Below are 115,343 nucleotides of genomic sequence, written 5' to 3'. Positions count from 1 at the left end.
GACCTCGATAGGTTCTAGTCGGTGCAAATTCCCTAACTTATGGCCTACCATCTGATCGGAGATAAATACAGGGACGTGTTGCCGTCCGTTATGTACTGCGATCGTATGACCTACCATGTCAGGAATAATAGTTGAAGCTCTTGACCAAGTTTTAATTACTTGTTTTTTGATTTTTTCGTTTAAATCTTCTATTTTTTCAATAGATGATCTGCGATGAATGGTCCTTTTTTAAAGATCGAGCCATAATTTAATTTATGATTGGTTTAATACAATTCCAGTTAGAGGTGTTATGCAGTTTCACTGAAGTCAGAATTGCTCAAGTTGATGCACCATATTAGATTTATCAAAATAATTGGGTTGCGCAATCCCACCTTTTAAGGCGAAATATTTTTTGAGGCTTGCTCAAATCCCCGTTACAAAAACAACTTCTGTAGGGGCAAAAACAACTTCTGTGGGGGCAAAAACAACTTCTGTGGGGGCAAAAACAACTTCTGTGGGGGCAAAAACAAGCTTCTGTGGGGGCGAATGCCATTCGCCCCTACTGGTGACTTCTGACTTCGTTAACGCTCATCAACCACAGACTGCTTTTAGCTTTGACGTCCACCTTTACCTCGTTTAGATGATTTACGACGACGTTGTACAATTAAAGCATCACTCCGTTTTCTCTTCTTACGAGTTTTCAGACCTAATGCTGGCTTACCCCAAGGAGTAACTGGTCCGCTTCTACCGACTGGTGCCCGGCCTTCTCCACCACCATGAGGGTGATCGACTGGGTTCATCACACTACCTCTAACTGTTGGTCTTTTACCTTTCCAGCGGTTGCGACCTGCTTTACCTAAGCTGATATTTCTATGATCGACATTGCCTACTTGGCCAAGAGTTGCGTAGCAACTTGCTCTGACTTTACGCCGTTCGCCAGAAGGGAGTTTGATTGTTACATATTCGCCTTCTTTTGCTACCAATTGAGCAGCGGCACCAGCAGCACGGACTATTTGTCCTCCTTTACCTGGAACAAGTTCCACATTATGAACATCTGTACCCAGGGGAATTTGACTCAGAGGTAAGGCGTTGCCAATTTCGATGGGAGCGTTTATGCCAGAAATAATGGATGCACCAACTTTTAGTCCTACAGGATGAAGGATATAACGTTTTTCTCCATCTTGATAATGTAGTAGTGCTATTCTGGCGTTCCGGTTCGGATCGTATTCTACTGATGCTACTTTGGCCGGAATATTATGTTTGTTACGACGGAAGTCGATAACACGATATAGTTTTTTGCTACCTCCGCCTCGGTGACGACAGGTAATGATACCACGGTTATTACGACCCTTTTTTCTATGCTTGTTTTTTACCAGAGACTTTTCTGGTTTTGAGCTAGTTATCTCAGCAAAGTCTGATACACTATGTTCTCGGGTACTTGGAGTATAGGGTCGGTAAGAACGAATACCCATAATTAATTTTCTATGCCACTTGAGATTTTACAGATTTAAAGATTTTAAATTTAGTTGAGTTTTTTTAGAGGTCTGGGAATAGAATTTTTCTAATTGGTTCCCCATCTTCTAAGCTAACAATGGCTCTTTTATATCTAGGTTTGAAGCCTTGAAATTTACCTACTCTTTTCTTTTTTCTTGGTAAATTTAGGGTATTCATACCTGTTACTTTTACTTCAAATAGTTGTTCAATTGCTGCTTTGATCATTGGCTTTGTTGCCCTTGGATCTACATCAAATGTGTATTGATTTAGTTCCATTAATCTAGTAGCTTTTTCTGTGACAACTGGGCATTTGATTATATCCACTAGATCTCGTGAATCAACTTTTATCCCCATACATCTCCTGAATTTTCTCTATTGCTGCTGCGGTAGCTATGATTTTATCTGCTTCTAGAATATCGTAAATATTCAAATTATTAGCTAGAGAGATTTTCAGTTTCGCAATATTACGACCTGACAGATATACATTTTCTTGTTTCTCTTCTAATACCAGCAGAACTTTAGATTCTGGTTCTACTCCCCAACGAGCGATCGCTTGACTAATTCTTTTGTTTTCGGTTTTGTTAATTGCTCGGAAATATTTTCGATCGCAATTAAGTCTTCTGAACGACTTTGGAAGGCGGTGCTGAGTGCTAGACGTTTTTCCTTGCGGTTCATTTTATGAGAGTAGTCTCTTGGTTTAGGACCAAAAATTACACCACCACCACGCCATAGAGGGGAACGGATGGAACCTGCTCTTGCTCTACCTGTTCCTTTTGTCGCCAAGGTTTACGACCTCCACCTCTGACTTCAGATCTTGTTTTTGTGCTGGCTGTTCCTTGGCGGTTATTCGCCATTTGTAGTCTTAAGGACCTATGAACAACATGAGCTGCACTTTCTTCTTTTGCTACTCGTAAGTTGAGAGTTGCTTGTCCAACTTCTTCACCTTGCCAGTTTTTTATGACACAATCAACCATCTTTATTTTCTCAAAATTTTTTCTATTTTTGACCTACTATGTTGGCTGGAGCAATGCTAACTAATGTGCCTGGTTTACCAGGAATGCTGCCTTTTATCAGCAATAGGTCTCTTTCTGTATCTATTCTCACTACTTTGAGTTTTCTAGTAGTGACTCGCACGTTTCCTAAATGTCCTGCCATTTTCTTACCTGGATAAACACGCCCTGGTGTTGTTCCTGGACCTGTGGAGCCAGGCAAACGATGGTTTTGGAACCGTGAGCCATTGGTCCACGTCTGAAGTTATGACGTTTTTGATAACCAGCAAAGCCTTTACCAATACTTTTTCCTGTGACATCAACGAGTTGGCCTGCTTCAAATAGATCGACTTTTATTTGTTGACCTAGTTCAAAGTTACCTGTATTTTCTACTCTGTATTCTCGTAGATGACGTAAGGGAATACCGCCTGACTTAACTAAATGTCCTTGTTGAGCATTAGTCAAGTATCTATTAACTTCTTTTGGTTCTTTGATATTGAGTTGACGGGTTTTATTTTTGGCTTCTCCATATCCTATTTGGATTGAAGTATAACCGTCTGTTTGTTCGGTTTTAATTTGGGTTACTACACATGGACCAGCTTGTACTACTGTTACAGGAATTGCTGCTCCTGTTTCAGGTTCAAATACTTGTGTCATGCCTAGTTTTTTTCCCAGGATACCAACTACCACTGTCGCTCTCCTATACTTTATTTATGCACTACAAAAATAATGTTTTTACTAGCTGTCAGCTATCAGCTATTAGCCTAAAAATTTGTATTAGGTATCTGTTTGCGGAGCATTCCGTCAGGAAACGCTTTTTAGTTGAAATAATTTATTTTTTTAACAGACAGTTTTGTACCTAATAATTAATAAATCATATTATTTACACATAAATAATAGTTTAAACTTATCCTTATATCTTAATTACAACAGTGGTTAATTTCATCACTATTTCTTAGGAGCGATCGCCCTAAGTCTATTGTTAGTAATAGTTAACTTCTGTTTGATTGTATTAGGATAGGTTTTACTGCTTTCACCAAGTTTATGATCAACTTTGATGCTTTTTAAAATAACATCAGAATTAAACATATTATTAGTATTAAACCAGTAGCGTTGCTAGATTTAACTAATGACTTAAGCTTGTATTAGTCTTGATTGTGACATACTCCCACGCCAACCTTAAGGTATGGTGTGGGCTTCTCGTTTCCCAGTCCCGCTATTGCGTCGGACTCCACAAGCTTTAAGAACGGAATGCCCTACCGCCCTATTTTTGATATTTATTGCTGCATTCAAATCGCAGTCAATAATCACACTGCAATTGGCACAAGAATGAGTTCTTTCTGATAATTTTTTGGGGACTTTTTTACCACAATTTGAACAATTTTGGCTGGTCTTTTGAGGATTCACAGCTATAGTCTTCTATCCAGCATTTTCAGCTTTGACAGTTAAAATAGTTAGAATTTGTCCCCATCCAGTTGATTGCCCAAGTTTTAAGCTTGATTTTCCCACCAGAAACAGAAATTTTTAAATAATGGTGAAAAACTCCAGAATGGCATTGTCAATCAATTGGACTTGGACATCGAATCCAATTAATTTACCACCGATTCATCTCACACCAATTTTTCAAATATGGCGTGAGGCTTCTCGGCGATGTAGCTAATTTTTCTCTTAAAGTACTAGAGAATTTATGGAACTAATACTCAGCATGACAATAGAATATCATCGTTGAATGATAACGATAATATTTATATTTACCAGCTATTATTTTTTAGCTTTTTGTCTTTAGCTCTAGTTCTTAGCTTTATGGTCGCCAGGACTTGAGTAGCTTGCTAATCAGTATCCTTTTATTCTAGGAAGTACATAAATTTACACAACTGACTATTACTTGATTTTTACACCTGAAATAGTTAGCTAACTAATAATTTACTAAACCTTTGTATCACCCAAATCTAAGTATTGAACTCAATAATAGGGTTAATTTAGGCCATACTTACCTATTAGATCACTTTTTGGCGACAATATATAATTGTATAGTATTTACTAGGACTTGTCTAGTAGTTGAAATAATTTTTTTGAGGTCGCTAGGAACACAAGTATCTTTGGTTTAAACAACTATAATGTAGACCAAATGTAATAACCTAGAATCTAAAAATTAGGAACAAGATTAAGCATGGCACTGATTACGACTGGTCGAGGAATGATTAAAGATTTGGAGAAGTCTGGGTCTTTGGCCGTTTATGTTCCTTTGGAAGGAGGGTTTGAAGGGCGTTATCAACGTCGGTTAAGGGCTTCTGGCTATGTAAGTCACAATATTACTGCTAGAGGTCTTGGGGATTTGGCCATGTATCTGACAGGGGTGCATGGAGTTAGACCTCCTCACTTAGGTAAGAAAAGTATGAGTAATGGCCCAGCAGTTGGTTATGTTTACTATGTACCGCCAATTGTCAGCTATCGACTGGAACAGTTACCACCTAAAGCTAAGGGTTTGGTTTTGTGGATTATAGAAGGTCAGATTCTATCTAGTCAAGAAATTGAGTATTTAACTGTCCTACCTAAATCAGAACCACGAGTTAAGGTGATAGTGGAAATGGGTGGCGATCGCTTCTTTAGATGGACACCACTTCAAAATGCTTTGGTACCCGGCTAAAGAGTTTTTGAGCTAACATTTTATCTTTGTACTTCAATTTTTTTTGAGCTAAAGGCTCTAGTATATAAGCGTGAGAGAACGCTATTCTCCCTAATTTCGCTAAAAGAAGGCCACTGGTTTAAGTTAATCTGTGGGGCCAGCTTCCAACACCTGCCAACAGTAAGAAATTTAACATTAGCTTATACTTTGGCAGGGGCAGATTGTATTGATGTGGCTGCCGATCCGGCGGCGATCGCTTCTGCTGGACAGGCTTTACAGGTTGCAAGTGGTCTCCAAGATTGGGCCAAGTATCAGGGATTTGGCTACCAAACGTTACCATGGATAATGGTAAGTATCAATGATGGAGAAGATCCTCATTTCCGGAAAGCTGAGTTTGACCCTACTGTTTGCCCCACAGACTGCTGGCGACCTTGTGAGAGAGTCTGTCCGGCAGATGCTATAGTTTTTTCTGAAGATAGAGATAGTATAACTTCTGGTAATTCAGGGGTTATTGATGAACTTTGCTACGGTTGTGGAAGATGTTTGTCTGTATGTCCTAAGCAACTAATACAGGCTCGTTCTTATGTATCCACTCCTACTTCTATTGCATCATTAGTATTGCAGACTGGTGTAGATGCCATTGAAATTCACACCCAAGTGGGAAGAGAAAGTGATTTTCAGCGACTCTGGAAAAGCATAAAACCTTGGGTAAATCAATTAAAACTAATTGCTATTAGTTGCCCTGATGGAGAAGGGCTGGTAGAATATTTACAAAATTTGTATGAAATTATCTCTCCTCTTCCTTGTACTCTAATCTGGCAAACTGATGGTAGGCCGATGAGTGGAGATATTGGGGCAGGTAGCACAATGGCGGCGATCGTATTGAGTCAAAAGGTGTTGAATGCCAAACTACCAGGGTATGTACAGCTAGCAGGAGGAACAAATAATTCTACTGTAGCCAAGCTTGTTGCTAAAGGTTTGCTAGCTTCTGAGAATAACAAACAGGAAGACTCTGCTAAAAATTTAAATACTTATATTCCGGAAAATAGATTTGTATCTGGTGTAGCTTATGGTAGCTATGCCCGCGTTTTGTTGTCACCAATTTTGGAAAAATTAGAAACAATGCACAAATCACAGCTGCAGGCAATTGAATCTGTCTACAGCACAACTAGCAATGCCCAAGAACTCATTAATGATTCCCAGCTAACAAAGCTGGAAGTTTTACCGGAACTTCTTTGGGAAGCTGTCAGTTTAGCTGACTCTCTGGTTTCCCAAATCAAAAAATCGGATCATCTCAGTAGAATGAGGAATTAGTAATGAATTTCCATAAGAGAATTTTCTTTGATACCGATATGGAAATAGAAGGCGGGTTGAAATCAGGGTAAAAACGCTTAAACTTCAGTATGTATGTGTTAAGCTCGCCCCCTCAAGGTTTATAATTCCGTCAGTCACCGGAATTGATATAAATCATAGTTTCAGTTTTTGCCTCAAAAGCTTTTTTCTCACCCAGTAGAATAGAAGTAACTTTTAACTAAAGTATGCAGATAACAGACGACCTTTATAGATTACTAGAAATTGTACCAGACCAAGTTAGACGGCCTCTACTGCAACATCAACAGCGAAATAACCTGATCGAAATTGTGATGGATCTGGGTCGTCTCCCAGAAGCTCGTTTTCCATCCCATGCAGAATACCTGGGCGAAATTCCTATTTCTAGAAAAGACCTCAATTATTCCATAGAACGAGTTGGTCATTTTAGCAGCGATAATCGAGCAGGTATTGAGCAAACGCTACACCGGATTAGTGCTATTCGCAATCGCACGGGAGAAGTTATTGGTTTAACTTGTCGAGTGGGGCGGGCAGTCTTTGGCACAATTGGTATGATTCGCGAGTTAGTGGAAACCGGAAGGTCGATTTTGATGCTCGGTCGCCCTGGTGTAGGAAAAACAACGGCACTACGAGAAATTGCACGGGTGCTGGCTGATGATTTAGAAAAACGGGTGGTGATTATTGATAGCTCTAATGAAATTGCTGGGGATGGAGATGTTCCTCACCCTGCTATTGGTCGTGCCCGTCGGATGCAAGTTGCTCGCCCGGAACAACAGCATCAAGTGATGATTGAGGCGGTGGAAAATCATATGCCAGAGGTGATTGTGATTGATGAGATTGGTACGGAATTGGAGGCTCTGGCAGCGAGGACTATTGCAGAGCGTGGCGTGCAGTTAGTGGGAACTGCTCATGGTAATCAGATGGAAAATTTGGTAAAAAATCCAACTCTATCCGATTTAATTGGGGGTATTCAGGCTGTAACTTTGGGTGATGATGAGGCACGACGTCGGGGTTCTCAAAAAACTGTTCTGGAACGTAAAGCACCGCCTACTTTTGAAATTGCTGTGGAAATGTTGGAAAGACAACGTTGGGTGGTTCACGAACAGGTTGCTGATACTGTTGATGCTTTGTTGCGGGGGCAGAAACCTAATCCACAAGTGAGGACTGTGGATGAGAATGGTGAGGTGAAGATCACACGAGAGTATAATGGTACTCCAAGATTGGGTGGGGGTGTTAATCAGAATGCGGGAGCGCTATTGGGACAGTCAGGGGCAATGTTGACTTCTCGTGGTGGTTTTCGTGATTCTGGTTATATTATGCCATTGCCTAATACAGGTCAAGTTAATCAACCTGTAGAGTTTTCTGAGTCTAAGTCTTTTGAAGAGTTATTGGATGAGTCTTTCTCGGGAAATGGGATGTTTTCTAATGGTAATGGTAATGTAGGGCGTTGGGAAGCTCAGGCGACGGGTCCGAATGGTGAGGATTTACCTTTGCATATTTATCCTTATGCAATTCCACGTCATCAAATGGAACAGGTGATTAGTACTTTGGGTTTGCCTGTGGTTTTGACTAAGGATATTGATAGTGCGGATGTGGTGTTGGCTTTGCGAACGCACACCAGAAAACAGTCTAAGTTACGGCATATTGCTAAGGCTCGTCATGTGCCTATTCATGTGATTAAGAATAGTGGTTTGCCTCAAATTGCTAAGGCACTGCGACGGTTATTGGATATGGAAGATCCTAGCACTCCTGAGTTTGCTGACTTGAATTTGTTTGCTGCTTCAGCTTCGGAAGATGAGATGGAGGCTTTGGAGGAAGCACGGTTAGCAGTGGAGCAAATTGTGATTCCAAAGGGGCAACCTGTGGAACTTTTGCCACGGTCTCCAAAGGTGCGGAAGATGCAGCATGAACTTGTGGAGCATTATCGCTTGAAGTCTTCTAGTTTTGGAGATGAGCCTAACCGACGTCTGCGTATTTATCCAGCGTAGTAGAAGGAAGAAGGAAGAGGGAAGAAGGAAGAGGGAAGGAGGAAGAAGGTGTTTACCGAATAATTAATATAGGACTTACGCAGTACAACGTATTTCCGTCATTGCGACCGACAGGGTTTGCGGAGCATTCCGGAACGGAAAGCAATCTTAAATCCTAATTTTTCGTACCTTATGCGTAAGTCCTGTTATATCAAATCCGGTATCATTGGTGTAATTAGGACTTGCTGATTAAAGTTAAAAGCATTGAAATATAAAGACTTTAGCCTTTTTTAAGTCGAAAAAAGTGCAAATTTTTCAGCTCTTCATGCTCAAAAAGGAGTGTATTTTAGGCTCATAGTTGGGCAGAAAAATCATTCTTACAATTCTTACTCCTACCTCCTCGCTCATTCCCATTTCTCCTGTCTTCCCCTCCTGGGAGGGGTTAGGGATGGGTTGTCTCCTACCCCTACTAAAAGACTTTTTCAGCAAATCCTAATTATATGGGGAGTTTGGGGAGATATTGAGAACTCTTAATAAAGCTATTAAATAGATGTGTTATTTGCGTTAACTTATTAGACATCTCCTCCAAAAGAGGGAATAGGGAATAGTGGGAAATAATTGATGATTCATGTACGATAATTGATTTGATTTTTTATTGTTGGAAATGTCTTCTCCTAATACCTTCTTTCTTCCTCCTGACTCCTGAGTTTTGACTCCAATTATTTATAATATCATGTCCGGATAATAGCGCGGTCGCAAACACCTTATTCCTTTGAACCAATATTCCCTTCTGCCTTCCTTATATTATTCTATAAAAATGAATGGAACTCTATTACAAAAATTTATTAAATTAATTGCAGATTATGTAGGTTTGCAGATTCGAGAACAAGATTATGATAATTTATGTGATAAGATATTTATGAGGATTAAATCATTAAAATTATCTTTGCCGGAGCAATATTATCAACTTTTAAAAAGTCAAAATAAAACAAGCAAAAATGAATGGGAAAAATTCATAACATTGTTAACTGTGACTGAAAGTTATTTTTTTAGAGACCGGGGGCAATTTGAATTATTAAAAAATGTTATTTTGCCGGGAATTATTAAGTCGAAAGAAGCATCTAATGAAAAAGTATTAAAGATTTGGAGTGCAGGATGTTCGACGGGTGAAGAACCTTATTCTTTAGCAATTATTGTTCAAGAACTAATACCTAACTGGAAAGATTGGAATATTTTGATTTTAGGAACGGATATTAATGAAGTAGCTCTAGGGAAAGCAAGAGAGGGAATTTATAGTCATTGGTCATTTCGTTTACTAGAAAAGCAAATACAAGATAAATATTTTGATAAATTTCAGGGAAAATGGAAACTTAAAGAACAAGTAAAAAAAGGGTTAAGTTTAACAATATAAATTTAGTCAGAGATAATTTTCCTAGTCATATCGATTTAATTTTATGTCGCAATGTATTTGTATATTTTGAAGCTAAATCTATACTATTGGTAATCAGGAAATTTTATAATTCTCTGAACAAAGGAGGGTATTTAATGACAGGTCATGCTGAACTATATCGTCAATTAATTGACAAGTTTCAGGCGATCAGTTTTCCAGAATCTTTAGTTTATCAGCGCGTACATGATCGGCAATCTAAAAAGAATTTAGCTGATGATAGTTTTTCAATAATTGGGGGTAATTTAATATCTATAAATAAAAGTTTAAGCTCTGCATTAATTAGTTCAAAATCTAACGTTCGCGTCTCTAGTAATTCTGATATTTGTTATGATACGAATCAAAAAATATTATTTGATTTAGACTCAAAAAAAAACGTTCGAGAAAAATAAATAGTAACTACTCTATTGAATCAGACCGGAATTTACTCGAAGCAGAAGCATTATTTGAATGTAAAGCTTATGTTGATGCAATTAAAAAGGCAGAGCAATTTATTAATTTACATCCGAAAAATTTTAGGGCATATAAGTTACTTGCTCAATTGTATGCAAATTTAGGCAAGTATGAATCTGCTACTTTTTACTGCTATAAAGCAATAGAAGTAAATTATTTATCAGTATATCCTTACTATTTATTAGTGAATATAGCAGAAGAAGAGGGAGATATAAAAAAGCAAAAATGTTGTTAAAACAGATAATTTATCTTTCTCCAAAAGAAATTCCTGCTTATCTAGAACTTAGTTCGTTATATGAAGCACAACAAGATATTACACGAGCTAAAAAGATGAAAAATACAGCTCTAGAACTACTGAAAAAATTACCTAATGATGCTACCGTAGAGTATAAAGGAGGCATCAAAGTGTGTGAGTTAATAAAATATTTAGAAACTTAGAAAATGGGCGTTGCTGAATCAAGGGATGAATCTTTTTTGAACAGGTAAATCTCATCCTTAATACTTCTTTTTTGTTCAAGCATACAATTCATCCCACAAATATGTAACGCCTCTCCTTCTATTCTTCTTTCTTCTTTCTTCCCTCCTGACTCCTGACTCCTGACTCCTGACTCCTAAGTAATTGATGGAAAATAAATCATATCTGATATTTTTACAGAATAACTGTTTCTATGGAATAGAAGCATTATCTGTTAGAGAAATATTTTTATTGCCCGAAGTAACAGCGATCGCTGAAATGCCAGACTCTATTATTGGTGTGATTAATTTGAGGGGAAATATATTACCTTTGATGGATCTAAATATTCGTCTAGGATATCAGCAAAGAGATTATTCTTTAACAGATAATGTGGTTGTTATTGAATGGCAACAATCTACTATTGGTATTATTGTCAATGAAGTTTACGAAGTCAAAAATATTCGAGTAACAGAAATAACAACAAAACTATATAGTTATGGAAATGATAGACATAATAAATCACATTTAGTCACAGGGTTGGCTAATTTGGAAGAAAAATTAATTATTTTACTATCTAGTAAGTATCTAATTCAGTATGTAGAATTACCTGAGTTTTCTGTAGATAAGCAAAAAAAAATAGATGGTTTGATTAAAGAAAATTCGTCAGAAAAAGTACAGAACATCAACAATTTTCAAGGTTAATATTTTGCCCAAACGCTACATCAAGAGAAAGAGATATCTTCCAAGAACGGGCAAAAAACATGAGGTTATCTACTCATATTCAGGATGTTAGTAACTTGATGCCACTAGCAGTAATTGGTTTAAATAAAGAATATTTTGGAATTGATTTAAAAGTAGTACGGGAATTTACTTACATCCACAAAGTTACTCCTATTCCTTGTACTCCAGAGCATATTTTTGGTAATATTAATTTACGGGGAGAAATTATCACTTTAGTAAATATTCGTGGGTTGTTAAATATGCAGATTTATCAAACAAAAAATAACAAAAATCAAGCATTAATTTTTGAGGTAGATGATTTTGTTGGTGGTATTAGAGTAGATGAAATATTTGATGTGATCTATCTTAATCCTTTAGATATTAAATCAATTCCTGCTACTATTAATCATACTCAAACTCACAATGAATATTTATTGGGAACTGCGATGTACCGAGAAAAAATGATTAGTCTTATCAATTTTCAGAAAATTATTACGCAGAAAAGCTTAGTTGTTGAGCAAGAAGTATAATTGTAAGCTATCAGTTATCAGCTATCAGCTATTAATTTTGGAAAGGTAAAAGCAACCTTTGAAATTGAGAAAGAATAAAAGTTACTGCCAAAGTCCCCTTACTAAACCTTAGAAGTAATTATTCATTACTAATTGCTGAAGAGCGCAGTTCCTCCGTTTGCGCAGCATTCCGCAGGAAATATTTACGATAATTGAATCATCACTGAAAAATTTATGTTTGAAAATATCAAGTTAAGAACGCGTTTATTGTTAGGATATGGAGTCCATGTAGTTTTATTTCTAGGACTAACGGGAGTCATGTATGGAACTACGACTAAAGTATTAGGAACTTTAAAAGAAATTGAGAAAGTACAAGCTGTGATTATTGATGTAAATAAGGCAACTCTATATGGGGAAAAAATGGTGAGAAGTTTTCGTGGTTATTTAGCTGTTCAAAATGAAGTATTTATTGAGGAATATAATGATGGTGCAAAGCTTTTCGATACAGCTATTGAGTCTATAGAAGAATTAATTAATACTCCAGAACAAGAAGAGCTTTTAGGCCAAATGAAGGATGCTAAAAATGATTTTCAATTCTTTGCCAATCAAGTTATAAAATTAGTAAAAGATGGCAAACAAAATGAAGCAGTAAGTGTATTTAATACTGGAAAAGGTAAAGAATTTGTTGATGAATTTGAAAGACTAAGTAATAAATTTGCCTCCCTGGAGAAAATAGAACTTGAAGAGGAAACACAGGGAACACAAAAGAATTTAATTTTATTATTATGGCTGCTAAGTATAGGTTCCATATTGTTGATTCTCATTTCCATAATTGTAGCAGTAAAAACTACAGGTAATATTAGTAAAAAAATTAATCAGGTAACTGAAAATATAGTCAACTTTTCTACAGGAATTTCTACCACAATAATTCAGCAGGAACTTACTGCTGCTCAACAAGCTAGTTCTGTAAATGAAACTACTACAACGATGGATGAATTAGGTGCTTCTTCTCAAACTACAGCAGAACAAGCTACAGCGGCAGTGGCAGCTGCAAAAAAGGCTTTAAATTTAGCTGAAGAGGGAACAGAAGCAGTTGATATAAGCTTAGAAGGTATGGCTTCTTTGAGTGAAAAAGTGGGAGCGATCGCTCAACAAATTGCTCGTTTAAGTGAACAAACAAATCAAATTGGTAATATTTCTCAGCTTGTTAGTGATTTAGCAAATCAGACTAATATGTTAGCATTAAATGCTGCAGTAGAAGCGGTTCGTGCTGGAGAACATGGTAAAGGTTTTACTATTGTTGCTAATGAAATTCGTAAATTAGCTGATGAAAGTAGAAAGTCTGCGGAAAAAATTTATACATTAGTTGCTGATATTCAAACATTAATTAATTCTACTGTTATGGCAACAGAAGCAGGTACACAGAATGTTGAGTCAGGAGTAAAAATTTCTCAACAAGCAGCGACTGCTTTTAATGGTGTTAAAGAAGCAATTAATAATGTAGTTTTAAATAATCAGCAAATTTCTTTTAATGTTAAACAGCAAGCGCTCGCTATTAAGCAAGTTGTAGATGCAATGAATGAGCTGAATAAAGGAGCACAAGAAACAGCTAGTGGTTTAGGACAAACTAAGCAAGGAGTTCAAAAGCTTAATGAAGTGAGTAAAGAGTTAAAGTCTATAGTTTGAACAGGCAACAGGCAACCCACCCCTAACCCCTCCTGGGAGGGGAATAATTGATAATTTATGGATAATAATTTATTTTCTGTATGAATTTTCCTTCTAATATAATAGCTGATAGCTGACTGCTGTTTGCGTTTGCGTAGCATCCCGTAGGGAAGTATTCCGTAGGAAATGCTTACCGAAAAATTGTGATTTAAAGCCTCTCCTTTTAAGGGGATAATAAAGAAAAATTTTCCTTTGAGTCAATCCTCTTATTTTAAAGAAGAGGTAATTATTAATTATTAATTATTAATTATTAATTGTTAAGTAGTTATCTATAAAAGATGAAAAATGTTTGATAATATCTTCAAAAAATACAATACAAAATGCTAATTGTTCTAATTTTTAGCACAATTACTCCTGTTTCAATAGTAGGTTATTATGGGATAATCACTGCTACTAATACTTTGCGAGATTTAGCTTTAGCCAACTTGCAAAAAAAGATTAACGATAGTTCAGAAAATATAATTAATAACTTAGAAAATATTGGTTATGATATTTTATTTTTGAGCAAAGTTCCGCCTATTCAAGGAATTGTCAGAGCTAGAAATAACAATAGCATCGATCTACAAGGTAATTCTACTTATGATGCTTGGCGAGAAAGACTAAGCGTCATATTTATAGAATTTATGCAAACAAAACCATACTATATGCAGTTACGTTATTTGGATGAAAGTGGAAATGAAATGGTGCGTGTAAATTCAGATGGATTAATAGTGAAAAATATTCCTGAAGAGCAGTTACAAAATAAAGCAAAGAGAGAATATTTTACAGAAACTATGACCCTAAATTTAGGTGAAATTTACGTCTCGCCCATAAATCTTAATCGAGAACAGGGAAAAATTGAAATCCCTTATAAACCAACAATTAGATATGCAACTCCTATATTTTCAGCAGATGGAAAACGTCAAGGAATTATCATTGCCAATTTGCTAGTTGACCGGATGTTCCAAAAGTTAAAACAAGAAAATCAAAATCCAATTGGGACAGCTTTTATTATTAATCAAGATGGCTACTATTTATATACTCCAAATGAAGAAAAAGAGTGGGGTTTTGAACTAAATACAGATGAAAAAATTCAAAAATATTATTCAGCAAAAGTGAGTGATAAAATTTTATCTGGCGGTCAAAGTGATATTGTCAATGGTGTAGATAGCGTAATTACTTACAACACTATTTTTTTACAGGAAAACAATACCAATAAATTTTTAGTAGTTGTCTATGATTTACCTAAAAAATTGTATTTGCTCAAGCCAATAATTTTAAAAATTTAGCTTTGGTAATTATATGTTTATCTTTGATAATTTTTTTGTCCATTGGATGGTTGACTATAATGAATATAGTTCAAATAGTCAAAAATACAATTAATAATGTATCTTCTTTTTCTCATAATATTTTGGCGACAATGAATCAGCAGGAAAAGATTGCATCAGAACAGTTATTAGCTGCTAATGAAACTAATAATAATATGACTACTTTAGGTCAAGCTTCTCAAGAGATATCTCAACAAACAGAATCAGTTGCAGTGGCAGCAAGTAAAGTTTTAACATTAGCTGAAGAGGGAAATAAAATGGTAGATAAAACTTTTGAACAAATGCAGAGCTTGAGAGAAACTGTTGATAATATTAGTAGAAAAAATCAAGAACTTGGTGAAAAAACTACTCAAATTGGCAATATTTCTAGCTTGGCAAATTTAGTAAGTTCTTTAGCAATGCAGACTAATATTTTAGCCCTTAATGCTGCAGTAGAAGCAGTACGAGCTGGCGAACAAGGCAGTGGGTTTGCTGTTGTAGCTAAAGAAATTCGGAAATTAGCTGATCAAAGCTCTGAAGCTGCGAAAAGAATTAATGTAATTGTGCCAGAAATTAAAGCAGCAATTAATTCTACTCTCAAGGTGACAAATGAGGGAAAAAAAATAGTGAATGCTGGTGTTAAAACGGCAGAAGAAACTGCCAATACTTTCCAAAATTTAACAGAAGTAGTTTCTCATTTATTTGCTAGTAACCAGCAAATTCATCACAATACTGAACAACAAGCAGATGCTATTCAAAATGCGATTGAATCTATGAATAATCTCAACTACACTACTGCTGAAACAGCTAAGAGTATTTCTCAAGTTACAACTAGCACTCAAGAACTTTATGAAGCAGCGCTTAAACTTAAGAAAATAGTTTAAATAGCTATAGCCATAAGATTTTAGTTGTGAGATATTGGAGACTTTTGTTTTAGGGAATAGGGAATAGGGAATAGGGAATAGGGAAGAAGAAAAAACGAATACATAAGAATAAGATAACTGCTATGTTCTATACTTCAAAGGAATACCTCAATTCTCACATCTGATTCAGTGATTGCTATATATTAATTCAATTTTTGACGTTGTTGAATTAGTATATGATATTAATCTTAATGAGTTAGGGGTCAGGAAGGAATAAAGAAAAATAAATAAAGAATGTTACGAATAATAAGTATGATTAAAAGAAAAGTGCAGAAGATTTCCCTTTAACTAAGCGGTGCGACGACGCCAGCTCCCTTGCGGAACGCGCACCAAGAGAAAAAGATAAATTATGGCCTAATAAATGGTATTAAAACTATTCATTCTGACTCCTGACTCCTGACTCCTGACTCCTAAGAAATACTCTAGTTATTTGTAGTAAACATTTATCAAATTGGTGTAATTTATGATTGAAGATACTGAACTTCGGGAAGTATTTAAAACTGCTAGTGAAGAACATCTCCAAAAACTTGATGAAGGATTTTTATATTTAGAAAAATATCCACACGACTTAACAAAATTAGAAGAGCTATTACGAGAAATTCACAGCTTAAAAGGTGATGCTGCAATGTTAGGAATTAAAGATGTATCTCAACTTGCTCATCAGTTGGAACATTTATTAGGAGAAATTACGCGGGGCAAGCAAATTATATCTCCAGAAACTAGCGATCGCCTTTCACTAGGATTAGATGCCATTTATAAACTTGTACAAGAGGCAGTTACAGGAGAACCATCAGGCATAAATACTGTTCATGTACTAGCTATTTTGATGGGAGCAAATAATATCAAGACATCATTACAAGACCAAGATAAAATACATTTAAAATCTGAAAAAACTATTGCTATTAGTACTTCTGTCAAAGAGCAAAAAGTTGCCAAAAATACTTCCTCACCCAATACTCAACAGCCAGAAGAAGTAGCTAAAATTAATGAATCTAGTTTCACCAAAACCGAGCCAGATGAAAATACTTTAACCAGTGAAACTCCAGATATTTCCAGCTCTTATCATATTGAAACAGTTCGTGTATCTACCCGTAATCTAGATTTTTTAATGACACAAACTGGAGAACTTAATGTAACTCAAATTAGACTTTTTCACCGACTAGCAGAAATAGAAAAAATTACAAATTTATGGGAAGAATGGAGTAGAGACATCCTCAAAAATTGCTTTCTTGTCTCCGGTCTAAATGTTAACGATCATACTACTATTAATAATTCTACTCAGCAATTTCAAAACTATTATCTGCAAACAGAAGAACGATTAGAAAATTTAGGACTGCTAATTAATAATTTGAGAAATTCTATTCATGAAGATATTGCTAAACTTGATTTAATTAGCCGTAACATAGGAACTGGAGTTCGTACCCTGCGAATGCTGCCTTTATCTACTATTTTTAATATTTTTCCTCGCGTTGTTAGAGATTTAGCAAGACAAGAAGGTAAAGAAGTAAAACTAATAATTGAAGGCGGTGAAAGTAAAGCAGATAAGCGAATTATTGAACAGATGAAAGACCCTTTAATTCATCTAATTCGTAATGCAATAGATCATGGCATTGAAACACCTACAGAACGCAAAAAATCAGGAAAAAATTCTGTTGCTACAATTAAATTAAGAGCAGAAAATACTGCTAGTCAGGTAATAATTGAAGTTATAGATGATGGGCGCGGGTTAGATATTGAAAAAATCAAACAAACAGCGGTAAAGCAAAAAATTTGTAGTCAAACTGAATTAGCCTCAATGACACAAACAGAAATTCAATCCATGATTTTCACCCCTGGATTTTCTACAAAAAAATTTGTTACTGAAATTTCAGGTAGAGGCATTGGTTTAGATGTAGTCAAAGCAAATGTAGAAGAACTTAAAGGAAATATTCACATAGAATCTCAACTAGGAAAAGGATGTTTAATCAGAGTGATACTCAGTACTTCTATCGCCACGATTAATGTATTAATAGTAGCTGTTGCAAATATTTATTATGCTTTGCCTATTGAATGCGTTAAAACAACTTTATTGGTATCTATAGAATCTATTTTTACTATTGAAGGTAGAGATACTATTATTTTTGATAATGAGCCTGTTTCAGTTTTTCCACTGTCAGATTTACTAAATTTTTCAGCTATTGAACGGGATGAAATAAATGAAATCCAGGAGAATAATTGTATTATTATACAAATCGGAAATGAGAAATTAGGACTTTTTGTTGATGATTTAATAGATGTACAAAATGTTATGCTTAAACCCCAAAGTAAATTATTGAAACGGGTAATAAATGTGTCTGGTGCAACTATTCTTGGTACTGGTGATGTCTGTATGATTTTAAATCCTCAAGATTTAATGAAATCAGCCAAGAAATTATCGACATCTATTTTTAGTTCAAAATTTGTTCAGCAATTAAAAGTTGAAAAAGTTAATAAAAAATCTCTCATCTTATTAGTAGAAGATTCAATTGCTACACGAACCCAAGAAAAAAGAATTCTCGAAAATGCAGGTTATGAAGTTATTACTGCAGTTGATGGAATAGATGCTCTTAATAAACTAAAAATTCGCTCTTTTGATGCTGTAATTTCTGATATTCAAATGCCTAATATGGATGGCTTGACTTTAACTACTAAAATTAGAGAAAACCAAAATTACGCTGAATTGCCTATTATTTTAGTAACATCCTTAGCATCCCATGAAGATAAACAAAAAGGTGCAGAAGTAGGCGCTAGTGCTTATATTACTAAAGATAGTTTTAATCAAGAAGTTCTTTTAGAAACTTTAAAAAGATTAGTTTAAATAGGGTAGGAGTCAGGAGTCAGGAGTCAGGAGTCAGGATAAATTAGGAATTATAGAAGAGGTAAGAGGAAGAATTATCCCTACCCAACATTTTTATTAATATGATTTTAATTGAGCGATCGTAATAAAAAAATAGATTGATGTTTGATTTATCTATTGGACAATAGTGGCGTGACACGCCTAAAATGGTGCATCGGGTAGGGGCGGGTTCCGCGTTAAGTTAATGGTTTTACCCAGGACCTGGTAAACCCGCCCCCGCACCAATAATCGCTCTGCACAGTTTTAGCTGTGTCAGTCCAATAGTTAAGGTGTGCTGATTCAATGTCAAAGCATTTACATTCTAATGGTTTGAGCAATTTGAATTCTGGAAATATCAGCTATATCGCTGTGTTTGGCGATTATGGATGTTTGATTTATCTATTGGACAATAGTGGCGTGACACGCCTAAAATGGTGCATCGGGTAGGGGCGGGTTCCGCGTTAAGTTAATGGTTTTACCCAGGACCTGGTAAACCCGCCCCCGCACCAATAATCGCTCTGCACAGTTTTAGCTGTGTCAGTCCAATAGTTAAGGTGTGCTGATTCCATCTCAAAGTATCGACTTATATTGGTTTGAGCAATTTTAATTCTGGAAAAATTATCAGCTATATCGCTGTGTTTCACGATTATTGATGTTTGATTGATCTATTGGACAATAGTTAGAGTTTGCTGATTAATTCTCAAAGCATCGACTGATATTGGTTTGAGCAATTTTAATTCTGGAAAAAGTATTAGCTATATCGCTGTGTTTCACGATTATTGATGTTTGATTGATCTATTGGACAATAGTTAGAGTTTGCTGATTAATTCTCAAAGCATCGACTGATATTGGTTTGAGCAATTTTAATTCTGGAAAAAGTATTAGCTATATCGCTGTGTTTCACGATTATTGATGTTTGATTGATCTATTGGACAATAGTTAGGGTTTGCTGATTCAATGTCAATACTTTGACATTCTGATGGTTTGAGCAATTTTAATTCTTGAAAAAGTATCAGCTTTTCCGTTGAAGCGAGCTGAAAAAGTGAGCATTTTGAGGTAACACAAGGCAGAAAAGTTAAGAGACTATTCTTCCGATATCATGTCCGGTTAAATAGTTATCGCGATCGAATAAGCAGATTCTATCATCCGTGCATCCGTGGCAAAATCTTTGTCTTGCCCTGACTTCTCCGCTCACACGGATTATGGCACGGATATACGGATGGATGTGGGACAGAGAGAACAGCACACACAGATTCGGGCACGGATATACGGATGAATGTAGGAAAGAGGTAAAAGAAGAAAAGAACAAAGGGAAAGGATTCTAGGAACAAGGGACAGACGAGACGACACGAAAACCCACAACGTAGTAGTGGAAGTCCGCAAAATTGTAGTAACGCCAGGCGCAACGGCAATCCCGAGAAATGAAGTACCAGCAACCGCCACGGAGCACTCTTCTATGACTATCTCCACCAGTTTCCCAAGCACTTCCATCAGTAGGCGCACCATTATAGTTCTCATGCCAAACATCCTGACACCATTCCCAGACATTACCGTGCATATCATACAAACCAAAAGCATTAGGAGGAAAAATTCCCACATCTGTTGTTTCTTGACGATATTCTCCTTTCGGTGCATCAGCATAAGGAAAGTTGCCATTATAGTTAACTAACTCAGACGTTATAGTTTCGCCAAAATAAAAAGGTGTTGTTGTTCCTGCTCGACAAGCATATTCCCACTGACTCTCACTAGGTAAACTATATTTTTTACCCGTTATTTCTGAGAGTTTCTGACAAAATTTTGTCGCGTCGTACCAACTTACATTTTCTACAGGGCGGTTTGCACCTTTAAACCTAGAAGGATTATTTCCCGTAATCACTTGCCAAAAATTCTTTTTTCCCATAACTGCTTTCCACTGCGCTTGAGTGACTGGATACTTTCCCATGAAAAATTCTGGCACATCCACATAATGTTGCGGACCTTCACTATCTCTTCTCCCTGCTTCTGTCTCTGGAGACCCCATGAGAAATCTAGCACCGGGAATTTTTACCATTTCCAGGGTGACTCCATTATCGAGGTTTTCTGTCACTACTTCTGCTTGACCTTGACGGCGACTTATTATTTCTCCTTTCCTATCAACTGTGACAGTAGTAAATGTCTGAATAGGAAATTTGGGTTGTGCTGGAGGGATAGGAGTTTGTGTCGGTGAGCGATTAATTATTTTACCCCTACTGTTGACTGCCACGGTAGTAAGTATCTGAGTGGGAACTTGTGATTTTGGTGGAGGGGTAGGTGCTGGTGTAGGTTTTGGTGTTGGTGGAGTGATAAAACCTAACGCTTCTAATACTTCCGTAGCATTTTCATAACGTTGTGGAAAATATTCATGTACCATCCTATCTAATATATTTGCCAGACGATCGCTCACTTGCGCTTCATTGCGCCAGATAATATTTTCTGTCTTTGGATCTGTCGGTAAATTTCCTGGGTTTTTACCAGTCAGTGCTTTTATTCCTACCATTCCTACTGCATAGATATCGCTACTAAGTTTTGGTTTACCATTACTTTGCTCACTTGGCATATATCCAGGAGTTCCGACTGCAATAGTTAAAGTTGTTGTACCTGGTTGTTGACTTGTAGTTAATACACTTATTTCTTTTACTGCCCCAAAATCTATCAATACTATTTTGCTATCTGACTTCCGACGCATCAAATTTTGTGGCTTAATATCTCGGTGAATTATATTATTTTGATGAGCTACTGCTAATGCTTCTAATATTCCTTTGAGTAAAGCAATAGTGTAAGACTCGCTTAATTTTTTCCCCGGCGTCAGTTCTTTACTTATATCTTGTCCTTCTATATATTCCTGTACTAAGTAAAATTCCGTTCCTTCCTGGAAATGGGCAAATAATTTTGGTATTTGGTCTGAGTCTTGCCCTAATTTGTATCAAGTCTCTGCTTCTCTCTCAAACAACTTTTGAGCGACAGGCAAAACTCCTGGGTCTGGAACTTTAGGTTTGAGATGTTTGACTACACATTTTGGGTTTCCCGGTAAGTGTAAATCTTGAGCCAAGTAGGTATCCCCGAAATTTCCACTTCCGATTTTTTTAATAATTTCGTAACGTTGTTTCAGGATTCTTCCAGACTGCATAATTTCAGTTATTCAGTTATCAGACTTCCTGCTCTATAAAACTGATACAAAGCGTCACATAACGTGACAATTTGATGTTTACTTCCTGCTTCCACTGAGGCCGTTGGCGGTTACTCATCCACAGGCATTTACGACCGAGCCGACCGCATTTCTTAAATTTATACTTGCGTTTAAATCCCGGTCTATAGATATGCCACAATCAGGGCAGTCATAAGTTCTTAGATTTAACGGCATATCTTGAACATGACCGCAGTTTGAGCAAGTCTTTGACGATGGAAAAAATCTATCTACTACTACTAATTCACTTCCGTACCATTTGCATTTATATTTAAGCTGTCGCCTAAACTCGTAAAATCCTTGGTCGGTTATTGATTTAGCTAGCTTATGGTTAGCTAACATTCCTCTGACGTTTAAATCTTCTATGGCAATACTGCCGTGGTTGTTATAGTCGATGTGGCGTATTACCGCCCGCACCTCTACTTCAAAACCCTGCGTGCGACTTTCACCGCACAAGGCTCCTAGCAGTCTATGGCAACGTATCATGTGAGATACAAAATCCTTTGATTAAGACTAAACTTGGTCAGAGTCCAGTGATTCCTAATCTTCCACTATTGTTTTCAAGGAGTGTCTAATCCTACCGCCTTGGAGCTTCTGCTTCCGGGTCGCTTTGCATTCGACTAACGAGCAAGGCAATTACAGGTTAAAAGCTTCTGCCCTGTACGCATAGTTTCAGCGAGCTTCACTCTAGGTGTCTAAGCATCATCACCTATCCAACTACCGTTTCTCGACTGCCGGGGGCAATTCTGTTCCCCCATCCTACCCGTCAAGTGAGAATTCCGAGCTTCCCTCCTACTAACTAAATAACCTATTTTAGTCAGACTCACTTGCCGTTTTTCCTCGTTCCGAGTTACAGATTATTTTGACGGTTTAGGGCTGTCCAATTCGCCTACACGATTCCCAGGGATGCGTCTAATGCCAAAATATTACGCGGGATTTCCTCGTGTGCGGTCAAGAGATAAGAGGTGGTTCTTGCCGTACTTTGAGGCGCTTTTTCAGGACATTCCGCCCCGGTACCCATGCCGTCTCCCCATTACCCCCAGTGTGCCTACCACTATACGCTCTGGTTGGGGCCTGTTGCCAGCTTCACTCTGCTAGTGGAAAGGTCTAGCTCGGTGTGGCCAGGTCGGGAGTCTGCCTTCCCTTGGCAGGTGGGACTTTCACCCACATCCGTGACTCAGTTATTCATTGAGCTTAATTGCTCTTTGAACCCTGTTCATACCCCTCTAGTTTCTAGAGGCTCCTAACAGGAACGAGTCGCACTTTGGCTAAGTATGCTGTCAGTTTATGAAGTGCGTCTTGACGGATGTTTGCTACTTTTCTATGCAACCTAGCTATCTTAAGTTGTGCTTTTCTCCAATTAGCAGAGCCCACCTGTTTATGACGATTTAGATATTGCTCTCTTGACAACTTGGCTTCAAATTTCTGATACGCTCTCACACTTTCAAATACTTTTCCATCACTTAGTGTAGCTAAGGTTTTCACACCTAAGTCTACACCTACTACATCAGTAGTTTTTGGTGTGGGAGTTGCACTAAATTCATGGCTCAAACTTAAGTACCAATCACCAGCTTGTCTGCTGATAGTTATTTTTTGAGTTGTTGCTTCAATTGGTTCATAAGTTTTCACGATACCAATAAAAGGTAGTTTATGATTCCACCCATTTAATTCTATGGGTTTTCCACAATTATCAATTGTGAATGAATCAAACTTACCTTTCTTCTTAAACCTTGGGCGTTTACCCAATCCTTGGAAGAACCTTTTAAATGCTTCACCCAAGTTAATAAAAGCATATTGATAAACTTTAGATGACAAGTTTTTCATCCAAGGATAAAGTGGTTTTGTGTGATTGGTAAAAACCTCTCTTAGCTTACGGGTGTTTGGTTTATACCCATCAGTGTATGCTTGATTCCAAAGACTTAAACCCCAGTTATAACACCAGCGTGAATAGCCAGCGTGTTGAGCCATCAGAGTTTTCTGTTTATTATTAAGTTTCAGCTTTGTTCTAATGGATTTCATTTGCGGGTGAGTGCAGACTGTATAAAAGTATGCTTAAGAGCGTATTATATCGTTATTCTCTGATTAAGTCAATGCTCTCATAGTGCCTAGCAGGAAAATAGTTTTTTTAGGCCAAATTTATTTGAGTATATATGAGCGCACCTTTTCCATTATGCTTATAGTACCATGTCAAATTTTTTTGTCAATCCCCCTTTTTCAGTTATCAGTTATCAGTTATCAGTTATCATCGGCATAGATTATTAAGCTCTTTTTCAAAAATGAACAATTAAAGAATTAAATTCATTCATTATTAAACTGCTTTTCAACAATTAACAATAAACAATTAAAGAATTAAACTCATCCATTATTAATTATTAATTATTCATTATTCATTATTAACTATACTATAGTTTTCAATTGCTCTGCTGCTTTCTTTAAATTCTCTGTACCTGTGCGTGTTTGACTAATTCCCAAGGCTGTTTCCTTTGCTCCTTGATTAATACTATCCATCGCTTCTACCACTGGTTTAATAGCATTAGCTTGTTGTTGAATATTCAAAGAAATTTGTTGATTATTAATAACTACATTGTTCACTGACTCAGTTATTCTGGCAAAAGCTTCAGTTGTTATTTTTGTTATTTCTATCCCCAACTCTACGGTTTTAGTTCCTTCTTCAGTTACCAAAACTGTTAAATGAATTGAGTCTTGAATTTCCTTCACTAAAATTCTAATTTTTGCAGCAGATTGTTGACTCTGTGCTGCCAATTTCTTAATTTCAGCAGCGACAATGGAAAAACCTTGAATATTCTCTCCCCCACGCGCTGCTTCTACCCTCGCATTTAAAGCTAATATATTTGTTTGATTTGCTAAGTCTCCCACCATCTGAGAAATTTGGCCAATTTGATTAGTTTGCTCGCTTAATCTGAAAATTTGATGAGCGATCGCCTCGACTTTTACTTTTAAATTATTCATAGCATCAAATGTTTCTCTGACAGCATGATTTCCTTTTTCTGCAGCTTCTAAAGCTAACTGGGCAGTATTATTAGCTGCATTTGCTTGTTCGGTAGACTGACGAGAAGATGCATCTAACTCATCCATTGTTGTAGTGGTAATATTAACAGAATTAGCTTGTACAGAAGCGGTGCGTTCCTGTTGTTCGACTGTAGCAGCAATTTCATTAGCAGAAGTTGCAATCAAATTAGCCACAGCATTAATAGGTTGAATGGCAATTTTGTTAATCACAAATATAATAAATACACCCACTATCATAACTATTATCAAACTACTCCACAAAACAGTTATTGCTAACTGATAATCCTTTTTTGCTTGTGTTTTTCTTTCGTTCAGGAGTTCATCTTCTACTACCATCATCTCATCAATTTTTTGCCGAAATTCTTCCATTATCTGTTTACCTAGACCAGATAGCACTAACTCTCTTAATCTTTCTTCTTCACCAGCTCTTTTTAATTTTATAGTTTCTTTTAACTCTGATATTTTAGATTCTATTAAATCTGTAACTTTAGCCAATCTTTCTATTTGCTCAGGATTATCAGATATTTGAGTTTTAAGTTCCTCCAAATCATCATCAATTGTTTTTTGAGCTAAATTATATGGTTCGAGGAAGTTTTCTTGGCCAGAGTAAATAAATCCCCGTTGTCCTGTTTCTGCATCAACTAAAGTTTTTTCTAATCCTTTTAATAAACCTTTAACTTGATAGGTATGAGCAACCCATCCCGCAGATTCTTCTAAAGTACGAATGCTACTTTGGGAAAAAATATTAGTAATTCCAAATGTACCAATAATTATGAGAACTCCTACAGGTAAAACTTGTCTAATATTCATTTATCTATTCTGTCTTTTTTCCTCTGAAACTACTTGATAAATTCAGTAGTATAACTAATGTACTAAGCAAGTTAGGGAAATATTTTCTAATAATTATACTATAATAAAATAAAAGGGTGTTTTTTACCGATAAATTTTGGTCTAAAGCCTCCCGTTTTAAGGGGATAAAAAAAACAGAATATTCCATATTTCAAGCCTCCTTATTGCAGAGGTACTGATAACTGTTAACGCAGTTCCTCCGGAGGAGGCTAACTGATAGCGCAGCTCCGACACTAGGAGGCTAACTGAAATGACCAAGGTACGATCAGCAGTATACTCGAATATATTCAAAACCATCCTCAAGCAGCACAGAATTTAGGTAGGAATTATATATAAACACCATATATAATTATATTGTCAGATATATATAGCAATCAGGAATCAGGTGTGAGAATTCGGTGCATCTCATATTTACAAAAATACTTTTTTCCTATTCCCTATTCCCTAAAAGCGATAAATTTTTGGCTTTCTTCAAAACTGAGATGCACCCTGAGAATTTGATTGCTTCCTATTTCCTTTCCCTGTTCCCTAAAAATCTACAATATATCACAACTCAAATAAGATTGTTATATATAGTGTTAGAAAACTAAAAAAGCATAACTTCTGTAAGACTAAAAAGTTATCTAGCCTATGGAAAAAATTTCAATAATTAAGAATTTAGAATTACCTATTCTTATAAATAAGAGGATTGGATCAAAGGATTTTTTCCTTTTTTCTCCATGAATGGAGAGGCTTTATACCTGAATTTTTCGGTATCCTGATATTGCACTCCTCAGCGTGGTTACGCAGAAAATATCTGGTAATTAAGGAACAGCTTAACGGACAACAGAAGTAAGAGTTTCAGACTTTTTATCTAATGCATAGATTTTTGACAAATCCTACACTAATTGCTATATAAAATCAAAGTACCATAAATAATTATGCTAGAAATGACAAATAAAAAAAAAGTCATAAAAATCTTAATTGTTGATGATTCTCCTGTAGCTTTAATCCTTCTAAAAAGAATTATTTCTGTCTCTCGAGAAATTGAAGTTGTAGGCACAGCTAAAAATGGTTTAGAAGCATTAAAATTGATTCCTAAAGTTCAGCCAGATGTCATTTGTACAGATTTACACATGGCATTTATGAATGGATTAGAATTTACTAGAGAGGTAATGCAGAGATACCCACGACCAATTTTAGTTATTAGTAATTCAGTGCAAAAATATGATACTCAGAATGTTTTTCAACTTTTAGAGGCAGGAGCAGTTGATGTGTTGCCCAAACCAGAAACTGGATTAACTTCTGATTATGAAATAACTCAGCAGGAATTAATTAATAAAATTAAAATTCTTTCTGGAGTTAAAGTTTTTACTCATTACCGTCGGAATATAAATAGGGTAAAGCAGGAAAATCAGCCAAAAATATTTGTACAAAATAGAAAGGATAAGCTAGTAAATATTCCTATTGTTTCTGCTAAAAAAACTATATCTCAATATTGTCGAGCTGCAAAAACAATTAAAGTTGTAGCTATTGGAGCCTCTACAGGTGGTCCTCAAGCTTTAAAGACTATTCTTCAGAATTTACCTTCTAATTTATCTGTGCCTATAATTTGTGTTCAACATATTAGTAAGGGATTTTTAACTGGGTTAATAAATTGGTTGGCCCATGAATGTAAACTACCAGTGAAAATTGCTAGTTATGGAGAATTACCACAGGCAGGAGTAGTATATTTTCCATTAGAAGAACATCATTTAGAATTAAATAATATGGGTAAATTTGTCTGTTCAAAAACTCCATTCCTTGGAGGACATCGCCCTTCAATTACTGTCACTTTTAATTCAGTTGCTAATTTTTATGGCTCTTCTTCAGCAGGTATTTTATTGACAGGAATGGGTAGAGATGGAGCAGATGGAATGGTGGCGATCGCTAAAGCAGGTGGTTTAACAATTGCTCAAAATGAGGCAACTTCTGTCATATTTGGTATGCCTAAAGAAGCTATCGATCTTGGAGCTGCTCAATATATTTTATCAATTAATGATATTACCCCTGTGCTACTAAATCATATTAGTTAATTGAAGAAGGCAGAAGACACCCCCGTTGACAGTGGGGCATTAAACCCGCAAAAGAAAAGATAAAAATTCTAATACTATAGCACTACGTCTTTTGGCGCTTGACAATAAAATTTTAGTTGTGAGGAAACACCCGATCTGGGAGTAGAAATAAACAGAAGAATAATTAACAATAACTGGGGTGCTAATTATCAAAAAAGTTATTCAGTCTGTGTTAATTACTTAATAATTGAAGTGTCACCTAAGTTAAACATTATTTTTTTCACGCTTGGCATAATATCAAATCCGTTTTATTGAACATAAAAAAATTCTCCAGTTGTCATAACTACGCTCATCTCGACCAAGAGAAGAAAAAATTTTCACGCTCCGCGTTAATCCTCTTCTTTTCAATTATAGGTAATTATTAATTAGGGCTTGCTGATTAAATCTAAAAGTCTTTACAGATAAAGGTAAGTGCCTTTTTAGGGCCTTTAAAAAGTACCTGGTATCACGTCTAAAACGCTCAAAAAGGAGCGTATTTTAGGCCAGAGTAGGGCAGAAAAATCAAGGGAAAATTCTTACTCCTACTTCCTCGCTCATTCCCATTTATCCTGTCTCCTGTCTCCTGTCTTCCTCCTGGGAGGGGTTAGGGTGGGTTGTCTCCTACCCTCACCCATAAGACTTTTTCAGCAAACCCTAATTATTAATTATTAATTGTTGAATTACCTGATGTAACTTTTCTGCATCAAAAGGTTTAGTCAAATATTCTGTAGCACCAGCTAAATGTCCTTGAACTTTATCAAAAGAACTACCTCTTGCTGTCAACATAATAATTGGTAGATCTTGAAATTGAGGAATACTGCGTATTGTCCGACAAAGTTCTAAACCATCTATACCAGGCATTAAAATATCTAGCAAAAGAACTGTCACTTGTTCATGGTAAATCATTGACAAAGCATCTATAGCATTATCAGTTACTAATACCCGATATTCTTGACTCAAAGCTTGTTTAAAAATCTGATGCATAACAGTACTATCATCTACTGCTAAAATTGTTTTTTTCATACTTTCAGTTCCAGATATATTATTACTTACATTTAGTTTTGTTTTAGAAATAGATGAGTTCAACAATTAATAATTAATTATTAATAATTAATTATTGCTTCTCCTTGAAAAGAATAGGATTGACTCAAAGGATTTTTTTTCTCTCTTGGTCGATTGGATATGGCGAGGAGACCTAGCCATCCCACCCTACGGGAAGCTCCGCTAACGACCGCTTGTTTCTCCTTTAAAGGAGATGCTTTAAACCTTAATTATTCGGTAATATATTTAATTTCAAATAGTGTTTATTACTAAATTATTAGTAAACAAAGCTCAGTATTTTCTCATAATTTTCTACAAATAATAATTAGTAGATTATAGCTTGAAAATAAATTTAAACCCAAGCTTTACCGAAAAATTCTGGGTATGCGCCTCCCATTTTAAGGGAATAAAAAAAGAGCATATTCCGTATTTCAAGCCTCCTTATTGCAGAGGTACTGTTAACGCAGCTCTGACCATAGGAGGCTAACTGATAACTGATAACTGATAACTGAAATGACCCCACTCAAAAAAGGTATTGTTTGCTAATAGCTGAGTGACAATTGTAGCTTGTTACTAGGTAGTAATTGTACAACGCCAAATCAATGATTAGATAATTTTTAGTCAAAAACTGTTTGTTTATGCTATAAATATAATAAATAAATGTAATTTGATGCTTTTTAAAGTTGTTAATATATTTCAAATAATATCATAGAGAAAGTAACAGGTAGTTACCAAATTATGGGTCATAAGAATAAAAAATCAAACAAATAAGGTCAATAAAATGGAAGTAAAATCACTATACCATTTATTAGCTCTTGAAACTTCCTTTGAAGAAACAGTAGAGTTAGCAGCAAACATCGCTGAGGCTCCAATTGCATTCATTAGCTTTATGGATTCTAACTATATTTGGTTAAAATCTCAAATAGGTATTCATCAGAAAAAAAATGACTACCTAGACTTTGTGAAAGCTATTCTAAGTACTTTTCCGGATACAGAAACAAAACTACTAATTATATCTAATACACTAGCTGATGAAAGGACAGCAAATCATAGCTTAGTAATATCAGAAACTAAAATTAGATTTTATGCCGGAATTCCGATTAATATTAATGGCAAACAAGTTGGTATTTTGTCAGTAATGGACTATGTATCCAGAACGATAACAAATAAATGTCAAAAATTATTAGAAAAACTAAGTATTCATATTAGTACCCAAGTAAAATTACAACATAAACTGTATGAATTTAGTGGAAAATTAATTAAATTACAAGAAATAGCTGACGAAAATCAAGATAAAAAAACACTACATTTGCTAGAAAGAGCGATCGCAGCCAGTAATAATGGCATAGTAATTTCTGATAATACTCAGTCTGATAACCCTATTATTTACTGTAACTCTACCTTTGAAAGAATTACAGGCTACTCTCGTCAAGAAGCATTAGGAAAAAATTGTAGATTTTTACAAGGCGCTGACACAGATCCGACAGCACTATCTCAAATTCGCCAAGCAATGAAGTTAGAAACCAACTGCTTAGTTGTCTTAAAAAATTACCGCAAAGATGGTACTCCCTTCTGGAACGAATTAGCAATATCTCCAGTCAGAGACAACGATGGTCGTCTGACAAACTTTATTGGTATCCAAACAGATATCACTAAAAAGAAACAAGCGGAAGAAGCACTCCGAGAAAGTGAAGCACGTTATCGACTCTTAACTAATCATTCTACTGACCTCATTTCTAGACAAACAATAGAAGGTATATTTTTGTTCGCTTCTCCTGCCAGTCGTTATCTCCTGGGATATGAACCAAAAGAGTTAGTGGGGCGCTGTCTTTACGATGAGTTATTCCACCCAGAAGACAAAAAATTATATGAACTAAACAACCTCAAACATCTAGAAAGCAATACCTTCACTCATCGACTACGGCACAAAAAAGGGCATTATATCTGGTTTGAAACTACTTGCCAAAAAATTAACGACCCACAAACAGGTAAAGTTATAGAATTAGTTGCAGTTTCACGAGACATCACAGAGCGTAAACGTATAGAAGCAGCTTTAATAGAAAGATCGCATTTATCAGCTCTAGAAGCTGAAGTAGGAGTAGCTGTGGGAGAAGGTGGTTCTCTGAGCGATATCCTGCAACGTTGTACCCAAGCGATCGTGACAGAACTAAATGTGATTTGTTCAGGTATATGGACTCTTAACGCTCAAACCAGTCAACTAGAGCTACAAGCATTATCTGCTAAAAACTTAGAATTAGAAATCGAATATAGAAAAAGACTACTGACTCCCAAAAATCTCTTAAATTCTGACACCCTAAATTCAAAAATTAAGCCTGACAACGAACAACAAACCCTCACAAATGACTTTACCCTATTGACTTCAGATAATCGAGTTGTTGGGGTTATATGTATATGGAGCAGTCAAGTTCTTGCCGAGTCAGCTAGAGATGTACTCAATTGGATAGCTAATGCGATCGCTACAACTATCGATAAAGTTAGGACGCAAGAACAACTATTAAACAACCGAGAAGCTTTACTATTTCGCCTTGCTAGCCAAATCAGAGATTCCCTCGACCTTGACAAAATATTGGAAACAGCAGTTACAGAAATTAGAAATCTTTTACAAATTGACCAATGTTTATTCATTTGGTGTTTACCCAATCAAATGACTGGCATTGCCGTCACCCATGAAGATTCTAACCCAGAAATATCAGTTCATATCCCAGATTATCCCACAGAACAGGTAAAAATTTTATCTGATAAAATTCGTAATCGTGAGATTATAAGATTTGATAATATTGAAACAATTAATCAACCTCATCTTGAACCAGTACAGACATATCTGCAAAAATTGACAGTAAAATCTACATTATTGCTCCCATTACAAACTATTTCTGGTCAACAAGGGGGAGTTATTTGTAACCAATATAGTAGTCCTCGACCTTGGAAAGATAGTGAAGTAGAATTATTGCAAGCAGTAGTAGACCAACTAGCGATCGCCATTGACCAAGCCGAACTTTATGCTCAAACCCGTGCTGCTGCTTTGGCTGCTCAAACCCAAGCTCACTATCTCAGTGAAGCTTTACAGAATTTACAGCAAAAAGAAGCTCAGTTAATTCAGCAAGAAAAAATGTCATCTCTAGGTCAAATGGTGGCAGGTTTAGCTCATGAAATTAATAATCCTGTGAATTTTATTTATGGCAATCTTACCTATGTTGAAAATTATATCAATAGTATTCTGGAATTATTAAACATTTATCAAAAATATTATCCAGATCCTATACCAGAAATTGAAGATAAAGCTGAAGATATAGACTTAGAATTTTTAATGGAAGACTTACCAAAAATTCTATCTTCAATGGAAATGGGAACTGAACGTATCCGTCAAATTGTCTTATCTTTGAGAAATTTTTCCCGTCTAGATGAATCAGACAAAAAAATAGTAGATATCCATGAAGGTATTGATAGCACCTTATTAATTTTAGATCACCGGATTAAATCAAACGGAAAAGATTCTGGAATTGAAGTTATTAAAGACTATGGTAAATTACCTAAATTAGAGTGTTATCCAGGGCAACTAAATCAAGTATTTCTGAATATTTTTAATAATGCAATTGATGCCCTCGAAGGTCAACAAAAACCAAGACAAATTAAAATTACTACCCAGGTTAATTCTGAGTCTACAGAAGCAGTAAATAATTCAAATAAAAATCAACATCTATCCACAGCTAATCTCAAATATGCTGTCATATCTATTAAAGATAATGGTCCAGGAATGACAGAAAATACAATTAATCGAGTTTTCGATCCCTTTTTCACCACTAAACCAGTAGGTAAAGGAACAGGTCTTGGTCTTTCTATTAGTTACCAAATCATAGTGGAGAAACATTCTGGTATTTTGAAATGCACTTCACAGCTAAAAGAAGGGACAGAATTTATCATTCAGCTCCCAATTAAAGTACATAAAGTGCTTGAATAAATAATTTAAACACTTGAGAAGTCAGGAGTCAGGAGTCAGGAGTCACGAGGGAAGAAAGAAGAAAGAGAAAGTTTTTTTTATCACTAATTATCCGGACATAATATAATTTGATTTTTATTATTGGAGATGTCTACAGTAAATATTATTATTTGTAGGTAGAGTTGAGGAAACCAAACCTAACAAATATCAATTACCACCCAATAAATTTTCTATCCACTGCTTTTATGCCTCAGACAAAAGAATAGGGGGTGATGCGTAGTGGAAAATTATAGAGAAGATAGGAGTAAGAGCTGTCCCTTGATTTTTCCGCCCTTATCTACTCAAAATGTTAACTTTTCTAGCTTGAGTGACCGAAAAACTGGCACTTTCATCTGAAGAATATTCTATTGCTAATTAGCTATATAATTAAATTTATGCCTAAGAATATCCTACTACCACTAGCTGTATTTATAGTAACTGTTATATTTTTCTGTTTATTATCAGTTTTGATTCCAACAGATAATTCTACTCAAAAATTTTTACTGGAAATTTTTGGAGCATTGAACTCTGTTTTATTAAGTTTAATTGCGACTTATATAGCTGATCCTATTATACAAAGTGCTGCAGGTGTCAGACACAATTTACTCAACATATTTCGTATAAAAAAGATCCGAAAGTTATATCATCCTTTGTGGATATATTTTTTGGGACTTTTAATTGCTTTTGGTATCCTTTTTTTGGTATCTCTTCTAAATTCTTCTCATTACATAATGTATATAGTAGATAATTCAGGAAGTATGGGAAAGTGTGAATCTTATAATAAAATCACAGAGCAATGTCAGCCTCGACTTAACGAAGATGAGTATCCTATAAATGACGTAAAACGACAGCTATCTAAAGAATTTCAAGATAAAAACCTAGGATCTAATGTAGTTCCAACTCCAACACAAAACATTTCTGGAAAGCGAGTTGCAACAAAGATTAAGACAGGATTAATTGAAGTTGGAGGAGAGTATAAAAGAGGTCAAAGTAAATGTAATGCTATAACTCATGTAATTCCTCGGCTTAACAATCAGAATGAGTTATCTAATAGCCTAGAAAAAATAGATGCTAATGATAGTGGAGTCACAGCATTAGTTGAAGGGCTGAAGAAGGCTGAAAGTGCTATTGGTGTAGATTTACGAAATCCTTTCAATTTTAGTCTCTCAAACAATATTATCTTTTTTACAGATGGAGACAAAGATAATTGCGAGGAAAATATAGATTTTTGCGAAGCAGTTAAGCGCGATATACCTAAAGACTTTAATATTAGACTGAATATTTTTACACAAAGCCCTAACTGTGAGCAATTTAAATGCTCTGTTTATGAAGATTATTCATGCAAAATTGTCAGAAATTTTTCAGATGAAGAGGTTTCTCAAAGCATCGCCCAGATAAAAAATAAAATACTTTCTCCAAATAGCAATAAATTTCAAAGTGAAGTGCCTTCTTCAAATGTCAATGGAATACAAAGTAAAAGACTTCTTATACCGCAAATTATTGATATAATACCTCATTTAATTATTGGCTTTTCCGCTGTCTTTATCTTGTTAGCAATAGTAGGAGATTTTTCATGGTTGATAAAACCAATTGAAGTCCTTTCTTTATGGTCTAGAAAATTGGTTAAATTATTCTTTAGAGAATTTATTTTATTGTCTACAAAACAAGTCAAAGTCCCTTTATTACTTGTTGTTATGCCTTTATTACTTCTTGTTATTATCATCGTTGCTGTTATTGTTCTTATTTCCAGAGTGAATATTCTTTAAACCCTTATTTAACAATGGCTGTGAGTTGCTTTTCATACCGTGATAATACCAGTATTAAAAATTTTGGCTACAAATATTTGGAGTTTTTCTAGGAGTAAATTTATCTTAACTCTTCCTCATCAAACACAGGTTGCCAAAGTTCAAAAATAGGCAATTCCCACTCACCAAATAGTTCAGGAATAGTCAACTTATCTCCATTTCTTAACTCAATTTATTCACCATTGGAACGATAAACTATAACTATTTCTTCGTCGGGGTCTATGAATATTCCTACTTGTATCCCCAGTTCTAAATATTTCTTTATTTTCTGTTTTAGAAGTTTGATTCTATCGCTTTGAGATTTAATTTCTACTACTAAGTCTGGCACCAATTCCCCAAAATAACGAACGCTTTTTTTCAGACGTTGGGCACGAACAAAGGAAACGTCAGGTACTTTTAAATTAGAATCTGAAATAATAAAACCAGCACTAGAATCAAACAAACGTCCAAGACGACGTGGATAAACCCAGTTAGAAAGAGAAACTGTTAAGCGAACGCCTACTTCACTAGAAACAATATCTGATGGACCCATAACTAATATTTTTCCTTCGTCTAATTCTAGTTGATAATCTAAGCCTGCTTGATTAAGATTATCTTGCAATATTTCTAAGTCTTTAACTGTGAGATTTGACATAATGAATAGGGAGTAGGGAGTAGGAAGAATTATAAAAATGTAGGTTGGGTAGAACGACAGCTATATCGCTGTGTTTTTTGATGATTCATATTCTATTTAACTATTGTCCAATAGTTATTGCTCTGCTGAGATAGCGATCGCTGTGTTTTTTGATGATTCATATTCTATTTAACTATTGTCCAATAGTTATTGCTCTGCTGAGATAGCGATCGCTGTGTTTAGCGATGATTGATATTCTATTTATCTATTGTCCAATAGTTATTACTCTGCTGAGATAGCGATCGCTGTGTTTTTTGATGATTCATATTCTATTTAACTATTGTCCAATAGTTATTGCTCTGCTGAGATAGCGATCGCTGTGTTTTTGATGATTCATATTCTATTTAACTATTGTCCAATAGTTATTGCTCTGCTGAGATAGCGATCGCTGTGTTTTTGATGATTCATATTCTATTTAACTATTGTCCAATAGTTATTGCTCTGCTGAGATAGCGATCGCTGTGTTTTTGATGATTCATATTCTATTTAACTATTGTCCAATAGTTATTACTCTGCTGAGATAGCGATCGCTGTGTTTTTTGATGATTCATATTCTATTTAACTATTGTCCAATAGTTATTGCTCTGCTGAGATAGCGATCGCTGTGTTTTTTGATGATTCATATTCTATTTAACTATTGTCCAATAGTTATTGCTCTGCTGAGATAGCGATCGCTGTGTTTTTGATGATTCATATTCTATTTAACTATTGTCCAATAGTTATTGCTCTGCTGAGATAGCGATCGCTGTGTTTTTTGATGATTCATATTCTATTTAACTATTGTCCAATAGTTATTACTCTGCTGAGATAGCGATCGCTGTGTTTTTTGATGATTCATATTCTATTTAACTATTGTCCAATAGTTATTACTCTGCTGAGATAGCGATCGCTGTGTTTTTTGATGATTCATATTCTATTTAACTATTGTCCAATAGTTATTACTCTGCTGATTAAACCTCAAAGCTTTTACAGGTAAAAGTTTCAGGCTTTTTCTCCTCAAACATTGATGTTCTATAGGACTTACGCAGATACGCTATATATAGCGCTTAAAACTATTGTCCAATAGTACTTGGACTCTATAAATAGTGCCTTTGCGTAAGTCCTGTTCTATTTATCTATTGTCCAATAGTTACAGCAGTTTCCGCACATTATGAAGTACATATGTGGAACAAGTACGGCAGCTATATACTTTTATGCAACAAAACCATTAGGGTTGATAAATCAATCCTCTACTCATCAGAATTTATTTGAAAAATTACCCATTCTCCTTCTCTAGATACAATATTCCCTTCAATATCTCCATGCCATTCAACCCTAGTCAAAATATATTCAGCTCCATATTTTTTCGCTACATTAACTAATTCTTTTCCCGTCTGTTGTGGAAACAAAATTTCCATCGCTCCCACGGCTAATTTATCATTTAAAGGAACGCCAAAAACGTCTTCCATTCGATTTTTCCACTCTCTAATTCCGCTATCTGTTTGAGGAAAATGTTTAAAGTCTACAATAACTGCCCTCTCAGAAAAAAACTGAAAATTTGAGACAAATGGAGGAATTAAAATTATGTCGTCTTTATCGCTAATTTGCCTAAATCTTAAAGCTAATTTCGTCACTTCATCTTGAGGAACTCTGTTGAATTTTACCTGTTGTTGAAATACCTCTAAAAATTTTCCTGGCAATGGCTCAAATAATCCTAAAACAAATACTAAAGTTGTGACTCCAGCCAAACTATAAGTAATTAAATATTGACGAGTGACCCCTAAATCAACCTCATCCAAAAGAAACGGAAATATTAACACCAAAAATAAACTAAGTTTTGCCAATAAATGATTAAAATTTGAATCTGTCGGCGACTGCCATAAGTAAAATATTAATCCAGCTAAAACTATTAACCAGACTACTAATTTGTAACTCCATTTCTCCAAAAAAAACAATCCCACCGATAAAATAAAAAAGCAAATTCCTTGATAAGGCACAGGCAAAATTAGAGATATTATCAATAGTAAACCAACTCCTAAATTACCCTGTTTATATAAGCGATCGCTCAAAATACCCACAGCAATAAATATCATCAATTGAGCAAAAGGAACAGTTCGCGCTAACTGCAACTTAGCAAATAAAGCTAGTGGATAAACTTCCACAAAAATATAACCCAAAAACAAAGCAAAAATTGACTCTGCAATAATTAGGTAAAATTTCCATTTCTCATTCTCAAGAAATCTTACATTAGTAAAAATTAAATCTTTTTTCCTTCCTGTTATCTCTTCTATCTTGACTTTTCCCGACTTCTGCAAAAAATCTTCTGATTGAACAATATCAACTTTATGAATACACAAACATCCACCTAAAATAAAACAAATAAAATCCAGCCTAATTTTCGAATTCCAATAAGCAGGAATAATATGATGAGGATTTCTTACCCAACCGTAGATGAAAACAAATTCTTCATTACTCAATTTATCAGTGCTAGTCGTACCAGTTAATACCATTGGCAGATAAACTAAACTTGCCAACCCAAATAAAATAATTAACGGCAAAATTACTTGTTTAAGCCGCCGATTTTTGACCGCCTCAATAAACATAATTGGTATCATCATTATTCCTGGCAAAATACCAACTAAAAACTGTAAGATTGAAGCAATACCAAAAAATGAATAACCAATTATCCATTTTTGCCGAAAACAGAAATAAATCCCCCAAACTGTTAGGCTCATCGCAAATGTTGCAGGTATGGGAGTATTAGGAAAAAATTCTAAATATCCAACTAAAGTGTAGGCTTTTAAACTCAGAAAAATTAAAACTGCCGTAGATAATTTTGAGGTGGTAAAAATTTTACTAATAGCAGATAAACCCCAGATAAAACCAATCAATGAAATTAAATAATAAATCAAATATGTGAGGGAAATACTACCAATAAATTTACTGATAAAATAAACTAAATGTTGATAGTAATATCTGGGGGTAAACTGCAACATTTCCTGAACATAGTAATCATTAATATAGAGTTCAGGATTCAACATTGATTTAATTTGAGGAACATGGGTGTAATGATTTCCTACTGGAAAAGTGTATCCTCTAGTAATAAATACACCGAGAATTAAAAAAGTAAATAGAGATAAAGTAAAGTGCCAACTATATTTTTTAAGATGCCACATTTGTTATGTAAGAAGGAAGAAGGAAGAGGCAAGAAGGAAGAAGGAAGAGGCAAGAAGGAAGAGGTAAGAAGGAAGAGGGAAGAGGTAAGAAGGAAGAGGGAAAATCTATAAAATCAACACTCTTGCTCTGAGTATTTTGATGTTTTTAAGTAAATTTTCTCTAAAAGTAAAACTTTACTTAACTAGCTATCAGTTATCAAAAATACAGCAGATTCCTCGCATAAGAAGTACAGATATTAACAATTAAATTTTTCCAGTGCGGGCATCTTGCCCGCGACGGGCGTACCTCACCAAGGTGGAATCCGCTGTATTCTTTGTTTTCGTGTTGTAAAATTTTGATTTTACTCCCTTTAAAAACTCTAAATTATTGAGAAAAGAATGCTATTTAGTACTGCTAGAAAATCTAGTTAATACCTAACATTTTCTTTCTCATAATCAGGAAGAAGTAAGAATAAAAATCTCTAAAATCAATATCCTTTAGAAAATATATTTAATACCTAACACCTAACACCTAATACCTAACACCTTCTTTTACAGGATCTTGATGGTTGCGATGTTCTTGTAAACCTCGCTCAATTAACTTGCCCACCAACCAAGATACAGAACGTTCATTCTCTTTTGCCCATCCCTCTAATTCTTTTTTCCACTCTGGAGGAATATAAGCTACAACTCTATCTAAATCTGTTTTTCCGCCCATTTTCAACACCTAATACTTAATTTTTCCGATCTTAAGCATACAAAAAATTGACTAACTTGTGTTGTGCTATGCTTTGCCATGATAGTATATGCTAGCAAAGTATAGCAAATAAATCTTGACATTTGGCCATGAATCGGAAAAACTCAACCATTATCAATCAAACATTTAGTGAAGCTCCTGGAAAAACATCTGGAATTGTATTGCTCTCCACCAGAGAATTAGAAAAAATGCGCCGAGTGGGGAGACTAGCAGCAAATTTACTCAACCATCTTGAACCAATAGTACAACCAGGAGTTAGTACTCAAGAATTAAACGACGAAGCTGAAAATTGGACTCAGGCACAGGGAGCCATCAGTGCCCAACTTGGCTATACCCCTCCCGGTCATCCTCCATTTACTGGTTCTATCTGTACCACCTTCTAAAAATCTAGACAATCCTAGACACGCTACTCATCGGTGACTAAAAGCGATTTTCCGACTCACCCGTCCATAAGTCTACTGGCAAAGAAGGTTAATGTTCCGCTCAAACACATTGAGTTTAGGACTCCCTCTGGGGTTTTCGTCCTTATGAAAAGTCGAGTGCCAAACACTCCATAATTGTTGCTAAAATCCTCTGGTTTTAGCAGACATAGGTAATAATAACACAGATTAATGGCGTAAAAACATAGACATTTTGTAGATATTTGTCTAGGATAGTCCATGTTTTTCAGCTTTAACAAGCAACAGTATAAATGAAGTAGTTTGTCATGGCATTCCCAACCCCAAACAGATACTCAAAGACGGAGATATTATCAATATAGACGTTACCCCCATTCTCGATGGCTACCACGGCGATACTTCCAGAACATTTTTAGTAGGAAACCCATCAGCCTCAGCTCGAAAATTGGTAAAAGTAACCGAAGAGTGTATGATACTAGGGATTGCTGAAATAAAACCAGGGGCAAGAGTTGGAGATATTGGGGCAGCAATTCAGGAATATGCCGAAGCTAATGGATTTTCTGTTGTACGAGAAATGGTTGGTCATGGAGTTGGTAGGCAGTTTCATACAGAGCCACAAATTCCTCACTATGGCCAACGAGGTCGAGGTTTAAAATTACGTCCCGGCATGGTTTTTACTGTTGAACCTATGCTCAATGAAGGAACTCATAATATTAAGACTTTAGCCGATCGCTGGACTGTAATTACCAAAGACAAAAAACTTTCAGCCCAATTTGAACATACTGTCGCTTTGACATCCTCCCCGGCCTAAAGGCGCGGGGATTCCTACTAAGCCATAGCTCCTCGGCGGGTTGACGCTTCACAGGGTGCTGCTTCCTTGGCGGTAGTCTAACGCTTCCCTCCACGTCCGTTTATAGTTTCCGAGTGCCCCCCGGCAACTAATAATACCATAGCATATATTCAATTCACTTGCAAATAAAATAAAAAGTCGCCCTACAAGGGCGAGGCTTTAAACCCAATTTTTCGGTCACAGAAGAAGGGGTGGAAATTCTCACAAAATTAGGGAGTAGGGAGTAGGGAGTAGGGAGTAGGGGAAAAGAATTGATAATTTCAGTGCAATAGTTGATGTTATTTTTTATTATCACGCCTATGTCTATTAATAAAAAAGGCGTTGCTGATTCTGGGTATGATTTGATAATTTTGGATTTTGGATTTTGTATTTTGGATTGTTTGAACTACTTGTTAATATTAACTATTCCCTATTCCCTATTTCCTACAAACCCACTTTCATACCTTAATTCAGCAATGCCGGAAAAAAAAATTTCTGTATAAATAAATTGTGGATGTCTCGTTATGAAATGAAGGCTTAAGACTTAAAATAGTATAGGTAAACTAGCATAGATTTCTTTAAGTACATTTAATATATAGTTTAGAAAAAATTGAATGCCTTTCCCACCAGAAAGTCCTTGCCTCAATATAGCGATCGCCCGCCTGAATATCCCAGAAGCTAATCATTTTGCCATCTGGGTAATGCAGGCTCCTTTCCAACGGGGATATGTCCACCACGATCAAATTTGGCCAGAAAACTTGTCACAAGCTTGGAAGGCTTGGTTAGAAGTATTCTCTCCCCAAAGTTTACCTGCTATTCCCATCGGTACACCTCAACCAGCTTTAGCATCAACTCCAAATATTCATCCTGCCCCTGCTTCCAATGTCAAAATTAATCGTACCAGTCGCCTGATGCAAAATTTGGGTATTAGTCTGTGGCAGTGGCTATTTCAAGGAGAAATTGCTCAAAGTCTCCACCAAAGTCAAGGTATTGCCATTGGCCAAGAACTGCCCTTACAAGTAAGATTGGATATTCGCGCACCCGAATTAATTGCCCTACCCTGGGAAATCATGCAACCAGGAATTTCTTTACCTGCCTTTTCTCTAAGTAGGGAAATTTTGTTTAGTCGTACTACCAGTGACGTTCACTCCTTACCTCCTCTCCCACCTTCCCCATATTTGAATATTCTGCTGGTGATGGGGGAAAATGCGCCTCAAGGACAATCATCCTCAGCTAAAGACCATCAATTTTCTACTTTGTCCAAATTAGAGCTAGAAGAAGAAGCAGCTCGACTAACTGAGGTTTTAAAACCCCGCGAGATTACAAACCAAAATTTACACAGAGTTAATTCTGTTGTACCTTGCAGAGTCGATACATTAATTCAACCGACTCCAGAAGAATTAATTTCCCATCTAGATAAAAAAATTTATAACGTACTTTTTATGCTGGTCATGGTAAACCAGGCCCAGATGGCGGTTGGTTATTTTTAGCACCTGGGACTACTATTAATGGTACTGAGTTAGCACAAGTTTTGGTTCGCAATGGAGTAACTTTGGCAGTATTCAATGCTTGCTGGGGGGCGCAACCAGCTACAGATATATCTTCTGGTCAAGTCGAGGCAATACCACGCAGTAGTCTAGCAGAGGTATTAATTCATCATGGAGTACCAGCAGTTTTAGGAATGCGAGATGAAATTGCTGATGGAGAAGCTTTGAGTTTTATTCAAGTTTTTGCGCAATGTTTGAGAGAAGGAATGTTGATAGATCAAGCAGTAGCTGTGGCTAGACAACAGTTATTAACTCTCTATAGATTTAATCAACCAGCTTGGACTTTACCAGTATTATATATGCACCCAGAGTTCAATGGTCAATTAATTCAAGTCTTCGATGAGTTGGTAACTCAACTACCCACTAACTCTCCGACTTGGATTGGTAGTTCAACTTCTAGGGCTTTTTTACGTTCTCAAGACAATAATGGTCAGGTTTGGCCTATTTGGCCTGGTACGATCGCGGTTGGACGTTCTCAGGAAAATGATGTGGTGATTTTTGAGCGCTGGGTTTCCCAAAAACACGCTGAAATTTTTTCTCGTTGTTTTCCGGGAGAGCAGCTTACACCGACTTATTTCTTAAAAGATATTTCTCGTTTTGGTACTTTAATTTATCAGTCTGGTGATTGGCAAAGAATTCATCGTGATGAGGTTGCCATAACGTCCGGAACATTGGTAAAATTTGGCAGTTCTCAAGGTCAAGCTTTTGAGTTTGTGATTGAAACAACAAAAGATTTTAGCTAGTTAATCTAAGTTTAGAATTGCGGAACTAGCTAGGTTGCTTTTGTAGCTGATTAAGTAGGAAATAACAATACTGCTAATTACCTACTTCTATATTTAATAGAAGATGATGAATTATTTTTACTAAGGAATAAAATTATGAATAATCAGCCTTCCCGCTCTCAGTTTTCTGCTAATAATTCTACCCAAGTAGAATTGGATTTATTAAATTCTATAGTTCTTGATGATATTGCCTATCCTTGGAATCCTGAAGCAGCAGAATCAGATACTTATTTTGATGCTCTCGAACAGGAACTACCATTGTCTGATTTACTAACCGATCTGGAAATGACTTCCGCCTCCGAACAATTTTTAAGTCAAACCAATCTACTTTTTTCTGCGATTGATATCCAGAATTCTTTATCTGAGAAGTTTTCAGGTCTTGCTCCTAAGAATTTACTCAACAAGTTAGGCAAAATTGCTGTTAATGTTGTCGATCGGGTGAATAGTTTAGGGTCTATTCTATCTCTGTCAGACCAATTAGTACATTGTGTCAGCGAAGTTTTACCCGGTTGGGATTTGGAAGATTTGGAAGTAATGGCGCGTCCCCTAGCTTATTCTATGCGTGGTAGTCATGATGATGCAGTAGAAAATACTTTGGCAACAATTCAATCAACTTCTTGGTATGATTTGTCAGAAGTTGAACAAGCACGATTGAGTTTAGCGATCGCTCTCTATGCTATATCTAAAGCTAATAATTAATTTTTATCTCCCCAATTTAATATTTTAATAAAAAATAGCAAGCGGTTTTTAGTTTTTAATGCTCAATATTTAATTCTGAGCATGAACTGAGAACTGCTATATTTTTTTCGGTGTTGCTAGAGAGCGTGTATGATACCAATTTGATAACTGTTTGCTACAAATAGTTATATTATGTCCGGTTGAATAGTTATAAATAACGAGAGAGGAGTCAGGAGTCAGGAGTCAGGAGCAGGGGCGCCATTCGGAGCTATGCGCAAGCAAACTGCCGAAAGCTTGCGCATAACTATCGTTAACGCCCCTACAGGAGGGAAGAAAAAGAGGAAAGAAGAAGAGAAGATTTTTTCATCACGCTCTTATCCGGACATGATATTAGGCTATTTCTTAGGAGTCAACCTAGGTTAGAGCGATTTTTTTTCTTTATTTAGCGACAACTCTACTATATAAATCATCTTCATTGACTTTTCTCATTTGTCAAATTCTTAGGAAAATATTAAACATAAACAGTTATATCATGTCCGGATAATTAGGGCTTGCTGATTAAAGATCAAAGCATTGACTGATATTGGTTGTAGCATTTTTTGGTATAAAAAAGTGCGCCTGTTTTCAGCTTTTTGAGCTGCATAAAGCTAGTATTTTGGGACGATTATGGCAGAAAAATCCAGGGACAAAACTTAGCTCCTACCTCTTCGCTCATTCCCATTTCTCCTGTCTTCCCCTCCCCTCAACCGGAGGGGTTAGGGGTGGGTTGGGAGGGGTTAGGGGTGGGTTGTCTCCTGTCTCCTGTCTTCCCCTCCCCTCCACCGGAGGGGCTAGGGGTGGGTTGGGAGGGGTTAGGGGTGGGTTGTCTCCTACCTCAGCAACAAGACTTTTGAGCGCAAACCCTAATTAGTGATAAAAAAACTTTCTCATTCTCTTCTCTTTTCTTCCCTCCTGATTCCTGACTCCTGACTCCTCCGTCATTTATTTATAACTGTTCAACCGGACATGATATTACTTAATTGTTGACTCATCAGTTACCACTATGATTTCTTCCCGAATTCTGACTCCTGACTCCTAGCTTTATACTACATACCGCATTCATAATGTAGCAGATAACATTTCAACACACATAAGAAGCGCCATTAATATCAATAGTTGCTCCTGTAGCATGAGGTGCTAAACCGGATGCTAAAAAAGCTACAACGTTAGCAACATCTTCTGGCGTTGCCAGCTTACCCAAGGGAATATCGCGGGTAGCAAAATCTTCTCCCACCTGTTGAAGATAACTTTCTACTCTCTCAGTACGCACAAACCCAGGTGCAACAGCATAAGCTAAAATATTAGACTTGGCAAAACCACGGGCAATAGTACGAGTTAGCGAAATCACCCCACCTTTAGAAGCTGCATAGTGAATATGTTGGGGATCGTCTCCACGAAAAGCAGCTCGACTAGCAATATTAATAATAGTGCCACCATCACGAGTCTGAAAATGACGAATTGCTTCTCGACATAGATCGGCAACTGCAACTAAATTTACTTGCAAAGTTTGTTGCCAAGCATTGCTCCAAATATCTATTTCATCATCTACGCTAGCAGCAACAAAAATTCCAGCATTATTCACCAGAATATCAATACGACCTTGCCAGGCGATCGCTTCAACCCACAATTTTACACCAGCATTTTTTTCTGCTAAGTCTGCTTTTAATAAATAACATTTATCTTGACCAATTTGAGTGGCGATCGCTTCTGCTTCCTGTTGTTTATGACCGTAATGTAAAATAACATTAGCTCCTGCTTTAGCTAGAGTTTGCGCTGTTGCAGCACCGATGCCAGTGGATGCACCTGTAATTAATATAATTTTTCCACTTAAATTTATCATTTTTATTCTTTGTTCCTAATTATCAGATCGCCTCTATCTATCAAGTTATTTATATTCAATTTTCACAAAAAATATGAGCAAAAAAACATAGATAAAACACATAAACTTTTCCAAACAAATAACCACCAAGGATGCCACCAAGCTCCAGTTTGTACTTCCACAATATCGGATAAGCCAAATAACAAAAATGTGAATGTTGCTACTATTCTATGTAATCTAATTATACCGCTATTTTTAATCGCGGATATAGCAAAAGCACCTGAAAAAATTAACCAAATTACTGCTTCAATATAATTACCTTTTTTATAGACTTTTTCTAATATTTTCGCTTGTTCAGAAGGCGAGCTATTTTGCAGCATCAACCATAATCCTATAAATATTCCAGCTAATAAAATTAATAAAATAAATAATCTGATAATTACATTTTTGTTCATTATATTTCCTTGAAAAATAGAATAATTTTGATGTCGATCAAATTATTCTTCTAGCAGCTAAATGCCGATCAAAAAAATTGGTAGTGCTATGGTATTCTTCTGATAATATGTATTTAAAAGATATTAGTTAAGTTTCAAATTTTCTCTATTCTTGATGATTGGCTCCCAGACCTAATGGTATTTAGTGCTTGCTGAAGAAATATCAAACCATTTACTGGTAAAGGTTTTAGACTTTAATGGTCTTGAAAAAATACCTGGTTTTCAGCTCTTCATGCTCAAAAAGGAGCGTATTTTGAGCGAGAGTTGGGAAAAAAAATTCTCCCCTACTCCACTAACTCCTTAAAAAAGACTTTTTCAGCAAACCCTATTTAGAAGCCATCAATAATCATCAAAAAAATTCTGCCTATCTAAAAATTCATCTACTAGAAAAAAGGAAATAAATATCGGTAAAATTAATCACAATAACTAACAAAAATATTATTCAATTATCTGCCAAAAAATTATTGGTGAGACTTAGTTTTTTATAATGTTAATTTACCGAATAATTAATAATTAAATAATTAAATAATTATGCTTAAAAGCCTCCCCTTTCAAGGGAAAAAAATAAATTTTTTCCTTATTGGTCAATCCTCTCCCTAAAAGCTATCCCTTATAAGGAACTCCTGAAAACCTTGTGTGTAGTAGGGGAGTAGGGGAGTAGGGAGTAGGGGAGAAGGGAGAAAGAATCAATTTAGATAGGAAAAACTACTTAAGTTATCAAAAAAATCTACTTTTTAATACACTTTTTCTCTAGCAAAAATCTTTGAAAGGCTAGTACATAACTTGTTGATTGTGTCAAGTTTTATGTTAAGAAAGATGTTTATAAAGCATAGCCCTAAAAGGGAGAGGTAATTATTCATTATTCATTATTCATTATTCATTATTCATTATTCATTATCCATTATCCATTATCCCTTACTGAACCTTTTCCTGGGGTTGAACTTGCTGGTGCTTATGAAACCTAATTCCTAAAAAAATATCATACAGAAAGCTCCAAAAATTTTTTCCTTGCAATAATCCTAAAGATTGAGGGGAACCCTTAACATCTAATAATGGTTTCATAACTTCATAAGCAGGTTTGTAATTATACCAAGGTATAGAAGGCCATAAATGATGAATTAAATGATAGTTCTGTCCACAAATTAGAATATTGAGAAAGCCACTTGGATAAACTCTAGCATTGTGCCAGCGATCGCGTTCCTGAAAAGGACGATGAGGTAAATAATCAAAAAATAACCCTAGAGCTAAACCAACAACTAAAGCAGGAGAAAACCAATAATTTAAAATATAATCCACAAACCCAAAATATATGGACACACCTATAATTGTGAATACTACTAAACGGCTGAAAAACCACTCCCAGAGTTCAAACTTTCGCCAAAGTCGTCTTTTAAAAAAGAAGATTTCATGGTAGAAAAAGCGGGCTGCAATTAGCCATAAGGGGCCACCAGTAGAAACAAAATGATCTGGGTCATTTTCTGGGTCGTTAACGTGGGCATGATGCTGTAGATGTACTCTGGTAAATACTGGGAAAGCAAAACCTAACATCAAGGCACTGCCATGACCTAAAATAGCATTAACTAAGCGATCCTTATGGGCTGAGTTATGGGACGCATCGTGAATTACTGTTCCTGCCATATGTAAGGCTAGAACATTCATCAAGAAGCAACACCAGCCAGGAAAGTGCCAGTACCAGTAACCGCAAGTTGAGGAAATTATTATTCCTATAGCACTCAAAAACATGAGTAAGTTAGTATTTAAGCCTCCAGACGGGCTTAGTAACTCTCTTGGGACTGTCGTCTGCAGCCCTGCCTCTAACATTTTGATTTGCACTCCTCTATATTAATTTAGACTTTTTTATTACAATACGATATAGGCAAAACTTTGTAAAGATATATGAAATAATATTAATATAAACAAAATAATTAGAATCTTTGGTTATGGGAGAAATTAAATAAATTTAATCGCGATCCCCATAACTGATACCCCGATCCTAAAACTTAAATTAGAAAAATACAGATTGTTGCTAACTAAATAATTTTAAGAGTAAAAAGTAATTATTAATAGTTGCATTGATATTCTTTAAGTATGGTAGTCTAAGATATCAATCTCGCCTAGTAATATCGTCATAAATAAATTAGGCACTATAATAACTTTGTCCCAGAGTTAATTAACTATCTTTCTTGAATGATTAAATAAATATCATTTATTTTTTCAACATTGTATATAGCGTAATTACTATTCAGAAATAATTAAAAATCAAACATATCACTTTTAACCTATTACTATTAAAACTTTGAAATTATGCAACTGCAAAATGGCTTACGCCGAACTAAAATTGTAGCAACTATTGGCCCATCTACTACTAAGCCTGATGTACTTCGGGAGTTAATCAAAGCTGGTGCAACAACCCTAAGACTTAACTTTTCTCATGGAACCCATGAAGATCACCAACGCAGTATTCGATTAATTAGACAAACTTCTTTTGAGCTAAATCAACCTGTAGCCATCTTGCAAGACCTTCAGGGGCCAAAAATTAGATTAGGAAAATTTGAAACTGGTTCAATATCTCTAAAACGGGGCGATCCATTTATTTTAACCAGTCACTTAATGGCTGGAACTCAAGAAATGTCTTCTGTGACTTATGAACCCCTAGCAGATGAAGTGCCAGAAGGAGCCAAAATTCTCCTTGATGATGGCAAAGTAGAAATGTTGGTTGAAAAAGTAGACAAAGCAGAGAAACAACTACATTGTCGAGTTGTAGTTGGTGGTCCTCTTTCTAATAATAAAGGTGTGAATTTTCCTGGGGTTTATCTCTCAATTAAAGCACTGACAAACAAAGACCGAAAAGACTTAATGTTTGGTCTTGACCAAGGAGTAGACTGGGTAGCATTAAGTTTTGTGCGAAACCCCCAGGATGTTTTAGAGATTAAACAATTAATTGCTAATGCGGGAAAAAAGGTTCCTGTGGTAGCAAAAATTGAAAAACACGAAGCGATCGAACAAATGGAAGAAATTTTGGCTTTGTGTAATGGGGTAATGGTTGCTCGTGGTGACTTAGGAGTGGAGTTGCCAGCAGAAGAAGTGCCACTTTTGCAAAAGCGACTGATATCAACATCTAACCGAATGGGAATTCCTGTCATTACTGCTACGCAAATGTTAGATAGTATGGCGAATAACCCCCGTGCTACCCGTGCTGAAATTTCTGATGTGGCAAATGCAATTATTGATGGTACGGATGCAGTAATGTTATCTAATGAGACAGCAGTAGGTAATTATCCTGTGGAGGCGGTGGCAACAATGGCAACGATCGCTAAACGCATTGAGCAGGAAATTATTACTTGCAATGTTTCTAGTATGAATGATACAGGTCATTCAATTCCTAATGCAATTAGCCAAGCTGTGGGTCAAATTGCAGAAAAGATAGATGCTGCAGCTATTATGACTTTGACTAAGACAGGTGCAACAGCGCGAAATGTTTCTAAGTTTCGACCAAAAACTCCTATTTTGGCAGTGACTCCTCATGTAGATGTTGCTAGGCAGTTACAACTGGTTTGGGGAATAAAACCATTACTGGTGTTAGACTTAGCTTCTGCAGGTCAGACTTTTCAATCTGCAATTAGTGTTGCTCAGGAGAAGGAGTTATTATTTGATGGAGATTTAGTGGTTATGACTGCAGGTACAATTCAAGGTGTGGCGGGTTCAACCGACTTGCTTAAGGTTGAAGTGGTGACTGCAGTGTTAGGTCAAGGTACTGGTATTGGTCAGGGATATGTTAGTGGTCGCGCTCGTGTTGCTCATAGTGTAAAAGAAGTCCGAGATTTTAATCCTGGAGAAATTTTGGTAGTTAATCACACAGATGCTGAATTTGTGGAGGTAATGCAAAAAGCAGCAGGAGTAGTAACGGAGGAGGATAGTATTACCAGTCATGCTGCAATTATTGGTTTACGTTTGGGGTTGCCGGTTATTGTGGGGGTGAAGAATGCTACCAATGTGGTTCGCGATGGCACGATTTTGACTTTGGATGCTCAGAGAGGTACGGTATATTCAGGTGCTACTCGAAGATAGTTCATGTTAAAGGTGAGTGAATAGTCATCAGCTTGGTGGTAGTCCGTTGTCATGGTGATGCATTGTAATTAGAGTTTGCTGATTAAATTTCAAATAATTGCCAGATAAAGGTTTTAGCCTTTTTAGGTATTGAAAAAGTACATTATTTTCAGCTCTTCATACTCATGCATGGAGCGCATTTTTAGCGCATAGTTGGGCAAAAAAATTCTCCCCTACTCCCCTACTCCCCTTTTCCCCTCCTGGGAGGGGTTAGGGTGGGTCCCCTACTCCTTAAAAAAGACTTTTTCAGCAAACCCTAATTATTTTTGTTTCCAGACACGGTAGTGGGAGCATCTTACTCCCTCGCAGGCAGGATCCTGCACTGGGCATTGCTTGTTCTACTATGCAGAATTACCTTAAATTTTACCGAATAATTAAGGTTTAAAGCCTCTCCTTTAAAGGAGAAACAATGAATTAATTTTCCTTTGAGTCAATCCTCTTCTTTTCAAGAAGAGGTAATTCTAAATTATAAATTCTAAATTCTTGACATTGATTTTCCTTTCTACAACCTGAGCGATCGCCCTCTAAACTATACTCTCTTTGGTTGAATAAAAAGTCATGCGCATAGGCGAATCACCCCATTTAAATATTATTGTATCACAATTTGGGGGAGGATGGAACCTTATATCCTTTGACGCGCCGATTTTTTATGAGCTTAATAAAATGAAAATATGGGTAATTTTCCAGTGATACCATGTCCGCTGGGGCGCGTTTGTGTAAAATCAAGGGTGAATATCTACAGGAAATTTACGTTTTTTCAAGCTTTTAAGCCTTCTTCCCTCTTCCTTCTTCCTTCTTCCTTATCTTCACGCTTACAATACCGATGCTACCGGACATGATATGAGGAGGAATGGATGGAAAGATTTGATGAAGAAAAAAAAACTAACCGTTTAGGGGAAGTTATACAAGATGAAAAGATTTTTGGTATTGCTTCTGGGAAAAATTCCTCAATCTTTGATTGTCTCTTGGTAAGGAAGTTTAGTTGAATAAAAAGTCATGCGTATAGGCGAAAGACCCCATTTAAATATTATTGTATCACAATTTGGGGGAGGATGGAACCTTATATCCTTTGTCGTTTTTATAAGCTTCATAAAATGAAAATATGGGAAATTTTCCACCCTAGGAGGGATAGACCAAAAGATTTAATGATGGGAAAAATCTAATTATCATCTTAAAAGCAGGGGATTCAATAATGGATAATTAAGAATTACCTCTCCCTAAAAGGAAGAGGATTGAATAAAAGGAAAATTTTTTCTTGCTTCTCCAGGGCGAGTGAGAGGCTTTAAAGCTTAATTATTCGCTAAGGGAGCAAGGGAACATTTTTCAATCTTTATTCCTGCCAAAAAAAGCCTCTACTCTATTCCATTCTCGACTCGTAACTCAAAAATTTCATTGCAGACAAAGATACCATAAGGGTTCTATAATTATCCTGACTCCTGACCAAAAAATTAGGTCTCAAGTCTCCCCTTGGCTGCGCCGCGAGCTACCGCTCTACAAGGGGATGAAAAAGGGGTCGAGGGATGGCGCAATTCGGAGCGGCTCTGTCAAGAGCGGGTCCCCTCGCCATATCCAATTGACCAAGACAGTGGTCGTAGCGGAGCTTCCCGTAGTGGATTGTTTCACCTAAAATAGTGCATTAGCTTTTTTCGTCACCCCATCCCCCATCCCCCATCTCCCCATCTCCCCATTTTCTAATGCACCATTTAAGGTGTGTCAGTCCAGTAGGGTGGGATGGCGGACTGCGGAGCGGCTCTGATAAGAGCGGGTTTCCTCGCCATATCCAATCGACCAAGAAAAAATCAACTTCAATATTTTAAGCCTCTGCCTAAAGTCAGAGGTACTGATAACTGATAACTGATAACTGATAACTGATAACTGAAATGACTCCTACCCTTTAATTAATTAAAGCAAATGGCAACCCAGTCAGAAGGAACATAATAGGTAGTGTTATAGCTGATTTTTCTTCAGAAATATTAGAAATTTTTTGGCAACCACTATACATAGTTAAAATTGTATAACACAAAGCAAAAATAGCTAAAATAATACTAATTACCCAATTATTTAAAATTCCACTGACTAGCACCATCAAACCTAGAGGTAATAGTGATGCACCTGCTGTAAATAAATCTCCTGTTAAACTACCATCAGCTTTGAAAATAAGTCTGGCAAAACCACTTGTAACTGTCAAATTTACAAAGGGAATAATACCGATAATTATTAATAATAAAAGTTCTGTATGATTTGCTTGATCTAATCTCTGTAAAATCAGACTAATTCCTACTACAAAGCAAATTTCAAATATTATGCCCAATAAAACTGCTACATTAAATGCTCTTCTTTGTTCTAACTTAGTAAAAGCTGGTAATAAACCTCCTATGGGATTAGGAAGAAAAATCTTTACTGCTATCCAAGCATCCTGAAAAGTTGTCTGAAATATTTCTAGTTTTTCTAACCATGAAAAATGGCGTAAATTTTTAATAGCTTCTAGCGCTCTTTGAGAATTAGCTTTATCTCCTTGATCTGCAAAAAGTTGAGCAGCTTTTTTAAAATCAATTATTGCCAGACGATGTTCTTGCAACTCTAGATAAACTAAACCACGTTGATAATAAACATGAGCAAAATAGGGATTTATTTCTAATGCTTTGCTATAGTCTTCCATACCCGCCTGAATGTATCTTAATTTCATACGACATAGACCCCGATAATAATAAACTTCTACTAAATTTGGGTCTAAAAATAATGCCTTTGTATAATCAAGATCGGCACTCCGGTAATCTTGCAGTTTATAATTAGCAAATCCTCTGTGATACAAAACTTCTGCCCAGTTAGAGTTAATTTCTAGTGCTTTTGTGTAATCTACTATTGCACCTTGATAATCTCCAAGCTGACTTTTTGCAACTCCTTGTTTATATAGTTCTTTAGCTTCTCCTACGGTTTTATCGTATTGCGATCGCCTCAATGGATCGGAAAGAATTTCATACATTGAGTTGATTTCTTTAAATTTTTCTGCTGCATTTATATCTCCTGGATTTACATCAGGATGATACTGGCGTGCTAGGCTATGATAAGCTTTTTTAATCTGTTCTGTGGAAGCATTTTGTGATACTCCTAGAACTTCATAATAGTTACACTCTTTTTCCATCTAACCCTAGTTTCTCAAAGCACTATTTTAGGCAATTATTGCTGATTATATCATAAAATTTCAATGTTTATTGGAAGCAAGATATTTATCAATTTGCAAGAATGTCTAGATTTAATTTTTAACTTGATATCGAGGGATAAGCATTAACAACCAATATTAAAGTCTGTATAGGATAATGTCTCAAGTTTTGAAAAATGGGGTAGTGCTGTAGATGTAGTTATATTTATCAGTCAATCTCTTTTACTGTCATAAAAAAACTACAAAAATTACTACTTGTACACCACTACCAAAAATGGTGAAAGTCATAAATAAGATAAAAAATACGGGGTTGCACATTATGGAATGATACTGCAAAAAATAGGTGTTCGACTTTGACTAAAAAAACCTAATATTAATAATTATAGCAATTTTAAAATCCCAAATCCTATTCATCAAAAATCTCAAATCATTAGTCACTGTGCAACCCCAAAAATACTGTGTTTATTTACTATTCCTTCTCTACCAAGTTTCACTTACAGCACTTTTTAGGAAGGGTGGGTTCAGCAAGTCCTAATTAATAATTAATAATTAATTATTAATTATTACCTCTCCTTGAAAAGAAGAGGATTAACTAAAAGGAAAATTTTTTTCTTTTTTCCCCTTAAAAGGGGAGGCTTTAAAGCACAATTTATCGGTAAAGTTTTAAGATTAATTTTTTTTTCACTGCTCTTTACTCCCTAAAGTCCTAAAATTATGTACCTCTTCAACTCCAAAACTGCTGTAATTTTGAACATTTATTAGATCGAATAAAAACACTGAATAGATTTAATGTTAAAGCAGTTTTTCATTTTATGAGGTATAGCAGAAAAAAGAAGGAAGAGGGAAGAAGGAAGAAGGAAAAATCTGGTGTTGTCTGAGTTTTCAGCTCTCAATCTGTCCTAACCTTTACTTCAACTGCTATATATAATTTTGGAGCAATAGAGAATAGATATGAAGATTAAACTATACATCACTACTTTAAAAAGTGCTTTAATATTAAGTTAATTAGATTCAAATAAACTAATAGCCTTTAAAATACCTCTATCTCTTTAACATAAGTTAGTTTTGCCAAACTTTAAAAGCATTAAAAAAGCTAAGTAGAAAATAAATGAAAAACTAAAGAATTTCAGAAAGCTAGTTCTGAAGATTTTGTTGTTTAGTATAGCAGTCGAAGCAAAGGGCGCGGACATACTAAAAACTCAAAACTTAAACAACGCAAGATTTTTCCTTATCTGGTAGATAACTAAACGCCTTCTTCCTTATTCTGTACAAGCAAGTTAAAAGTTAATCAAACAAGGCTATAAGTAAAGCAAAAAAAGTTTATCTTGAGATATAGGACTAATATTCTATCTATATAAGATAGAAAAAAGCGAACATAGCCCCACTTTAGTTATGTTATATAGGGACAGCTTATGTTTATCATAACTTTATTACTGGGGCGGAAGGATTCGAACCTCCGAATGGCTGGACCAAAACCAGCTGCCTTACCGCTTGGCGACGCCCCAATTCGTCAACAATTACTATATTAACACTTATATCCAGGGATTTGTCAAGGATTTTTTGAATAATCTTGAAATTTTGAATTTTGAGTATTTATGGACTTAAATCAGAATTTTTCGCATCGGATGAAACAGCCCTGCACTCCTGGGAGCAGGGTTGTTTCAAAGTATTGTAGATTAAAGATGAGCGGGAGAACGATAGATTAGGGGATAGTGGAACGGTGAAATTTGCCAAAATTTGCCGATTTTGAGCGCCAATAAGCCTCCTTTTTGCTCTGAGAGAATATTTGGTTCAACGCCGCTTAAAAGCCTCCATCCCCGTGTCTGGTGTGTCTGGTGCGTCCCCGTGTCTATCGAGAATGAAACAGCCCTGGCCCTCCTGGGAGGGGTTAGGGGTAGGTTCCAGGGCAAACGCATCTTATTTTGAAGTTCTGACAGGGTAAGGATGTCAGGGTCCTAAGTATTTATACTTATCACTTTTGTAAAGCTTAACAGTACAAGTTTCCAGAATTTAGATGCGTTTGCCCTGGGGTAGGTTCCCACACTTTGCTTTTTTCAGCAAGCCCTAATTAGTCATTATATTTTGTCGCGACTGTCTTGCTTGTTAAGCGATCACTACAAAAATTGCCATATCTCACAAATTTAGGTTTATCCTTAAGTTTTAGTTTTGACATCCTCCCGACGCTGACCTGCTCATGCAGCGCGGGATTCCCATCCATCATTCAAACAGACACTCGCGCTCACAAATGACTCAGGGCGGGTTGACACCTCACTGGAAAATGCTGGCTTGCCAAGCACGCTTCCTCCGTGTCCGATAAATAATCGACCAGTGCCCCTCGGCGACTTGATTAAAAAGTGATAGTAGTCTTAACCTTGGTTTTTAGTTGAGTAACACTTGCATTTTAACAAGTTATCTGTAAAACCGCTGTTATTGATTGGTTTTCCCATCCCTCCGCTCCCCTACAGGAGAGCGCGGGTCAAGGGCCAACGTTGAGATAAATTTTAGTCTTTTAGTTTGAAAATTTTTAATTTTGTCAGGAGTTGATGACAAAAAATCGGAAAATTTCTCTGATTAACTTCACGAGGTTTCAATATTTTTAGCACTTAAGCTAGGTTTTGTGATACTCTAAATAATATTATGATCCAAGGGGTTTTTATGGATTTTTTTAAAAATAAAGCTCCAAATGCCTATAATATCGTTGTTTTTAGAGGCAAAGACTCTTCAGTTCTTTTACCATGAATGACTAATTTTCCTCGCCTAATTTTTCGGCAGATTGATAGATTGCCTATTTTGTGGTATGGAGAAGGAAAAAGTAAGAAGGAAGGACCGAAGTGGGAAAAATCTTTCGTTGCCTGAGTTTTAAGTTTTTGATACAGCAAATTCCTCGCATTAAGAAGTACAGATATTAACAATTAAATGAATGCAAGTGCGGGCATCTTGCCTGCTATGGGTGTACCTTACTATTTCTCCTTATATATAAGGTATATATAAAGTTGGTTTAACTTCCAGATTGACATCCTCCCGACGCGGCTCTCACGAGACAGCGCGGGATTCCCGCTCCATCACTGCTAGGGGCTTTCTGTTTCTTAGCACCTGCCTTCGGGGACTTACTCCCAGAAGGTCTTACAGTCGCTCCACAGACAAGCCAGCGCGGTCTTGGGGGCTTCCCCCATGAGCGACTGGCGCTGACACTGCTCCTCCCGCAGCCTTCTTGCTGGGCGTTCCCTTGCGTCTAGCCTCCTCTGGAGGAGCTAAAGCTAATATCAATTAATGAACTGTTCCCAGATCCGGTGTTCCCTAAAAATCTACAATCTCTCACAATTAAAATAAGATTGCTATATCTATATATTGATATTGAATAGAGTTGTTACCTAGATTTTCATCGAAATATTCCGATATCTCAACCAGCTAAAAACTCTAATTCTTGATTGATTTCTGCTGATAAACTATTCAATAACTGTAATTTACTTCTTAAGTTAATCGCCTCCGGTGACTGCTGACTAACAGGAACCTTAATCACTTTTTCTGCTTTTTCTTCATATTCCTCAACTGCTTTTAAAGCTACAGCACTAAAACGACTTAAATAATCTCTAGCCGCATTAGCATAAGCTTGTTTTACCTGTTGCTGATAACTGTCTAAATTTTGTGATTTATTCTGTTGATTATCGCTCAAAAAATAGGTCGCACCACCAGCAACTGCGGCACCCATCGGACCCCCTAATAACCAACCTATTCCAGTGGCGATCGCTATATTTCTTACCCCTCCTGATTTTTTAGTTTCTGATGGGGGTGGGGATGGCAAAAAAACTTTAGGAGCTTCAGGAAATGTGATAATTAATTCTGCTGGTTCTTCTTGTTGAAAAAACTCACAAGCTTTATCTATCCATTCGGTAATTTCTTGTTTATATTTCAGAGCTTCTGGTCGAAATTTTTCCGACTCCCAAATATTAAAAGTTCTTTGTTCCAAAACTATAGCCAATTCAAATTGATGGCGCTCCAAAAGTTTAGTTAAATATAGCCAACTTTGGAAGTTTGAACTGCTCCTTTGAAAACCTTGTTTAATTAACTTTTCTGCTCTTTTTTGAACCTCAAATTTTTCACTTTTCCGCTCTTGAATAGCAATTAACTCTTTAGTTACCTCCTTAGCACTAGCTTCCATAACTTGACATAACTGAGAAGCGATAACCTGTATTCTCGGCAATTGAATATCTATCTTTTTCCCATGAGTTTCAACAATATTTTGTAAAGCAGATTCAAAAGTTGCTAAACCCGTTGTTTGTGCCACAGAAACATCGCCTTTTAACCGACCCCGCAAAGCAGGCAAAGCATCAACTCGATACAAATTACTAATATTATTTGGTAGTTCTGAGCGAAAACTTTCTGCCACAAAGCCCATTCGGTTTGAGACTTCTTTCTGTTCTTCAGGTTCGAGTAAATTCATAAAATTAACCACAAAAACCACAGTCTTAATTCCTCGTTCCCCCAACCAATCTTTGAGATTTTCTCGCTCTCCTAAAGTCATCAACTTTCTGGCATCTAAAACCTGTACTACTAAATCAGCAGTCAACAGTTTTTCTTGCACCAAAATATCCTGAGTTTCCCGATCATTAGTTCCTGGTAAATCTATAAATTCTACATCTCTTTCCAGGAAAGAATGAGGAAAATAAACTTCTACTGAAGTCACATCATCTCGCATTCGGCGGTTATTATCTAAAACTGCATATTGTTTGAGAATATCCGTACCAGTTTCACAAACTTGGCTTCCATCTTTCAGATTAATTTTAGTCTGTAACTCTCTCCCATATTTTACAAAAATTGCAGCTCCAGTAGTAGGAATTAAATCGATGGGTAATGTTCGTTGACCTAATAAAGCATTTAGCAAAGTAGATTTGCCATAGTTGAATGGAGCAAAAACAGCAATTTTAAAAGAGGGGTTTGTCAGGTATTCACAGATAGAAATTACATCTTTTTTCAGTTGAGAATCTGGCTCAAGTTCGAGCATACCTAGAGCAGAATTAAAATAGCGAATTAAGTTATTAAAATTAGTTTGCAATTCTCACTTATCCTTATTTATAGCCAAACTATGTTATCTAATTAATTTTATTATTTCCTTTTTCCTCTAATTTTTGACTTTCTCTGTTTTAATTTTTTATTTTTTTGATATTTATTTTTCAATATTGCCCTCTGCTCAACCACTTCAGGAGGTGGACCATAATCTCCATCACAGAAGTATACTCGCTCTACTATATGTTCTGGTTCCACTTCAATCCACAGACGAGCACCCCCGGCTTGACTTCTATTAGGTTGATGAGGTTGATAGACGATTTGGCAAGGTCCATCAATTTTCAGGGCGTGGCAATAATATTTTTTATCTCCAACTTTCACGGCAATTGCTGGATGAGAAGTTCCATGGTCTCGGTTATAGTCAATAGTCTTTCGTAAAACATGAATAAAAGTATTACCCGAGCGTAGATTTTTGTTCCAAGTACCTTTGGGACCGCGACGACCTGGTTTAATCTCTGGCATTCCACGATGATTGAGAGGAATCTTCCACAGTCTTTTGACTTTCTGAGCACCTATAACGCGGCCTTGATTCAGTAGTGTTCGTAATCTACCTGTTGAAATATTAAGCAGGAAAGCTGCTTCTGTTGTAGTAGCTTCTGTTGTAGTCATAACTATAACGTCTGAGTTTTTAGATTTTAAATAAAGTCTAATTTATCTAATGTTGGCATTTATACCCGCACCATAATATGCAGATTTGGTGTCGTATGGGAATGCCAACCAGTGCTACAATGAAATCACTTAATGTTAGTGACAGGCCAAAAACATTGAAGTCTAGATACAAGTACCACATCTATCCAAATCATATTCAAATAACCAAATTAAATCAACTATTTGGTTGTTGTAGATATGTTTGGAATAGTACGCGATTCACATTGTAATCAACTATATTCTAACGGCCAAAAGAAACCTAGCTATGTGGAGTTAACTAAACAATTCATTACTCAAGCAAAGCTTGAATTACTTTGGTTAAAGGAAGTTGCATCTACTCCATTACAACAGTCTCTCAAGGATTTAGACCAAGCTTACAAAAACTTTTTTGATAGTTGTAAAGGTAAACGAAAAGGAGTAGGGACGCCTGCGAAGTATGCGAAGCAAACGGCCGTTTGCTGACGCATAGCTGACGAATGGCACCCTTACAACCACCTAAATTCAAGAGTAGAAAGTCAAAGCAAACTGCAAGATTTGTAGGTGCTAATTACAAAATTGGTCAAGATAAAACCTGTTTACCAAAGGTAGGTAAGATTAAAATAGTTGGTAAGCGAAAATTGCCTACTGAACCCAGTTCTCTAACAATAATCAAAGATTCAGCTAATCGCTACTTTGCCAGCTTTGTAGCAGAAATAAATCCTGAACTGTTGACTAAAACTAACAAATCAATAGGCATTGATTTAGGTATTTCAACTTTTGCAGCCTTGAGTAACGGAGATAAAATCAATGCTCCCAAACCCCTGAAAAACAACCTCAAAAAGTTAGCTAAATTCCAGCGTAAATTTGCCAAGACAGAAAAAGGCAGTAAACCTCGTGAAAAACGTAGATTAAGAATAGCTAAACTTTCCTAGGTCATGCTGCGCAAACATGGCAAAATTAAAGATATTAGAACGGATTTTCTGCACAAATTATCAACTAATTTGGTTCAAAAAATACGACACTATTGTTTTAGAAGACTTGTTTGCGTTTGCGTAGCATCCCGTAGGGAAGCAGTCCGAAGGAAATGTTTCTGGCATGGTTAAAAAGCGGTGCGACCCCGCGTCGCCGACAGGCGCAAGGGAACGCGCACCAAGAGACCGTAAGGAGCGCTAAAGCAATCAGCGACTTAGGATGGAGGGAATTTAGGACTTTAACTGAGGCTAAATGCGAGAAATATGGTAGGGAATTTAGAGTTATTTCTAGGTGGGAACCCACTTCTCATGCATTGGTGCGATTCGTTCAGTCGAAACCTAGAAATAGGGGGATGATTGGCTTGTGTTGAGTAACCGATAAGGTAGAGTTCGCACTTTTTACCTCAACAGATGACAACTAAATAACCATACTGGTGCGAGCAAGTATCAAACGAAAAATCAAGTCCAGTCCTCCAGACACAGGAGTGAAAGCACTTTCCCTCAAGGTAGCGACTAGCCATCAATCTTTGAAGCAGGGATGAAAGGGTAAAGGTAACTCAACCTAGAGTCAATGCCACCTCAGCAAGTTCCTATGGATAGAAATACAAAGATACATCCGAACCGTCTTGAGTGAAAACCAGTGAAATAGGTTGATACACGCTTGAGTCCCAAAAGGGCAAAAACTAAGGGAATCAGAGAGGTCATTTCTCAATCTGATATGTGTTTCCCGAATATAGGCGGAAAGTATCATCCTAAAGGAACAAACCAATGGTCATTTGGAACGAAGTAACCCATTTATTACTCTTAGTCAAGGTCGATTGATTAAGTAGTCAGCTAAGACGGAAAATCTACCACAGGTGTAGGTAATAGATGGGAAAGATTGAGCTCAATTGCCAACGCCTCATTGTAATGATGAGGATATGCAGACGGACTCACGGTAATACCGAATGTAAAGCTACAAGTAGCAATGTCAAGTTATGAACACGGAACCAAAGCCGATGTATGGATGGAGGGACATCAACTGGCGAAAAGCCCAAAGATGTGTCTTTAAGTTGCATTCATCGGATTTACAAAGCGTCACGTCGTGGAGATGTCAGAACAGTTCGTAGACCCTAACTAAATCGAAAGTTAAGCACATGGAACTTCTTGGTAAACCCTATGGATTCTTTAAGCAAAAGTCGAAGCTTAAAGTAGGTCAACCGAAAGGGAGACGGAATATTCAGAGGGTAAAGGAAAACAGAAAAAGCAAATGCTCTTGGTAATGCAAGAGATAAAGGTACTCTTCGAGAAGCCTTCGGCTACTAAATTTGCCTTATACCGAAAGGTAGCAGACTTCTGTATGGTCACAAACGATAAATCAGAGTAAAGAAACCAAACCGAAGTGCAAGTTGGAATCAATAATGATAACTGAACCAAAGAATGGACTCGTTGACTGGCACTCCATCAAATGGGACAAAGTTAACAAGACCGTTAGGAATCTCAGACAAAGGATTTATCGGGCAACTCAAAGCGGTGAATGGAAACAAGTGAGAAACTTACAGAAACTCATGTTACGCAGCCTCTCCAATACGCTACTGTCTGTAAAACGAGTCACTCAAGAAAATCAGGGCAAGGATACATCTGGTATAGACCGTTTGTCATCAAAATCATTCTTGTGATTACGGTAAATTTGGCTGACAGCTCCATAACGTTTAACACCCGCAAAGGCGTTTTCACATATCACCCTTGATTGGCTCAATTTCTTATTTTCCGATTTTTGTTGCTCACTTAATTGCCCTCCCTTCGGCTTTTTATGTGGGATACGGATATTTTCATACTGGTGTTGAATACCTTGAAAACCACTATCCACTTCAATTGGTATCACGACCGGTATATTTCCTATTAGCTTTTCTGAGTCATGGAACTTTTCCTGAATGTAACTTTCCTTCTCGTGCCTGAGTTAATACTAACACTTGCTTGTTTTGGTCTACTGCTGCTAGATGTTTGCGAGTATGACGTTTTTTTTCCCGAATAATTCAGTTTTTGTTTTTCTGAGTCAGTGGGTCGTTGCACTGGCCGTTCTGTGCCATCCATAATTACTCGTTCTACTCCAGGGAAACGCTCTATAAATACTTGGACACAATTAATTTGACGCTCGGGTAGTACTTTTTTTTCTCCCAGGGCAGCTTCTAATATAGGTTGTAAACGATTAACCCAATATCAATATCAAACAAGATGCTGGCCACATCAAAGGTTGGATAACATTTAAAGTAGAAGAGAATGTAGAATAATTTATCTTGAGTGGTGCGTAAACGAGCCTTACGGCCTCCTCCAACAGACCGTTGACGAGGTTTTGAGTGCAATGCTTGCTCATATATTTGATTAAAGGACTTCAACAAAGATTCAAATGCTTTATGGTTTAATCCTGTTAATGCTCTGAGTAACCTGTCTTGTTTTAAGGCTCGTTCAATATTTAGCATTTTCCTGGCCAATTTATTCTTGAATCATTTTACCTTATTTCCCAACAACTCTATTATTAATAATTAAATAATTCGCGCCTTGAAGCCTCCCCTTTTAAGGGGAAAAAGCGGTCGAGGGATGGCGTTTGCTATCGCAAAGCTGCGCTAAAAGCGGAGCGGCTCTGATAAGAGCGGTCTCCTCGCCATATCCAATCGACCAAGAGAAGAAATAATATCTCCTTATATTCAATTCCGTAGCGGTTTTAACCAGAGGTAATTATCAATTATCCATTATCCATTATCCATATCCATTAATGAACTGCTTATAATATTTTTCACTTTAATCAAACAGCTAACTTCTGCCCTCAACTCTCGAAACTCCTGCTGCCTTTAAGACAGGTTCTATGTAGTCTATTTAAATCAAAATCGCATAAATTTGTCTCGTTTGTTAAAAGCTGCTGCTTTTGTCAAATTTTGGTTTTCCCTCTTTAAATCATTGCTTCTAGAAAATCCTGATAAACAGCAGCTATTTTTTGATACTCAGATGACACATCAGCTTCTAACTGTTGAAAACGAGCTAATTCTGAATCATTATTAATTTCTTGTTCCTGTTTTTGCTTCAGCAAATTATCTAATTCCGACTTCCGAGATTTAATATCATCATCTATCCTTTCTTTTACTTCCCCTTCATAAGTATCAAAACATTCTTTAATGGCATCATAAATAGGTTGCCACTGTTCATTTGCTACTTCAGGTAAATGTTTGACCAACTCTTTTTTCGCTATTTGAACTACTTTTTTCCGTGCTTCATCTGCCTGCATTACACCCACACCTAAACCTAACAAAGCTAAACCAATAGGTCCTAAAGTTATCCCTGTAAAGAAAGTAATTGCTGTATATATTCCTCCTACAGCCAATAAATTTAGCAAGATATTTTTCCAATCAAAACCAGCTCCGGCCATGGCAATACCTGCGATATTACCCCTAGCTAATGAAAATAATCCCATAGCCCATTTTGCCCAACTAGGAGCGTTATCTTCAGTGGAAATAGAAGGGAAAGATTTAACTTTTTTTCCTGTTAATTTTTCAGTGATTTTATCTGTGACTTTTGTATAAGAAGCACCATAATGAGCAGCTCTTCGAGAAAGTTGTAAAAATGCTGCATCCATCTTATTTTCAACAGTAATAGTCCATGCTGCTAATTTATCACTAATATATTGTTCAAATCCTTTTTTTAGTTCTATTTCAAAAGCTTCTCTTTTGCCAGGGTTAATAAAATCGAGAAATTTCATATCTGGTTGATAACGCAAAAAATCTGATTCAAAAGTATGTTCCAGGTCGAGGATATAAGAACGAAAAGAATTAGCAATTTCAGTCGCTTCTCTATCTCGAACTGTTCTAATTTCTGACTGAAATTGGTCGCGAATTTCAGCAAGTTTATGAAACTCTGGTGCGACAGAATTAATCTTATTTTTTAGCTCTTCAATATTCTGTTCTAATAAAGGAGTACGACGAGCGATCGCCTCTTGTAAATGACTATCTGTTTGAGCTGCTAAAGTTTTTGCTTGCCGAAATTCTTGAGCTGCTCTTTCCTGAGTCAAAAATTTATTTAATGCACCAAAAAATTCTGGAAAACCTGTTCCTTCTAGAGAAGCTGAAGGATTTTTTAACCGCCTTCTTAATGCCAGAATTGAAGATAGCTCAAAAACTCTTTCTTGATAGATATTTTTATTTTCTTCTATACAATACTCATTGAGGTTAGCTTGAAAAACTCTTCTTAATCTTATCTCTGCTTCTTCTAATTCTTCTCGGTCATCTGGGTCAATTAAACTCTCTTGTACTTGGTCCCAAGCATTAATTAAAAAGAAGACGCTCAACCCTCTACCTTTAATATAATTTTCTAGATAGCGACGTTCTCCTAAAGTACAAGGTTGAGTTGCTCTCATCACAAATAAAATAGCATGACAATTATTGATATAACCAAGAGATAATTCATTCCTTGCTTCTGTATCATTTAAACCAGGACTATCAACAATTTCTATGCCTTTTTCTAAAATTGGTAGGGGATATTCAACCACTGCATAATCAATATCAGGAAATGCTTGTTTTTTTTCTTGTTCTAATCTTTTTGCCTCTGCTGGGTCAATTGTATAGTTTCGTTTGAAGTTCTTAAAATCTAGTGACAGAGGTTTTTTTCCATCATTAAAATGTATAGTAACTTTTTTTTCTGGTCCAAATTTTAATACAGTTAATAATGCTGTACAGGGATTAACATCGCTAGGTAAAATATTTTCACCTATTAAAGCGTTAAGAAATGTGCTTTTTCCCCGTTTCATATCTCCCAATACCATCAGACGAAAAACGCCTAGGCGGAGATTTTTGCCAGCATTTTTAATATCTTCTATTTCTCTCTCTAAACCTAATTTTCCAGAAGTATTTTTACCTTCTGATTCTGCTTTTTCTAAAGTTTCAGCTATTGTAGATAAACTAGCAGCTACTTCGGCTCGAACTTTAGCTACTCTTTCTAAATCTTGGATAAAATTTTCTGCTTCTATTTTGTGACTCATTTTGATTTGAATAAATAAGTTTTGTTTTAATTAGCATTCAGCTATCAGCTTTTAGTAGCTCTGGTTTAAATCCCCGGTTTCTATAAGCCGGAAGGTGCGTGGAGAGGTAATAGTCCCCTTCTAAACGTTTACTGCTGAGTGCTGAGTACTGAGTTTTGACTGCTTTTTTAATTTCTCCTACACTCTCAGACTAAATAATTGTAAATCAACTCAATATTACGACATTCAGATAATACATCAGCATCTAAACTTTGGAGACGCTTTACCTCTTTTTCTTGATTAATTTCACTAGACTCTTTTTGCTTAACTAAATTATCTAATTCTGGACGGCGTGATTCAATATCATCATTAATTCGCTTCATTACTTCTCGTTCATAATCTTTAAAGCATTATATTACTGTTTGATGAATCTCTTCCCATTGTGAATCTGCTAATTTTGGCAAATACTTAATCAATTCTTTTTCGTAACTTTAATCAATAATATTTCTCAGGTTCTCAGAAATCTCATAACGAGCTCTGACTACCTTTTATAAGTCAGACTCTAGTGAATGACTATTTTGGTTATTCATTGATTAATCCTTAATAACTAATTTAATTAGTATTACTTGATGAAGGGATAATTTATACTATTTATTATTTCCTGATTTTGAAATAAGTATTCTCAGCTTTTGTATAACTAGGAAACAGAAGAAAAGAGATTATTAAAAGCATCAAATTAAGCAAGGTAATGCTTTTAGAAGCTCTAGTTATCTGAATCATTTTGGCCAAATATAATTTTGTACCCTACCCAAGCTACCCCTACTACTAAAACTGCTTTACCCACCCAAAAACCAATATAAACTGCTGCTACTACTCCCACTACAATCCCTAAAAATTCACCTATCTTTAGCAGTTTTTTCAACTGAAACTTATTTGGTTTCTCTGGTGAATTGTACTTTTCAGTATTATATAAAGGAGTTTTTTTATTTATTTCAAGTTCTAGTTCTTTTAATCTAATTTGTCTTTCTCTCTCTTGGAGTTCTTTTTTCTCTGCTCTAAGTCATATTTTTTATATTTTTTTGCTTCATTTTACCTCTCCTGGTGTAACAAAAATTTCACTCAATACCAACAAAGTAGGACATTAATAGAATTAGATTTATTGACTATTAGTGATACTACAATTTTCAACACTTATATTAAATATATTATCTCTCTTTTGTAACTTTTTCAATAAAACAGTCTGAAATTTTCACTCTAACCACTGATTTATAAAGTAAATATTAAGAGGCTGAATTTATTGTTATACTTATACTATTTATCTGTAACAATGCGCTTAATAATTCTTACCAAAACCTGAATTTTACTAATAGCTGTTATCTTTTATTAAGTGCAACTTCATGGAGAAATAGTATTAGGGCTTGTTGAATTATCTTTCCGTAGTTCTCAAACTCCTAATGCCAATTTGATAAATGTTTTCTACAAATACTTGAACTGTTTCTAGTAGCCAATAGTCAGTAGAAAGAACTATTATTATCATTTTTGACCCTAAAATAATTCTATTCTGCTAAATAAACATCTGACTTTAACCATTTTTGTTGACCAAACTATTCGTAACATTCTTTTTTCTGGAGTTTAGACTAATTGAACAGCTCAAACCACCAAACTATTACCCTGATGGGATTTGAGACTTAACGGATGTCTATTTAAATAAAAGGGGAAAAGGGTTACTAAACTAAGGGTTCCAGCCAATTAAATAGAATTTAGTCTAAACTCCAGTTTTTTCAAAATGGTATAAAAGATAGGTGATTTCAATAATTAATAATTAGGGCTTGCTGATTAAATCTAAAAGCATTGACATATAAATAATTTAGCCTTTTTTGTGTCGAAAAAAGTGCGCCTATTTCAGTCTAAAAGGCTCAAAAAGTTAGTATTTTAGGCGCATAGTTGGGCAGAAAAATCTTGGGACAAAACTTAGCTCCTACCTGCTCTAAATTTCCATTTCTCCTTTCTTCCCCTCCCCCTCCTAGGAGGGGCGAGGGGTGGGTTGTCTCCTATCTCCTACCCTTACCCATCAGACTTTTTCAGCAAGCCCTAATTAACAATTACTTTAGTTTATAAATCAGCTCTAAAGTAATTTCAAATTTTGTTAAGATTTCTAAATCAAACAAGCAATCAAAACTCAAAAAGTATTAATTAAATCAAGATCAAACAAATCGACAACTTTCAAATATTAGACTTATTCCAAAAGCTAGGAACTGGAAATAGAAAAGATATATATACCAAGCAGGAAGAAAAAAGATTTAATTTTGAATTTTGTAAGAAGTTTATTCTTTAACGAATTAAATCAGCAAAACTAAAAGTGCTAAGAATTAATAATAGTACGGCTGTAAATTGGGAAGCTTGTATTTGAGGAGATGGTGTCAGTGCTTCTCTAACTAAAATAGAAATAGAAGAACCCATTACATAACTCAGACATAATACTAAATATTGCCATTTATCTGTAACACTCCAACACAATAGTAATATTATGGCAAAGACTAACATTATTAACTCGATAAAGCCCGGTGGATTATACTGTATACCACTCCTAATATTTTCAAACCACAGTTGTAAAATTCTCATATTTTTGGCATTAAATCAAATCACAAAATTACGATTAATTACTAGAAAAAAAGAATGCATAGTAATCCAAAATCAAAAAAAATTGTATTCTCACAACCATTCAGTCTGTTGCTGGAGACAAGCCAAAGCAACCTCCATTTCCACCTGAGAAAACTCAGCATAAAATCGACTCACACTCAAAAAAGGCCGAGGAGTTTCCAATACAATTAAGCGATCGCAACAATCTTCCAAAAATTTAACCAATTCTGGTGGAGCAACTGGCACAGATATCCAGACAGCATTCGGCTTCTGCAACTTAATAGACTTTAACGCAGCTATCATAGTCATACCCGTAGCTATACCGTCATCAACTAAAATTACTAACCTACCTAGAGGAATAACTTCAGGCTTTCCACCACTAAGACATTCTAATTGAGACTGTGCTTTTTCCCTTGCTCTTTCAATTATAGTCTTTTGGACTTGTAAATTCCTTGGTTTGTGCCTCGACCACACTATACAACCATCCGCTGTCACAGCACCAAGAGCCAATTCTGGATTATCCGGTAAAGTAATTTTCTTCGCCACCACCACACTCAAAGGACAACCCAACCGACGCGCAACCATCACTGCTACTGGCAACCCCCCTCTTGGTAGACCATAGACAATAGGCTTAATCATCCACTCAGTAGTCAAATTCATTTGACAGAAATCTGAAAAAATAACCTCAGCCAATTTTTCTCCCGCATCAGTGCGGTCTCGAAATATGGGAATAGATGACATAATTTTCTCCAGCTACTGGCACTTACCAATGGATAATGGATAATTGATAATTGATAATTAATCGAATCTAGGTTTAAAGCCTCTCTCTCCTTTTAAGGAGAAAAAAGCGGTCGAGGGATGGTGAGGTCTCCTAGCTGTCCGACCATCGACCAAGATAAGAAATCAGATTTCCTTATATTCAATTCCGTAATGGTTAAAATCCGAGGTAATTATCCATTATTCATTATCCATTATCAATTAATGAAATTTTACCTAATGGCCTTCAAGTTGAGACTTTCTACCCAAAACTTTAGAGTAAATATATAGTAGCAATTGATTCCTCAATCTCCTTTCATGTCTAACGAAAAACAACTTAGTCTCTTTGACTGGTCAAACAATAATGATTATTCAGAATCTACCTCTGATTCAGACTTCGACTCCAAGCTTATTCCCACAGATGCTAAAATTCCCATTCCATCAGAAACATATCAAACAATGGAGCAAATAGCAGTCCATTGTAACCAATGTTGCAGATGTGAACTAGGAGAAAACCGTACCAATGCTGTCATTGGTAGAGGAAACCCCCAGGCAGAAATTATGATTATTGGCGAAGCACCCGGTCAAAATGAAGACGAACAAGGTTTACCATTCGTTGGTAGGTCTGGGCAACTACTGGACAAAATTTTGGAGTCGGTGGAGCTAAGTAGCGATCGCCACGTTTATATTTCTAATGCTATTAGATGTAGGCCACCAGAAAATCGGACTCCGACAACTCAAGAAATAGAAGCTTGTAAACCATACTTACTAGAGCAAATACGTCTTGTAGACCCGAAAATTATTCTTTTAACTGGAGCAACGGCAGTTAAAGCTTTGACTGGTGAGAAACGAGGTATTACTAAAATTAGAGGCCAATGGTTGGAATGGGAAGGACGACTTTGTATGCCCATTTTTCATCCAGCTTATCTTTTGCGAAATCCTTCTCGGGATCCAGGCAAACCAAAGTGGTTAATGTGGCAAGATATTCAGGCAGTTAAACAAAAATTAGATGAATTAGAAGGTGAAAATAATTCCATAGATTTTTGAACAAGGAGCTAGAAAAAGTCGAAGAAGTTTTCCCCAACTAATTAAAACTGTATGCAAATGTGAGGTGGGAACTGAAACAAAATAGCTTTTACCTAGGCAAAACCCTAATGACTATAGTTTTCTACTACCTCCTAATACCTTCTAACTTCTAGTAGTACCCCACCCTTGTCATCAAGAAACTAAAGTAACATTTCAATAGACAAAAATAATATCACTATAACAGCAGACACCCCAGAACCAAGCTTAGTAATAGCTTAGATCGCCCTAGGTGGTTTAATGTTAGGCACCACTAGAAAAGCGAAAGCCTAAAGAGCTTCTTGATATGAAGATAGGGGAAAATTCTTCTTCTTCTCACTTCTAAGCAAAACAACTTATTAAATTTCTGGTAGAGGCATCTCAATCAATTTATTTTTTGAATATAAACCCGATCTAATCGTAACTTCTGATTTTTTTACATTAAACTTTTTTGCCAATAGTTTGATTAATTCTTGATTAGCTTTACCATCTACAGGCGGAGATTTCAAACATACTTTGAAACTACCATCTAATTCTGCTTCAATACTTTGTTTTTGAGAATTTGGTTTAACTTTTACTTTGAAAATAACCATGATTAAGTTACCAATAAAAATTTACATAAATTCCACCCTAAAAGTCATAACTCATTTCTAATTTTGACCCCTGTCTCCTCTGTTATTCAATATTTTGTTGTTGAGAATTCAGTTTAACTTTCAGCTTGAAAATAGCCCTAATTAACTCACAAATAAAAAATTACATAAATTCCACCAGAAAAATTAAGAGTTCATGCCTCATTCTGACTCCTGACTCCTGTCTTCTGACTCCTGAATCCTATGTTCAAAATAACATTTTTCTAACCAAACTCTAATACCTCTAGCAAATACTCCATTACTACTATCTTCTGGTTGTGGTGGTAAATTTTCTGGGAAACTTTCTTCTATAGAAAACATATTAACTAACTCCCATTGTCTCTGACTTTTTTTCAGAAATAACCAATGAAATTGTTGTAATTCAACTACCTGGTCATCTCGATATTGCCTTTCTAAAGTAGTCAGGAAAATTTGATTAATATCCTCCTGAAAAAAAGGCAGATCATCTATCGGTAAAGGTTCAAACTCAGGACGACCTGCTATAACTATATTCCGTTCTAAATAATCTTCATTGGATTGGCGATCACGTTGAATTTCACGATTAACATAACCCGGCAAGTCTAATATTAAATCTGCCATGAGAATTTCTAAATCTTCAGAATTTTCCGGGCAAGTAGATTTTGGTTTGAGTGGCTCAGTTGATTCTCTTTTTTCTATTCTAGGTCTTCTAGGTTTTCTCGGTCGTCTTTTTCTGACCATCAAATAATTGTCAATGGTCAAAAATAGGGAATTAGGTAGGGAATTAGGTAAAGATAAATCGTTACTAACTGTACTAATAATCGTGATTATAGAAATGAATATTTTCAAATAAAATAGCATTCAACTTTAGGATTTTCAGATTGATATTTCCATTTCCCTGAAAGTTATCATGTCTGAAAAATATTTAATGTTCAGCAGTTTTTTCCAAAAATTTAATAAGTTGGAGGATTTGAGAAATTCCTAACGGTAATTAATCGCCACTGTTATAGCAATATTTTTGTAATTTTTATGAGTGATGGCTTAGAAGTAAAGGCAATTTATCATTTTATGAAGCTCAAAAAAATCGAAAGATATTTAGCCTTGCATTCTGCCAAAAATTTTGATAGTATGTAATCATTGGGAGGCGTTTGCTTCGCATAACTATCGTTAACGCACCTACGCATGACTTTTTGTTCAACTCAAATCAGAGTACTATTTAGGGCTTGCTGATTAAACCTAAACGTCTTTAAAGATAAAGGTAAGTGCCTTTTTGGGTCTGTAATACCTTGGTTTTCAGCTCTTAATGCTCAAAAATTTACCATTTTAGGCAAAAGTTGGGCAAAAAAAAATTACTTTCCTGCTCCTCTACTCCCCCGCTCCCCTACTCCTAAAAAAAGACTTTTTCAGCAAACCCTATTTATGTGAAGTGATGTTTGAAACGATCGATCATCAAACATAATATTTTTAGAAAAAAGCCCCTTAAATTTCCTGACAAATGCGCTCCAAAGCCCCTTTTGGGTCAGTAGCAGCAGTAATAGGTCGGCCAATAACAAGATAATCAGCACCAGCCTTAATAGCCTGACCAGGAGTAAGCGATCGCTTCTGGTCTCCTTTATCTGCCCAAGTTGGCCTCACTCCGGGACAAACCAACACAAAATCATCACCACAAACCCGTCTCAACTGTTCCACCTCTTGAGGAGAACAAACCGCCCCACCTAAACCAGATTCCTGAGCCAACAAAGCCATCTGCAAAGCATACTCTGGCAACTCCAGAGGAATTTTGAGGTCAAAAGCCACATCACGAGAAGTCAAACTGGTCAAAATAGTAATAGCGATTAACCTCGGTGGGTTTTCTCCTGTAACTTTTGCCCCTTCCACAACAGCATCTTGAGCAGCAGTCAAAGCCACTCTGCCAGCAGTAGAATGGATGGTCAACAAATCGACACCATAACTAGCAGCAGCTCGACAAGCTCCAGCAACAGTATTAGGAATATCGTGAAACTTTAAATCCAGAAAAATCTGCTTCTGACGTTCTTTGAGAATTGAGATAATTTTAGGGCCACAACTAACAAACAATTCTAGACCGACTTTCCACCAGATTATTTCCGGTAATTGGTCTATCAGAGCGATCGCTGCTACCTCAGTCGGAACATCCAACGGGACAATAATTTTATTAATATTCATCAATTTCGTTAGTATTGTTTAACTTTCGGTAGCTTATTTTTGGGCAATCAAACAAAAAAAGTGACATCTCCCACACTAAGCTGACGCTATAGTCTGGGCTTCTCGTTTCGCAGCCCCGGTATCCCGTCGGGCAAGCGCGTGCTTTAAAGACGGAATGCCCTACCGCCCTATTTTTGATATTTATCGCTGCATTCAAGTCACGGTCTATCGCAACACCACAATGTGGACAAGAATGAGTTCTTTGCGATAATTCTTTAGGGACTTTTTCCCCACAATTTGAGCAATCTTGGCTAGTATTTTTGGGGTTTACTGCTATGGTTTTCTGTCCAGCATTTCCGGCTTTGACAGTCAAAATAGTTAGAAATTTTCCCCATCCAGCATCATTAATTGATTTACTCAAACGGGTCTTTGCTAGCCCTTTAATATTTAAGTTTGCCTCCGGCACGCCGCTCCGCGTCTACATGGGCAATAACTTCAGCTTTTGATAACAATTCATTGGCTGTTTTGAAATGAAAATCTTTACGTTTATCGGCAACCTTTTTATGTTGTTTGGCTACAGCTTTAACAGCCTTGAGCCTCCTTTTACTTCCTTTTTTCTTTCGAGATAAACGTTTCTGTAAAGTTTTTAATCGCTTCTGAGATGAGCGATAGTATTGAGGTATGGGGACAGATTCTCCTTCACTTGTTACTAAGAATTCTTTCAAACCCATATCAATTCCCAGAGTGTTTTTTAGTGTAGGTTCAACTTTAGTTGTTAAAGCTGGAACTGATTTGTTTTCTAAGGATAAAGTAATGTAATAACCATCTGCTTTACGACTAATCGTCACTGTTTTAATTTGAAAACCATTAGGTAAAGGCCGATGTTGAATCAACTTTATATTGCCAATTTTGGGCAAATTAATTTTATTTCCTTCAATACAGTTTTGTTTGATTTGAGGATAAGTAAAACTGCGATAACGTCCTTTTCCTTTAAATCTTGGTTTCCCTAATTTCTGGCCATTTTTGTCTGCCTTAAACCATCTATCAAAGGCAAGTTTTACCCGTTTTATGCAATCCTGTAAAACTTGAGAATGAATTAGCTTGTATTCACAAAACTTATCTTTGGTATTGACCAAATCTCGTTTTTGAGAGTAATAATCTGGAATTTCTCTTAGTTGAGGAATGGGCATCACCAAGGGGCAAGCATTAACCGGACAGCGATTTTCTTCCCACCACGAGAACCGCTCCCCTAACCTATAGTTGTACTGCCGACGCAACAATTCCAACCACAATTCTATAGTGGCTAACTGTTCTTTGTTTGGCCTTAATTTATATTGGTAGGCAGTGCGCATGGTGGAAAATTTCCAGGGTTATAGGCAAGATCATAATACAAATTTTTCAACCAGGGCGAAAGCTTCTGGTAGGATATTTGCAAATTAAATGAGCATCGAACCCATTCAATTTGCTGCCGATTCATCTAACACCAAATCTGCATAAATATGGTGTGAGGCTTCTCGGCGATTCAGCTAATTTTTTGAGACTTTGAGTCTGAGTATTCAGTATCAGAAATTCGAGGGTTGTCTATTTCTGGGCAGTCAAAGAAAAAAAACTAAGACGTTGTAGTTTTGAGTCATTTCTACCTAGAGATTTTCCCCTCCCTGTGAGTCAGAATTTTTGTCTACTAATTTGTTCAGACTGTGAGTCTAAACAAAAGTATTGATTAATTTTTAACCAAGCGGACAAAATTTTTCTTACCTACCCTTAGAACTTTACCATCAAGGTCTGCCGGGGAGTCAAAAGTCAAATTCTGGTCTGAAATACGGTCGTCATCCAAACGTACAGCTCCCCCAGCAATTTTTTTCCTAGCTTCAGAACTACTCTTACACAAACCACTAGCACTAACAACATAAAACAACTTCGCTGGAAACTCCACATTAGCCAAAGAAAACTCTGGCACTGCCTCAGTTTGACTCATATCTCCCTCAAGCACCACCTTCAAAGCCGTTTTTTGAGCCAACAAAGCAGCTTCCCTACCGTGGTACTGAGATGCAATATCCAAGGCCAACAACTTTTGTCTTTCACGAGGATTTTCTGGCAGAGTCTCAAGAGCTAAATTTGTCAATAATTCAAAATACTGCTCTATCTGGTCATCAGGAATTTTTTCCAACTTAGAATACATACTCAGAGAGTCTTCCGATAAACCCACATAATTTCCCAGAGACTTAGACATTTTCTGTACCCCATCAGTCCCCAACAAAATCGGCATCAACAGACCAAACTGAGTTTTTTTACCAAAATGCCGTTGTAAATCTCGTCCCACAGCAATATTAAACTTTTGGTCAGTACCCCCCAACTCCACATCAGCATCCACAGCCACAGAATCATAACCTTGCATCAAAGGATAAAGAAACTCATGGATATAAATTGGGCTTTCCTGCTGATAACGAAGAGCAAAACCCTCCTTAGCCAACATCTGCCCCACCGTCATTGTTGCCAAAAGCTCCAGAATATTTGCCAAATCTAATTTAGAAAGCCATTCTGAGTTGTAGCGAATTTCTAAGCGCCCTGGCGTGTCAAAATCTAATATAGGCCGGACTTGCTCTAAATAAGTTTTGGCATTTTCCCGCACCTGTTCGGAAGTTAACTGTTTTCGGACTTCAGATTTCCCTGTAGGGTCGCCAATTCTTGCAGTAAAATCTCCTATGATTAATACTGCTGTATGTCCAGCATCCTGAAATGCTCGGAGTTTACGAACCGGGATACTATGACCTAAATGGATATCTGCTCCAGTGGGGTCAATTCCTAATTTAACTCGCAAAGGTCGGTCTGATTTGGCCAATCTTTGCAGTAAGTTTTCATCAGGGTTTGTAGAATCTGGTCTATCTGGAAAAATTTCACTGATACCGCGACGCAGCCATGTAAATTTATCAGTCATCATCATAAACTTTCGGTTAAGTGGGAAACCACCGTCTTTTAAGAGGTGGATGGAAACGACAGGCGCGGGTTTTCACCCGTAGTCAATTTGACATTTTTCGAGGTTTTCACTAATATATATACTATACAGCGAAAGTAAATTATGTATCTTACCCAAAAGAACAAAATTAGAAACCTGTCTAGCCAGGAGTTTAAAGCCTTAAGGCAATTGTGCAGATTGACCAAGAATATGTACAATGTAGGCCTTTATTCTGTACGACAGTTTTATTTTGCTGAGGGTGGATATCTCAGATACGAGTCAAATTACCATTACTGCAAAGATAACGAAAATTATCAACTACTTCAAACTGATATTGCACAGCAAACTTTAAAAGTTGTAGATAGGTCTTTTAAGTCATTTTTTAACTTAATCCAGAAAGCTCAGGAAAGTCTATATCGTTGGGAACAAATACGAATACCTAGATACCTCAAAAAAGAAGGGTATTTTCCTTTAATCATACCTCGAATTAAGGTGAAAAATGGGTATTTTAACATCCCAATGTCTATAAAATTCAAGGCTGAATATGGTGCAGTCAAAATTCCATTTCCAGAAAGATTAGTAGGTAAAAACCTGAAGGAAGTTAGAATAATTCCTAGATATGATGCTAGGTTTTTTGAGGTAGAATTTATTACAGAAGATGAACCACAGCAGATAGTAAAATCTGACAATGCTTTAGCAATAGACCTGTGGTCTAGACAATCTAGCAACTTGTGTATCAAATACTGGGTCATCGTTTATTTTAGACGGTAGAAAACTTAAATCAATCAACCAGTGGTACAACAAGGAAAATTCTAGATTACAGTCTATAAAGGATAAACAAAGCATCAAAGATTTAACCAAAAAGCAAGTCAGCATAACAGTAAATCGGAACAATAAAGTTAGAGATTACCTGAATAAAGCAGCTAGATATTTAATCAACTGGTGTAGTGAAAACAAGATATTTACTATTGTTGTTGGCGTAAATCACCGAGATCAAACAAAGTATCAATTTAGGTAAAAAAACTAACCAAAAATTTGTACAAATACCACACCATAGTTTCAGGTTTAAACTAAAAGCTATGTGTGATAGGTATGGATTAACCTATATAGAACAGGAGGAGTCTTATACCTCTAAGGCTAGTTTTTTAGACGGCGATCGGATACCTGTTTACAATGCTGATAACCCAAGTGAATACAGTTTTAGTGGCAAACGAGTCAAACGCGGTTTGTACAAAACTAAGCAAGAATAAATTGATAAATGCAGATTGTAACGGTGCTGCAAATATTGGAGTCAAAAGCAACCTTAATGGGGTTTACCCCGGACAGACGCTTAGGCATCTTTGGCTATGCCATTAAGGGTAAAATTTGACGTGGATTTATCCCGGCAAATTTGTGACCCTTAAGAATCCACGCGGATTTATCCCGTGGAGTGTCAATTACTTTTAGTTTATTGATATAGCTTTACTTTGGGGGGTTAAATTAAATTTAGAGCAACTATGGTTTAAGTTATCCAGCAATCCTATATTTAGTCTTTAGTCATCTAAAATTTGAAATTTAGTCAAGGAAATTAAATCAAAGTGTCCACTAACGCCCTCCCACATAAGCAAACTACAAAATCTCATTCTGAAATTTCACCAGTCTTTGAATTTGTTCAATCTGTCAGTAAGGTGACAGCAGGTACTGTACTAGGCATTACCATGTTAACTAGCTCATTAGTGGCTGGTGGACTGGTAGGTTTAGCAATCAGCTTTCGTAATCTACCGGATGTTCGAGTTCTAAAAAATTACACACCTTCAGAAACAACTCACATATATGATGTCAAAGGTAGACCATTAGCAAGTCTCCACGACGAGGCCAACCGAGAAGTCATACCCCTAAACCAAATTTCTCCAGACTTAAAACGAGCAGTTCTAGCGATCGAGGATAGTAACTTCTACAACCACTACGGAATCTATCCTATTGGAATTATGCGTGCTTTTGTGGCCAACTTAGAGCGGGGTAGAACTGTTGAAGGTGGTTCTACTATTACTATGCAGTTGGTGAAAAATTTGTTTCTCTCCCCCACAGCCAAACTCAGTAGGAAAGTGGCTGAAGCAGTTTTGGCAATTAGGATGGAACAAATTCTCGATAAAAACGAAATTTTAGAATTGTACCTCAATCAAATTTACTGGGGTCATAATCTCTATGGAGTTGAAACTGCAGCAAAAAGCTATTTTAATAAGTCGTCCAAGGATTTAACTTTAGCTGAAGCTGCCTTGATGGCAGGTATGATTCCTGCGCCAGAAGAATATAGTCCATTTATTAATTACCAAAAATCCAAGCAACGCCAGGCCACTGTTTTAGCAAGACTGCGCGAACTTAATTGGATTACTGCTGAAGAGGAAGCGGAGGCTCTCAAGCAACCATTATTAGTGGGTAAAGTTACCTCTTTTCGTCAGAGTGAACTTCCTTATATTACTGAGGCAGTTGTTCAGGAGTTAACTGAAAGGTTTGGTAAAGATGCTGTTCTTAAAGGAGGAATGCGGATACAAACGACCATTGATATGAATTTCCAACGGATGGCTGAAAGAACTGTGACTGAATGGCATCAAATTTTATATTACCGTGGGACTTATCGGAGTTGGGACAAAGGTCAAATGGCATTAGTGGCAGTTGACCCCCGCACCCACTTTGTGCGGGCCATGGTTGGTGGGGCAGATTTTAAGAGTAGTCAATATAATCGTGCTGTTCAAGCTCGCAGACAACCAGGTTCTGCTTTTAAGCCTTTTGTTTATTACACTGCTTTTGCTTCGGGTAGATATTCCCCATATTCAATTGTGTCTGATACTCGAGTTAGTTATCCAGATGGTAATGGTTATTACACTCCTCGAAATTATGGTGGTGGATATTCTGGCTCTGTTAGTATTCGTAAGGCTTTGGAGTCTTCTTTGAATATACCAGCGGTGAAAATTGGTCAATATGTTGGACTTAATAAGGTAATTGAGGTTTGTCGCATTCTAGGAATTAAGAGTCCGATGGAACCTGTTATTTCTTTACCACTTGGTTCGGTTGATTTGACACCTCTGGAGATGGCTGGTGCTTATGCGACTTTTGCTAATAATGGTTGGCATTCTGATACTACTTTTATTGTGCAGGTGACAGATACCAGTGGAAATGTGTTGTTGGACAATACTCCTAAACCTAAGTTGGTTTTAAATCAATGGGCTGTCGCGTCACTTAATAGTGTATTGGTGGGGGTAATAGAACGAGGTACTGCTACTAGGGCTAAGATTGGTCGTCAGGCTGCTGGAAAAACTGGTACTACTTCTTCTGAGCGAGATGTTTGGTTTGTAGGTTATACGCCTCAGTTGGCAACTGCTGTTTGGGTGGGCAATGATGATTATCGGCCTCTAAACTATGGTGCTACTGGTGGTACTACTGTTGCACCGATCTGGCGTGATTTTATGAACCAAGCTTTGAGAGGCCAGCGTCGCGAATATTTTCCTCCAGCATATAAGTTTGATAGGCCTTGACACTCCCGCCGTTAAATCGCTCGATTATAAGGGGGGATTCTTGTTTCTCAGATTCGTAAGCTTGGTAACAAATCAAACAAGTTGAGTTGTACCCCCGCCAGACCATCTCCACAAGCTTTCTCTTTAAACCGCGTGCCCCACGGCTATTAAACCTCACCCACCCCTCTTGCTCGCCTCCCGGGAGGGGATGGGGTTGGGTGCAGCAGCTACATCACGATTTATTTGATATCCGCAGTTGCTGCAATTGTGATTTCTCTGTGAGAGTTTTTTCTTGTTTCTATGCCCACATTTAGGACATTCTTGAGAGGTATAATTCTTATCAACTTTGGCATAATACTTGCCTCGGCTCCAGCAGATATAAGGAAGTATTTCATTAATAAATTGACCGATACCACTGTCATTAGATTGTTTTCTGACAATACCTCGCTTACCAAGATTTAAAGTTAATATCTTCAACAAAAATATTGTCTGTTAAATCACAAAGTTGATGAGCTAGTTTGAAATGCCAATCATGTCTAGTATTAGCTATTTTTTCATGTAGTATAGCTATTTTCCATACGAAGTTTTAACCAATTATTTGACCCCTTCTTTTTTTTCTTAAGTCTTCTTTGCAGCAATTGTAGGGGCGAATGGCCATTCGCCCCTACCGTAGTTGACTCAATAAAAACTTAGGAGACTTGATTAATTTTCCAGTTGAAGTGGCTACAAAGCTTTCTATCCCTGCATCTATTCCTAATGACTTTTTACCTACTGGATTATCCGGAGCTGACTCTGATGAAGTAAAAGTAATCATCAAATAATAACCAGTTGCTTTTTTGACTATCCTAGCTTGTTTAGCTTGAAAAACATCTGAATATTGTCTACTTTGTCTAATTTTTATCCAACCTAGTTTAGGTAGTTTAACTCTATTATTTTATAAGCAATTCTTGAGCATTGCAGAAAAGACAAAACTTCTCAATTTTTTCTTAAATCTCGGAAAACCTTTACCAAGAGATTTCATATCAGAAAAAGCTCTATCCAAAGTCTTTAAAGTTTGTTGTAAAACTTGAGCATTTTCATGTCGGCTCTTAGCCGAAACTGACTTTAATCTAGGATGAGTTTTTTTAGCTATTGTGAGGTTTTTTGCTTGATGATTGTAATTAGTATAAGCTGCATCAGCAGGAATAATATATTCAGAAACAATTGAACAACTATTAATTGGTGATTTCCTTGAACGTAACCAATCTTTACGCTCTCTCAAAGCATAATTGTACACACTTTTACCGAATAATTAATAATTCAATAATTCAATAATTCAATAATTCAGGTTTAAAGCCTCCCCTTTCAAGGGGAAAAAAGCGGTCGAGGGATGGCGAGGAAACCTGCGCCATATCCAATCGACCAAGAGAATAAATTTTTCCTTTTATTCAATCCTCTTCCTTTTAGGGAGAGGTAATTATCAATTATCAATTATCAATTATCAATTATTGAAAGACATCAAGCATAAGATTAAGATCAGCTTCCTGTTGCTTATTGGGCAAAAGGTTTGTACTGGTAAGTCAAAGTAATCATTGACAATCTATTACTTTCTGAACATACTGATATTTTATTGTAGCTTTAGTAATTTGCCAATGGCTTAGAAGAAATAATTTAATGTTAAGATTAACGGATGATGGAAAGTCTAGACTAAAATATTATGCAAGAGTAATGCAAGTATCAATGTCGGAAATAATTCAAGGCTATTGTAAAAACCTGCCAAAGCAACCTAAAATAGGAATTCACTACCGCTCAATTAATTTTATAGCTGCAATTCATATCCCGCTAAATCGAAGATTATAACGGTAGATAAATTGCAACATTTTCAGATAGATTGAAAGTGAATCCCCATCGCTTAAAATCATACGGCCATTCAGCCAAGGAAAGAAAACCGTTTATTCCTATAGTTTCAAAAAGTAAATAGTTTTTCCTAAACTGTTTAAAATAATTTGCTTAAAATATTAAATAGTTATTTTTAGTGATTCAATTAAGACTGTTTTTCTAATTCCGACTTCATTCTTTCTAAAGTAGTGTGCATTTGATCGAACATTTGTTGAGGACTAATGCCAAATTGATTTAACTGAGTTTTAAGTTGTTCCATAGTCATTTGAGCCATGAAATCTTCTGATAATTCAAAACGCTTCATAAAAATGCGGTAGCGCTCCATAATAGATTCCATCTTTTCAATATAAATCTTTTTACCTTCTCGGTCGAACTTACCATAGTCACTTCCTACCTTAATTAAGGATTGATAATCCTCAAATAATTGTTTAGCTTCCTGTTGAACTACTTCTGAATCAAAAATCCCATAGCTTTCCTTATTTAAAATCTGAAATTATATTAACTAAATTTTTAAGTTTAGAAATACCCTAATTTAACAATTGTGATATTAACATGACACCTGTTTGTTAGGTAAATCCATTACTTATAGTACTATAACATTAATTTTGTCTCGACCATTGAAAAAAAATGGTGTGGAAATACCCCTATCTTGGTTCGTCAACCCGAAATTTTATTAATCGCATTTATATAGAGTTTACATTTAAGTTATGAAAATCCTTTTGAGAAAAAGTAAATAGGCAACAGAGAATAGAGAATTAAGTATAGAAATATTTTTGTGGTGGAAAAAATAGCTTTATTCATAGATATTTCATTAAATAGGGTTTGCTGATTAAATATCAAAGCATTAACTGATATTGGTTTGAAGAATTTTAGGTACTGAAAAAGTACCAGCTTTTCAGTTGATGGAGCAGAAAAAGTGAGGATGCGTGGGGTAATTATGAGAGAAAAACTAAGGGGCAATGATGAATGACTACCTCTTCTACAACTCCCCTGAATTCTAACTCTTAACTACTGCCTACTCCCTAACCTAACAAAAAGACTTTATGAGCGCGAACCCTAATTATTAATTATTAATTATTAATTATTAATTGTTGAAGTAGATTCTCTTTCTAACAAGAGAGTTACCGGACCGTCATTATCAATTTCAACTTCCATCATTGCTCCAAATATACCAGTTTCTACCTTTAAGGAACTCAATTTTAATCGGTCTAAAAATAACTGGTAAAGTTGTTTAGCAACTTCAGGAGATGCTGCATTATCAAAAGATGGACGGCGACCTTTGCGACAGTCTCCATAAAGAGTAAATTGACTAATTATTAACAATTCACCATTAATATCTTTGACTGATTTTTCCCAACGATTATTATTACTATCTGGGTCAGGAAATAAACGAATCTCTAAACATTTACGCACCATCCAATCTATTTCTACTTCAGTATCAGTAGTCGCAATACCTACAAGTAAATTTAATCCTTTGCCAATTTTACCGACAATTTCTCCATTTACTTTTACTTGAGAAAAATTCACTCTTTGGATAATAATTCGCATAACAAAAAAGTTAAAAGTTAAAAATAATTTTTCTTCTGGCAAAGAAGAAACTAGGGAGCAATAATAAATCTAAATTAGTATAATTTATCGAAAAATTGTGGTCTAAAGCCTCCCCTTTTAAGGTGATAAAAAAAGATAATTCCGTATTTTATTGCCTCCTTATTGCAGAGGTACTGAAGTCCGCAGTTCCTCCAGAGGATGCTAATACCATTTCTCAAAAACTTTTCTACATTTTGTTGAGCAGGGGAGTAGGGGAGTGGGGAGTAGGGGAGAAGTAAAAAGTAAGAATAATTAACATTAACTGGGCTATTTTTAGCAAAAAGGTGATTTTACCTGTTTTGATTAATTAATAACTGAAGTTTTACCCAAGTATAGCGTTACTTTTAGGAATTGGTATAACTGATAACTGATAACTGAAATTATCTTCGGTAGAGGGGAGTAGGGATTCAACAACTAATAATTAATAATTACCGATTTCATAATCTTTTGATTTTGGGTTTAATACCCCGCCGTCTACAGGGTGTTGACAAGCTTGTTGGGGTTATAAAACAGGAAGTAGTAGGTTGTTTACTATCCCCGTCGATTCAGTTGTTCGGTCTTTCCTTCTTTCTTCTTTCTTCTTAAATTAAATAACTAATAAGTCAGATTCAGTAATGTTTTTAGGCATTATTTCTATAAAGTCAAGATATCTTATTCGTTGTTTTCCTACTCCCTACTCCCTACTCCCTGCTCTCAAGAAGATGTAGCAAAAATGCGTGAATTGGGTATTATTCAGTTAGATTTAGGAAACCAAGAAATTTGCTCATTATTAAACATTAAATTATTTCCTCATTCCTAAATTTTTAACTTTTGCTTTTCATCTCACTATAATAATTAGACATTTCCTCCAAAAAAGGGAAGAGGGAACGGGTAACAGAGAGAAATAATTGATAATTTATGGATAATAATTGATTTTATTTGGTATTTTTGGAGATGTCTATTTTCCTAGGCAAAATCAATGTGCAGCACTTCCTACCCTAGAAAAAGAAGAGAGAAAGTATTTTTGGCTTGTAGGAATTTAAAGTCAAATTTATTACCTTCTTCCTTCTTCCTTCTTTCTTCTTCCTTCTGAATGACTTTTTAAGAAATAACACAGTTTTCTAATTGCGATCGCAACTGATCGTGGTCTAAATTTTGACCAATCAAAACTAACTGATTTTTTGGAGAACCTTTCCACTCATCATCATTAATAGTAAACCGCTTACCACTCAAATGAAAAATATGTCGTAGAGGGCTTTCTTCAAACCACAAAATTCCCTTTGCTCGGAAAATATTTGCAGGCAATTTATTATCCAAAAAATCTTGGAATTTTTTAAGAGAAAGAGGCTTATCGGTTTGAAAAGAAATAGAAGTAAAACCATCATTTTCTAAGTGGTTGGAATGATGATGATGTTCATGGTCATGGTCATGGCCGTGATGTTCATGGTCATGGTCATGGTCATGGTCGTGATGTTCATGGTCATGGTCATGGTCATGGCCGTGATGATGATGTTCATGGTCATGGTCATGGTCATGGTCGTGGTCATGGCTATGAGCTTCTTCTTTTATTTCAAAATACTTCTCCGACTCAAACAAACCCACACTGAGAATCAACGGCAAAGCCACTTGTGATTGGCTAGTCCTCATAATTCTCGCATCTTTTTTAACATCTCTAATCTTCACTTCTAATAAGTCTAAATTTTTCTGCTCAACTAGGTCAGTTTTATTTAACAAAATAATATCGCTATAAAAAATTTGACTATGTGCTGCCTGACTGTCAAACAAATCAAGACTGTAGTTAGCAGCATCGACCAAAGTAATAATTGAATCTAGGCGAGTCATATCTCGTAATTCAGTACCTAAAAAAGTTAAAGCTACTGGTAATGGGTCAGCTACACCAGTCGTTTCTACAACTATATAATCAATTTTGTCTGGTCTGTCTAAAACTTGATGAACAGCATTAACTAAATCTTCATTAATAGTGCAGCAAACACAACCATTACTAAGTTCGACCATTGTGTCATCTCCATCGGGAGAAACAATTAATTCATGATCAATACCAATTTCTCCAAATTCATTTACTAAAACCGCAGTTTTTACACCCTGTTGATTTTGCAATATATGGTTCAGTAAAGTAGTTTTACCACTACCAAGAAAACCTGTAATTATTGTTACTGGTAAACCACTTTTTGGCATATCCATATTTGAGGTATTTGATTGAGTTGTTGTTGATTGCATAATTGTCCTGTTAAATTACTTTAATGTTTATTGTTGACCAGAAGTACAATTATTTTGACACTCCCGCCGTTAAATCGCTCGATTATAACCGGGGATTCTTGTTTAACAGATTCGTAAGCTTGGTAACAAATCAAACAAGTTGAGTTGTACCCCCGTCAGACCATCTCCACAAGCTCTCTTGCTCCGTCTTTACGCGCTCGGGAACCTCAGCGCAGGCGGTGCGCTTTTCTTTAACCGCGTGCCCCACGGCTATTAAACCTCACCCACCCCTCTTGCTCCCCTCCCGGGAGGGTAGGGGTGGGTGCAGCAACTATATCACGATTTATTTGATATCCGCAGTTGCTGCAATTGTGATTTCTCTGTGAGAGTTTTTTCTTGTTTCTATGCCCACATTTAGGACATTCTTGAGAGGTATAATTCTTATCAACTTTGGCATAATACTTGCCTCGGATCCAGCAGATATAAGGCAGTATTTCATTGATAAATTGACCTATGCCAGAATCTAAAGAATGCTTTCTGACAAGACCTCTAGACCAAGATTTAAAGTTAATATCTTCAACAAAAATATTGTCTGTTAAATCGCAAAGTTGATGAGCTAATTTGAAGTGCCAATCACGTCTAGTATTAGCTATTTTTTCATGTAGTCTAGCTATTTTCCTCTGAAGTTTTAACCAATTATTTGACCCCTTGTTTTTTTTCTTAAGTCTTCTTTGCAGCAATTGTAGGGGCGAATGGCCATTCGCCCCTACCGTAGTTGACTCAATAAAAACTTAGGAGACTTGATTAACTTTCCAGTCGAAGTAGCTACAAAACTTTCTATCCCTGCATCTATCCCTAACGACTTTTTACCTACTGGATTATCTGGAGCTGACTCTGATGAAGTAAAAATAATCATCAAATAATAACCAGTTGCTTTTTTGACTATCCTAGCTTGTTTAGCTTGAAAACCATCTGGATATTGTCTACTTTGTCTAATTTTTATCCAACCTAGTTGAGGTAGTTTAACTCTATTATTGCCTAAGCAATTCTTGAGCATTGCAGGAAAAACAAAACTTCTCAATTTTTTCTTAAATCTAGGGAAGCCTTTACCAAGATATTTCATGTCAGAAAATGCTCGTTCTAAAGTCTTTAAAGTTTGTTGTAAAACTTGAGCATTAACTGACTTTAATTTAGTATTAGTCTTCTTAGCTATTGTTAGGTTTTTAGCCTGATGATTGTAATTAGGGTAAGGAGTATCAGCAGGGATAATATATTCAGAAACAATTGAACAACTATTAATTGGTGACTTTCTTGAATTTAACCAGTCTTTACGCTCTCTTAAGCCATAGTTATACACGCTTTTACAGACATCAAGCATAAGATTAATATCAGCTTCCTGTTGTTTGTTGGGCTTAAGTTTGTACTGGTAAGTCAAAGTAATCATTGACAATCTATTACTTTCTGAACATACTGATATTTTATTGTAGATTTAGTAACTTGCCAATGGTTAAAATAAATTATTATAATGGTAAGGTTAACCGATGATGGAAAGTCTAGTTCCGCGTAGCGGAAGTTAAAAGTCAAAAGTATTGCTTAGTAAGGCTTTTAGAATTTTGTAACTGGTCAGTTATTTCCGCAATCCTGCACTAGACTAATTAACCAAAAATCTCTAAATTAATATTGCCCATTGTAAATACTAAAGAATAATTGGCTCAAAAGTCGGTCTACCAAATTTTACAGACGGAATAAGCACATCTAATAATCGATCCACCACTTGCTTCCAAGTAAAATGCTGAAGTACCCATTTCGGTCCAGTTTGACGAGCATGGTCTAACAATAAAGATTTTTCAATAACTGTTTGCATTAACTCAATCAAATGCTCTTGTTCTGGTACTACACACCAGAGGGTATCTCCATCCTTTGTATAATTATTTTGGAGTTTACTATCAATTTTTAAAGCAAAGTCCGAGTTAGTAAAATCATCTGTTGGGCCACCTTTTGTACATATTACAGGCAAACCACAAGCTGTTGCTTCCAATACTGGCAAATTAAAACCTTCAGCTAAATAGGGAGAAACATAAGCATCAGCAACTTGATAAAGTTGAGCTAATTCAAAAAATGAAAGAGTTTCACCAACATAGATAATTCTAGATTTCACTTTTTCCATCTGTTCATTAGTGAGGGCAACTTTGCTAGCCTTGAGAATAGAATCTTGAGAAGGAAAAATAGCATCCCTACCTTTAAGGATAAGTTTAGTATCTGGATAACGCTCAACAATGGTGGCAAATGCTTTGAGTAAGCGTCCCACTCCTTGACTACTATTGCACATCACCCCAATATTGAGAAACACAAAATAGTTATGAATGCCCAATTTTTGGCGGAGGATAGTTCTCTGAGAAGTTGGTAAAGGATGATAAATATCAGGGTTGACACCAAGAGGGACAACAGCAACACGACTTTCTTGAGCACCACTGCGAATAAAACCGTCTTTTGACCAGTGGGAGGGGGTAATAATAATTGCATCTCCTTGAGCATGAGCTTCTGCAAAAGATTTTACACCCATTCCGTTAACAATAGATTTGCTCACAATACCCCATTCAGTACAAGCAAAAACTGCTGTTCGTTTGCTCGTGGAGAAACTGAGATTAAAAGGAGCATATATCCGTAATGTGGCATCAGCAGTTTTTTGAGGAGATGGTTTAGGGATGTTGCGTAATGCTATTTCTGCATTAGGAGAAAATAAACCTGTGACGGGTTGCCAACTTTTGCTAATGTAAGGCATATCCTGATGATAAATTTGTAGATGTTTTCGGTTCAGCATTTCTAGTAGTTGGAATTGATTTACGATCGCATAAGAATGGGGTAAAAAACGCCAACCTTGGATGATAATATGCAATGGGTTAATACTCCTAAATATTCTGATTTTTAGTAGTCATAGTTGAGATTTTTAGTAAGCATTTTCTGCGGAATGCGGCGCAAACAGCTAGCTCGCATTTCCATTTGTTATGCTGCGCAAACAGATGCATGAAGGTACAGAACTTACTAAGGTTAGCTTGTTACCTTTTTCTTTCGGTGCGAAATGTTGCGTCAACATAATTTTCAATTCTCCTTCTCAGATAATAAGTTAATAAGTTAATAAGTTAATAACTGAATGCTGAATGCTGAATGCTTAGGATTTTTACAGCATTGTATCTATCTCAATACAAAAATTCATACAATCGTAATTATACTATTGTGAAAATTTTTGATAAAGAATTACTCTTATTTTAATAAAAATGTTAACATGATTAATAATACAATAAAAAATTAATTTTTTTTATGAGTATAAGTAGTATTTAGGGAAATAATAAGTAGCTGGAAAAAAGTAATTATAAAGTAAGTATTCAGCGGTCAGCTATCAGCTATAAGTTATTAGATCATTATCGCACTGAAGGAGGAATTAGTCTCCAAGGAGTGAAATATGTTTGCTTCCGCATTCCGCACCGAAAGAAAAAGGTTATCTGATAACCTTAGTAAGTTATTAGGTTCAAAAGCTGATAACGCAGTTCCTCTGTAAGAGGCTAGCTGACTGCTAATAGCTGTTTGCGCCGCATGACAAACGGAAATGCTTGTAAGCATTCAGCAGTCAGCCATCAGCTAGCCTCCTATGGTCGTAACTATGTTATCAGCTATGTGTTATAAACTCATTATCATACTAGAAGGGAATTATCCACCAAGGAGAATTAAAGTTCATTAATTAAATTGCCCATAACCTAACCTCAGTTATTGTTTGAATATTTTCATGCATCTGATTGCTGTTTGCGGAGCATGACAAACGGAAATGCGAGCTAGCTGAATGCTTACAAATGCTTACATTATAAATGATCTGATATTTACTTTTATTTTGTTATCAATAAATCTAGTTAATTCATAAAATCAAGAATTTTTGAGAATAATTGGGTGCATTTTAATCTTGATTTATATTCCTGATTTCCTATTGGTAATGCTCATAAAAAATTGTACTGAATCAAGTCTAAAACTTATGTAGTTTGAACTAATAAAAAACATCAAAGGAGTTTCCATGAATCAAAAAAAAGAACACACAATTATGGTGGTAGATAATGAATATCGAAACGCCAATTTAATATTGAATGTATTAAAAAAGTCTGGTTTTAATGTCATTGTAGTAGAGGATGGAGCAAGTGCAATTGAGAAGGCAAAAAATGTATTACCAGATTTGATTTTATTAGATATACTCATGCCAGGAATAGATGGTTTTGAGGTTTGTAGAACTTTGCAAGCTTCAGAAAGAACTAAAAATATTCCTGTTATTTTTATGACTTCACTTTCTGAATCTACTGAAAAAATAAAAGGTTTAAATTTAGGAGCTGTAGACTATATTGTTAAACCGTTTAAAGCAGAAGAACTTTTATCTAGAATAAATATACATATACGCTTACAAAAAGAGATAAAAAAACGGACGGCAGCACAAATAGAATTGCAAAAATCTGCATCGGAACTGGAAGATAAAGTACAGGCAAGAACTGCGGAACTTTCTCAATCTTTAGAAGAACTTCAAGCAGCTCAATTGCAACTAATTAACAGTGAAAAAATGTCTAACATTGGGGCATTAGTTGCTGGTATTGCCCATGAATTAAATAATCCAGTTAGTATAGCTGTCGGTAATGTTAATTTAGCGGAAACATATCTCACAGCAATTATTAGCCACATTAAATTATATCAAAAACAATTTCCTGACCCTGGTCTAATAATTGAAAAAGATGCAGAAGAAAAGGATATAGATTTTATGATTGAAGAGCTACCAAAAATATTATCTTCCGTACAAAAAGCAAGCGATCGCATAAGTAAAATTAGTGTATCATTGCGAAGTTTTGCTAGGGAAGATAGTACCTCGAAAGTATCTTTTGATATTAATGAAGGCATAGATAATACTCTGATAATTTTACAGCATCGACTCAAAGCTAATCACCAGCGTCCCGCAATTAAAATTGTCAAAAATTATGGAAATTTACCTCAGATTAATTGTTACCCAAATACCTTAAATCAAGTTTTTATGAGTTTGTTAGTAAATACAATTAATTATTTAGAAGAATATAACCATAAAAAATTTAAAACTTATCAAGAAATTCTGCAAAATCCAAATCGAATTACTATTACGACTTCAATTATTGAATCCTATGGAGTAGAAATTAGAATAGCTAACAATGGACTGGGAATAGTGGAAAACCTCAAAGATAAACTATATGAAGCTTTTGAAAATACCAATACTAACAGTAAAGTCAGCAACTTAGGATTATCTATGAGTCACTTAATTATAGTCAATAAGCATGGAGGAAAATTGGAATGTAATTCTATTTGTGAAAAAGGAACAGAATTTGTGATTAAATTACCAAATCAAAAAAGAAAAAAAGTTAGAAATAATTGGATAAATTTTACTCTAAATATATTGATAATACTCTTGATTATCTACTTTTGATTTATACCAGTAGACTGCTAATTTATTATTTGTCAGATTATTTTTTTAATTTATTCCCTACAATAATAAATTGACATATTTGACCGTAAAAATTTTATATTTTAATTTTAGTAAGCATTTCCTGTGGAATGCTTACTAATTTTATACTTGAATTTAATTATCTATAAGCATTTAATACTTAATATTAAACACTTTTCATCTAGTTGTATAGACATTCTATGTTAAACTTATTAAAGTAATATTATACTTAACTTAGGTAGCACTTCAATTATTAAGTAATTAAAACAGAAAGAATCACCTTTTTGATAATTAGCACCCTAGAAGCGCATTAATTATTATTATTATATTTACTTCTCGCTCTTGGACGTTGCATGAAATGTCCCTACCTACTCCCCTACTCCCCTACTTAATAATGTGGCGATCGCTCTAGTTTTAATGAAGTTAAATGTATTTGCTACTTTAGAAAAAGCGTAAATATTAAAACTATTGCTGTGGGAGCATAAGTACCTCATGACAGCGGGAAGTTCTGTAGCTGTCGAAGGAAAGGGTGTGGAAGTATCAAAAATTTCAAACTGAGACAACGCCAGACTTTTCGCTCCTTCGGTCCTTCCTTCTTCCTTCTTGCTTCTGCTATATCAGTTATTTAAATTTAGAAACTGCACTATCAAAAGCTCCGTGTAAATCATTCCAAGCCTTTTCAAAACCAACTTTTACATCTTTCCATGCTTGCTCGCTTGAGTTTTGTAGTTCCTGAAATTTCACTTTGACTGCATCACGCTTAGTGGACAATTCTTCTATCTTTTTGTAATAATTAATCGCAACATCAGCTTTAGCTTGTTTAGCTTTAGCTTTCATTTCATCAATTTGAGCATTAAGTTTATCAATTTGAGCTTTTGTTTTAGCTTCGTATGCTTGTTTTGTTTCTGGTTTATTTGTCATAATTTTGACTTGATATGATTTAATTGAAAACTATGTTTTTATCAAAAAATAGACTAATACTTTGACTTCTCAGACAGATTTAAAAGTTAGCGAATTGCCAGAATAACTAGCTCTGATTAGTTAACTGAGTTACTAAGAATCTGAAAGAATATATATTGTCTATTTTATTTATGTATGATTGTAATAATTGCTCGAGTTTTTGTCAATAATACATGACAATATATAACAATATGTCAAGATTTATTTTCTTCAACCTTTAAATAAATTAAACTGCCCGATATGAATATAGATTTAGTTATATCCATAGAGGTAAACAGGTTAGCTGAAATCATTACTGGATAATATTTTTGAAAGGCATCAGGTAAAAAGCTTAAAGTCAATTATAATCACAAACGAATGTTGCTATTTTAACAATAAAAACCAGGGTATATGGGATTGAGTCAATATCAAGAAAATTATAAGTTTTTAAGAGAGTGGAACAAGACTGCCGTAAATTACCCCCCGGATATTTGTCTGCATCAGCTATTTGAAGCGCAAGTAGAACGAACTCCGAAAAAAAATTATTGGCTCCAAAAACAGACGCAAAGCAGTAAAAAAACTAGCCAAAGTCCACAAATTGACTGGAGTACCATTCTCCTGGCTAGAGCTAAAGAACTCAAATCTGGAGGTCAAATCGTAACCGCTAACTTATGAAAAAAAAATCCTTGGTCAGTGGTCTTCTGTGTTTGCGCAGCATGACCTAGGAAAGCAGGAAGCTAGCTCCAAAGCTCATGCAACCATGTATGGGTAAGTTTGGGTGATTTTAGTAGAACGGTGTATTGGAATATTTTTCCATCTTTTCGGTTTATTTCCTATCTCCACAGATGACTCAAAGATACCAAATGGCTTCTATAATTAAACTATTGCAAAATAAATTTTAGATGAAGTAGGAAGGGTGGCGATAGTGCTACGCACCGCTACGCGATCGCCCTATGGCAGGTTGATCATTAATTAAACCGTTGAGTGAACCTCACGTTCAGATATTAGCTGAAAAACTGAATTTTTTTTTAACCATGGAAAACTGAGGAAAACTGATACCATGCAGATTGGACAAAGCTAGAAAAAAAGCTGAGACTAGGCTTTAAGGATTCAGTATCAGCTCAGAACAATATAATTTAAATTAATATCATGTCCGGATAATTAGTGATAAAAAAAACTTTCTCCTTTTCCTCCTCTTTATTTTTTATTCTTCTTTCTTACTTTTTGCTTCCCTCCTGACTCCTGATGACTGACTCCTGAGGACTCCGTCGTTTATTTATAAGTATTCAACCGGACATGATATTATACAGTAATCGCCAAATTACTTCCTCTAAATTACAGATGTTCTATTGAATACGAATTTAAAAATTTAATAGTTCAAATCCAATATTTATCCGCGCCTCCTAATACCATGTCCGGATAATTAGTGATGACAACACTTTTTTCCCTATCTCCTATCTCCTGTCTCCTGATTACCAAACAGAAAAATTTAGTACAATAAAGAAATATAACTAAAAAAAACAAAAAAGTAATATGGCAAATTTCAATCCACTGCTAATGGCGACAAAAAAAACAATAATTACCAAAAAATTTAGCAAAATTATCGGCTCATCAACTTTAGGATTAATGATATTTTTAGGGGTAATAAGTACCATTTGCCCTATTGCTATGTCACACAATAATGGAGAAAATACTCAGCTTAAATCAGACTCTGAAGCAACAAAAAAATCTCTATTTATTGCCTATCCTTCCGCAAACCACAAAACCACTTCAGATAGATTTTTTTTAATTGGTACAGCTTCTCCAGAAGCAGAAGTTACTGTTAATGGGAAAGCAATTAATGAACGTAGTAAATCAGGTCATTTTGCCCCTAGTTTTCCATTACAAATAGGGAAAAATATATTTACTGTGCGTCATCAAGATGAAGAAAAAATAATTACGGTAACACGCAATTCAAACCAACCACCTTTACCAGTGGGAATAGCTTTTGGTCAAAATTCTTTGACTCCAGCAAAAGATATTGCCAGAATGCCAGGAGAATTAATTTGTTTTCAGGCGATCGCTCCTCCAAATGCTAATATTTCTGTATTATTAGCTGAACAAACTATTCCCTTACTTTCTCAGTCTCAAGTAGTAAATTTACCAGGAAATTTGGCAGTATTAACAGGAGAAAATCAACCAATTCCTTCTGCGGGAGAATATTATCAAGGTTGTGCTAAAGCAGAAAAATCAGGAGATTTAGGTCAACCTGAATTTAGACTGAGTGTGAGTGGTCAAACTGTTACTCAAAAAGCACCGGGGAAAGTGACTATTCTTTCTCCCACTACATTTGAGGTGGCGGAGGTAACAGTAGAAGAGGGTGTGGCCAGAACTGGACCGAGTACCACTTATTCTCGTTTGACGCCTTTGCCAAAAGGCACAAAAGCTTTGATTACAGGGAAGGAAGGAGACTATTTACGTCTTGACTATGGTGGGTGGATAAAAGCTGATGAAACTAGGATATTTACAGATGCTGCTCCACCACGTTCGGTAATTCGGGGTGCTATTGCTCGTCAAGTTGAAGGTGCAACAGAAATTAGATTTCCTTTGCAAGTACCGGTACCAGTTACAGTCGAACAAGGTGATGGTTATTTAACTTTAATTCTGCATAATACGACAGCTCAAACTGATACTATTCGTTTAGATGATGACCCTTTAATTGAGCGATTAGACTGGCAACCAATCTTGACTTCAACAGTGCAAAATGAGCAGGGAGTTAGGTATAAGTTTTATTTAAAAACAGAGCAACAATGGGGTTATAAATTAGAATATGTTGGTACAACTTTGCGATTAACTTTGCGACATCCTCCGGTGGTAAATAGTGGGATTAATTTTATTAATAAACCTCTGAGTGGGATGAAAATTTTGATTGATGCTGGACATGGTAGTGAGAATGATTTAGGTGCAAGAGGTCCGACTGGTTATCCGGAAAAAAATGTGACATTAATTGTGTCGAAGTTATTACAGGATGAGTTAATTGCACGGGGTGCTTCAGTATATATGACACGAAAAGCAGAAGAGGATTTATATCCTAAAGACCGTGTGGAAATGATTAATCAACAAGTTCCAGATTTAGCACTTTCGGTTCATTATAATGCTTTACCTGATTCTGGCGATGCACTAAAAACTCAGGGAATTGGTACTTTTTGGTATCATTCTCAAGCTCATAGTTTGGCAGTATTTTTACATAATTATTTAGTGGAAAAATTAGACCGACCTTCTTATGGGGTATTTTGGAATAATTTAGCTTTAGCTCGTCCGACAATAGCTCCTTCTGTGTTGTTGGAGTTAGGGTTTATGATTAATCCTTATGAGTTTGAATGGATTATGAATTCTCAAGAACAACAGAAGTTAGCAAAGGTATTAGCAGATGGAATTGTAGAATGGGTAAAAAGTTCTGAATAGAAGGAAGAAGGGAGAAATAAAAAGGATGAGAATGTCCTGTAACTTCTCCTTCTGCTAAAATTAGGAAAGAGAACTCATTGGTTTTGAGCAATACAAATCTGTCCACATACATAAAACTTAACTTTTTTTTTGCTAGCCTCGATTTAACATAGACAGGACTTACGCAGAGACTCTACATACAGGGAGGGCGAATGCCATTCGCCCCTACAGATGGTGTATAATTTTATATTTTGCGTAAGTCCTGATAGATTGAAAAACCTGAAAACTATCAACTACAAGGATAATAGCCATGGCTCTTGTTCAGGGAACTAATAAAAAAGACAATCTCAAAGGAACTGCTAAAAAAGACACCATTAATGGCAAGGGGGGTAACGATCAAATTAATGGTCGTGGCGGCAATGATAAACTCAATGGGAATGGAGGTAGCGACAAACTCAACGGTGGTGCAGGTAAAGATACTTTAAACGGTGGCAGTGGCCAAGATACTTTAAATGGTGGCAGCGGCAGAGACAGTTTAATTGGTGGTTCTGGCAATGATTTTTTAGACGGTGGAAAAGGTAACGATATCCTTACTGGCAACCCTGGCAATGATGTTTTGGTAGGCAATTTTGGTAAAGATACCCTAACTGGGGGTGCTGGAGATGATGTATTTTTCTTGAAACAAAACAGTGCAGTTAACAGAAAATCTGCGGCCGACATTATCACAGACTTTAAGCCAAATTTTGATATGATTGGCCTAGATAGTGGTCTGACTGAGAATGATCTTAATTTACAGTTATCTGGCAATTCGACTGTAATTAAGGTCAAGAAAACAGGTAAAATTTTGGGAGTAGTACGAGGTGTTAAACCTAAAGACCTCAAGTGGAATTTTACATCTGTAGATGGTAAACCCAATGTAATTGAAAATTTGGTAACTTTTAAGGCTCCTACGGTTAAACAAAAATCTTCTGATACCTATGAAATGAAGTTAACTGGTAGTAACAAAAGTAATTTTGTTATTACTATCAAAAACACTGGTACAGAGGCATATCAAGAATCGGTAAGATATACACCATCTCCTTCAGAAAGACGCAAGGGTAATAAACCTTTTACTGCTGAAGTTAATTCAGAAGGTTCTCGAATTGAGTTACAGTTTGATGGTTCCTCAGATGTTTATATATTTGACAACCAAAGGGATGAAAACACTGTAGATGTTATCAAGAAAACTCCAACAGGAGAGACCAAAATAGCAGAAGCTCCTATCGATCCAGAAATAAAGTCAAGTATAGAGGAATCTGTTGTTCAATCAGCTTTGTGTAAAGCAGGTCAAAATATTTGCAAGGGTGTAGGAATTATGGGTGATGTTGCTAGTGGTTTAGCAGCTGCAACTGCTCTTACTGGTGTTGGAGCTAGTGCATCAGCAGCTTTTGGAGCTGTAGCTCTTGGTGCTAAAGCTTTTGGATACGGCTGCCTGATGTTGTATGGTAATGACTTCGATTTGGGGATAAGTTTAATAGATGAAGGACTTGGAGGTATTTTCAGCCTAACAAAAAGTCAATTTAAAAATAGTTATAATTTCATTACTTCGATTCTAAAAACTGCAGGGTTAATTGAAAATAGTAAGGACTCTGATGGTTTGATGCAGAAAATTCGTAAGCGTTTAGGCATTGATTGGTGTGATATAGAAAAAAAGGAAGTAAGAGTGTATTTTCAACCACACGGAAATCCTTGGACTCTGAGCAACCTGTACTTAGTTTCACCAGAAGAAAAGTTCATTGGCACTGCGCCAAATAGTTTCGGCGGTCTTGGTAACAGTGCAGATGCGCAGTGGAGATCCATAGGAACATTCCCTGTAGGTACTGAACTGGAGTTTGAAACTCGTGTGGAAGGGCCTCTAGATAAAAGTGGTTCGACTAATTTTGCAGGTAACCTAACCTTAAATTCAAAATTTCCTGATAGTGCCTCTATAGAAGTTACCTCTTCAGGTCTGGCTTGGCTTGGGTTTGAAGATGGTTCTAGTGGAACGTGGTTGGGCGTACAAGTTGAAACCCCGAACGACTTTAACGACACTTTAGTTAACATTGATAATGTAATGTCTGAAGGAAACAGAATTTTTGTTGCCTAAAATTATACCTTCAACTACGGGAAATTAATCGCCCTTCCGTAATTAAAGCAAATTTTCAAACTGTATTGTAGAAGCGATCGCCAGTCGGAAAATTTCTACATAAAAAAGCTCTGGGAGTAATACCCAAAGTTACTCCTATATCTAGCTAACCTCAGAGCAGCTTAACGAAGTCAGAAGTCAGAAGTTAGAAGTCAGAAGTCAGAAGTTATTTTTGTAACGGGGATGCGTGAGCAACGCTCCAAAAATATTACGCCTTAAAAGGCGGGGTTTTAGACCCATATTATTTTGATAAATAATAAAATCACTAACCAAAATATATCAGTTTTAGTGTTCGTTTTTTTCTAACCTAAGTTATTTCCCATTTATAATTTTTATTCATTTTTTATTCCCTGTTAAGAGTTCCCTTCCTTGAAAAGAAGAGGACTGACTCAAAGGAAAAATTTTTCTTGTTTCCCCTTTAAAGGAGAGGCTTTAAACCTTAATTATTTGGTCATCAACCTTCCTCCTTCCTTCTTCCTTCTTCCCTCTTCCTTCTTCCTTATCCTACTTTCTTAAAGGTTGTACTAAAGGCAAAAAATATGACACTAATTGTTGATTTCCGACGACCAAAGTAGGAAAGGGATGACTCGAATAATCTTTGCCAATTTTTAAAGGAAAAATATCTGTAGATTCTAATGGTATCCATACTGCACCTGCAGCTTTTGCTATTACCCAAGACCCTGCAATATCCCAAATTCTAGGTGTAGCTTCAACTCCTGCAATAGATGCACCACAAGCAACAAGTAAAAAGTTATAACTTGCTATGCCTAACATTCTAATTTTTGTGGGAATTTGAGGTAAAATTTTGGTACTTCGAGAACAAAGATTAAATAAATGATTGCCAGTAATTTTGTCTTGATTTGGTTGAATTGGTTGATGATTTAAAAATGCTCTGGTGATGGGTGGGTTCGATAAATAAGTCTGATTTTCTTGATAATAAAAACCATAATAAGATTGATGTAATGGAGGTAAATGTATATAGCCAAATATGGGAATACCTTGATGTAATAATGCTATAGAAGTTCCCCAAATTGGTATACCTTGAGCAAAGTTTGTTGTAGCATCTAAGGGGTCAATAATCCAACACCATTCATTACTAGGAAATATCTGTTGAGTTTCTTCTGTTAAAATTCCATGAGTGGGAAAAGTACGAGCGATCGCTTCTCTAATTTCTCTATCTGCCCATTTATCGGATTTAGTAATTAAACTACCGTCGGTTTTTTCATCTGCTGTGACATTTCCGAAGTCTTTTAATAATTGATTTCCTACTCGAAAAGTTGTTGTTTCTGCGAAGTTTAAAACTTGATTCCAGAATTCTGTCATTTTAGCTTTGTTATCTCACTATATTGTTGTTTGGAAGTTGATTGAAGGAAGATTAATCTGTCAGTAAACTTAAATTATTACTTATGAGTTTTTAGATTTTCATTATATGATGGAATTTGTTTTTTTCACCTTTTGAAGGAAGTTTATACTATGGGGATAAGACTTAAAAATAAAGTCGCTGTGATAACAGGGGCAGCAGAGGGGATTGGAAAAGCGACTGCAACTCTCTTTGCTGAAGAAGGTGCCAAGGTAATTATCCTGGACAAACAAATGCTGGGGAGTAACGTCGCGGACGAAATCGTTGACTTGGGAGGTACTGCAACTTTCATTTAATTTACAATACTTTGAACCAGCCCTGTTCCCAGGAGGGGAAGATAGGAGAAATGGGAATGGCGAGGAGGTAGGAATAAGAATTGTCCTTTGATTTTTCTGCCCAACTATGCGCCTAAAATACTAACTTTTTGAGCGTTTTAGACTGAAACAAGCGCACTTTTTTCGACTATCCAACTTTTCTAAACAAACCAAAGCATTATAATCAGGCACACCTTCAACAGAACGTTTACCTAAATAACATGGGAGCATGAAAGCCATCGTCTTTTAAGCGATGGATGAAAGGCGAGGAGTCGGATTTTAAGGAGATGTATTTTATTTGACCAAAAAACCACATTGAAGGCCCCCGTGTTTGAACCGGGGATGAAAACAACCGAGTCGTTTAGACTAGACAACTAAAGTAGTCCTGTGTTATTATTACTAACAATAAAGCCATCCAACCACCGTTTCAAATGTACTCTTGTCAGCAAGTTTTAGTAGGTAAAAATCCCGAATTAATTGCTATTTTAACATTCCTATGTGAACAGTCTCACAAGCTCACTAACATGGGAATATATTATGGTCGGCAATTATTTTTTAAGTCTCACAAAACTCTCGGCAAGTATGACTTGGAAAAGCTCTACAAAAAGAACTATCATTACAAAGTTTTACATTCTCAAGCAGCACAACAAATATTGAGGACTGTAGCTGAATCATTTCGCTCTTATTATGGTCTAATAAAAGCCTATAGTGAAGGAAAAATCTCAGAAAGACCAAGGATTCCTAAATACAGAAAAAAAGGAGGAATGGCTACAGTTAGCTATCCCAAACAAGCATTAAAACTTAAAGGTAATCAAATTAGAGTTCCACGCTTGTAATACTTGTAAGCGCTGGTTTGGTCTAGATTGCTTTTATATGACTATGCCAAGTAATCTCAACTTTGCTTCTCTTAAAGAACTGAGAATATTACCAAGAAATCGATGCTTTACCCAAGAATTTGTCTATGAAAAAAAAGTAGTAGTTAAACCTGAATTAAATCAAGACAATGTATTAGGAATAGACCACGGTTTAAATAATTGGTTGACCTGTGTATCGAATGTGGGTACTAGCTTGATAGTAGATGGTAAACATCTCAAATCAATGAATCGTTGGTACAACAAACAGGTATCAACTATTAAAGAAAATAAACCGACTGGATTTTGGTCAAATAAACTAGCTGCTATTACAGAAAAGCGTAACCGCCAAATTCGTGACGCTATAAATAAAGCAGCCAGAATAGTCATTAATCATTGTTTAAAAAATTCTATTGGTACAATTGTATTTGGTTGGAATAAAGGTCAGAAAAATGAAATAGAGTTAGGAAAAAAAAGTAATTCAGAATTTGTACCAATTCCCACAGCTAGACTCAAAGAAAGAGTAGCTCAGTTGTGCGATGAATATGGGATAATCTTTATAGAAACAGAAGAAAGTTATACAAGTATTGCTTCATTTTTAGATGGTGACGATCTGCCTATTTATGGTCAAAAACCCAATGATTGGAAACCGTCAGGAAAAAGAATAAAGCGTGGTTTGTATAGAAGTAGTAATAATTGGTTAATTAATGCAGACTGTAATGGGGCTGCAAATATAATCACAAAAGTAAGCAGAAAGCTAGGGTTAAACTTAAGCCAACTGTGTAGGGGCACTTTGACTTGTCCCCAGAGAGTCTATCTTTGGTCAGCTAAGAAAAAACTGAGCAACATGGATTTATCCTGTTGCGCAGTATCAACTTAGAATCCCCGTGACTTGAGTCCGGGTAGTAGTCAACCTTATCTAATAACACATTTCCTTCCGGCCAATGTACTGTTCAACAATTAATTATTAATTATTAATAATTAGGGCTTGCTGATTAAATCTAAAAGCATTGACAGATAAAGGTTGAACGCATTTTTTTGTCTAAAAAAGTGCTAGCTTTTCAGCTCAAAAAGCTCATGCATGCTAGTATTTTGGGACGATTATGGCAGAAAAATCATTCTTACAAAACTTAGCTCCCACCTCCTTGCTCATTGCCCGTTCTTCCTGTCTCCTGTCTCCTACCCCTACTAAAAGACTTTTGAGCGCAAACCCTAATTAATAATTACCTCTCCTGGAAAAGAAAAGAATTGACTCAAAGGAAAAATTTTTCTTGCTTCTCCTTAAAAGGAGAGACTTTAAACCTTAATTATTCCGTAAATTACCTGGTTTCATCGGAGCTAAATAAACTCTTCCTTGAAACTCACCCAAATCATTTTGCAACAGTATCTTATCCCCATCTTTTAAACTCAAATTTACTGAATATCCTCAAAACTTCAACCTAATCTAACTTTTCTAAACAGACCAAAGCATTGTAATCAGGCACACCTTCAACAGAACGTTTACCCTGATCTAATAATACATTTCCTTCCGGCCAATGTATTTGTAAATTACCTGGTTTCATCGGAGCTAAATAAACTCTTCCTTGAAACTCACCCAAATCATTTTTCAACAGTACTTTATCCCCATCTTTTAAACTCAAATTTTCCGCATCAATAGGATTAATTAAAACTGCTTCTCGCATAGCTCCAGTAATAGCATCTTTCTTTGACTGCACCATACTATTAAACTGCTTACCTCTACGAGTCGCTACTAAAAAATATCCCTCTTTTAACTCTTCTTGAGATGAAGAAAGTATTGAAAAATTAGCCTTACTATCTGGTGTGAGAAAATTCCAACCAAAACATAAATGAGAACCACCATATTGAAAATTATCCCCTGGTTCCTTTAAATGCTGAATTCCTGAATATTGCGGAATTACTAAAGCAATTTCCTGACGAATTTCTGAAGTATTTTCAAACTCTAATTGATTTGCCAAATCAGGACGTACTAACTTTGCTAAATCCATAAAAACTTCCCATTCCGGGCGAGCTTCTCCAATTCTCGGTCCGGGAATTTCCGGGCTAAAAATCACCCTTCTTTCCGTAGTTGTTTCTGTTACTCCTCCCGGAATTTCATAACGAGTTGTGGCAGGTAACAATATTACCGCTTCTCCCGGTTCAACCAACATTTGATTAGAACAAACAATATCCTGATGTATTCTCAAAGGCAATCTTTTTATAGCAGCTTCTACATAATCTGGATCTGGCAAAACTTCTAAAAAATTTCCCCCTACAGAAAACAAAACATCTAACTTTCCTTCCGCTGCACGCTCAATCATTTCCGAAGCAATTAAACCAGGAGAATTAGGCACAGAAAAACCCCAAAAATTACTCATAACTTCCGCATTTTCTTGGTTAATCTTTCTCCCTCCAGGAAACACCGTAGAATAGCATCCCATTTCTGCTCCACCTTGCACCCCAGAATGTCCCCGAATTGGCATTAAACCACAGCCTTCTCTACCTACAAAACCTTTAGTTAAAGCTAAATTAATAATAGCTCTGACATTATCTTCCCCACATTCATGTTGAGTAATACCCATACTCCAAACAAATACAGCTTTTTCTGCTGCTTTTACCATTTTGGCAAAGGCATACATTTCATCGCGGGTGCTTCCAGAAAAGCGTTCTAACTCTTCCCAAGATTGAGCATCCAATGAAGCTTTTAATTCTTCAAATTGATTCGTATAATTATCGATAAAAAATTTATCTATCCAATCATTAACAATTAGATGTTTAATAGTGCCATTCAGGAAAGCCAAATCGCCATTAACATTAACTAAAAAGAAGTCTTCGGCAAACTTAGTACCAAATAAAGCACTTTCAGGAATAGATGGTACCCAATAACGTTCCATTCCTGGTTCCCGATAAGTGTTAATAACGACAATTTTTGTACCTGCTTTTTTCGCCCAGTGTAAATATTTAACAGTAACAGGTTGATTATTTGCTACGTTAGAACCGATAAATACTAATAAATCTGTACCTATCCAGTCTTTGTAAGAACAAGTAGTAGCAGCAGCACCAATAGTAGTTTTAAGCGCTCCGGTACTAGGGGAATGACAAATGCGGGCCGCATTATCAATGTTATTTGTGCCCATTGCCCGTGCAGCTTTTTGGGCCACATAATAAGTTTCATTCACAGTGCCGCGACTGGTGAGGTAGAAACCCAGACGTTCTGGATGAGTATTTTTAAGGCGATCGCTAATTACTTCTAAAGCTTCATCCCAACTAATTCGCCGAAACCCTTTGTCCCCTTTGTCACGACGCATGGGGTAAGGTAGTCGTCCCATTTCTCGCAATTCTGCACTACTTTTATTTTGTAGTTGAGAAACATCTGCTAGTATTTCTGGGTTAAAAGCAGGCATAGTATTAAGGCGCAATAGTCGTAGGCGTACATTACATAAATGAAAGCCATCGAGGGTCCAATCTTTCATCCCAGTGGTACCGAGGGAACACCCATCGCAGACTCCTTTATTGAGAATTTCCCAAGCGTAGGGGAGTTGGTCGAGATTTTCAATTGTTGCGCGTATTAATTCCCAGTAGTTATTGGGGTATTGTTCGCCAATACCGAAGGGTTTCCAACTTGCCCAAATTTCCGGGTTCCAGATTTTATTTGGCTTGGGTAACATAATTTATTTGGCTAATATAAAAATTTTTATTGCACGATAATTATCGGGTAAATTTTTAGGGTTATGTTATTTTTGAAGAGAAATTAATCTCATCTTAATATTTTCATCAATAGTAAAGGCAGAGGATAGAAATAACTTTTTGTCTAAGAGCTGGAAATTCTCATGTTATGTATTTATTCAAGGTTATATATATCGTATATCTAGCACTCGAAAGAATTGGTTAGAATATAAACTGATGATGAACTTTAGACAGTTTAACAATTAATAGTTAATAATTACCGAAAATTTGGTTTGAAAACTTCAACTTTTATATAAAGCCTGATAAATGTTTGTTACAAATGGTAGAATTCATTAATTGATAATTGATAATGGATAATTGATAATTACCTCTGGTTAAAACCGAGAGGATTGAATATAAGGAAATATTATTTCTTCTCTTGGTCGATTGGATATGGCGAGGAGACCCGCTCTTGACAGAGCCGCTCTGAATTGCGCCATCCCTCGACCGCTTTTTCCCCGATCAAGGGGAGGCTTCAAGGCGCGAATTATTTAATTATTAATTATTAATTATTAATTATTAATTATTAATAATTCGGTAAAGAAGAGGGAAGAAATATTGAATAAAAAAATGTGAAAATAATATAGATGTAAGTATTCAGCCGTCAGCTATCAGCTATCAGCTATGAGTTGTTAGCTATGAGTTGTTAGCTCATTATCAACTCAAAAGAGGAATTAGTCTCCAAGGATAATTAAAACTTATAAAAAAAATGTCTTCAGCTAACCTTAGTAATTTCTTGATTCTTTCACAAACTGAATTCTGAATGCTGAATGCTGAATACTTACATATAGATAACTATCTAAAATGAATTGGAGAAGCTATTTTTTTTAAGTATCTCCGAGCGATATGCACCTGTTTGTAGCATTCTTTGTTTAAACTGGTATTAAAGGGATCAAAAAGAAAATTCTGTATTTTCAAAATTAATATGAAGTTACATAGAATAATATAGCAATCAGGAATCAGATGTGAGAATTGAGGTGTTTCTTTAAAGCATAGAATATAGCTGTTATCTTATTCTTATGCATTCGTTTCTTCCCTATTCCCTATTCCCTATTCCCTATTCCCTATTCCCTCCATACCTAAAACAAAAGTCTCCAATATCTCACAACTAAAATCATATTGCTATATTTTAATCAGATTTGACTTTAGATCAAGACAGACAAGTTAATAAATTTCATAATTCTGTCTAACCTGACATAAAATTTGTTTCAGTACAAATGTAAGCTGACTGCTGAACTCTGAACGCTTAAAAAAAAGAGGCTTTTAACCTTAATGATTCACTAAATGTTTTCCCAGTTTTGATAAATTTTACCTTCTGAATCTGTTGTATATTTCCAACTATATATAGTAGCAGTAGACAAACAATTGAGGAAGATGATCGGGTTTTTATTATACTTAGGGCTTACCGATCAAATATAAAAGCACTGACAGATAAAGGATTCAGCCTTTAAAGGAGCGAAAAAAGTGCCTGGTTTTCAGTTGAAAACCCTCAAAAACTTAGCATAAAAGGCAGAAATTTTAGCAGAAAAATCACTCTGACAAATATATCCGACTATCTCCTAATTAATTCCTCGTTTCTCCTAACTACTCTCTGCTCTCTTCTTCCCCTCCAGGGAGGGGTTAGGGGTGGGTCCCCTAATCCTGAAAAAGACTTTTTCAGCAAACCCTACTTAATTAAGGGGAGTCGATCTAATCTCAATTATTTCTCAATCCAGACTTCTGATACAAACTTTCCTTCTTGAAATATGAACTATTCTTCTAGTAGCAAAAGCAAAGCACAAATTTTAGTAGTAGAAAATCACATTTCTTTTACTCGTAACGACCAATTAGTAACAGAAGAACCTTTAGAAATTCGTCTAACTTTTCCGAAACAAACTATAGCAGTTACTATGCGGACTCCAGGAAATGATTTTGATTTAGCAGCAGGATTTCTCTATAGTGAAGGAATTATCAAAAATCGTGAAGATATTGAAAAAATTAGTTATTGTGTAGACCCAGAAATTGATGGAGAACAACTCCAAAATATTGTTAATGTCACTCTTAAGTCTGAATTAAAACCAAACTTAAAAACCTTAGAAAGACATTTTTTTTCCTCTAGCGCTTGTGGGATTTGTGGTAAAGCAAGTATAGAATCTCTGCATATTAAAGGTTTTTCAGCTATTCCTTTAAAATCAGAAGTTCCGGCGGAAGTTATTTATAGTTTGCCTGATAAATTAAGTAATGCTCAAAGAGTTTTTAAATCTACTGGTGGTTTACACGCTGCTGCTTTATTTGATACTCAAGGAGAATTGTTGAAATTGCGAGAAGATGTGGGTAGACATAATGCTTTAGATAAGTTGATAGGGTCAGAATTTTTAGCAGGTATATTACCTTTAAATAATCATATTGTTATGGTGAGTGGGCGGTCGAGTTTTGAGATTATACAAAAATGTATAACTGTAGGTGTGCCGATAGTTTGTGCAGTTTCTGCACCTAGTAGTTTAGCGGTAGAAATAGCTAGGGAATTTAATATTACTTTAATCGGATTTTTGCGGGGGAAAAAGTTTAATATTTATTCTGGTGTGGAAAGAATTAAAGTTTGCTGAATAAAGTCTTTTTGCTGAGGTAGGAGACAGGAGACAGGAATTAGGGGAATGAGAGGAGAGGTAGGAGCTAAGTTTTGTCTCTCAATTTTTCTGCCATAATCATCCCAAAATACTAGCTTTTTGAAATTTTTCCACTGAAAAGCTGGTACTTTTTTCAATTCTAAAATTCTAAAATCAATATCAGTCAATACTTTCAGATTTATTCAGCAAGCCCGAATTAAAGTCGGTCAAAAAATGGATTATCCCTAAATTTATCCCCAATTTGTATTATTCCTTTTTTCATTCTATAAATTGATTATATCAAGTTGCGAGGCTAGAGAAGCTTTAAGAAATCAGACATATTCAATAGCCTTTCTAACCAAACATTAGCTTTCTTACTCACTCCGGTGTTCACTATAGTTAGGAAGTAAGAAGAGAAAAAATAATGGAGATACGAAAAAAATTGCCACTCTTGTTAATCAAAACCAAATCTAATTTCTTCCCAGATTCCTATATTCTGAACTTCTTGTTCAAAACTTAGTTTTTACCACCAATTTCCAACTAATTTATTCACCTACCACCTCATACCTAGATGATGATTAATCAGGATTAGTTGAGGAATTTTCATTGGTCAATTTATCTGCAAGAAGTAACAAGTAAGAAGTAGGGAGCAAGAAGAGAAAAAATGATGGAGATACGGAAAAATTGTCACTCTTGTTAATTAAACCCCAACCTAATTTCTCTCCAGAATCCTGTATACTGAATTCTTCTTCAAACCTCCTCGCTCATTCCTATTTATCCTGTCTCCTACTCCTAACTAAAAGACTTTTTCAGCAAATCCTAATTATTAATTATTAATTATTAATTATTAATTAATCTAATTCTCCTTCTAAAATAGTAGCGATCGCTTGTTTTGAATTATCTTGAAATTCTCGTACATTGACTCGATTTAATAGAAAAATTGACAGTATCATTCCTATTCCTGCCATGAGAAAAACTAAGCCATAAGCAAGCATTGGAATATTAAATAAAAGTCTACCTAAATCTAAAGACGCACCACCAATAACTGTAGATAATCCTCTTGCCATTGCTTGAGCTAATCCCCAGGCACCGATAAAAGTTCCTGCTGTTTCTGCCACGGTTAAATCTAACATTAAACTTAGAGAAGCAGTAGTAGTTAAACCAGCAGCTAAACCATATAAAAATAAAGCCCCCTTAAATAAAGAAGGGTTGCCAGTAAACCCGGACATAACTATCAGGATAAAACTAATTGTTGTTGCCACACATCCCACTTTTAGAGAATTTTTCTTACCCAATCTTGGTACTACTAAAAATCCTGTTGTACCTAATCCGATTAAAGTTCCCATACCCGATACAGCATTCAATCTTGTAGTTTCAGAAATTGGCATCGAAAATATTTCTCCACCATAGGGTTCTAAAACTGCATCCTGCATAAATAAACTAATAATTAATACAAATACAAATGTAAAAAATAAACCTGTTTGACGACTAGCTCTTAAAACTTTTAAAGTTGTTCCTAAAGTCACTTTATCTTCTCGATTAGCAATAGTTGAACGAGTACGATAACGAGAGTGTTTTTGTTCAACTCCCACTGTGGCAATAAAAGCAAGAATTAACACAATTGTCGGCACCTTAATAAACAAACTATTAACAGATGCCTTCACAGTTTCTAATGGTGCCCCCACACCAACTTGTTTAAGTAAAATACTACTGGTAATTGCTCCAATAATAATTCCTACCATCAACATCGACCAAACTATACCGACAACTTTAGAACGATTATCCTCATCAGAAATATCTACCAATAATGCAGCAAAAGGTGTAGAACTTGCACTTAAAGCCAAACCATAAATTATAAACATTAAACCCAACATTCCGACCAAAAAAAATGTAGGATTCGTCCAACCATTGACTTCTAAACTATCACCAACTTGCCACATAACTTGTACAGCAATAAAAGCAGTTAAAGTAAACAAAACTGCCCCTATCCACATATAACCTGTACGGTGTTGACCGAACAAAGGTTTAACATCAGACATTTGACCAAACCAAACCCTTGCTGGTGCCATAAATTGATATAATGACAAAGTAAATGCTACGATTGTGGCAGGAATTGTTAATTCAGTAATCATCACTCGGTTCAAAACTCCAAGTGTTAAAACTGACATTGTTCCTAACCCCATTTGATATAAACCTAATCTAAAAAATAGAAAGTTTTCTTGGATTAATTTGAGAAATTTGAGTGGACTGGAAGAATCTTTTATTGTCATAACTATATTATTATTTAAGTATTGAATAAGGAGTAAATTCAGTTATAGCAGGGAATAGGGAATAGGGAATAGGGAACAGTGGCAAAAGCTTTTCTTTGTCTGAGGTTCATCATCAATCTATGTCCTAACCAACTCCTTCCTTGCCATAACTGATATAGCAATCCTATTTCAGTTGCGGGTAAAAAAATCTTTGAATTTAGGGAACAGGGAACAGGAAATAGGGGTAAAAGTTTCAGACTTTTTATATATTCTTACATTTTTACCGAATAATTAATAATTAATAATTAAATAATTCAGGTTTAAAGCCTCCCCTTTTAAGGGAAAAAGCGGTCGTTTTGCTGGCGCATAACTACGTTAACACTACGCGACATGTTTGCGGAGCATTCCGTCAGGAAAAAGCGCAGCTTCCCGTAGGGTGGGATGGATGGGTTTCCTAACCATATCCAATCGACCAAGAGAAAAGACAATATTCCTTATATTCAATTCCGTAACGGTTAAAACCCGAGGTAATTATCAATTATCCATTAATGAAAAATAGACATCTCTAATAATAAAAAATCAAATCAATTATCGTACATAAATAATTGATAATTTATCCCTACTCCCTACTCCCTCTTTTCTGGATATTTCTAATGATTTATGATTGCTATAGCCTCCTTTTTCAGTACCTCCTATAATAAGGAGGCGAGAAGATACAGGATTTTCTGTTTTATCCTATGAAAAAGGGAGGTTTGATACCTGATTTTTTTGGTCAGTTGCCATAAACTAGAAGACAAAATAATTATTCTAGAATTGCTGACTATGAACTAATTGAAAACTATCAATTTTATGATTTAGTGGGGCTTTTAAACCCTGTTATTGAGTAAGCATTTCCTGTGGAATGCTGCGCAAACAGCCGTCACCTATTAGCTATAATTTTGGGTCGGCGTAAAAGCCACCTTTGAAATTGAAAAATAATAAAAAATTACTGCCAAAGTCCCAGGATAAAACCTGAGAAATAATTATTCATTACTAATTGCTGATAGCTGAATGCTTACGTTATTCATACATAAGCCTTACTGAATTTTATTTTCAATTCAGAAGACTGATAACTGAATTATTTTTGGTAAATTAACATCTATCTAGATTAAAATTTAACTAAAAATTGTTAGTCTAGTTTTGAGTATTATACACTAATTAGAATTTTTTTGAACATGGCAACAACTACTTTAGGTAAAACAGGAATAACTGTTAATCCCATTTGTATTGGCACTTGGGCATGGGGGGATAAATTTTTTTGGAATTATGGCAGTAATTATGGAGCTAATGAAGTAGAAGCTGCTTTTCAAACTTCCTTAGAAGCAGGGATAAATTTTTTTGATACTGCTGAAGTTTATGGCAATGGTTTATCAGAAGAATTGCTGGGAAAATTCATGCAAAAAACTGAACAAACTGTGCAAATTGCTACTAAATATGGTCCTGTACCTTGGCGTTTTTTTCCAGAGTCTGTTGCTGATGCTGTTACTGCTAGTTTGAAACGATTAATGTTGCCGAAAGTTACTCTTTATCAAGTACATTGGCCGTTTACTTTTTTTATGAGTCAGGAAACTTTATTAAATGCTTTGGCTGATGAAGTAAAACAGGGCAGAGTTGAAGCGGTTGGTGTTAGTAATTATTCGGCCGAAGAGATGCGTCAAGCTCATGCAATTCTGGAAAAACGAGGGGTGATTTTAGCAACTAATCAGGTGAGATATTCTCTGCTTTCTCGACAAATTGAAGCTAAAGGAATTTTGGATACAGCTAGAGAGTTAGGTGTGACAATTTTAGCTTATAGTCCTTTGGCTCAAGGTTTATTAACTGGCAAATATACTGTGGAAAAACCGCCGACTGGCGCTCGTCAATTTGACTCTCGTTTCCAGAAAAAGGGTTTGGAAAAAATTGCTCCTGTTATGTCTTTGTTAAAACAAATTGGTGAAAAATATGACAAAACTCTGGCTCAGGTTGCTCTGAATTGGTTGGTTTTTCAAGATGGTGTGATTCCTATTGCTGGTTGTAAAAATTCTGAACAAGTTCGACTAAATATAGGGGCTATTGGTTGGGAGATTAGTCAAGAGGAATTTAATCAGTTGGAAGAGGTTACTCGCCCTTGGTTAAATTAAGGAATTAAGGGAAGATGGAAGCTTTGAAACTTTGCTTTTGTCTTTCCTATAACTACAACGTTGGGGTTAATTTAATTATTTATGAGTTGAGCTGAAATGGCGATCGCTCTTTTTATCTAAAAGTCTCTTTTTTTTGTGTTGAATAAAAAATCATGCTTATGGGCGAACAACCCCTATCATACTTATACTATCACAGTTTTTTACCGAATTTGATCGATCTTCCTCTCTTGATTTTTTCGAAGCTTCACAAAATGAGTAAACTGGAAATCACTACTCTGAGCGATCGCTATTCTGTTATCCAAAAGTCTCTTTTTTTTGTTGAATAAAAAATCATGCGTATGGGCAAACAACCCCCATCATACTTATACTATCACGGTTTTTTGCCGAATTTGATTTATCTTCCTCTCTTGATTTTTTTAAAGCTTCACAAAATGAGCATTTTTGTGATTTGAAGTTGTGGGATAGCAGAGATGGGAAAATGGGGAAATTTTCAGACATATTTATTATAGGAATTACCGAAAAGCGACGCTGAAGGCCCCCGTGTTTTAACCGCAGGGCTGTTTGACATCCTCCCCGGCCTAAAGGCGCGGGGATTCCTACTGAGCCGTAGCTCCTCGGCGAGTTGACGTTTTGCTGGCGCAAAGCTCCGCTAACACAGGCTGCTGCACCCACCCCTCTTGCTCCCCTCCCGGGAGGGGATGGGGGTGGGTTACGCTTGCCTCCACGTCCGTTTAATGTCTCGGACTGCCCGCCCGCGACTAATATATTTATTGCTGCATTTTCATCTCTATCATGTTTTGCACCGCAGTTGATACACTCCCATTCTCTTACCTGAAGGTCTAGCTTACCACCTTTAAAGCCACAATTTGAGCAAACTTGACTTGTAGGTTCCCAACGGCTAATTATTCTAAAATCACGACCGTATTTCTCAGCTTTTTCTTCTAATAAAGTTCTAAATTGTCGCCTACCTAAATCAGATATAGCTCTGGATAATTTGCGGTCTCTTGGTGCGCGTTCCGCAAGCGAGCTGGCGTCGTCGCGGGGTCGCACCGCTTTTTCACCATCCCAGAAACATTGCCTCGGATACCTCTAAAACAACTGTTTGGTTTTCACGAATTATTTTAGTAGATAATTTATGCAGAAAATCTGTCCTGGCATCTTTCAATTTTCCATGGAACTTAGCTATTTTTAGTCTTGCTTTTTCATATCGTTTAGAATCTCTAGTTTTGTTAGATAATGACCTACTCAACTTGCGTTAGCGTTTGCGCAGCATGACCATAGGAAAGCTCCTCTGAAAGAGGCTATTTTTTAATCCGTTTTTTCAACGGTTTTGGTGCATTAATTTTTTCACCGTTGCTGAATGTAGCAAAGGTTTTAATTCCTAAATCTATACCTACTGAACTATCAGTTTGAGGTAAGATTTCTGGTTGTATTTCTACTACAAAACTCAAAAAATATCTAGTAGGGGCGATTCGCGTTTGCGCAGCATTCCGCAGGAAATCGCCCCTACAATCTTTGACTACTTTTACTGATGATGGAGTAGCAGGTAACTCTCACAGGCGAAACTATTTTTAGCTTTTCAATCTTGGCGCTTCTAGACTTTATGTTGACCAACTTTAAACCCTCCCTTTGTAAACCTCGCAGTTTGCGCGTGACTTTACTAATGCATAAATTTAGGAGGTTTAACAGGTTTACCTTTTCTCTGGCCCTTAGTCGATTTAAAAAAGTTTTGATAACCTTGGTTTAAATCATTCAAAGATTGCTGCAATGGTATGTTAGAAACTTCTTTAAGCCACTCTCTATCTTCAGTATTTTTTGCTTGAGTAATAAACTGTTTTTGCAGCTTTTCGTTACTAGGTTTCTTACCTCCTGATTTGTATTTTTCAAAGGCAGCAAGCTAGGCTATCATTCCAAACAACACGTTCACGAAGTGTTGCACCAGCAAACACAACCAAATAGCTTTGCTAATCGATGCTTTTGTCCCGGTGTAGGATATATACGATACTTAAATTTAGCTTTCATAATTTGCTAACTATACTAACAGTATTATACCAATTTGATTGAAACATTTAGCAAATAAAAAGTCGCCCTTGAAGGGCGAGACTTGAGCCAATTTTTCGGTCAAAGTATTGTATATTAACGATTTAGGTAGAAAGGGATATGAGGAGATAGTGGAACAGTGAAATTTACCAAAATTTGCCGATTTTTGAGCCAATAAGCGTCGTTAAGCTCTGAGAGGATATTTGGTTCACTTAGCTTAAATGGCAAAAATTCCTATTTTTGACCTTCAAGTATAATTGAGAAATTTGACTTAAATTCTGAGTATTTTGGCAAAATTTCCTAGTTATCCCCATGTTTCTATCTCCCTCTCTGTTTTTCGCATCGGATGAAACAGCCCTGCGTGTTTTAACCAGGGGATGAAAACAAGGGAGTCGTTTAGACTAGACAACTTTAGTTGTCCTGTGCTATTACTTTTAACAAAAAGTAAGCAGAACGCTAAGTATTGGCCTTAGCTGACTGTGTAGGGGCACCGCGGAAATTGTCCCCAAAGAATATATCTTTGGTCAGCGCTCGAATAGACGAAGCAACACGGATTTATCCGGTTACGTAGTATCTACTTAGAATCCCCGTGACTGACCTCCGAGGAGTAGTCAACCAGAAGACCAGACTAGACATCATTTTTAGGGGTTAACGGCCGTTAAACCCTACTATATTTTGGTGCTTATGCGTAAGTCCTGAAATTTACTAGAAAATTCTAAAATCTTTAACTAGCAAAGACCTTAGTCTATTTCGAGGAATTACTTTGATTTAGTTGTATGCGCCCTGCTGGAATCGAACCAGCCTGAAAGCGAATTATGAGCTCGCTGCCTCCCCAATCGGCCAAAGGCGCTTATTTCCAAGTTTACCTTTATTTGGTTTAAGATTTTCTCAGATAATTGACATTTTATCTGCGCTCAAGCAACGGATAAATAAAACTGAGCTATAGCTGTTCCACAGGTTAACGTTTCTTTAGGATGTTGCTAACTAATACATTAGTCTGACGCTCTCCTCCGCGTCCGTTTGGAATTTCCGCAATTTGCAGCTCTTCCTCTGGAGGTGTTTTCCCCCGGTAACTAATAATAATGTAACATAATTTATTCCGCCAGAAGCAAACCAAAACCAGCCCTACAAGGGTTAGGCTTCAGACCCAATTTTTTGGTAAACCCATTATAACATAGTTTCCTAACTTGACATACTCCCGACGTTGCGCTTATGCGACGACACAGAATTATTCAGTCAGGGAAGCCCTAACCGCTATTTTGATAGAGGTGATGTCCACCCCCTGTATTAAAATCTTGGACATAAATGTCTCTAAATTTATACTAAAATATAGTATATCATAACAGAAAACAATATTATGCCTAAGAAATAAAAAACTATGAATTCTAGTATTGTGCTAACTCTCAGCTTACTAACCCTAATGTTTGGTGCCGGTTTGAGTAGTGCCTCTTGGGGATTTCAACTAGGGAGGGAAGCTTTAAAAGGAATTACTCAACCAGATACTCGTCCCACTAATAATTTAGCAGGTGCTAGAAACAATTCAAATCGCCAAGAAGGATTGGTATTTTTAGAAGAGGAAAAGGTTATTGCCCGTGTGAAAAATATTATCAGAAATGGTGGAGTAATTGAGGAAGAAACTACTAAAAAAGACTCCCAGAAAAAGCAAGCAAAGGGACAATCTGCTAAAGAAAATCAACCCCAGCAAAGTTTTCCAATTGTTAGTAGTGATGCAGGAGTAGCTCTAGAAATTAATGATGTTCGTCGATGGGGTAATTCTCTAGTTTTAGATGTCAATTTAAAAAATGAAGGAGACCGGTCTATAAGGTTTTTGTACAGTTTTTTGAATGTTACAGACGACCAGGGAAGGTCTCTCAGCGCAAGTACAGAAGATTTACCAGGAGAATTACCACCAAATGGTAGAAGATATTATGGTATTATTACGATTCCAGTTGCCTTATTAGATAATGCTCAAGAACTTTCTTTGGAATTGACAGATTATCCCGATCAAAAGCTAGATTTAAAGATGTCTAAAATCAAAATAGATTAAGTGGATTAGGGATTTTTTTTAGTAGGTGGTTAGTTTAGATAAAAATATAAATAAATAAATAAATTAATTAATTTATCGCTTTAATAGAAAGCAAAATTAATGAAGTTTGAAGTTTTAAGAGCAAAGAAATATCATCAAGTTGCCCAATATTTAATGGTATGTATAAATTGTAAGTATTAAACATGAAAATGTTGAGAGATATAATACCAATTCCCAAAAATAATGCTATACTTCCAATCAGTAAATCAATTAACGATGCTGGATGGGGTAAATTTCTAACTATTTTGACTATCAAAGCTGTTAGCGCAGCTCCGACCCAGGAGGCAAATGCTGGACAAAAGACTACAACAGTAAACCCCAAAAATACTAGCCAAGATTGCTCAAACTGCGGGGAAAAAGTCCCTAAAAAATTATCACAAAGAACTCATTCTTGCCCACATTGCGGAATTGTAATAGAGCGCGACTTGAATGCAGCGATAAATATCAAAAACAGGGCGGCATGGCATTCCGTCCTTAAAGCTCGTGGAGCCAGACGGAATACCGGGGCTGCGAAACGAGAAGCCCACACTATAGCGCCAGCTTAGTGTGGGAGTATGTCACAAATCCTGACATCGGCAGAGATAATGTCGCGACTTTTGTCAGTCTTTCTGCTGATTACTATTAATGCCTTTTTTGTAGTAGCAGAATTTTCTATAGTTTCTGTGCGTAGATCCCGCATTAATCAATTAGTAGATGCAGGTGATGTTCAAGCCAAAATTGTTCAAAAACTTCAAAAAAATATAGACAGACTACTCTCAACAACTCAGTTAGGCATTACTTTGTCTAGTTTAGCTTTGGGTTGGATAGGTGAAGGAACTATAGCCATGATTGTTAAAGCTGCAATAGTTGAACTACCGCTTTCTATTCATGTTAGTCAAGCGATCGCTCACTCCCTAGCTATCCCAATTGTCACCTTTTTTATTTTGGCTTACCTGCAAATTGTACTAGGAGAATTATGCCCAAAGTCAGTAGCAATATTGTATTCAGAAAAGTTATCTAGATTATTCGGTCCTTTGAGTCTAGCTATATCTCGCTTCTTTAATCCATTTATTTGGGTCTTAAATCAATCTACTCGTTGGTTATTACGACTGATAGGAATTAAATACACTGATAATGTCTGGAAAACACCAGTTACCCCTGAAGAATTACAGTTAATTATCTCTACTTCTACTGAATCAACTGGTTTAGAAGCGGAAGAACGACAGTTACTTAGTAATGTCTTTGAATTTGGGGAGGTATCAGCTTTAGAAGTCATGGTTCCACGCACTAATATAGATGCTATTTCTAGTACGGCTACTTTTAAAAATTTGTTGGATGAAATTAAGGTATCTGGTCATTCTCGTTACCCTGTAGTTGGTGAGTCCATAGATGATATTCAGGGTATTATAGATTTTAAAGAATTGGCCCAACCTTTAGCCAAAGGTTTATTATCCCCACAAACCTTAATTAGTTCTTGGGTTCGCCCTGTAAGGTTTGTATCTGAACAAATGTATTTGAGCGAGTTATTATCATTGATGCAAAGAATGCGTCAAATCCCAAATAGTCGTCAGCACCCAGAAATGGTAATAGTAGTAGATGAATTTGGTGGTACTGCTGGATTAATTACGCGAGAGGATTTGATTGCTGAAATTATCGGTGGTAATAGTTATGAAGTAACTGGTACTGAAGAGTTTACTCTGCAAATGTTGGACGATCAAACTTTCATTGTGCAGGCCCAGTTAAGTGTAGAAGAAGTTAATGAATTATTGAATTTGGATTTACCTCTAACTGAGGATTATCAAACTTTGGGAGGATTTTTGATTTATCAG

At 36.0% G+C, this 115,343-nt stretch carries 91 protein-coding genes, 2 tRNA genes and 10 pseudogenes (1 of these 103 running past the window's edge); 45 read left to right on the top strand and 58 right to left on the bottom strand.

Features of this window, described 5'->3' with window-relative positions; genetic code table 11:
- Positions 1–236: pseudogene (gene rpsS, locus SAGCYANO_RS37885) on the bottom strand (30S ribosomal protein S19); it reaches 29 nt to the left of the window's first position.
- 155 nt (positions 237–391) lie between these two features.
- Here rpsS and SAGCYANO_RS37880 point away from each other — a divergent pair.
- On the top strand, positions 392–619 hold the full coding sequence (locus tag SAGCYANO_RS37880; RefSeq protein ID WP_237397078.1) for a hypothetical protein: 228 nt from the start codon (positions 392–394) through the stop codon (positions 617–619).
- On the opposite strand, the gene rplB is transcribed toward SAGCYANO_RS37880, so the two are convergent.
- From rplB to SAGCYANO_RS37850, 6 genes and pseudogenes are all read right to left on the bottom strand, one after another.
- A complete protein-coding gene (rplB, locus tag SAGCYANO_RS37875) occupies positions 588–1,451 on the bottom strand; it encodes a 50S ribosomal protein L2 (RefSeq protein WP_202224732.1) in 864 nt (287 codons plus the stop codon). The two genes, SAGCYANO_RS37880 and rplB, sit on opposite strands and share 32 nt — an antisense overlap.
- 64 nt (positions 1,452–1,515) lie before the next feature.
- Entirely contained in the window at positions 1,516–1,827 is a 312-nt protein-coding gene (locus SAGCYANO_RS37870) for a 50S ribosomal protein L23 (protein ID WP_202224731.1), read from the bottom strand.
- A pseudogene (rplD, locus tag SAGCYANO_RS37865) lies at positions 1,811–2,447 on the bottom strand (50S ribosomal protein L4). Before rplD ends, SAGCYANO_RS37870 begins: the two are co-directional and overlap by 17 nt.
- Before the next feature lie 22 nt (positions 2,448–2,469).
- Positions 2,470–3,152 (bottom strand): annotated as a pseudogene (gene rplC, locus SAGCYANO_RS37860) (50S ribosomal protein L3).
- Positions 3,153–3,410: 258 nt separating this feature from the next.
- Complete coding sequence (locus SAGCYANO_RS37855) at positions 3,411–3,551, bottom strand: hypothetical protein (RefSeq protein WP_202224730.1); 141 nt, start codon at positions 3,549–3,551, stop codon at positions 3,411–3,413.
- 90 nt (positions 3,552–3,641) lie between these two features.
- A complete protein-coding gene (locus tag SAGCYANO_RS37850; RefSeq protein ID WP_237397077.1) occupies positions 3,642–3,869 on the bottom strand; it encodes a transposase in 228 nt (75 codons plus the stop codon).
- A gap of 763 nt (positions 3,870–4,632) precedes the next feature.
- On the opposite strand from SAGCYANO_RS37850, the gene SAGCYANO_RS37845 reads away from it, so the two are divergent.
- From SAGCYANO_RS37845 to SAGCYANO_RS37785, 14 genes and pseudogenes are all read left to right on the top strand, one after another.
- The gene (locus tag SAGCYANO_RS37845; RefSeq protein ID WP_202224729.1) at positions 4,633–5,109 is read left to right on the top strand and encodes an NAD(P)H-quinone oxidoreductase subunit N; all 477 of its coding nucleotides are present in this window, start codon (positions 4,633–4,635) and stop codon (positions 5,107–5,109) included.
- Positions 5,110–5,145: 36 nt separating this feature from the next.
- The gene (gene ldpA, locus SAGCYANO_RS37840) at positions 5,146–6,402 is read left to right on the top strand and encodes a circadian clock protein LdpA (RefSeq protein WP_375340070.1); all 1,257 of its coding nucleotides are present in this window, start codon (positions 5,146–5,148) and stop codon (positions 6,400–6,402) included.
- Between the two features lie 224 nt (positions 6,403–6,626).
- A complete protein-coding gene (locus SAGCYANO_RS37835; protein ID WP_202224728.1) occupies positions 6,627–8,405 on the top strand; it encodes a R3H domain-containing nucleic acid-binding protein in 1,779 nt (592 codons plus the stop codon).
- Between the two features lie 796 nt (positions 8,406–9,201).
- Positions 9,202–9,929: pseudogene (locus SAGCYANO_RS37830) on the top strand (CheR family methyltransferase); the annotation flags it as partial.
- The gene (locus SAGCYANO_RS37825) at positions 9,930–10,223 is read left to right on the top strand and encodes a hypothetical protein (protein ID WP_237397076.1); all 294 of its coding nucleotides are present in this window, start codon (positions 9,930–9,932) and stop codon (positions 10,221–10,223) included.
- A complete protein-coding gene (locus tag SAGCYANO_RS51055; protein ID WP_202224746.1) occupies positions 10,220–10,519 on the top strand; it encodes a tetratricopeptide repeat protein in 300 nt (99 codons plus the stop codon). The genes SAGCYANO_RS37825 and SAGCYANO_RS51055 overlap by 4 nt, the downstream gene beginning before the upstream one ends.
- Entirely contained in the window at positions 10,510–10,722 is a 213-nt protein-coding gene (locus SAGCYANO_RS37815) for a hypothetical protein (protein ID WP_202224726.1), read from the top strand. The genes SAGCYANO_RS51055 and SAGCYANO_RS37815 overlap by 10 nt, the downstream gene beginning before the upstream one ends.
- 184 nt (positions 10,723–10,906) lie before the next feature.
- Entirely contained in the window at positions 10,907–11,440 is a 534-nt protein-coding gene (locus SAGCYANO_RS46620; RefSeq protein ID WP_237397075.1) for a chemotaxis protein CheW, read from the top strand.
- 59 nt (positions 11,441–11,499) lie between these two features.
- Complete coding sequence (locus tag SAGCYANO_RS46615; RefSeq protein WP_237397074.1) at positions 11,500–11,988, top strand: chemotaxis protein CheW; 489 nt, start codon at positions 11,500–11,502, stop codon at positions 11,986–11,988.
- Positions 11,989–12,201: 213 nt separating this feature from the next.
- Positions 12,202–13,653, top strand: coding sequence for a methyl-accepting chemotaxis protein (locus SAGCYANO_RS37805; protein WP_202224725.1), 1,452 nt, complete (start codon positions 12,202–12,204; stop codon positions 13,651–13,653).
- A gap of 359 nt (positions 13,654–14,012) precedes the next feature.
- On the top strand, positions 14,013–14,960 hold the full coding sequence (locus SAGCYANO_RS37800) for a cache domain-containing protein (protein WP_202224724.1): 948 nt from the start codon (positions 14,013–14,015) through the stop codon (positions 14,958–14,960).
- Positions 14,961–15,019: 59 nt separating this feature from the next.
- Positions 15,020–15,862: a methyl-accepting chemotaxis protein gene (locus tag SAGCYANO_RS37795; protein WP_202224723.1), complete on the top strand. Its 843-nt coding sequence runs from the start codon at positions 15,020–15,022 to the stop codon at positions 15,860–15,862.
- A gap of 502 nt (positions 15,863–16,364) precedes the next feature.
- Positions 16,365–18,737 (top strand): hybrid sensor histidine kinase/response regulator, encoded by a 2,373-nt coding sequence (locus tag SAGCYANO_RS37790; RefSeq protein WP_202224722.1) that lies wholly within the window; start codon positions 16,365–16,367, stop codon positions 18,735–18,737.
- Between the two features lie 321 nt (positions 18,738–19,058).
- Complete coding sequence (locus SAGCYANO_RS37785; RefSeq protein ID WP_202224721.1) at positions 19,059–19,202, top strand: hypothetical protein; 144 nt, start codon at positions 19,059–19,061, stop codon at positions 19,200–19,202.
- A gap of 874 nt (positions 19,203–20,076) precedes the next feature.
- On the opposite strand, the pseudogene SAGCYANO_RS37780 reads toward SAGCYANO_RS37785, so the two are convergent.
- The 5 genes and pseudogenes from SAGCYANO_RS37780 to SAGCYANO_RS37765 form a co-directional block, all read right to left on the bottom strand.
- Positions 20,077–21,900: pseudogene (locus SAGCYANO_RS37780) on the bottom strand (SUMF1/EgtB/PvdO family nonheme iron enzyme).
- A 114-nt stretch (positions 21,901–22,014) separates the two neighbouring features.
- Positions 22,015–22,443: an RNA-guided endonuclease TnpB family protein gene (locus SAGCYANO_RS37775; protein WP_255502861.1), complete on the bottom strand. Its 429-nt coding sequence runs from the start codon at positions 22,441–22,443 to the stop codon at positions 22,015–22,017.
- Between the two features lie 209 nt (positions 22,444–22,652).
- On the bottom strand, positions 22,653–22,784 hold the full coding sequence (locus tag SAGCYANO_RS48550) for a hypothetical protein (RefSeq protein WP_255502463.1): 132 nt from the start codon (positions 22,782–22,784) through the stop codon (positions 22,653–22,655).
- 406 nt (positions 22,785–23,190) lie between these two features.
- Positions 23,191–23,976: an RNA-guided endonuclease TnpB family protein gene (locus SAGCYANO_RS37770; RefSeq protein ID WP_202224720.1), complete on the bottom strand. Its 786-nt coding sequence runs from the start codon at positions 23,974–23,976 to the stop codon at positions 23,191–23,193.
- A 378-nt stretch (positions 23,977–24,354) separates the two neighbouring features.
- The gene (locus tag SAGCYANO_RS37765) at positions 24,355–25,797 is read right to left on the bottom strand and encodes a CHASE3 domain-containing protein (protein ID WP_202224719.1); all 1,443 of its coding nucleotides are present in this window, start codon (positions 25,795–25,797) and stop codon (positions 24,355–24,357) included.
- 968 nt (positions 25,798–26,765) lie between these two features.
- Here SAGCYANO_RS37765 and cheB point away from each other — a divergent pair.
- Complete coding sequence (cheB, locus tag SAGCYANO_RS37760; protein WP_202224718.1) at positions 26,766–27,890, top strand: chemotaxis-specific protein-glutamate methyltransferase CheB; 1,125 nt, start codon at positions 26,766–26,768, stop codon at positions 27,888–27,890.
- Between the two features lie 672 nt (positions 27,891–28,562).
- Here cheB and SAGCYANO_RS37755 read toward each other — a convergent pair.
- Positions 28,563–28,931, bottom strand: coding sequence for a response regulator (locus tag SAGCYANO_RS37755; RefSeq protein WP_202224717.1), 369 nt, complete (start codon positions 28,929–28,931; stop codon positions 28,563–28,565).
- Positions 28,932–29,730: 799 nt separating this feature from the next.
- Here SAGCYANO_RS37755 and SAGCYANO_RS37750 point away from each other — a divergent pair.
- Together SAGCYANO_RS37750 and SAGCYANO_RS37745 are read left to right on the top strand one after the other, a co-directional pair.
- Entirely contained in the window at positions 29,731–32,928 is a 3,198-nt protein-coding gene (locus tag SAGCYANO_RS37750) for a PAS domain S-box protein (RefSeq protein WP_202224716.1), read from the top strand.
- Between the two features lie 386 nt (positions 32,929–33,314).
- Entirely contained in the window at positions 33,315–34,712 is a 1,398-nt protein-coding gene (locus tag SAGCYANO_RS37745; RefSeq protein WP_237397073.1) for a hypothetical protein, read from the top strand.
- Positions 34,713–34,812: 100 nt separating this feature from the next.
- Here the strand turns inward: SAGCYANO_RS37745 and SAGCYANO_RS37740 are convergent.
- From SAGCYANO_RS37740 to SAGCYANO_RS37730, 3 genes and pseudogenes are all read right to left on the bottom strand, one after another.
- A pseudogene (locus SAGCYANO_RS37740) lies at positions 34,813–35,385 on the bottom strand (Uma2 family endonuclease).
- A gap of 1,268 nt (positions 35,386–36,653) precedes the next feature.
- Positions 36,654–38,579: a DUF6798 domain-containing protein gene (locus SAGCYANO_RS37735; protein WP_202224714.1), complete on the bottom strand. Its 1,926-nt coding sequence runs from the start codon at positions 38,577–38,579 to the stop codon at positions 36,654–36,656.
- A gap of 511 nt (positions 38,580–39,090) precedes the next feature.
- Positions 39,091–39,276, bottom strand: coding sequence for a CopG family transcriptional regulator (locus tag SAGCYANO_RS37730; RefSeq protein ID WP_202224713.1), 186 nt, complete (start codon positions 39,274–39,276; stop codon positions 39,091–39,093).
- A 128-nt stretch (positions 39,277–39,404) separates the two neighbouring features.
- On the opposite strand from SAGCYANO_RS37730, the gene SAGCYANO_RS51050 reads away from it, so the two are divergent.
- From SAGCYANO_RS51050 to SAGCYANO_RS37710, 4 genes and pseudogenes are all read left to right on the top strand, one after another.
- On the top strand, positions 39,405–39,698 hold the full coding sequence (locus tag SAGCYANO_RS51050; protein ID WP_375340068.1) for a hypothetical protein: 294 nt from the start codon (positions 39,405–39,407) through the stop codon (positions 39,696–39,698).
- Positions 39,699–39,984: 286 nt separating this feature from the next.
- A pseudogene (gene map, locus SAGCYANO_RS37720) lies at positions 39,985–40,524 on the top strand (type I methionyl aminopeptidase); the annotation flags it as partial.
- A gap of 632 nt (positions 40,525–41,156) precedes the next feature.
- Positions 41,157–42,832, top strand: a pseudogene (locus tag SAGCYANO_RS37715) (CHAT domain-containing protein).
- A 135-nt stretch (positions 42,833–42,967) separates the two neighbouring features.
- Complete coding sequence (locus tag SAGCYANO_RS37710; RefSeq protein ID WP_202224712.1) at positions 42,968–43,570, top strand: hypothetical protein; 603 nt, start codon at positions 42,968–42,970, stop codon at positions 43,568–43,570.
- A gap of 1,099 nt (positions 43,571–44,669) precedes the next feature.
- Here SAGCYANO_RS37710 and SAGCYANO_RS37705 read toward each other — a convergent pair.
- From SAGCYANO_RS37705 to crtR, 3 genes are all read right to left on the bottom strand, one after another.
- On the bottom strand, positions 44,670–45,428 hold the full coding sequence (locus tag SAGCYANO_RS37705) for an SDR family NAD(P)-dependent oxidoreductase (protein WP_202224711.1): 759 nt from the start codon (positions 45,426–45,428) through the stop codon (positions 44,670–44,672).
- Between the two features lie 62 nt (positions 45,429–45,490).
- Positions 45,491–45,862 (bottom strand): hypothetical protein, encoded by a 372-nt coding sequence (locus tag SAGCYANO_RS37700; RefSeq protein ID WP_202224710.1) that lies wholly within the window; start codon positions 45,860–45,862, stop codon positions 45,491–45,493.
- 954 nt (positions 45,863–46,816) lie between these two features.
- On the bottom strand, positions 46,817–47,722 hold the full coding sequence (gene crtR, locus SAGCYANO_RS37690) for a beta-carotene hydroxylase (RefSeq protein WP_202224708.1): 906 nt from the start codon (positions 47,720–47,722) through the stop codon (positions 46,817–46,819).
- Between the two features lie 483 nt (positions 47,723–48,205).
- Here crtR and pyk point away from each other — a divergent pair, with 483 nt between their 5' ends.
- Together pyk and SAGCYANO_RS48545 are read left to right on the top strand one after the other, a co-directional pair.
- Positions 48,206–49,969, top strand: coding sequence for a pyruvate kinase (gene pyk / locus SAGCYANO_RS37685; protein ID WP_202224707.1), 1,764 nt, complete (start codon positions 48,206–48,208; stop codon positions 49,967–49,969).
- A gap of 893 nt (positions 49,970–50,862) precedes the next feature.
- Positions 50,863–50,994 (top strand): hypothetical protein, encoded by a 132-nt coding sequence (locus SAGCYANO_RS48545; protein ID WP_255502860.1) that lies wholly within the window; start codon positions 50,863–50,865, stop codon positions 50,992–50,994.
- 650 nt (positions 50,995–51,644) lie between these two features.
- Here SAGCYANO_RS48545 and SAGCYANO_RS37680 read toward each other — a convergent pair.
- The 6 genes from SAGCYANO_RS37680 to SAGCYANO_RS37655 all read right to left on the bottom strand — a co-directional run bounded on the left by SAGCYANO_RS37680 (position 51,645) and on the right by SAGCYANO_RS37655 (position 58,841).
- Entirely contained in the window at positions 51,645–51,800 is a 156-nt protein-coding gene (locus SAGCYANO_RS37680; protein WP_202224706.1) for a hypothetical protein, read from the bottom strand.
- A gap of 102 nt (positions 51,801–51,902) precedes the next feature.
- Positions 51,903–53,150 carry a DnaJ domain-containing protein gene (locus SAGCYANO_RS37675; protein ID WP_202224705.1) on the bottom strand — a complete coding sequence of 416 codons (1,248 nt, stop codon included), beginning with the start codon at positions 53,148–53,150 and terminating at the stop codon, positions 51,903–51,905.
- 1,451 nt (positions 53,151–54,601) lie between these two features.
- Positions 54,602–54,673: transfer RNA gene (locus SAGCYANO_RS37670), tRNA-Gln, on the bottom strand.
- Between the two features lie 1,618 nt (positions 54,674–56,291).
- Entirely contained in the window at positions 56,292–56,435 is a 144-nt protein-coding gene (locus SAGCYANO_RS37665; protein WP_202224704.1) for a hypothetical protein, read from the bottom strand.
- Positions 56,436–56,568: 133 nt separating this feature from the next.
- Entirely contained in the window at positions 56,569–58,221 is a 1,653-nt protein-coding gene (locus SAGCYANO_RS37660) for a dynamin family protein (RefSeq protein WP_237397072.1), read from the bottom strand.
- A gap of 50 nt (positions 58,222–58,271) precedes the next feature.
- Positions 58,272–58,841, bottom strand: coding sequence for a DNA-binding protein (locus tag SAGCYANO_RS37655; RefSeq protein WP_202224703.1), 570 nt, complete (start codon positions 58,839–58,841; stop codon positions 58,272–58,274).
- 77 nt (positions 58,842–58,918) lie between these two features.
- Here SAGCYANO_RS37655 and SAGCYANO_RS51045 point away from each other — a divergent pair, with 77 nt between their 5' ends.
- The 4 genes from SAGCYANO_RS51045 to SAGCYANO_RS37635 all read left to right on the top strand — a co-directional run bounded on the left by SAGCYANO_RS51045 (position 58,919) and on the right by SAGCYANO_RS37635 (position 61,488).
- Positions 58,919–59,110 (top strand): helix-turn-helix domain-containing protein, encoded by a 192-nt coding sequence (locus tag SAGCYANO_RS51045; protein ID WP_375340067.1) that lies wholly within the window; start codon positions 58,919–58,921, stop codon positions 59,108–59,110.
- Positions 59,079–59,342, top strand: coding sequence for a hypothetical protein (locus SAGCYANO_RS37645; RefSeq protein WP_237397071.1), 264 nt, complete (start codon positions 59,079–59,081; stop codon positions 59,340–59,342). Before SAGCYANO_RS51045 ends, SAGCYANO_RS37645 begins: the two co-directional genes overlap by 32 nt.
- Before the next feature lie 14 nt (positions 59,343–59,356).
- A complete protein-coding gene (locus tag SAGCYANO_RS37640) occupies positions 59,357–59,791 on the top strand; it encodes a transposase (RefSeq protein ID WP_202224701.1) in 435 nt (144 codons plus the stop codon).
- 1,439 nt (positions 59,792–61,230) lie between these two features.
- A complete protein-coding gene (locus SAGCYANO_RS37635) occupies positions 61,231–61,488 on the top strand; it encodes a reverse transcriptase N-terminal domain-containing protein (RefSeq protein WP_202224700.1) in 258 nt (85 codons plus the stop codon).
- Here the strand turns inward: SAGCYANO_RS37635 and SAGCYANO_RS46600 are convergent.
- From SAGCYANO_RS46600 to SAGCYANO_RS37605, 8 genes and pseudogenes are all read right to left on the bottom strand, one after another.
- Positions 61,434–61,694 (bottom strand): transposase family protein, encoded by a 261-nt coding sequence (locus SAGCYANO_RS46600; protein WP_237397070.1) that lies wholly within the window; start codon positions 61,692–61,694, stop codon positions 61,434–61,436. The two genes, SAGCYANO_RS37635 and SAGCYANO_RS46600, sit on opposite strands and share 55 nt — an antisense overlap.
- 17 nt (positions 61,695–61,711) lie before the next feature.
- A complete protein-coding gene (locus tag SAGCYANO_RS46595; protein ID WP_237397069.1) occupies positions 61,712–61,903 on the bottom strand; it encodes a transposase family protein in 192 nt (63 codons plus the stop codon).
- Between the two features lie 95 nt (positions 61,904–61,998).
- Positions 61,999–62,289: a transposase family protein gene (locus tag SAGCYANO_RS46590; RefSeq protein WP_237397068.1), complete on the bottom strand. Its 291-nt coding sequence runs from the start codon at positions 62,287–62,289 to the stop codon at positions 61,999–62,001.
- Between the two features lie 467 nt (positions 62,290–62,756).
- The gene (locus SAGCYANO_RS37625; protein WP_202224699.1) at positions 62,757–64,835 is read right to left on the bottom strand and encodes a dynamin family protein; all 2,079 of its coding nucleotides are present in this window, start codon (positions 64,833–64,835) and stop codon (positions 62,757–62,759) included.
- Positions 64,836–65,020: 185 nt separating this feature from the next.
- Positions 65,021–65,212, bottom strand: a pseudogene (locus SAGCYANO_RS37620) (hypothetical protein); the annotation flags it as partial.
- 365 nt (positions 65,213–65,577) lie between these two features.
- Positions 65,578–65,736, bottom strand: coding sequence for a hypothetical protein (locus SAGCYANO_RS37615; RefSeq protein ID WP_202224697.1), 159 nt, complete (start codon positions 65,734–65,736; stop codon positions 65,578–65,580).
- A 1,409-nt stretch (positions 65,737–67,145) separates the two neighbouring features.
- Entirely contained in the window at positions 67,146–67,436 is a 291-nt protein-coding gene (locus tag SAGCYANO_RS37610) for a hypothetical protein (RefSeq protein WP_202224696.1), read from the bottom strand.
- Positions 67,437–67,526: 90 nt separating this feature from the next.
- A complete protein-coding gene (locus SAGCYANO_RS37605) occupies positions 67,527–68,195 on the bottom strand; it encodes a phosphoribosyltransferase (protein WP_202224695.1) in 669 nt (222 codons plus the stop codon).
- A gap of 333 nt (positions 68,196–68,528) precedes the next feature.
- On the opposite strand from SAGCYANO_RS37605, the gene SAGCYANO_RS37600 reads away from it, so the two are divergent.
- On the top strand, positions 68,529–69,257 hold the full coding sequence (locus SAGCYANO_RS37600; RefSeq protein ID WP_202224694.1) for a uracil-DNA glycosylase family protein: 729 nt from the start codon (positions 68,529–68,531) through the stop codon (positions 69,255–69,257).
- Between the two features lie 374 nt (positions 69,258–69,631).
- On the opposite strand, the gene SAGCYANO_RS37595 is transcribed toward SAGCYANO_RS37600, so the two are convergent.
- From SAGCYANO_RS37595 to tyrS, 6 genes are all read right to left on the bottom strand, one after another.
- Positions 69,632–69,865 carry a DUF167 domain-containing protein gene (locus SAGCYANO_RS37595; protein ID WP_202224693.1) on the bottom strand — a complete coding sequence of 78 codons (234 nt, stop codon included), beginning with the start codon at positions 69,863–69,865 and terminating at the stop codon, positions 69,632–69,634.
- Positions 69,866–70,063: 198 nt separating this feature from the next.
- Entirely contained in the window at positions 70,064–70,729 is a 666-nt protein-coding gene (locus SAGCYANO_RS37590; protein WP_237397067.1) for a hypothetical protein, read from the bottom strand.
- A 630-nt stretch (positions 70,730–71,359) separates the two neighbouring features.
- Positions 71,360–72,064 carry an orotidine-5'-phosphate decarboxylase gene (gene pyrF, locus SAGCYANO_RS37585; RefSeq protein ID WP_202224691.1) on the bottom strand — a complete coding sequence of 235 codons (705 nt, stop codon included), beginning with the start codon at positions 72,062–72,064 and terminating at the stop codon, positions 71,360–71,362.
- Positions 72,054–72,464, bottom strand: a complete 411-nt coding sequence (locus SAGCYANO_RS51040; protein ID WP_375340066.1) for an RNA-guided endonuclease InsQ/TnpB family protein — start codon at positions 72,462–72,464, stop codon at positions 72,054–72,056. Before SAGCYANO_RS51040 ends, pyrF begins: the two co-directional genes overlap by 11 nt.
- 19 nt (positions 72,465–72,483) lie before the next feature.
- On the bottom strand, positions 72,484–73,395 hold the full coding sequence (locus SAGCYANO_RS37580) for an RNA-guided endonuclease InsQ/TnpB family protein (RefSeq protein WP_375340065.1): 912 nt from the start codon (positions 73,393–73,395) through the stop codon (positions 72,484–72,486).
- Between the two features lie 368 nt (positions 73,396–73,763).
- A complete protein-coding gene (gene tyrS, locus SAGCYANO_RS37575; protein ID WP_202224743.1) occupies positions 73,764–74,981 on the bottom strand; it encodes a tyrosine--tRNA ligase in 1,218 nt (405 codons plus the stop codon).
- A gap of 225 nt (positions 74,982–75,206) precedes the next feature.
- Between tyrS and SAGCYANO_RS46585 the strand changes: the two genes are divergently transcribed.
- The 5 genes and pseudogenes from SAGCYANO_RS46585 to SAGCYANO_RS37560 all read left to right on the top strand — a co-directional run bounded on the left by SAGCYANO_RS46585 (position 75,207) and on the right by SAGCYANO_RS37560 (position 78,508).
- Positions 75,207–75,767: a transposase gene (locus tag SAGCYANO_RS46585; RefSeq protein ID WP_237397066.1), complete on the top strand. Its 561-nt coding sequence runs from the start codon at positions 75,207–75,209 to the stop codon at positions 75,765–75,767.
- Positions 75,754–76,014, top strand: coding sequence for a transposase (locus tag SAGCYANO_RS46580; RefSeq protein WP_237397080.1), 261 nt, complete (start codon positions 75,754–75,756; stop codon positions 76,012–76,014). The genes SAGCYANO_RS46585 and SAGCYANO_RS46580 overlap by 14 nt, the downstream gene beginning before the upstream one ends.
- A pseudogene (locus SAGCYANO_RS49715) lies at positions 75,980–76,069 on the top strand (hypothetical protein); the annotation flags it as partial. The gene SAGCYANO_RS46580 and the pseudogene SAGCYANO_RS49715, both read left to right, overlap by 35 nt.
- 6 nt (positions 76,070–76,075) lie before the next feature.
- Entirely contained in the window at positions 76,076–76,246 is a 171-nt protein-coding gene (locus tag SAGCYANO_RS46570) for a hypothetical protein (protein WP_237397065.1), read from the top strand.
- Between the two features lie 327 nt (positions 76,247–76,573).
- On the top strand, positions 76,574–78,508 hold the full coding sequence (locus SAGCYANO_RS37560) for a transglycosylase domain-containing protein (RefSeq protein WP_375340064.1): 1,935 nt from the start codon (positions 76,574–76,576) through the stop codon (positions 78,506–78,508).
- Between the two features lie 153 nt (positions 78,509–78,661).
- On the opposite strand, the gene SAGCYANO_RS37555 is transcribed toward SAGCYANO_RS37560, so the two are convergent.
- The 9 genes from SAGCYANO_RS37555 to SAGCYANO_RS37520 form a co-directional block, all read right to left on the bottom strand.
- The gene (locus SAGCYANO_RS37555) at positions 78,662–78,967 is read right to left on the bottom strand and encodes a zinc ribbon domain-containing protein (protein WP_202224690.1); all 306 of its coding nucleotides are present in this window, start codon (positions 78,965–78,967) and stop codon (positions 78,662–78,664) included.
- Between the two features lie 184 nt (positions 78,968–79,151).
- A complete protein-coding gene (locus SAGCYANO_RS37550) occupies positions 79,152–79,301 on the bottom strand; it encodes a hypothetical protein (protein WP_202224689.1) in 150 nt (49 codons plus the stop codon).
- A gap of 120 nt (positions 79,302–79,421) precedes the next feature.
- Entirely contained in the window at positions 79,422–79,763 is a 342-nt protein-coding gene (locus tag SAGCYANO_RS37545; RefSeq protein WP_202224688.1) for a transposase, read from the bottom strand.
- Positions 79,764–80,510: 747 nt separating this feature from the next.
- Positions 80,511–80,852 carry a DUF1825 family protein gene (locus tag SAGCYANO_RS37540; protein ID WP_375340069.1) on the bottom strand — a complete coding sequence of 114 codons (342 nt, stop codon included), beginning with the start codon at positions 80,850–80,852 and terminating at the stop codon, positions 80,511–80,513.
- Positions 80,853–81,442: 590 nt separating this feature from the next.
- Positions 81,443–81,913: a D-aminoacyl-tRNA deacylase gene (gene dtd / locus SAGCYANO_RS37535; protein ID WP_202224739.1), complete on the bottom strand. Its 471-nt coding sequence runs from the start codon at positions 81,911–81,913 to the stop codon at positions 81,443–81,445.
- Positions 81,914–83,032: 1,119 nt separating this feature from the next.
- Complete coding sequence (locus SAGCYANO_RS37530) at positions 83,033–84,169, bottom strand: GTP-binding protein (protein WP_202224687.1); 1,137 nt, start codon at positions 84,167–84,169, stop codon at positions 83,033–83,035.
- 230 nt (positions 84,170–84,399) lie between these two features.
- Complete coding sequence (locus SAGCYANO_RS48540) at positions 84,400–84,888, bottom strand: RNA-guided endonuclease TnpB family protein (RefSeq protein WP_255502859.1); 489 nt, start codon at positions 84,886–84,888, stop codon at positions 84,400–84,402.
- A 26-nt stretch (positions 84,889–84,914) separates the two neighbouring features.
- Positions 84,915–85,592, bottom strand: coding sequence for an RNA-guided endonuclease TnpB family protein (locus tag SAGCYANO_RS48535; RefSeq protein WP_255502858.1), 678 nt, complete (start codon positions 85,590–85,592; stop codon positions 84,915–84,917).
- A gap of 252 nt (positions 85,593–85,844) precedes the next feature.
- The gene (locus SAGCYANO_RS37520) at positions 85,845–87,044 is read right to left on the bottom strand and encodes a glycosyltransferase (protein WP_202224686.1); all 1,200 of its coding nucleotides are present in this window, start codon (positions 87,042–87,044) and stop codon (positions 85,845–85,847) included.
- Positions 87,045–88,208: 1,164 nt separating this feature from the next.
- Here SAGCYANO_RS37520 and SAGCYANO_RS37515 point away from each other — a divergent pair.
- The gene (locus SAGCYANO_RS37515) at positions 88,209–89,624 is read left to right on the top strand and encodes a hybrid sensor histidine kinase/response regulator (protein WP_202224685.1); all 1,416 of its coding nucleotides are present in this window, start codon (positions 88,209–88,211) and stop codon (positions 89,622–89,624) included.
- A 639-nt stretch (positions 89,625–90,263) separates the two neighbouring features.
- Here SAGCYANO_RS37515 and SAGCYANO_RS37510 read toward each other — a convergent pair.
- Positions 90,264–90,563, bottom strand: a complete 300-nt coding sequence (locus SAGCYANO_RS37510) for a hypothetical protein (RefSeq protein WP_202224684.1) — start codon at positions 90,561–90,563, stop codon at positions 90,264–90,266.
- A gap of 1,686 nt (positions 90,564–92,249) precedes the next feature.
- Here SAGCYANO_RS37510 and SAGCYANO_RS37500 point away from each other — a divergent pair.
- Entirely contained in the window at positions 92,250–94,025 is a 1,776-nt protein-coding gene (locus SAGCYANO_RS37500) for an N-acetylmuramoyl-L-alanine amidase (RefSeq protein WP_237397079.1), read from the top strand.
- 289 nt (positions 94,026–94,314) lie between these two features.
- On the top strand, positions 94,315–96,129 hold the full coding sequence (locus SAGCYANO_RS37495) for a calcium-binding protein (RefSeq protein WP_202224682.1): 1,815 nt from the start codon (positions 94,315–94,317) through the stop codon (positions 96,127–96,129).
- Between the two features lie 543 nt (positions 96,130–96,672).
- On the opposite strand, the gene SAGCYANO_RS37490 is transcribed toward SAGCYANO_RS37495, so the two are convergent.
- Entirely contained in the window at positions 96,673–97,491 is an 819-nt protein-coding gene (locus SAGCYANO_RS37490; protein WP_202224681.1) for an inositol monophosphatase family protein, read from the bottom strand.
- 150 nt (positions 97,492–97,641) lie between these two features.
- Between SAGCYANO_RS37490 and SAGCYANO_RS48530 the strand changes: the two genes are divergently transcribed.
- From SAGCYANO_RS48530 to SAGCYANO_RS37480, 3 genes are all read left to right on the top strand, one after another.
- Complete coding sequence (locus tag SAGCYANO_RS48530; RefSeq protein ID WP_305081061.1) at positions 97,642–97,824, top strand: SDR family NAD(P)-dependent oxidoreductase; 183 nt, start codon at positions 97,642–97,644, stop codon at positions 97,822–97,824.
- Positions 97,825–98,273: 449 nt separating this feature from the next.
- The gene (locus SAGCYANO_RS46560; protein ID WP_237397064.1) at positions 98,274–98,678 is read left to right on the top strand and encodes a hypothetical protein; all 405 of its coding nucleotides are present in this window, start codon (positions 98,274–98,276) and stop codon (positions 98,676–98,678) included.
- Between the two features lie 37 nt (positions 98,679–98,715).
- Entirely contained in the window at positions 98,716–99,573 is an 858-nt protein-coding gene (locus tag SAGCYANO_RS37480; protein ID WP_237397063.1) for an RNA-guided endonuclease TnpB family protein, read from the top strand.
- Positions 99,574–100,132: 559 nt separating this feature from the next.
- Here SAGCYANO_RS37480 and SAGCYANO_RS37475 read toward each other — a convergent pair.
- The gene (locus tag SAGCYANO_RS37475; protein ID WP_202224680.1) at positions 100,133–102,358 is read right to left on the bottom strand and encodes an FdhF/YdeP family oxidoreductase; all 2,226 of its coding nucleotides are present in this window, start codon (positions 102,356–102,358) and stop codon (positions 100,133–100,135) included.
- A gap of 1,803 nt (positions 102,359–104,161) precedes the next feature.
- Here SAGCYANO_RS37475 and fdhD point away from each other — a divergent pair.
- On the top strand, positions 104,162–105,001 hold the full coding sequence (fdhD, locus tag SAGCYANO_RS37470) for a formate dehydrogenase accessory sulfurtransferase FdhD (protein ID WP_202224679.1): 840 nt from the start codon (positions 104,162–104,164) through the stop codon (positions 104,999–105,001).
- On the opposite strand, the gene SAGCYANO_RS37465 is transcribed toward fdhD, so the two are convergent.
- Both SAGCYANO_RS37465 and SAGCYANO_RS37460 read right to left on the bottom strand, forming a co-directional pair.
- Entirely contained in the window at positions 104,968–105,189 is a 222-nt protein-coding gene (locus tag SAGCYANO_RS37465; protein WP_202224678.1) for a hypothetical protein, read from the bottom strand. The two genes, fdhD and SAGCYANO_RS37465, sit on opposite strands and share 34 nt — an antisense overlap.
- Before the next feature lie 663 nt (positions 105,190–105,852).
- Complete coding sequence (locus SAGCYANO_RS37460; protein WP_202224677.1) at positions 105,853–107,271, bottom strand: BCD family MFS transporter; 1,419 nt, start codon at positions 107,269–107,271, stop codon at positions 105,853–105,855.
- Between the two features lie 1,193 nt (positions 107,272–108,464).
- Here SAGCYANO_RS37460 and SAGCYANO_RS37455 point away from each other — a divergent pair.
- A complete protein-coding gene (locus tag SAGCYANO_RS37455) occupies positions 108,465–109,409 on the top strand; it encodes an aldo/keto reductase (RefSeq protein WP_202224676.1) in 945 nt (314 codons plus the stop codon).
- Between the two features lie 330 nt (positions 109,410–109,739).
- Here SAGCYANO_RS37455 and SAGCYANO_RS37450 read toward each other — a convergent pair whose 3' ends face one another.
- From SAGCYANO_RS37450 to SAGCYANO_RS37430, 5 genes are all read right to left on the bottom strand, one after another.
- Entirely contained in the window at positions 109,740–110,459 is a 720-nt protein-coding gene (locus SAGCYANO_RS37450) for a zinc ribbon domain-containing protein (protein WP_202224675.1), read from the bottom strand.
- 7 nt (positions 110,460–110,466) lie between these two features.
- Positions 110,467–110,658 carry a transposase gene (locus SAGCYANO_RS48525; protein WP_202224674.1) on the bottom strand — a complete coding sequence of 64 codons (192 nt, stop codon included), beginning with the start codon at positions 110,656–110,658 and terminating at the stop codon, positions 110,467–110,469.
- 52 nt (positions 110,659–110,710) lie between these two features.
- Positions 110,711–110,860: a transposase gene (locus SAGCYANO_RS48520; RefSeq protein ID WP_202224673.1), complete on the bottom strand. Its 150-nt coding sequence runs from the start codon at positions 110,858–110,860 to the stop codon at positions 110,711–110,713.
- A gap of 472 nt (positions 110,861–111,332) precedes the next feature.
- The gene (locus SAGCYANO_RS37435) at positions 111,333–111,431 is read right to left on the bottom strand and encodes a helix-turn-helix domain-containing protein (protein ID WP_202224672.1); all 99 of its coding nucleotides are present in this window, start codon (positions 111,429–111,431) and stop codon (positions 111,333–111,335) included.
- A 795-nt stretch (positions 111,432–112,226) separates the two neighbouring features.
- Positions 112,227–112,299: transfer RNA gene (locus SAGCYANO_RS37430), tRNA-Ile, on the bottom strand.
- A gap of 528 nt (positions 112,300–112,827) precedes the next feature.
- Between SAGCYANO_RS37430 and SAGCYANO_RS37425 the strand changes: the two genes are divergently transcribed.
- The 3 genes from SAGCYANO_RS37425 to SAGCYANO_RS37415 all read left to right on the top strand — a co-directional run.
- Positions 112,828–113,496: a hypothetical protein gene (locus SAGCYANO_RS37425; protein ID WP_237397062.1), complete on the top strand. Its 669-nt coding sequence runs from the start codon at positions 112,828–112,830 to the stop codon at positions 113,494–113,496.
- 188 nt (positions 113,497–113,684) lie between these two features.
- Complete coding sequence (locus SAGCYANO_RS37420) at positions 113,685–114,080, top strand: zinc ribbon domain-containing protein (RefSeq protein WP_202222486.1); 396 nt, start codon at positions 113,685–113,687, stop codon at positions 114,078–114,080.
- 9 nt (positions 114,081–114,089) lie between these two features.
- Positions 114,090–115,343 (top strand): hemolysin family protein (locus tag SAGCYANO_RS37415; protein WP_202224671.1); only part of this gene is annotated, 1,254 nt, incomplete at its 3' end.

This window comes from Okeania sp. KiyG1, from assembly GCF_014132355.1.
Classification (GTDB): Bacteria; Cyanobacteriota; Cyanobacteriia; order Cyanobacteriales; family Microcoleaceae; genus Okeania.
This window is presented reverse-complemented; position numbering and strand designations above follow the sequence as displayed.

Bases quoted from the DNA above. Each gene is read 5' to 3' on its own strand.
- SAGCYANO_RS37790 (WP_202224722.1), top strand. From the start codon at position 16,365: ATGATTGAAGATACTGAACTTCGGGAAGTATTTAAAACTGCTAGTGAA.
- SAGCYANO_RS46620 (WP_237397075.1), top strand. From the start codon at position 10,907: ATGGAAAATAAATCATATCTGATATTTTTACAGAATAACTGTTTCTAT.
- SAGCYANO_RS37765 (WP_202224719.1), bottom strand. From the start codon at position 25,797: ATGAATATTAGACAAGTTTTACCTGTAGGAGTTCTCATAATTATTGGT.
- SAGCYANO_RS37475 (WP_202224680.1), bottom strand. From the start codon at position 102,358: ATGTTACCCAAGCCAAATAAAATCTGGAACCCGGAAATTTGGGCAAGT.
- SAGCYANO_RS37800 (WP_202224724.1), top strand. From the start codon at position 14,013: ATGCTAATTGTTCTAATTTTTAGCACAATTACTCCTGTTTCAATAGTA.
- SAGCYANO_RS37730 (WP_202224713.1), bottom strand. From the start codon at position 39,276: ATGGGCGGAAAAACAGATTTAGATAGAGTTGTAGCTTATATTCCTCCA.
- SAGCYANO_RS46570 (WP_237397065.1), top strand. From the start codon at position 76,076: ATGTGTGATAGGTATGGATTAACCTATATAGAACAGGAGGAGTCTTAT.
- pyrF (WP_202224691.1), bottom strand. From the start codon at position 72,064: ATGAATATTAATAAAATTATTGTCCCGTTGGATGTTCCGACTGAGGTA.
- SAGCYANO_RS37530 (WP_202224687.1), bottom strand. From the start codon at position 84,169: ATGCAATCAACAACAACTCAATCAAATACCTCAAATATGGATATGCCA.
- dtd (WP_202224739.1), bottom strand. From the start codon at position 81,913: ATGCGAATTATTATCCAAAGAGTGAATTTTTCTCAAGTAAAAGTAAAT.
- SAGCYANO_RS46590 (WP_237397068.1), bottom strand. From the start codon at position 62,289: ATGCTAAATATTGAACGAGCCTTAAAACAAGACAGGTTACTCAGAGCA.
- tyrS (WP_202224743.1), bottom strand. From the start codon at position 74,981: ATGATGACTGATAAATTTACATGGCTGCGTCGCGGTATCAGTGAAATT.
- SAGCYANO_RS37625 (WP_202224699.1), bottom strand. From the start codon at position 64,835: ATGAGTCACAAAATAGAAGCAGAAAATTTTATCCAAGATTTAGAAAGA.
- cheB (WP_202224718.1), top strand. From the start codon at position 26,766: ATGACAAATAAAAAAAAAGTCATAAAAATCTTAATTGTTGATGATTCT.
- SAGCYANO_RS37815 (WP_202224726.1), top strand. From the start codon at position 10,510: ATGTTGTTAAAACAGATAATTTATCTTTCTCCAAAAGAAATTCCTGCT.
- SAGCYANO_RS37550 (WP_202224689.1), bottom strand. From the start codon at position 79,301: ATGATTACTTTTACTTCATCAGAGTCAGCTCCGGATAATCCAGTAGGT.
- SAGCYANO_RS37495 (WP_202224682.1), top strand. From the start codon at position 94,315: ATGGCTCTTGTTCAGGGAACTAATAAAAAAGACAATCTCAAAGGAACT.
- SAGCYANO_RS46560 (WP_237397064.1), top strand. From the start codon at position 98,274: ATGTACTCTTGTCAGCAAGTTTTAGTAGGTAAAAATCCCGAATTAATT.
- SAGCYANO_RS37750 (WP_202224716.1), top strand. From the start codon at position 29,731: ATGGAAGTAAAATCACTATACCATTTATTAGCTCTTGAAACTTCCTTT.
- SAGCYANO_RS37855 (WP_202224730.1), bottom strand. From the start codon at position 3,551: ATGTTTAATTCTGATGTTATTTTAAAAAGCATCAAAGTTGATCATAAA.
- SAGCYANO_RS37795 (WP_202224723.1), top strand. From the start codon at position 15,020: ATGAATATAGTTCAAATAGTCAAAAATACAATTAATAATGTATCTTCT.
- SAGCYANO_RS46595 (WP_237397069.1), bottom strand. From the start codon at position 61,903: ATGGATGGCACAGAACGGCCAGTGCAACGACCCACTGACTCAGAAAAA.
- SAGCYANO_RS37655 (WP_202224703.1), bottom strand. From the start codon at position 58,841: ATGACTACAACAGAAGCTACTACAACAGAAGCAGCTTTCCTGCTTAAT.
- SAGCYANO_RS37805 (WP_202224725.1), top strand. From the start codon at position 12,202: ATGTTTGAAAATATCAAGTTAAGAACGCGTTTATTGTTAGGATATGGA.
- SAGCYANO_RS37825 (WP_237397076.1), top strand. From the start codon at position 9,930: ATGACAGGTCATGCTGAACTATATCGTCAATTAATTGACAAGTTTCAG.
- SAGCYANO_RS37510 (WP_202224684.1), bottom strand. From the start codon at position 90,563: ATGACAAATAAACCAGAAACAAAACAAGCATACGAAGCTAAAACAAAA.
- SAGCYANO_RS37600 (WP_202224694.1), top strand. From the start codon at position 68,529: ATGTCTAACGAAAAACAACTTAGTCTCTTTGACTGGTCAAACAATAAT.
- SAGCYANO_RS48545 (WP_255502860.1), top strand. From the start codon at position 50,863: ATGGAAAGATTTGATGAAGAAAAAAAAACTAACCGTTTAGGGGAAGTT.
- pyk (WP_202224707.1), top strand. From the start codon at position 48,206: ATGCAACTGCAAAATGGCTTACGCCGAACTAAAATTGTAGCAACTATT.
- crtR (WP_202224708.1), bottom strand. From the start codon at position 47,722: ATGTTAGAGGCAGGGCTGCAGACGACAGTCCCAAGAGAGTTACTAAGC.
- SAGCYANO_RS37610 (WP_202224696.1), bottom strand. From the start codon at position 67,436: ATGAGAATTTTACAACTGTGGTTTGAAAATATTAGGAGTGGTATACAG.
- SAGCYANO_RS37870 (WP_202224731.1), bottom strand. From the start codon at position 1,827: ATGGGGATAAAAGTTGATTCACGAGATCTAGTGGATATAATCAAATGC.
- SAGCYANO_RS37835 (WP_202224728.1), top strand. From the start codon at position 6,627: ATGCAGATAACAGACGACCTTTATAGATTACTAGAAATTGTACCAGAC.
- SAGCYANO_RS48530 (WP_305081061.1), top strand. From the start codon at position 97,642: ATGGGGATAAGACTTAAAAATAAAGTCGCTGTGATAACAGGGGCAGCA.
- SAGCYANO_RS37710 (WP_202224712.1), top strand. From the start codon at position 42,968: ATGAATAATCAGCCTTCCCGCTCTCAGTTTTCTGCTAATAATTCTACC.
- SAGCYANO_RS37420 (WP_202222486.1), top strand. From the start codon at position 113,685: ATGTTGAGAGATATAATACCAATTCCCAAAAATAATGCTATACTTCCA.
- SAGCYANO_RS37425 (WP_237397062.1), top strand. From the start codon at position 112,828: ATGAATTCTAGTATTGTGCTAACTCTCAGCTTACTAACCCTAATGTTT.
- SAGCYANO_RS37580 (WP_375340065.1), bottom strand. From the start codon at position 73,395: ATGCGCACTGCCTACCAATATAAATTAAGGCCAAACAAAGAACAGTTA.
- SAGCYANO_RS37455 (WP_202224676.1), top strand. From the start codon at position 108,465: ATGGCAACAACTACTTTAGGTAAAACAGGAATAACTGTTAATCCCATT.
- SAGCYANO_RS37770 (WP_202224720.1), bottom strand. From the start codon at position 23,976: ATGAAATCCATTAGAACAAAGCTGAAACTTAATAATAAACAGAAAACT.
- SAGCYANO_RS37640 (WP_202224701.1), top strand. From the start codon at position 59,357: ATGGCACCCTTACAACCACCTAAATTCAAGAGTAGAAAGTCAAAGCAA.
- SAGCYANO_RS37500 (WP_237397079.1), top strand. From the start codon at position 92,250: ATGTCACACAATAATGGAGAAAATACTCAGCTTAAATCAGACTCTGAA.
- SAGCYANO_RS37605 (WP_202224695.1), bottom strand. From the start codon at position 68,195: ATGTCATCTATTCCCATATTTCGAGACCGCACTGATGCGGGAGAAAAA.
- SAGCYANO_RS37595 (WP_202224693.1), bottom strand. From the start codon at position 69,865: ATGGTTATTTTCAAAGTAAAAGTTAAACCAAATTCTCAAAAACAAAGT.
- SAGCYANO_RS37435 (WP_202224672.1), bottom strand. From the start codon at position 111,431: ATGAAAGCTAAATTTAAGTATCGTATATATCCTACACCGGGACAAAAG.
- SAGCYANO_RS37735 (WP_202224714.1), bottom strand. From the start codon at position 38,579: ATGTGGCATCTTAAAAAATATAGTTGGCACTTTACTTTATCTCTATTT.
- SAGCYANO_RS37480 (WP_237397063.1), top strand. From the start codon at position 98,716: ATGACTATGCCAAGTAATCTCAACTTTGCTTCTCTTAAAGAACTGAGA.
- SAGCYANO_RS46585 (WP_237397066.1), top strand. From the start codon at position 75,207: ATGTACAATGTAGGCCTTTATTCTGTACGACAGTTTTATTTTGCTGAG.
- rplB (WP_202224732.1), bottom strand. From the start codon at position 1,451: ATGGGTATTCGTTCTTACCGACCCTATACTCCAAGTACCCGAGAACAT.
- SAGCYANO_RS37785 (WP_202224721.1), top strand. From the start codon at position 19,059: ATGTCAAAGCATTTACATTCTAATGGTTTGAGCAATTTGAATTCTGGA.
- fdhD (WP_202224679.1), top strand. From the start codon at position 104,162: ATGAACTATTCTTCTAGTAGCAAAAGCAAAGCACAAATTTTAGTAGTA.
- SAGCYANO_RS37515 (WP_202224685.1), top strand. From the start codon at position 88,209: ATGAATCAAAAAAAAGAACACACAATTATGGTGGTAGATAATGAATAT.
- SAGCYANO_RS37755 (WP_202224717.1), bottom strand. From the start codon at position 28,931: ATGAAAAAAACAATTTTAGCAGTAGATGATAGTACTGTTATGCATCAG.
- SAGCYANO_RS37700 (WP_202224710.1), bottom strand. From the start codon at position 45,862: ATGAACAAAAATGTAATTATCAGATTATTTATTTTATTAATTTTATTA.
- SAGCYANO_RS51050 (WP_375340068.1), top strand. From the start codon at position 39,405: ATGAATCGGAAAAACTCAACCATTATCAATCAAACATTTAGTGAAGCT.
- SAGCYANO_RS37645 (WP_237397071.1), top strand. From the start codon at position 59,079: ATGTTTGGAATAGTACGCGATTCACATTGTAATCAACTATATTCTAAC.
- SAGCYANO_RS51045 (WP_375340067.1), top strand. From the start codon at position 58,919: ATGCAGATTTGGTGTCGTATGGGAATGCCAACCAGTGCTACAATGAAA.
- SAGCYANO_RS37845 (WP_202224729.1), top strand. From the start codon at position 4,633: ATGGCACTGATTACGACTGGTCGAGGAATGATTAAAGATTTGGAGAAG.
- SAGCYANO_RS37490 (WP_202224681.1), bottom strand. From the start codon at position 97,491: ATGACAGAATTCTGGAATCAAGTTTTAAACTTCGCAGAAACAACAACT.
- SAGCYANO_RS37705 (WP_202224711.1), bottom strand. From the start codon at position 45,428: ATGATAAATTTAAGTGGAAAAATTATATTAATTACAGGTGCATCCACT.
- SAGCYANO_RS46615 (WP_237397074.1), top strand. From the start codon at position 11,500: ATGAGGTTATCTACTCATATTCAGGATGTTAGTAACTTGATGCCACTA.
- SAGCYANO_RS48535 (WP_255502858.1), bottom strand. From the start codon at position 85,592: ATGATTACTTTGACTTACCAGTACAAACTTAAGCCCAACAAACAACAG.
- SAGCYANO_RS37460 (WP_202224677.1), bottom strand. From the start codon at position 107,271: ATGACAATAAAAGATTCTTCCAGTCCACTCAAATTTCTCAAATTAATC.
- SAGCYANO_RS37675 (WP_202224705.1), bottom strand. From the start codon at position 53,150: ATGGAAAAAGAGTGTAACTATTATGAAGTTCTAGGAGTATCACAAAAT.
- SAGCYANO_RS37635 (WP_202224700.1), top strand. From the start codon at position 61,231: ATGATAACTGAACCAAAGAATGGACTCGTTGACTGGCACTCCATCAAA.
- SAGCYANO_RS37775 (WP_255502861.1), bottom strand. From the start codon at position 22,443: ATGATACGTTGCCATAGACTGCTAGGAGCCTTGTGCGGTGAAAGTCGC.